This window comes from Arenimonas composti TR7-09 = DSM 18010 (genome assembly GCF_000426365.1).
Taxonomy (GTDB): Bacteria; Pseudomonadota; Gammaproteobacteria; order Xanthomonadales; family Xanthomonadaceae; genus Arenimonas; species Arenimonas composti.
Genome location: NZ_AUFF01000001.1, coordinates 852,048 through 947,528 on the forward strand (window position 1 = coordinate 852,048; position 95,481 = coordinate 947,528).

The following is a 95,481-nucleotide window of genomic DNA, read 5'->3' on the forward strand; positions in this document are numbered from 1 at the left end:
ACGGCGCCTACCCGGTCTTCGATCCCGACTACCAGGCCTTCTACCGCCTGCTGACGCCGGAAGAGTTCAACAGCTTCACCGGCTTCGCGACCTCGCGCAGCGAGACCGAGGACGATTTCGTCCGCGCCCAGTTCGTCAACGGCTCCCTGTGGCAGATGGGTGGCGGCGACGCCGGTGTCGCGGTCGCGGTCGAGGGCGGTCGCCAGAGCTGGACCTACCGGCCGCACCCGGGCTACATGAACGGCGACGTCTGGGGCACCACCGCGGTGGCCGGCGACGGTGACCGTACCCGCTACTCGCTGACCGGCGAGCTGCGCACGCCCTGGCACGACATGTTCACGACCACCGTCTCGGCGCGTTACGACGCCTACGACGTCGAAGGACACACGATCGACGCCCCGACCTGGTCGTTCGGCGCCGAGTTCCGTCCGACCGACACGATCCTGCTGCGCGGCAAGTTCGGCACCGCCTTCCGCGCGCCGACCCTGGCCGACCTGTACCAGGGTGCGAGCGGCTACTACAGCTTCGTGACCGACTACTACCGCTGCGCGCTGCAGGGCTACGACTACGCGGAAGCGCCGGTCAGCTGCCCGGGCGCCGACTCCAACCGCCAGTTCTTCGGCACCCAGTCGGGCAGCACCGACCTGAAGCCGATCGACGCGGACGTCTGGACGGTCGGCATCGTGCTGGCGCCGTTCGAGCGCTTCTCGGTGGCCCTCGACTACCACAGCTGGCAGATCGAGAACGAAGTCACCACGCAGAGCCCGAACGAGATCGCGCTGATCGAAGCCCGCTGCCGCCTGGGCGAGCTCGACATCGCCTCGCCGACCTGCATCGCCGCGCTCGACCAGATCACCCGTGGCGCCAGCGGCCGCATCGACGAGATCTACACGCCGAAGATCAACGTGTCCAAGCGTGACGTCGAAGCGTTCACGGTCGCGGTCAACTACGGCTGGACCTGGGAAGGCGTGGGCGACTTCGCCGTCCGCGGCAACTTCACGCGGATGGTCGACTACACCTACGTGCAGTACACCGGCGACGAGCCGATCGACCTGCTGCGCCGCCCGGGCTGGTCGTCGGACCCGAAGACGAAGGCCGATGCCTCGCTGACCTTCCGTCGCGACGACTGGAGCACCACGCTGTACGCGAACTACATGGGCAAGACGCCGAACTATCGCGCCCGTGTGTACGACGACGGTGTGGATCCGCTGGGCCTGGCCGACAACCTGCCGTCGCATACCCGCTGGAACTGGTCCTTCACCTGGGCGCCGGACGAGCAGTTCGAAGTCTCGCTGATGGTCAACAACCTGTTCGACGACATGCCGCCGCGCGATTACACCTATCCGGGCACGACCGGCGCGCCGTACAACAGCGCGCAGTACGACGTGCTCGGCCGGGCGTTCTACGTGGAAGCGCGTTACCGCTTCTGACGGCCGACCCGTCGCGTCACCGGACCCGCCCCTTCGGGGGCGGGTTTTTTTTGGTTCTTCTCCCGCCCTCCCCTCCCTCCCTCTGTAGGAGCGCCTTCAGGCGCGATAACTAGAAACGAGAAACGAGGAACGAGAAACGAGTGACGGCCCGCGCCTTTGGCGCGGATGTGCTCCGCACGAGTGGAGAGGGTTGCGCCGACGGCGCGCGGCCTTTCGCGCGCAGCGCGCGCTCCTACTCGTTCCTCGTTCCTCGTTCCTCGTTCCTCGTTTCTGGCCATCGCGCCTGAAGGCGCTCCTACAGATCAGGTGGGCCAGGGGGTCAGAGGGGGACCGGGACATCGCCCTCGGCCAGCAGCTCCCGCAGCGGCGCGAGTTCGGCCTCGAAGCGGCGCCAGCGGCCGATCGAGCGGCGGTTCAGCGGTTCGCGCACCTGCACGGCGCTGGCGGTGGCGACCGCCTCCGGGTTGCCGGTGAAATCCAGGCAGGCCGGATCCCAGTCCAGGCCGCAGAACTCGAGCAGGCGGCGGGTCTGGCCTTCCTGGTCGTCGACCAGGTCCTCGTAGGACAGCTCGAGGAACCGCCCGGGGAACAGCGCCATCCAGTGCGCCATCAGCCGCTCGTACATCAGGAAGTAGCGGCCGGTGTCGAGCAGGTCGAAGGAGTAGTCGTAGAACGGGCTGGTCAGCGCGAACAGCTGGCGGAAGTTGCCCAGGCAGGTGTCCAGCGGATCGCGGCGCAGCCAGACCAGCTTCGCGTCCGGCAGCGCGGTGGCGATCCAGCCGGCGTAGAGGAAGTTGTGCGGCAGCTTGTCGACGAAGTGCGGCTTGCCGCCGGTCACCGGGCGGGTGCTGGCGATGTAGGCGGCGCCGAGCGCGGCCGGGTCGATCCCGCCGGCGCGGCCGACGGTGTCCGGATCGAACATCGACCGGGTCGTGCTGCCGCTGGCGCGCTTGAAGGCGACACCGAAGTTCTGCAGCTCGCCGCAGCTCTGTACCGCCGGATGGCTCGACAGGATCCGCTCGACCAGGGTCGTGCCCGATCGCGGCATGCCGATCACGAAGATTGGTTCGCGGCTGTGATGGCCCGGCCGGGCCGACGGCGCCTCCGGCATCGCCGCGATCACCGCGTCGAACAGGGCCTGGTCGCGGGAACTGGTATAGCCGCGCCCTTCGCCGCCGAAACGCTTGCCGGCGCTCAGGTGGGAAAAGGCCTCCGGATACCGGCCCAGGTCCTCGAGTTCCTTGGCCAGGGCCAGGTGCAGGTACATCGCCGTCACCGCCGGCGGCTTGCCGGCCGCGAGCAGGCGCTGGAGCCGCTCGACGTGGTTGGCCTCCGGGGTCTGCCGGCGCAATTGCGCCAGCGCCAGATGGGCGCGGGCGTGGCCCGGCGCCAGCCGCAGGCATTCCTCGTATTCGCGCTCGGCCCCGGCGATGTCGCCGGCGAAGGTCAGCGACGAGGCCAGGTTGAAGCGGAAACCGGGATTGCCCGGCACCGCCGTCGCCGCCGCCCGGAACGCCGCGAGCGCCTGCGCATGCCGGCTGGCCTGGGTGTAGACGATGCCGAGCGTGTCCAGGCTCAGCGGGTCGAGGCCGCCGATGGCCTGCGCCCGCTCGGCGGCCTGCAGGGCCTCGCTGAACATCCGCGACATCGCCAGCCCGCGGGCGAACTGCACCAGATAGTCCGGCCGGTCCGGGCTGAGGCGGATCGCCGCCTGCAGCCGGTTCATCGCCAGCGGCATCTGCGCCAGCTGCAGCGCCGCCACCCCGGCGACGAAGTTCACCCCGCCGTGCTGCGGCGCCACCCGCAGCAGGCCTTCGGCCTCGGCCAGGGCGCGCTGCCACTCGCCGCGGTTCAGGGCGTCGACGGCCTGGCGGTAACGGGTCTCGGGGGCGGTCATCGGGGCTCCGTGGCGGGGGTTTCGTGACGCAACTTTACCTTCCCGGCCGCTTCCGGCGCCCCCTAGCGCCCCTTAAGTGAACAGAAACCAAACGGCACCCGACCGGGGCGACATAACAGGAAGTAAAGATTTGCGCAGGGTTGTGTTACGGTCCCGTTAAGGCAGACAGCGATAGTTGCGTCCGCCGCCACCGACCGGGCATAAAAATCTCCCGGGAAACAACAAGCTAGGGGAAGTTGATGAACAAGCCAATTCACTATGCGGGGCTTCGTCGTTCGTCGCTCGCCAGCGCACTCGTGCTCGCTCTGGCAGCACCGGGCCTGGCGATGGCGCAACAGAGCAGCAACAACAGCGATGACGCCGATGCGACCGAGCTGGAAACGGTCGAGGTCGTCGGTTCGCGCATCAAGCGCAGCAACATCGAGGGCCCGTCGCCGGTCGTCGTGATCACCGCCGAGCAGATCGAGCGCGAAGGCTTCTCGACGGTGCACGACGCCATCGAGTCGCTGGCCGCCAACACCGGCTCGGTGCAGAACGACTTCAACTCGGCGGGCGGCTTCACGCCGAATGCCGGTGTCGTCAACCTGCGTGGCCTCGGCCCGGGCCGCACCCTGCTGCTGATCAACGGTCGCCGCGCGAACGACTACCCGTTCCCGTACAACGGCCGCAGCAACTTCCAGAACTTCAACAACATCCCGGCCGGCGCCGTTGCGCGCATCGAAGTCCTGGCGGGCGGCGCCTCGGCCATTTACGGCTCCGACGCGGTCGCCGGCGTGGTCAACGTGGTCCTGAAGAAGGACTACGAGGGCGACATGATCTCCATCAAGGGCACGACCACCCAGGCCGGTGGCGCGTCGACGATGGACCTGCAGTGGACCGGCGGCAAGGTGTGGGACGGCGGCAGCCTGACCTACGCCTTCGAGCACTACAACCGCAGCCCGCTGTTCGCGTGGCAGCGCGACTTCATGGACTCGGCCGAGGACAACCCCTATCCGGCGCTGATCCCGGGCGTGGGCAACGTCTACCAGCCGCCGATCGGTATCCAGGTCCGCGTGCAGGGCGTGCCGACCGCCGGCTCGTACATCATGCCGTTCGGTGCGAACTGCCAGGGCTCGGACCTGTACCAGCGCTTCACCTACCGCAGCACCGCCTCGGGCGTGGTCCTCGGTGACGGCTGTGGTTACGACCGCTACCCGGCCGAGCAGACCGTGGTCAACGGCCAGAAGGACAGCTCCGGCTACCTGTACGGCAACCTGGACTTCAGCGACACCGTGTCCGGCTGGGCCAGCCTGATGTTCTTCCACTCCGACGCCGAGCTCGGCGGTGGCGTCGAGCAGTGGTTCGGCCTGCGTCCGAACGTCGCCCACTACGACCCGAACCTGGGTCTGCGCGTGCTGGCGATCCGTGCGCTGACCCCGGAAACCTACGGCGGTCCGGAAGGCACCTTCCAGAAGTTCACCGAGGACTCGTGGGACTTCGCCGCCGGCCTGCGCGGCACGTTCGGCGACCGCTTCGACTGGGACTTCACCGTCAGCCACGCCGAGTACAAGGTCGAGCGTACCCGTCCGCGCATGACGATCCAGGGCGCCGCCGACTACTTCCTCGGCCCGCAGCTGGGCGTCACGGGTAGCGGCGCCTACGCCGGCATCCCGGGCATGCCGAACGGCGTGCCGGTCTTCGCCACCCGTTGGGATCGCTTCTTCGGTCCGATCTCGGCGGCCGACTACTGGACGATGGCCACCCAGGTCGAATACGACGCGAAGTCGGAGAACTCCGGCGCGCAGTTCGTCGTCTCCGGCGACATGTTCGAGCTGCCGGGCGGCACCTCGGCGTTCGCGGCCGTGGCCGAGTGGTCGACGCAGTCGTACCGCCTGAACTCGGACGAGCGCATCCTCCCGACCGTCGCCTCGATCTACAACCTGACGGGCACCGGCGGCGGCGGCGATCGTGACCGCTACGCGTTCGGCGTGGAGACCTCGTTCCCGATCTTCAGCATGCTGACGATCACCGCCGCGGCGCGCTACGACAAGTACGACGACATCACCAACGTCGACGACGCGATCACCTGGAACGGCGGCATCGAGTTCCGTCCGTTCGACAACCTGCTGATCCGCGGCGCCTACGCGACGAGCTTCAAGGCCCCGGACATGCACTACGTGTTCTCGGAGCGTTCGGGCTCGTTCGGCCAGATCGTCGACTACGTCCGCTGCGCCCGTGACGGCATCGCCCCGACCGGCTGCTCCGGCGCCGGTGCGGTCTACAACTACCAGGCGTTCACCACCTCCGAAGGCCAGCCCGGTCTGAAGGAAGAAACCGGCCGTTCGTGGAGCGCCGGCCTGGTGTGGGACATCACCGACCAGCTGTCGTTCTCGGCCGACTACTACGACATCGAGCTCGAGGACGAGGTCGCGGTGCTCAGCGGCACGACGATCCTCAGCGACGAGTACGGCTGCCGCAACGGCGTCTCGGTGAACGGCGCGCCGTTCCCGTATGCGCCGGGTTCGGCGTACTGCGCCGAGATCCTGAACCGCCTCGACCGCGACCCGCTCAACGACGACCGCCTGACCGAGATCCGCTCGGGACCCATCAACCAGGCCTACCGTCGCGTGAAGGGCATCGACGCGTCGCTGAGCTACGGCTGGGATACGGACAACTGGGGCAACTTCCGCGCCCGCATCGACTGGTCGCACACGCTGGAGCAGATCCTGATCCAGCGCGCCGGCGACACGCCGTTCTCCTATCGTGACGACAACGGCAACGTCGACTTCCGCAGCCGCGTCCGCGTCACCATGGGCTGGTCGAAGGACGACTGGGATGCCACGGTGTTCGTGAACCGCTACGGCAGCCAGCCGCGCTGGATCCTGTCGCATCCGGACGTGGTCTCGGGCGAGCTGGACGACCGTGCGCCGCCGCACACGACGGTCAACCTGTCGATCGGTCGCCAGTGGACGGAGAACCTGTCGATGCGCCTGAACATCAACAACGTGTTCGACGACGTCTCCCCGGAAGACCGTACGTTCAACACCTATCCGTACTTCTGGCGCGCGTACAGCCCGCTGGGCCGCGAGTTCGGCCTGACGATCGCCTACAAGTTCTGATAGCTCCTGCGTCACTTCGAGGGGTCCGGCTTCGGCCGGACCCCTTTCTTTCGCCTCGGGTTCCCGCATTCGCACACGACGGGCAGCATCGGCCGCCGGCTTCCGGGATAATGGCGGGCTCCCCCGAACCGCCGACCGCCGATGCGTCCCGCCCTCGTCACCAACGCCCTGCCCTACGCCAACGGCCCGCTGCACCTGGGCCACCTGGTCGGCTACATCCAGGCCGACATCTGGGTACGGGCGCGGCGGATGGCCGGCGGCACCGTGCATTTCGTCTGCGCCGACGACGCCCACGGCACCCCGATCATGCTGGCGGCCGAGAAAGCCGGGCAGTCGCCCGAGGACTTCATCCGCGCGATCCAGGCCGGGCACGAGGCCGACTTCGCGGCGTTCGGCGTCGCCTTCGACCACTACCACTCGACGCATTCGCCGGAGAACCAGGCATTGGCGTCGGAGATCTACACCCGCCTGCGCGACGGCAGCCACGGCAGCGCGGCGATCGCCAGCCGCTCGATCGCCCAGCTCTACGACCCGGTGCGCGGCATGTTCCTGCCGGACCGCTACATCAAGGGCGACTGCCCGAACTGCGGCGCCGCCGACCAGTACGGCGACAACTGCGAGGTCTGCGGCAAGGCCTACGCGCCGACCGACCTGAAGAATCCGCGCTCGGTGGTTTCCGGTGCGGTGCCGGAACTGCGCCAGTCCGAGCACTACTTCTTCGAACTCGGCCGGTTCGAGGCCTTCCTGCGCGAATGGCTGGCCGGCGACGTCGCCCATCCGGGCGTGCGCGCCAAGCTGCGCGAGTGGCTCGACGGCGGCCTGCGCGACTGGGACATCAGCCGCGACGCGCCCTACTTCGGCTTCCCGATCCCGGGCACCACCGACAAGTTCTTCTACGTCTGGCTGGACGCGCCGATCGGCTACCTGGCGTCCTTCCGCGCGCTCTGCGAACGCGAGGGCATCGACTTCGCCGCCTTCACCGACCTCGCGCGCAACCCGGCCGGCGCCGAGCCGACCGAGCTGCACCACTTCATCGGCAAGGACATCATCAACTTCCATGGCCTGTTCTGGCCGGCGATGCTGCACGGCGCCGGCCTGCGCGCGCCGACCGCGCTGCACGTCAACGGCTACCTGACCGTCGACGGCGCCAAGATGAGCAAGTCGCGCGGCACCTTCGTGATGGCGCGCACCTACCTCGACAGCGGCCTGGATCCGGAAGCGCTGCGCTGGTATTTCGCGACGAAGTCCGACGGCGGCATCGACGACATCGACCTCAACCTCGCCGACTACCAGGCGCGGGTGAACTCGGACCTGGTCGGCAAGCTGGTGAACATCGCCAGCCGGGCGTCCGGTTTCGTCACCAGGCACTTCGACGGCGCGCTGGATGCGTTCGCCGACGACGCGCGCCGTGAGGCACTGCGGGGGCTGCTCGACGGCGCCGCCGTCCGCGCCCTTTACGCCGACGGCGACTTCGCCGCCGTCGTCAGGCTCGCGATGGAAGCCGCCGACCGCATCAACCGCGACTGGGATGCCGCCAAGCCGTGGCTGCTGGCGAAGGACGACGACCGCCGCGAGGAGCTGCACGCGATCTGCTCGGATGTGCTGCGCGCCTTCCACACGCTGATGGTCTACCTGGCGCCGATCGTCCCGGCGCTCTCGGGCAAGGCGATGGCGCTGTTCCGCCGCGGCCCGGTGACGTCCTTCGCCGACGCCGACGCGCTGCCGCCGGGCATCGAAGCCTACAGCCACCTCTTCACCCGCATCGACCCGAAACACGTGGAAGCCATGATCGAAGCCAGCAAGGAAGACCTGAAGCCGACCGAAACCAGTGCCGTCGCACCCGCGAAGGCGGAGAACGCCGCGTCCCCCGCCACCGCGACCCCCGCCGCCGCAACGCCGGCGGCAGCCGCGCCGGCCGGGGGCAAGACCGCGACGATCGGCATCGACGACTTCGCGAAACTCGACCTGCGCATCGGCAAGGTGCTCGAGTGCGGCTTCGTGGAAGGCTCGGACAAGCTGCTGCGCTTCCTGCTCGACGCCGGCGAGCTCGGCCAGCGGCAGATCTTCAGCGGCATCCGCGCCAGCTACGGCGCGCCCGAGCAGCTGGTAGGCCGCCACGTCGTGTTCATCGCCAACCTGGCGCCGCGCAAGATGCGCTTCGGCCTCAGCGAGGGAATGATCCTGTCGGCCGGCCACGACGGCGGCGCGCTGGCGCTGCTGGCGGTCGACGAGGGCGGCGCCGCCGGCATGCCGGTGCGCTGATCGCGGTGGGTCCGCTGCCGAGCCTGCTGCTGGCGGCCGCGGTCTTCGCGACCGTGTTCGCCGGCCTGCGGGCGCCGGTGCTGGCCGCCGGGTCGCCGGTGCGGGTTCGGCCGCGGCAACTGATGTTCCCGGCCGGGGCGGCGGCGTTGCTGGCCGCGTTGCCCGGTCTCTTCGCCGCGCCACGGCTGTTGCAGGCGGCAGTCGCGGTGGCGGTCGTGCTGTTCGTTCGCGGCCTGTGGCAGCGGCGCCGCCCGGACCCGGCGCTGCCGGTCCCCGTCGCGGTGTCGCAGGCGGCGCTGACCGGCGCGGCGAGCGGGGTGGCTGCGACCCTCCCAAGCCCGCTGCCCGCGGCGATCGCCACCGCCGCGGGCGTGGCCGCGCTGCTGGGCGTGCTGGCGCTCGCCTGCCCGGCCCTGCGCGAACGCCTCGATGCCGGGCCACGGCCGTCCCCGCTGCAGGCGCCGCTGCTGGCCGGCGCCGCCGCGCTGGCGGTGGGCCTGGTCGTGCAGGGTGGAGGCCTGTGATGGGCGGCCACGAGGAGCTCGCGACCCGGATCGACGCGCTGCTGCCGCAGACCCAGTGCACCCAGTGCGGCTACGCCGGCTGTCGGCCCTATGCCGAGGCCATCGCCGCCGGCGCTGCCGACATCAACCAGTGCCCGCCGGGCGGCGCCGCCGGCATCGTCGCGCTGGCGCGCCTGCTCGGTCGCGCACCGAAGCCGCTGAACCCGGCCAACGGCGTCGAGAAACCGCTGGTGCTCGCGCGCATCGTCGAAGCCGAATGCATCGGCTGCACGAAGTGCATCCAGGCCTGCCCGGTCGACGCGATCGTCGGCGGGCCGAAGCTGATGCACACCGTGATCGCCGACCTCTGCACCGGCTGCGAGCTCTGCCTGCCGCCCTGCCCGGTGGACTGCATCGAGCTCGTGCCGCCGCCTCAGAGCCGCTCGACGCGGTAACCCCTGGCGCGCAGCAGTTCGACCAGGCCGTCGTCGCCGAGCAGGTGCATCGAGCCGACCACGAGCAGGGTGTCATCCGTGTCGCTGTCGTCGAGCATCGCCTGTACCACCGGCAGCCAGGCCTGGTTGCGGTCGCGGTTCATCCGCGCGTACAGCTGCGGGTGGTCGCGGCGCAGTTCGTCGAGCGTCGCCGCGGCCAGGCCGTCGGCATCGCCGGCGCGCCACAGCGCGTGCATCTGCGCGATCCGCTCACGCAGCTCGGCGGCCTCGCCGAGCGCGTCCTCGAGCGCGGCGATCTGCTGTTCCGGCGTCATTTCCTCGAACAGCGCGACCTGCTGGGCAGCGGTCTCGAGCCCACCGGTCGGCTTGCCCGCGGTGGCGGCGCGCTGCATGAAGTGACGGTCGAGGCCGTGGCTCGGATCCAGGCCGAGGCGTTGCATCTCGGTAAGCGACAGCGTCAGGCCGACGGCCCAGGCGTCGTAATTCTGCAGCACGGCCGGATTGCCGCCGCGCGCCACGACGTGCGCCTGCAGGCGCTGCCACAGCGCCGGCGGCAACGTGTCCTCGAGGCGCTTGCCGTCCTCGCGCAGTGCCGCCTGCTGGAAGCCGATCGACAGCGCCGGCGAGTTCGCCTCCTCCGGCGAAATCTCGAACACCACGCGCTCGGCGTCGGCGAAGGCCGCGTCGGTGCTTTCCGCGAGCGGATAGTCCGTCGGCTGCAGCAGGTGGAAGGAGCCGAGCAGGTAGACGGCGTTGTCGCCGTCGCTGACCTTCCACAGCAGAGGCTTGGGCGCCTCCGCGGCGGCGACGGCCGGAATCAGCAGAAGGGTCGGGAGCAGGCGCAGCAGCCGTCGCAGCATCGGGAGATCCTCAGGGTGGGTGGCTCAGGAACGGTCACCGCTGCGCGCCGGCGTGGCCGGCGCCGCGGCTTCGGCGGGCGCCGCTTCCGGCTCGGCGGCGGCCACCGGCAGGAAGGGCAACGGCTTCTTCTCGCCGGCGGTCACCGCCAGGTCGATCCGGTTTTCCGGCAGCGGCAGTGGGCAGGTCGAGAAATCGGTGAACGCGCAGGGCGGGTTGTAGGCCTTGTTGAAGTCCAGCACCGTGGTGCCGTCGGCGCCCGGCGGATCGGCGTAGAGCATGCGCGACGCCGCGTAGCTGCCATGGCCGCTGGTGCGGTCGGCGAAGGTGAAGAACAGGCGGCCGTCGCCCTCGTCGACCGCTTCCATCGTGATCTCGCGGCCGTCGGCGGTCGTGAAGTGCACGCGGCCCGGATTCGGCGCCGGCTCGACCATGCCGAGCACGTTGACGATGTCGACCATCTTGCCCGGCGGGTGCGCCTCGAAACGGGCGACGTAACGGAAGCCCGGGTCGATGTCCCAGTAGTCGATGCCCGGGAAGCCGACGCGGGTCGGCGCGTGGGCATCGCGCACGCGCAGGCCGTAGCGGCCGGCGCGCTCGATCAGGATGAAGCTGGCCTCGCCGCCGTCGAAGGCGACCACGGTCGGGCTGCCGGCGGTGTCGGCGACCAGCGGGATCACCGCGCCCTTCGCCGGCGGCTCGCCGTCGACCAGCAGCTCGGTCTCGACACCGGGACTCAGGCGCAGGCTGGCGCTGCCGTCGGCGCCGAGCGTCAGCATGCCGATCTGGGCCGGGCCCCGCGGCAGGCGGGTGCCGTTGTCGGAGGCCGAGCCGACGAAGGTCGAACCCGGGTTCAACCAGAGCATGCCGACCAGGGACAGCCAGCCGTCGGGCCGGGTCAGGCGGGCGACCCGCTGCTCGCGCCACGCCAGGATTTCCTGTTCGTGTGCTCGGCGCGCGGCTTCGGCCGCACGCGCCTCGGCGGAGGCAGCCTCGTCGGCGCCGCGGTCGCCGCAAGCGGTGGTGATCAGGGCGGTCATCAGCAGCAGTGCCAGCCGGGCGGAAAGGTTCATCAGCGGCCTCTCAGGAACAGTCGGTCGAGTTCGGACCGGGTCAGCTGGACCCAGGTCGGGCGGCCATGGTTGCACTGGCCGCTACGCTCGGTCGACTCCATTTCCCGCAACAGGGCATTCATCTCCGGAACGGTGAGGCGCCGGTTCGCGCGCACCGAGGTCCGGCAGGCCAGTGCCGACAGCAGTTCATTGCGCATTTCCTCCAGCCGCCGGCTGCTGCCGTGCTCGCGCAGGTCGGCCAGCACGTCGAGCACCAGCGGTCGCGGGTCGAGGTCGGCCAGCAGGGTCGGCACGCTGCGCAGGCTCAGCTCCTGCGGGCCGGTGCGGCGCAGTTCGAAGCCCCAGTCGGCCAGGCGCTCGGCCTGCGTCTCGGCGAGGTCGGCCTCGCGCTCGGACACCGCCAGCGCCAGCGGCACCAGCAGCGGCTGCCGGCGGATGCCGTCGCCGTCGCGGGCCGCCTTCAGGCGTTCGTAGGTGATGCGTTCGTGGGCCGCGTGCATGTCGACGAGGATCAGCCCGTGGGCGTTCTCGGCGAGTACGAAAATGCCGTGCAGCTGTGCCAGCGCATAACCCAGCGGCGGCGGCGAATTTTCGTCGGCCGCCGGCAGCGGGGCCTGGTCTGCAGTGCTTTCCCCGGGCGCCCCGGCCACCGCCGGTGCGCTGCCGTACAGCGCCGCGTAGCCGGCCAGCGCATCACGCACCGGCAGCCCCAGCCCGCCCTGCGCCGGTGCCGCACCGCCCCAGCCGCCCCCTGCGCCGGCAGCGACCGGCACCGCGCCGTCGCCAGCGGCAGCGAAGGCCGCAGCAGCCGGCGCCGCGGGCACGGCCGCCGCCGCACCGGCGCGCGTCTCGGCCAGCGCCTCGTGCAGCGTGCGGTAGATGAACTCGTGCACGAGCCGCTGCTCGCGGAAGCGCACCTCGTGCTTGGCCGGATGCACGTTGACGTCGACCATCCGCGGATCGCAGTCCAGGAACAGCACGAAGGCCGGGTGCCGGCCATGGAACAGCACGTCGGCATAGGCCTGGCGGACCGCGTGCGCGACGGTGCGGTCGCGCACCGCGCGGCCGTTCACGTAGAAGTACTGCTGGTCGGCGCTGGAACGCGCCGCGGTCGGCAGCCCGACCCAGCCGCTGAGCTTCAGCCCCGCGGCCGCATGCGCGATGCGCAGGCACTGCTCGACGAAGCCCGGACCGAGCGCCTCGACCAGCCGCCGCCCACGTTCGCCCTCGTCGCGCACCGGCCGGTAATGGCGGATCTGCCGGCCGTTGTGGCCGATCCGCAGTTCGACCTCCGGCCGCGCCAGCGCCAGCGAACGCAGCCATTCCTCGATATGCCCGAGCTCGGTGCGTTCGGCGCGCAGGAAGCGCCGCCGCGCCGGCACGTTGAAGAACAGGTCGCGCACCTCGACGGTGGTGCCCGGTGGATGCGGCATCGGTATCGGCGCGCCGACCTTGCCACCATCGACCTCGAGCCGCGCGCCATGCGCCTGCGCCGCCGGCCGCGAGCTGAGCGCGAAGCGGCTGACCGAGGCGATCGACGGCAGCGCCTCGCCGCGGAATCCGAGCGTGGCGACTTCCTCGAGGTCGTCGAGCGAGGCGATCTTGCTGGTCGCGTGGCGGGCGATCGCCAGCGGCAGTTCCTCGGCCGGCAGGCCACCGCCGTCGTCGCGGATGCGGATCAGGCGGACGCCGCCTTCCTCGAGGTCGATGTCGATGCGGGTGGCGCCGGCGTCCAGGGCATTCTCGACCAGTTCCTTCACCACCGACGCGGGGCGTTCCACCACTTCGCCGGCGGCGATCTGGTTCACCAGGATGTCCGGCAACTGCCGAATCGCCATTCGTCGCTCCTACACGGGCCGCCGATTCTACCCGCCCGACGGCGGCCGTTTCCGCCCGCCTGGACGACGTCGGCCCGGGCCGGTCGCGAATGCGTGGATAACTTGCGGATGTCGGCGAACCGACGCCACCCGCCGGGCGGCGCTGGGCGTTTCCGATCGCGCTCGACGAAACCTCGGGGGGCGGTGGCGGACGCAGTGCGTTGCGCGGACCTTCACCGACAGGGATGTCGGTGAAGAGCCTACATGGACGTATTCACGGCGTGTCCGCGCAACGCACTGCGTCCGCCACCGCCCGGCGACGAAACGATCAAGCGCGGTCGGAAACGCTCAGCGCCGCGCGGCGACGGCGGCGCTACCGCCGGAGGAGGCCGGGATCGGGATCGTGAGTTGCTGGCCGACGCGGACGACGTCGCCCTGGATGCCGTTGGCCTGCCGGAGCGATGCGAGCGAAATGCCGTGCCGCATCGCGATCGCACTGAGCGACTCGCCGCGCGCGACCACGTGCTGCCGCGTGCTGGCGAGCGTGCCCTGGCGCGCCGCGAACCACGTGCCCGGCGGCGCCTGCGTCGAGAAATAGTTGCGCACGCCGCCGACGATCGCCGCCGCCAGGCGCGTGCGGTAGGCGGGATCGGCGAGCTTGGCTTCCTCGCCCGGGTTCGAGATGAAGCCGGTCTCGACCAGCATCGACGGCACGTCGGGCGAACGCAGCACGACGAAGTTCGCGCGTTCGATGTTCGGCTTGTGCGCCTTGCCGACGCCCTTGAGCGCCGCGAGCACTTCGCCGGCGACGTCGTCGGAGACGCGCATCGTCGCGTTCTGCGAAAGATCCAGCAGCACCGCGGCGAGGTTGCGGTCGCGCACGTCGAGGGCGACGCCGCCGACGAGGTCGGCCGCGTTCTCCTGGTCGGCCAGCCAGCGCGCCGCTTCCGACGACGCACCGCGCAGCGACAGCACGTAGACCGAGGCGCCGGTGGCGTTGCGGTTGTGCGCGGCGTCGGCGTGGATCGAGATGAACAGGTCGGCCTGCGCCTCGCGGGCGATCATGTAGCGCTGCTGCAGCGGGATGAACACGTCGCGGTCGCGCACGAGCACCGCGGTCATGCCGGGCTCGCGGTCGATCTGCGCGGCGAGTTCCTGCGCCATCGCCAGCGTGATGTCCTTTTCGCGCTTGCCGGTCGGGCCGAGCGCGCCGGGGTCCTTGCCGCCGTGGCCGGCGTCGATCGCGATGATCAGCTCGCGCTCGCCGCTGCCGATGACGTCGGCGATCGTGCGCGCCGGGGTCGGCGCCGGCGTCGGCGCAGCGGCGACCGGCACCGCGGCGACCGCGCCGTCGGCCACCGGCGCGGATGCGGGCGCGGCGGGCGCGGCGGCGATCGCCGGCGCGTCGCCGCTCAGCATCTCGACGACGAGACGGCGTTCGCGGCCCTCGCCCTCGATGCGGCTGCGCGGGCGCACGCCGCGGGCCAGGTCGAACACCACCCGCAGCTGGCCTTCGGCGGGCCTGCCGGTGCGCACGCCGGCGACGACGCCGTTCGGCGCCGGGGCGCGATAGCCGGCGCCGAGCGAGGTACCGGCGAGGTCGAGCACCAGGCGGTCGGGATTGGCCAGGGTGAACAGCTTGTACTCGGCGTCGGCGTCCAGGCTCAGCACCGCCTGGGTGCCCGCTTCGGCCTCGATCACCTGCACCCCGGACAGCTGGCCCGCCGCCGCCGGCATCGCCGGCGCGGTGAGCAGCAGGCACAGCATCGCGAGGGAGGGGTTCCGGCGCATTGCCGGCGATTCAATCACCGGATTCAGCGGAAATCAACAAAAACCTTTTGGAAATCCGTCACCTGGGGAACTTTCTTCAATGCGGCGTGAATTGAGGCCCGGAGAAGGCTTCAGAACGGGGTTCCTGCCAGCCAGGCCCGGCCGGCCGGACTGGTGGGATCGAGCCCCAGCCGCCGCCCGGCCCCTTCGCCCTGCAGCTGCAGGCGCAGGTCGGGTGCCGGCAGGCCGCCCCGCCCCCGCTCCGGCCACTCGACCAGCCACAGGCGGGCGCTGCCGGCGAGTTCGTCGAGGCCGAGGAAGTCCAGTTCGCCGGCATCGGCCAGCCGGTACAGGTCCAGATGCACCGCCTCGCCGCCATCGGCCAGCGGATAGCGCTCGACCAGGGTGTAGGTCGGGCTGCGCACGGTGCCCGTGACGCCGAGCGCGCGCAGCCAGGCGCGGGCCAGCGTCGACTTGCCGGCCCCGAGGTCGCCTTCGAGGAACACCACCGCCGGTGCCGGCGCGGCCGCTGCCAATGCCTGCGCGGCGGCGATCGTCGCCGCTTCGTCGGGCAGGAAGACCGTGCGCGCACTCATTCCGGATTCGCCATCCTTCGCAGGTGCGGAAACAGGTCCGACGGCAGCAGGCCGCGCTGGCCACCGATGCGCGCGGCGGCGTCGCCGGCGGCCGAATGCAGCAGCGCACCGGCGACCGCGGCTTCGAATGCCGACAGGCCCTGCGCATGCAGCGCGGCGATCACGCCGGACAGCACGTCGCCCATGCCTCCGGTGGCCATGCCGGGATTGCCGGCGCCGATCACCGCGGGAACCTGTCCCGGCCCGGCGACGATCGTGCCGGCGCCTTTCAGCACGACGACGGCGCGATAGCGCTGCACCAACGCTTCCGCCGCGGCATAGCGGTCGGCCTGCACCGCCGCGTTGTCGATGCCGAGCAGGCGCGCGGCCTCGCCCGGATGCGGCGTCAGGATCGCCTGCGGCAGCGGCCGCGGCGACTGCACGATCAGGTTCAGCGCATCGGCGTCGAGCACCAGCGGTTTGCCGCTGTCGAGTGCCGCCTGCAGCAGCGAACGTCCCCACGCGCCCTGGCCGAGGCCGGGGCCGACGGCGAGCACGGTCGCGCGTTCGAGCAGCGGCGCCAGCGCGGCGGCGTCCTCGACCGCATGCGTCATCGCCTCGGGCCGCGCCGCGACCAGTGCGGCGACACCGGACGTGCGCGTCGCGACGCTGGCCAGGCCGACGCCGGTGCGCAACGCACCTTCCGCGCACAGGCGCACCGCGCCGCCCATGCCGGCCTCGCCGCCGATGCAGAGCACGTGCCCGTGTTCGCCCTTGTGCGCGTTGGCGTGCCGCGGCGCCAGCCAGCGTCGCAGGCCGCCGGGCACGACCAGGCGCGCGGCCGGTGTCATCGCCGCGAACATGTCGGCGGGCAGGTCGAGGTCGTGCAGCAGCACCTCACCGTCGAAATCGCGCGCCATGCCGGTGTAGAGCCCGCACTTCGCGGCGATGAACGAAAGCGTCAGCGTCGCCTGCACCGCGGCGCCGGCGGCGTGGCCGGTGTCGGCGTCGATGCCGGAAGGCACGTCGAGCGCGAGCACCGGCTTACGGCTGGCGTTGATGCGTTCGATCATGCCCTGCGCCGCTTCCGACGGCGGCCGTGTCAGGCCGGTGCCGTAGAGCGCGTCGACCCAGACGTCCATCTCGGGCAGCACGCCGTCGAAGGCGACCACGCGGCCGCCGGCAGCGCGCCAGTCGGCCAGCGCCTGGCGCGCGGCATCGGTGCGCGGATGCATGCCGGGTGGCGCGAACACGCATACCTCGTGGCCGGCTTCGCGGGCGAACCGGGCAACCACGAAACCATCGCCGCCATTGTTGCCGGGGCCGCAGACCACGCCGATGCGCCGCGCCGCCGGCCAGCGCGCGCGCAGCAGTTCCCAGGCGGCGCGGCCCGCACGCGTCATCAGCTCATGGGCGGGCACGGCGAGCGTGGCGATCGCCAGTTCGTCCATGGCCCGCACCTGCGCGGCGCGATAGAGGGGCAACGGGGGAATCATCCGCAGGATTCTATACTTGCGCCGATGCCCGACCTCGCCGCCCTCGCCGCCGACATCCGGATCTGGGCCCGCGAACTGGGTTTCCAGCAGACCGGCATCGCCGGCGTCGAACTCGGCGAAGACGAGGCGCACCTGCAGGCCTGGCTGGCGCGCGGCTTCCACGGCGGCATGGACTACATGGCCCGCCACGGCGACAAGCGCGCGCGCCCCGGCGAACTCGTGCCCGGCACGTTGCGGGTGATCTCGGTACGCATGGACTACGGCACCGGCGACGAGGATGCCGCCTGGGCCCGCCTGGCCGACGGCGAAGCCGCCTACGTCGCCCGTTACGCACTCGGCCGCGATTACCACAAGCTGATGCGCAACCGCCTGCAGAAACTCGCCGACCGCATCGCCGGCGCGATCGGCCCGTTCGGCCATCGCGTGTTCGTCGATTCGGCACCGGTGCTCGAACGCGCCCTCGCCCGCGACGCCGGCCTCGGCTGGATCGGCAAGCACACCTGCCTGATCAACCGCGACGCCGGCAGCTGGTTCTTCCTCGGCGAGCTCTACACCGACCTCGCGCTACCGGTCGACGAACCCGCGAGCGCGCACTGCGGCACCTGCACGCGCTGCCTGCAGGTCTGCCCGACCGGCGCGATCGTCGCCCCCTACCAGGTCGACGCCCGCCGCTGCATCTCCTACCTGACGATCGAGAACCGCGACGCCATCCCAGAAGAACTGCGCCCGCTGATCGGCAACCGCATCTTCGGCTGCGACGACTGCCAGCTCGCCTGCCCCTGGAACAAGTTCGCGGTGGCGCACGGCGAGGCCGACTTCGCGCCGCGCAACGGCCTCGACGGCGCGAGGCTGGTGGAGCTGTTCGCGTGGACGGAGGAAGAGTTCCTGAAGCGCACCGAGGGCTCGGCGATCCGGCGGACCGGGTATCGCGGGTGGCTGCGGAATATCGCGGTGGCGCTGGGGAATGCGCCGACGACGCCTTCCGTGCTCGCGGCGCTGGCGTCGCGCCGCGACGAGCCGGACGAAATGGTGCGGGAGCATGTCGCGTGGGCGCTGGCGCGGCATCCGAAGGTGGTGCTGGACTGAAGCAATCGCCCCCCGGGCCCCGCACCCACCCATCAAGAGAATCGGCTCTTATCGGCCTTTATCCGTTGTGGGCAAGCCCGGTCGGAACGCGCGTCACCCCGCGTGCGCGCGGATACGCTCCACCAGCTCCGCCGTGACCGCATCCGCCAGCACCCCGCCCTCCCCCGCCAACGCCGGCCGCACCCCCGCCGCCAGCCGCTTGCCGAGCTCCACGCCCCACTGGTCGAAGGGGTCGATGCCGACTAGCACGCCCTGCAGGTAGACGCTGTGCTCGTAAAGCGCCAGCAGGCCGCCGAGGGCATTGGGGCTGAGTTCGTCGAGCAGGATCACCGTCGACGGGCGGCCGCCGGGGTAGTGGCGGGCCGGGTCGTCGCCGTCTTCGCCCTCGCAGAGGGCCTGTGCCTGTGCCAGCAGGTTCGCGAGCAGCGACCGGTGGTTGGCGGCGTGCGGGTGCGCGGGTTTCGCAACGCCGATGAACTCGACCGGTACCACGTCGGTGCCCTGGTGCAGGGCCTGGAAGAAGCTGTGCTGCACGTCGGTGCCGGGCCCGCCCCAGACCACCGGTGAGGTCGGCACCGGCACCGGGCTGCCGTCCTCGCGTACCGACTTGCCGAGGCTTTCCATCACCAGTTGCTGCAGGAAGGCCGGCAGCAGCGCGAGGCGCTGGTCGTAGGGCACGACGGCCGCGGTCGGGCGCGCCATCGCCACGCGGTTCCAGAGCGCGGTCAGCGCGTGCCGCACGATCAGATTCGATTCGACCGGCGTATGGCGCGCATGCGCATCCATGCCGGCGGCGCCGGCGAGCAGGCGGTCGAAGCCCTCGCGGCCGATCGCCAGCTGGATGCCGAAACCGACCGCCGACCAAAGCGAATAGCGGCCGCCGACCCAGTCCCACATCGGCAGTAAGCGGGCGCCGTCGACACCGAAAGCCGCGGCGCGCTCGACATTGGCGCTGACCGCATACAGGCGTTCGCCGCCGCCGAGCCAGTCGCGCAGGATCGCGCCGTTGAGCAGGGTCTCCTCGGTGCCGAAGCTCTTCGACACCAGGATCGCCGCGGTGCGCGCCGGGTCGAGTCCGCGCAGCAGGTGCTGGGCGGCGCTGCCGTCGACGTTGGCGAGGAAGTGCACGCGGAAGCGGCCGTCGGCGAAGTCCTTCAGCGCGTCGACCGCCAGCCGCGGGCCGAGGTCGGAGCCGCCGATGCCGACGCTGACGACGTCGGTGACGTCCCCGGCGGCGAGTTCGGCGTGCAGCGCGTCCATGCGCGCGCGCGCGTCGGCGACCAGCGCGCGGGCCTGCGCGACGGGCTCGCCAGCGCCGATGTCGCCGCGCAGCGCGCTGTGCAGCGCCGGCCGCTGCTCGGTGACGTTGACGATGCCGCCGTCGAACAGCCGCGCCAGCGCCGCCTCGACATCGGCGGCACGGGCGAAATCGAGCAGCGCCGCGTCGGCATCGCCGTCGACGTGCTGGCGGGCGAAGTTCGCGTAGATCGGCCCGACCCGCAGCGCCATCGCCTTCGCGCGCCCCGGGTCGGCCTGCACGAGCGTGCGCAGCGGCGTGCCGCGCAGACGTTCGCCGTGGCGGATCAGTGACTGCCAGTCGCGTTCCGTGCGCATCGCCGCTCCTTCGTGTGGGACTTCCACCGAGTCTAGCGGACGGCCTTCACGGCGATGCGAAGCTCAGAACGGGTCGAACTCGAGGTTGTCGATCAGGCGGGTACGTCCCAGCCGCGCGGCGATCAGCGCGACCAGGCCCTGCTCCACCGGCATTCGCGCCCGGCTGAGGTCGGCGCGGCGGATCTCGGCGTAATCGACGACGTAGCCGGCGGCCTCGAGGCGCTCGCGGGCGGCGTCCTCGATGCGGTCGATCGGCAGGCCCTGGCGGGCGGCGTCGCGCATGAACAGCAGGGTGTCGTGGATGCGCGGCGCGAGCTTGCGCTCGTCCGCCGACAGGTACTGGTTGCGCGAACTCATCGCCAGGCCGTCGGCCTCGCGCAGGGTCGGCGCCGGCACGATCTCGAGCGGGAAGCTCATCTCGCGCGCCATGTAACGGATCACCTGCAGCTGCTGGTAATCCTTGCGCCCGAACACCGCGAGGTCCGGCTGCACCATGTTGAACAGCCGCGCGACCACCTGGGCGACGCCGTTGAAGTGGCCCGGGCGGTGCAGGCCGTCGAGGATGTCGGTGATGCCGGGGACGTGCATCTGCACGCAACCCATCGTCCCGAAGGGATACATCTGCTCGACCGAGGGCAGGAACAGCGCATCGCAACCGCGCTCGCGCAGGGCCTCGGCATCGGCGGCCTCGGTGCGCGGATAACGCGCGTAGTCCTCGTTCGGGCCGAACTGGGTCGGGTTGACGAAGATGCTGACGACGACGCGGTCGGCCTGCTGCTTCGCCAGTTCGAGCAGGGCGAAATGACCGGCATGCAGGTTGCCCATCGTCGGCACGAAGCCGACGCTGAGCCTCTGCTCGCGCCACTGCCGCACCTGGGCGCGCAGCGCCAGGATCGTGTTGTGGGTCTGCATCATTCGTATCCGTGTTCGGGACCGGGGAAACTGCCTTCGCGCACCGCGCTCGCGTAGGCCTGCAGCGCGCCGAGGATCGAGCCGCCGTCGGCGAGGAAATCCTTCACGAAGCGCGGCCGGCGGTGACCGCTGTTCATGCCGAGCATGTCGTGCAGCACCAGGATCTGGCCGTCGCAGTGCGGGCCGGCGCCGATGCCGATGGTCGGGATCGCCACCGCTTCGGTGATGCGCTTCGCCAGCGCGCTCGGCACGCATTCGAGCACGAGCATGTCGGCGCCGGCCTCGGCCACCGCCTGCGCGTCTGCGAGCAGACGCGCGGCGGCGGCCTCCTCGCGGCCCTGCACCCGGTAGCCGCCGAGGCGCAGGACCGACTGCGGCGTCAGGCCGAGGTGGGCGCAGACCGGGATCTCGCGCTCGGCGAGGAAGCGGATGACCTCGAGCTTCGGGCCGGCGCCCTCGAGCTTGACCATCGCGGCGCCGGCCTGCAGGCAGCGGGTCGCGGCATCGAGCGCGCGCTCCGGCGTCGCATCGGCCTGGAAGGGAAGATCGGATACCAGCAGGGTCGTGCTCAGACCGCGGGCGACGCAGGCGGTGTGATAGACGATGTCGTCGATCGTCACCGGCAGCGTGCTGTCGTGGCCCTGGCAGACCATGCCGAGCGAATCGCCGACGAGGATGAAGTCGATACCGGCGCTGTCGACGCTGCGCGCGAAGCTGGCGTCGTAGGCGGTGATCGAGACGATGCGGCGGCCGTCGGCCTTCATCTTCCGCAGGGCCGGAACCGTCAGCCGGGCGCGCGCGGCGGCGGTGGGAGCGTTGTTGGCGTACATGGGGTCAGCCGCGACGTGGGGACGTCAAGTTTGCGCCTCGATCCCCGCGGCATCCACCGCGGCCCGCAGGTCGGCGACGCGGCCGCGCCCCGGGACGACGAGATCGGGGGCGATTTCCGCCAGCGGCACCAGCACGAAGGCACGTTGATGCAGGCGTGGATGCGGCAGTTCGAGGCCGGGCTCTGCGAGCACCGTGTCACCGTGCAGCAGCAGGTCGAGGTCGAGCGGACGCGGACCCCAGCGGCGCGCATCGGCGCCACGGTCGCGCCCGTGCGCGCGCTCGATCGCCAGCAGCGCGCCCAGCAGCGGCATCGGCGACAGCGCGGTGTCGAGCGCGGCGACGGCATTGAGGAACGGCGGCTGCGCGGTGTCGCCCCAGGGCGGCGTGTGCCAGAACGAGGAGCGTGCGGCCAGGGTCGTGCCGGGCAGCGCCGCGAGCGCGGCCAGCGCGGACTGCAGGGTCGCGGCGACGTCGCCCTGGTTGCCGCCGAGGCCGACGTAGGCGCGGTGGATCACGCTCAGGCGTCGCTGCCGTCGTTGCCGCCGGGGGCGGCGCCGTTGCGACGGCGGCGACGGCGGCGCTTGCGCGGGCCGGTGTCGCCGGCGGTGTCGCCCTCGCCTTCCTCGCCGTCGATGTCGTGGCGCGGCGGCGTCTTCGGCGCGAGGCGGTCGGCCAGTTCGTCCGGCACCTGCTTCTGCGCGTCGCGCCAGAACGCCAGGTCCTCGGCGACCTCGCTGGTGGCGCTCGCGCGCAGTTCGAGGAAATCGAAGGCGGCACGGAAGCGCGGATGCGACAGCAGGCGCATGACCCGCTTGCGCACGCGCTGGCCGAAACGCGGCTGCAGCAGCCAGATCTCCTGCATCGGCAGCGAGAAGCGGCGCGGCAGCGCGATGCGCTGGGCCTGGTGCAGGGTCACGCGGTCGGCGGCGCGCTGCTGCGCGACCAGAGGGTCGACGCCGGACTTCTGCATCACCGCCAGCTCGCGGCAATACGCCGGCCACAGCAGCGCCGCGAACAGGAAGGCCGGCGTCACCGGCTTGTCGGCGGCGATGCGCTCGTCGGTATTGCGCAGGCCCTGCAGCAGCATCCGCCGCAGCGCGCCGCTGCGGTTGGTCGCCAGCGCCTTCGCGGTCTCCGGGAACAGCGCCGGCAGCAGGCCGTGCGCTTCCAGCAGCAGGAAGCTCTTCTCGGCGTGGCCGGCCAGGAACATCTTCAGGCACTCGTCGAACAGCCGCGCCGGCGGCGCGCCGGACAACAGGTGCGCGAGTTCCGGGATCGGCCCGGCGGCTTCGGCCGAGATCTTGAAGCCGAGCTTGGCCGCCAGCCGGACCGCGCGCAGCATGCGCACCGGGTCCTCGCGGTAGCGTTCGACCGGGTCGCCGATCAGGCGCATCGTGCGGCCGATCACGTCGTCGTAGCCGCCGACGTAGTCGCGGACGCTGAAGTCCTCGATCGCGTAGTACAGCGCGTTCGCGGTGAAGTCGCGGCGCACCGCGTCGTCCTCGATGCTGCCGTAGACGTTGTCGCGGACGATGCGGCCGTCGTCGCCGGTCTCGCGGTCGCCGTCGTCGCCTGCGGCATTGGCGCGAAAGGTCGCGACCTCGATGATCTCGCGGCCGAACACCACGTGCGCCAGGCGGAAGCGGCGGCCGATCAGCCGGCAGTTGCGGAACAGCGCACGCACCTGCTCCGGGGTCGCGTCGGTGGCGACGTCGAAGTCCTTCGGATGCAGGCCGATCAGCAGGTCGCGCACGGCGCCGCCGACGAGATAGGCCTGGAAGCCCGCCTCGCGCAGGCGATAGAGCACGCGCAGCGCGTTCGGGCTGATGTCCTTGCGGGAAATACCGTGCTCGGCGCGCGCGACGATGCGCGGCTCGAGGGCGATGGAGGTCGGGGTTTCCGTCATGGGCTCGATTGCGGCGCGGGGTCCTTGCGCGGCGGCAGTGGCCGCGGTGCTTCCCGGCGGCGATGAAGCTGGCTATACTAGCGCCCGTCCTGGCATTCGCCAAACACGCTCCCTTCGTCTAGTGGCCTAGGACACGGCCCTCTCAAGGCTGGAACAGGGGTTCGAGTCCCCTAGGGAGCGCCATCTTCGAAGGCCCGGCCATGCCGGGCCTTCCTCGTTTCCGGACCCGCTCCGGTAGAATCGCCGCGTCGCACCGCACCCACCGGAACCGCCATGCCCTTCGTCGTCGTCGAGAACTGCATCCGCTGCAAGTACACCGATTGCGTGGAGGTGTGCCCGGTCGACTGTTTCCACGAGGGTCCGAACTTCCTGGTGATCGATCCGGACGAGTGCATCGACTGCACGCTGTGCGAGCCGGAATGCCCGGCGAAGGCCATCTATCCGGAAGACGACGTGCCGGCCGGCCAGGAGAACTTCATCGCCCTGAACGCCGAGCTGGCGAAGGAATGGCCGGTGATCACGACCCGCAAGGACCCGCTGCCCGACGCCGCCGAGTGGGACGGCCGCACCGGCAAGCTGCCCGAACTCAAGCGCTGACGGTCGCCGCGCGACCGGGCCCCGGAACGAAGAAGGCGCCCCGCGGGGCGCCTTCCTCATTGCAGCCTGCGCAGGCCCGGCTCAGCCGAGGCGTGCCTTCAGCAGTCCGAGCAGGCGCGCGGCGGCACCGCCGCTGAGCGGCTGCCCGTCGGCACCGAGCGCGACGACGCGGCTCTGGCCGCCGAGGTCCTCGACGCGCACCAGCATCGTCGTGCCCTCGAAGCTCACTTCGTGGCCGTGCAGCAGCTGCGAGCTCTCGCCGACGCTGACGCCGTCGATCTTGCCGAGCGCGATGCCGACACGGCGCCAGGCGTTCTCGATGCCGTCGGCGAGGATGAAGCTGTCGACCGCCGCGACCGGTGCCGCGCCCGCCGCCTGGGCGGCCATCGTCGCCGGCCGGCCGGCGGCCTGCGCCGCGCGGAACTCGGCATCGGCGGCCGCCGCCGCCGCTTCCGCGCCGGGACCGACGTCCGGGATCACCGCCGCGCCGGAAGTCGACGGGGTATCCAGGCCCGGCGGCACTTCCAGCGGACGCGACTGCACGGCGTCCTCGTAGATCGCCGAGTTGCCGAACTTGGCACGCAGGTAGACGCAGCCACCCTGCGTCAGCAGTGCGGCGACCACGATGCCGGACAGCAGCGGGCGAAGGGAGGAACGGACAACGGTCATCGGGTTCTCCTGGAGCGCCGGCGGCCTGGGCCGCGGGCTGGGGACGGTGCCGCGGACGTACCGCGGACGGGGGACGGCATAGATTAAGGGTTTCCGGCCGACTCGTGTTCGAGCGCGGCGATCGCGGCGCACTGGCCGGGCACCGCGAGGGCATGCGCCGGCGACAGCGGCAGCAGCGGCAGGCGCAGGCCGTGGCCGATGCCGGTCGCGGCGAGCAGGGCCTTCACCGGGATCGGGTTCGGCTCGACGCCGAGGAAGGCGTAGAGCTCGCCCAGGCGAGCGTCGAGGGCCTGTGCCGCGGCGATGTCGCCGGTGCGCAGCAGCGTGCACAGGCGGCGGAAGGTCGCCGGCACCACGTTCGAGGCGACCGAGATCACGCCCTGGCCGCCGCCGGCGACCGCCCGTACCCAGGTCGGGTCGTCGCCGCTGAGCAGGGCGAAATCGCGGCCGGCCAGCGGGTACAGCGCATTCCAGCGCGCCTCGTCGCCGCGGGCTTCCTTCAGGCCGACGATGCCCGGGTTGTCGCGCAGGCGGGCGACCGTTTCCGGCAGCAGGTCGCAGCCGGTGCGCCCCGGCACGTTGTAGAGCACGACCGGCAGCCCGCCCTGCGCGGCCACCGCCTCGTAATGCGCGACCAGGCCGTCCTGGGTCGGGCGCACATAGGGCGGCGTGACGACCAGTGCGGCATCGGCACCGCCGTCGCGGGCCAGGCGCGTGGCGGCGATCGTCTTCGCGGTATTGGACTGGCCGGTGCCGGCGAGGATCACCAGATGGTCGCCGGCGCGTTCGACCGCGGCCTGCAGCAGCGCGGCGTATTCGCGTTCGTCGAGCGCGGCCGCTTCGCCGGTGGAACCGGCGACGACGATGCCGTCGACACCCGCCGCGACCTGCGCGTCGAGCAGGCGCGCCCAGCCGTCGAAATCGATGCTGCCGGCGGCCGTGAACGGCGTCGCCAGCGCGGTGATGCAACCGGAAAGATGCAAGGTGAAGCCCCGCGAGGACCGGCGGCGATGTTACTTGCGGCCGGAAAGCGGCGGCAAGTATGCTGGCCGCGACTTTCGACGCGCCCCCGCGCCTTCCGGAACACCGCTTTGACCGACTCCGCCGCGCGCCCGACCGCCAACGAGAACCACCTGCTGATCAGCGCGTACAGCACGCATCCGCAGTCGCCGCTGCTGGCGGTCACCCGGCGCATCTCCGACAGCGGCTGCAATCTCGTCGACGCCCGCCTGAGCACCGTCGGCCGCGACGTCTCGGTGATCGCGCTGGCGCTCGGTTCCTGGGACGCGGTGGCCAAGCTCGAGGCGATGCTGACCCGGCTCGAGCGCGAAGAAGGCCTGAAGCTCGTCTGGTACCGCACCGGCCCGAAGGCGCTGCAGTCGAACCTGCTGCCCTACGTGGTCGAGGTCGTCGCCGCCGACAAGCCCGGCATCCTGTTCCAGCTGGCGGACTTCTTCGACCGCCAGGGCATCACGATCGAATCCCTGCACTCGTCGCGCTACCGGGCGATGCAGACCGGCGCCGACATGTTCTCGGCGCAGATCACGATCGGCATTCCGGCGAACATGCACATCGCGGCGCTGCGCGACGACTTCCTCGAGTTCTGCGACCACCTGAATCTCGACGCGATCATGGACCCGATGAAGTTCTGATGGAGCCCGCCCTTACGTGAAGCCCGGCGACCGCATCCCCGACCTGCCGATCACGCTGGGCAAGGCCGGCGCCACGACCCTCGCCGCGTACCGCGGCTTCTGGCTGGTGCTCTACTTCTATCCGAAGGACAGCACCCCCGGCTGCACCACCGAGGGCCAGGATTTCAACCGGCTCTACCCGAAGTTCCGCAAGGCCGGCGCCGACGTGCTCGGCGTGTCGCGCGACAGCGTCAAATCGCACCAGAACTTCTGCGCGAAACAGGGCTTCGCCTTCGACCTCGTCAGCGACGCCAACGAGACGCTCTGCCGCGCCTTCGACGTGATCAAGCCGAAGAAGCTCTACGGCCGCGACTACGTCGGCATCGAGCGCAGCACCTTCCTGATCGATCCCGAGGGCCGCGTCGCCGCCGAGTGGCGGGGCGTGCGCGTGCCGGGGCATGCGCAGGACGTTCTGGCGAAGCTGCTCGAGTTGGCCGGGAAGAAGAAATGATGGAAGGCGGAAAAATGAGAAATAGGAAAGCCCGCGCGAGCGCTTTCATCATTTTTCAACTTTCCGCTTTCCATTCTTTCTTTGCCGAAGCACCCCACTCCCCCGCAGGACCGTCCCGATGACCCGCAGCAAGCGCATCTACGTCCTCGATACCAACGTGCTGATGCACGACCCGACGGCGCTGTTCAAGTTCGAGGAGCACGACGTCTTCATCCCGATGATGGTCCTGGAGGAGCTGGACAACGGCAAGAAGGGGCACAGCGAGGCGAGCCGCAACGCGCGCCAGGTGAGCCGCTTCCTCAACGAGATCATCGAGGCGCACGGCAGCCGCGAACTCGACGGCGGCGTGCCGCTGGTGCATCCGCAGGGCCTGCAGCTGCGCTCGGGCAATGCCGCCGGGCGGCTGCTGTTCCAGCTCAAGCCGGTGGACGCCAGCATGAAGTTCGGCAAGGTGATGCCGGACAACCTGATCCTGTCGTCGATCCTGCAGCTGATGAACGACCACCCCGGCGTGCCGGTGGTGCTGGTGTCGAAGGACATCAACCTTCGCATCAAGGCCTCGATCGCCGGCGTCAAGGCCGAGGACTACGAGAACGACCGCGCGATCGACGACTTCAACCTGCTGTTCACCGGCGCCGCGGAACTGCCGGGGGATTTCTGGGAGCGGCATGAAGGCAGCCTGCGCAGCTGGACCGACCGCGGCCGCACCTTCTACGAAGTCAAGCGCAGCGACGAGGACGGCTGGTACCCGAACCAGTTCCTCTACCTGCCCGGCGACGACGAGGTCGAGATGCGCGTGGCGCGCCTGGAAGGCGACAAGGCGATCCTGCAGATCGTCGACGACTTCCGCGCGCCGCAGCACCAGGTCTGGGGCATCAACGCGCGCAACCGCGAACAGAACTTCGCCTTCAACGTGCTGATGGACCCGGACATCGACTTCGTCACCCTGCTCGGCACCGCCGGCACCGGCAAGACCCTGCTCGCGCTCGCCGCCGGGCTGACGCAGACGATGGACGTGCAGCGCTACCGCGAGATCATCATGACCCGCGCGACGGTCAGCGTCGGCGAGGACATCGGCTTCCTGCCCGGCACCGAGGAGGAGAAGATGACGCCGTGGATGGGCGCGCTGACCGACAACCTCGAGGTGCTGACGCATACCGAGGACCACGGCAGCTGGGGCCGCGGCGCGACCAATGAACTGCTGGCTTCGCGCATCAAGATCCGCTCGATGAACTTCATGCGCGGCCGCACCTTCCTCAACCGCTGGGTGATCGTCGACGAGGCGCAGAACCTGACGCCGAAGCAGATGAAGACGCTGATCACCCGCGCCGGCCCGGGCACCAAGATCATCTGCATGGGCAATGTCGAGCAGATCGACACGCCCTACCTGACGGAGACCACCTCCGGCCTCACCTACGCCGTGGACCGCTTCAAGCACTGGGCGCACAGCGCCCACATCACCCTGCGCCGTGGCGAGCGCTCGCGCCTGGCCGACCACGCCTCCGAGGTCCTCTGACCCCCCACCCACTCCGTAGGAGCGGCTTCAGCCGCGATGCTTCCGGATAGAAAAGCATCGCGGCTGAAGCCGCTCCTACATGATGTTTCACACATCAGAACACCGTCCTTGAGCCTGCCTGCTGAGGTCTGGCAAACTACCGGCCCATGATCACCGCCGCCCAGCTCCGTGCCGCCCGGGCCCTGCTCGGGCTCGACCAGAAGGCCCTCGCCGCGCTGGCCGGGGTGTCCGTCCCGACGATCCAGCGGATGGAGGCCAGCCCCGGCAACGTGCGCGGCAATGTCGAGACCCTGAGCCGGATCGTCGAGGCGCTCGCCGCCGCCGGCGTCGAACTGCTGGGCAATGACCAGGCCGGCGAGGGCCGCGGCCGCGGCGTGCGCCTGAAGGAACCGTCGTGAACGTCCCCAACGACGTCGTCCGCGAGACCCTCCGGCAGATCGAACCGAAGCTGTTCACCGTGCTGCGCGAGGGCTACCGGCTCGCCGACCTGCGCGCGGATGCCCTCGCCGGCCTCACCGTCGCGATCGTGGCGCTGCCGCTGGCGATGGCGCTGGCGATCGCCAGCGGCACCGCGCCGGAGAAGGGCCTGCATACGGCGATCATCGCCGGCTTCCTGATCTCGGCCTTCGGCGGCTCGCGGGTGCAGATCGGCGGCCCGACCGCGGCCTTCATCCCGGTGGTGTTCGTCGTCATCCAGAAGTTCGGTTACGGCGGCCTGATCCTGTGCACCCTGCTCGCCGGCCTGATGCTGATCGCCGCCGGCCTGCTGCGCCTGGGCACGCTGATGCGCTACATGCCGCAGCCGGTGATCACCGGCTTCACCGCCGGCATCGCGGTGAGCATCTTCACCAGCCAGATCAAGGACGCGCTCGGGCTCGACATGGGCGCGGTGCCGGCGGAGTTCCTGCCGCGCCTGCAGGCCTACGCCGGCCACATCGCCACCACCAATCCGGCGGCGGTGGCGCTGACCGTGCTCGGCGTCGGCGCGATCGTCTTCCTGCGCAGGCGGCGGCCTAACTGGCCGGGCTTCCTGATCGCCCTGCTGGCCTGCACCGGCGTCACCCTGCTGTTCGCGCTGCCGGTGGACACGATCGGCAGCCGCTTCGGCGAACTGCCGCGCGCCCTGCCCGGCTTCGATTTCCCGGACATCCCCTTCCACCGCACCGGCGAGCTGCTGCCGAGCGCCTTCACCATCGCCTTCCTCGCCGGCGTCGAATCGCTGTTGTCGGCGGTGGTCGCCGACGGCCTGACCGGCCGCCGCCACCGCTCGAACGCCGAACTGGTCGCCCAGGGCATCGCCAACAGCGCCTCGGCATTGTTCGGCGGCCTGCCCGCCACCGGCGCGATCGCCCGCACCGGCACCAACATCCGCGCCGGTGGCCGCACGCCCTTCGCCGGCATGCTGCATGCGCTGTTCGTGCTGGTCTTCATGCTGGTGCTGGCGCCGTGGATGCGCTACGTGCCGCTGCCGGCGCTGGCGGCGGTGCTGCTGGTCGTGGCCTGGAACATCAGCGAGATCGAGCACTTCCGGCTGACGATGACGGCGCCGAAGGGCGACCGCCTGGTGCTGCTGCTGACCTTCGGCCTGACGGTGTTCCTCGACCTGACGATCGCGATCGAGGTCGGCGTCGTCGTGGCCGCCTTCGTCTTCATGTTCCGCATGGCCGAGGCGGTCGAGCTCGGCGGCGGCGATGGTCCGCCCCCCGCCGGCGACGTCGCCGAGGACTCCGAGCAGCGCGCGCGGCTGCCGGCCGGCGTCGAGGCCTTCCGCATCGACGGGCCGCTGTTCTTCGGCGTCGCCAGCCGCCTCGACGAGGCCTTCGACCAGTTCCAGGTCAAACCGAAGGTGTTCATCCTGCGCATGAGCCTGGTGCCGATGATCGACGCCAGCGGCGTGCACGCACTCAAGCGCCTGCGCCAGCGCTGCCGGAAGGCCGGCACCCGGCTGATCGTCTCCGGGCTGCGTCCGCAGCCGGCGAAGGTGTTCCGGCAGATGGGCCTGCGCGAGCACGCCGGCGAGGTCTGGATCGCCGAGGACTTCGCCCAGGCCCTGCGCATCGCCGAGTCGCTCGTGGCCCCCGTTCCGGGCGAAGATCAGGCATGACCGTCGACCACCCCCGCTCCGTCCTGACCATCGCCGGCTCCGATTCCGGTGGCGGCGCCGGCATCCAGGCCGACCTGAAGACCTTCGCCGCGCATGCCGTGCACGGCCTGAGCGCGCTGGCCGCGCTGACCGCCCAGCACACCCGTGGCGTCACCGCGGTGCATGTGCCGCCGCTGGATTTCCTGGGCGCGCAGATCGACGCCTGCTTCGACGATTTCGACATCGGCGCGGTCAAGCTCGGCATGCTCGCGAGCGCCGAGGTCATCGACTCCGTCGCCGATGCCCTCGCGGCGCATGGCGCGCCGCCCCTGGTCGTCGACCCGGTGATGGTCGCGACCTCCGGCGCCCGCCTGCTCGCCGAGGACGCGCTGGACGCGCTGCGCCGCCGCCTGCTGCCGCTGGCGACGGTGCTGACCCCGAACATCCCCGAGGCCGAGCTGCTGCTCGGCCACGCGATCCCCGACGCCGACGCCGCCGATGCGGCGCTGGACGAACTGCTCGCCCTGGGCCCGAAGGCGGTGCTGCTCAAGGGCGGCCACCTGCCGGAGGACGGCCCGATGCGCGACCGCTACGTCGACGCCCGCGGCCGCCGCGTGTTCACCCATCCGCGGCTGGAGCGCAACGGCCACGGCACCGGCTGCACCCTGGCATCGGCGATCGCCGCGAACCTCTGCCGCGGCCTGTCGCCCGGCAATGCCTGCATGGCGGCGGCCGAATACGTGCACGGTGCCCTTCGCCACGCGACCCGGCCCGGGCGCGGCGCGGTCGACGTGCTCGACCATTTCTGGCGGCCCCGGCCCGGCGGCTGAACCCGCCGCGGTTGGCCGACAGCGCCGGCTCGGCTAGCATCCGGGCATTCGCTTTCAACCGGAGAGTCCCGATGCGCAGCGGCAATCCCGCCCTGAACCAGAACACCTTCGCCCTCGACGTCGGCAGTGGCGCCGTCGTCAGCGGCGGCGACGTGATGACCCTCAACGGCACGGTCAACAAGACCGGGCTGATGCTGCTGATCCTGGTGGCCACCGCGACCTTCGCCTGGATGCAGTACGCGCCGGAGAACCCGGGTGCGGTGATGCCCTACCTGGTCGTCGGTGCGATCGGTGGTTTCATCCTCGCGATCGTCACCGCGTTCAAGAAGACCTGGGCGCCGGTCACCGCGCCGATCTACGCGGCGCTCGAAGGCCTGTTCGTCGGCGGCATCTCGGTCTGGGCCGAGGTGCAGTTCCCGGGCATCGTGATGCAGGCCGTGTTCCTGACGATGGGCGTGCTCGCGGCGCTGCTGATGGCCTACAAGTCGGGCCTGATCAAGGCCACCGAGAACTTCAAGCTCGGCGTCGTCGCCGCCACCGGCGGCATCGCCCTGCTGTACCTCGTGAACATGGGCATGCGCCTGTTCGGCTTCGACGGCATGCCGTTCATCCACGAGGGCTCGGCGATGGGCATCGCCTTCAGCGTGTTCGTGGTGATCATCGCGGCGCTGAACCTGGTGCTGGACTTCGACTTCATCGAGTCCGGCGCCGAGGCCGGCGCGCCGAAGTACATGGAGTGGTACGGCGCGTTCGGGCTGACCGTGACCCTGGTCTGGCTGTACATCGAGATCCTGCGCCTGCTGATGAAGCTGCAGTCGCGCGACTGATCGCCACGCGGCCTGCGTGGTCGCGGAAACACGAGGCCCGCGGTGCTCCGGCGCCGCGGGCCTCTTCATTCGGGCGCCGGTTCGGGCAGGCCCAGATAGCGACGGAACTGACGCGCCATCTCGGCGGTGAAGTCCTCGACCGCGAGCGTCGGCGGCAACCGCTCCATCAGGATCGCCGTCTGCAGGCACTGCAGCGCGGCGAACAGGCCCAGCGACAGCGCCAGGCCCGGTTGCGGGTGACGGATCTCGTCGCGGCGTTCCGCCAGCCAGGCGTGGATCGCCGTCATCATCGCCGCGGCACCGGCGTCGTTGGCGTGGCGGTCCTCGGCCTGCCAGTGGCCGACGACGAGGGCACGGATCAACCGCCGTTGCTGCACCTGGGTGCGCGCGAACACCGCGAGCAGGCCGTCGATGCGCGCGCCGAGGCCGGCGTCGCGCCACTGCGGGGCGTCGAGGAAGTCGCGCAGGCGCTGCGCCTGGTGCCGCTGGGCACGCTCGAGCACCTGCGGCAGCAGGGTCGACTTGCCGCGGAAGCGCTTGTAGATCGCGCCGACCGAGACGTGCGCGCGTTCGGCGACCTCTTCCATCGTCAGGGCGTCCTGGCCGCCCTCGGCGAGCAGGCTCTCGGCGGCGGCGAGGATGCGCTCGCGGGTCAGCCGCGCGCGCGGCTGGCGGTCGGCGGGCGATGCGTCGGCGGACTGGCGCGGGGCCATGCGCGCTCCGGGAACGGCCGCGGCGACGGCCGCGAAAAGTATATGGCGGTTCGCTTTTTCCGCCGCGAGTCTGGGCACCTCCCCCACCGAAAGGACTGTCCGTGACCCCGCTGCTGCCGCTCGTCGCCGCCGTCTTCCTCGCCGGCTATGTCCTGCTGCCCCTGCTGGGCGTTCCGTATGCCGGCCCGCTGGCGATCGTGCTCGCCTGCGCGACGCTGTTCACCGGGCGCCGGCGCGCCGGGCTCACACTGGCCGGGCTCGGCCTCGCGCGGCCGGCGCCGGGCCACACCGCGCTCGCCGCCGGGTTGGCGCTGGTGATCGGCTACGTCGCCGCCGGGGTCGCGGTGTTGCTCGCCACCCAGGCGCTGGGCTGGCCGCCGCCGCGGCCGGGCCGGCTCGCCGAGCTGCTGCCCGGCAATCTGCCGGCGCTGCTCGGCATGCTGGCGATCGCGTGGACGACGGCCGCGTTCGGCGAGGAACTGCTGTTCCGCGGCTTCCTGCAGCCGCGCCTCCGCACCTGGTTCGGCGGCGGCCGCGGCGCCGCGCTGGCGGCGGTGCTGGTGCAGGCGCTGCTGTTCGGCCTCGCCCACGCCTACCAGGGCCGCACCGGCATGCTGGTGTCGGGATCGATCGGCCTCGGCTTCGGCCTGCTCTACCTGCGCCAGCGCACGCTGTGGCCGCTGGTGGTGGCGCATGCGCTGATCGATACGGTGGGATTGGTGACCTTGTTCCTGCGTGCGCCCGCCACCGGCACCCTGTAGGAGCGGCTTCAGCCGCGATGAAAAACGCCGGGATGGAAACATCCCGGCGTTCTGTTTCTTCGTTGCTTTCCGCGCGGTGCGGAGGCGCTACAGGAGGGCAACGCGGAGAAGGGCATCGTGGCGAAGGGCATCGCGGCTGAAGCCGCTCCTACAGCCGCTCCTACAGCCGCTCCTACAGCAGGAGCCCGGGCGGAGTCAGCCGGCGGCGCGGGCGGCGATCGCGGCGGCGAACGAGGTCGTGGTGCCGGTGCCGCCGAGGTCCGGCGTCAGATTGTCCTTCGCGGCCATCGTGTCGATGATCGCCTTGCGCAGGCGCGCGGCGTTGTCGACCTGGCCGAGGTGCTCCAGCATCTGGATCGCGCCCAGCATCAGCGCCACCGGGTTGGCGATGCCCTTGCCGGCGATGTCCGGCGCCGAGCCGTGCACCGCCTCGAAGATCGCGGCTTCGGTACCGATGTTCGCGCCCGGGGCCAGGCCCAGGCCGCCGACGAGACCGGCGCAGAGGTCGGAGATGATGTCGCCGAACAGGTTGGTCGTCACGATCACGTCGAACTGTTCCGGACGCATCACCAGCTGCATGCAGGTGTTGTCGACGATCATCTCGTTGCACTGGATGTCCGGATACTCGGTCGCCACCTGGCGCGCGACCTTCAGGAACAGGCCCGAGGTCGACTTCAGGATGTTCGCCTTGTGCACGACGGTGACCTTCTTGCGGCCGACACGGCGCGCGAGGTCGAAGGCGTAGCGGACGATGCGCTCGCTGCCGCGGCGGGTGATCTTCTGCGTCAGCGTCGCGGTCTCGCCGTCGGCGGTGAGGTTCTGGCCTTCGCCGATGTAGGCGCCCTCGGTGTTCTCGCGGACGGTGATCAGGTCGATGTTCTCGTAGCGCGACTTCGTGTTCGGGAAGCTGATCGCCGGGCGCACGTTCGCGTACAGGTCGAAGCGCTTGCGCAGCTCGACGTTGATCGAGCTGAAGCCCTCGCCGACCGGCGTCGTCAGCGGGCTCTTGAGCGCGACGCGGTGGCGGTGGATGGCCTCGAGGGTGGCGGCCGGCAGCAGTTCGCCCTGCTTCTCGTAAGCGGTCAGGCCGGCGTCGACGAAGTCGTAGGACAGGCCGGCGCCGAGGCGATCGAGCACCGACAGGGTGGCGTCCATGATTTCCGGGCCGATGCCGTCGCCACGGATCACCGCGATGGTCTGGGTCATTGTTTTCTTCCGGGGGAGTGCGGCCGGAAAGCGGCCGCGAAGGCCGGCAATTATGCCAGATCGGGCTTTCCGCCGGGCTCGGCGCGCATCGCCGCCTGGTCCCCGGCAACGGTCCGTTCAGGTGCTGCGGCCGTGCTGCCGGCCTCGACCGGCGGCTGCCAGCCGGCCTCGTGACGGGCGCTGGCGACCTCGTCGTGGGCTTGTCCACTGCCGCCTTCGTCCACCCGCTCGGCGCGGGTGCGCAGCACCGGCAGCGATTCCGGGTGGTGCGCCTGCAGGAAATCCAGGATGCCCTCGCGCACCTCGCAGCGCAGGCCGAAGGCCTTGCCGGAATCGGCGGCGCTGACCAGCAGCCGCACCTGCATGCTCCACTGCCCGCATTCGACGACCTGCAGCACGCGCACGCGCCCGTCCCAGTTGTCCGAAGCCGCGCACAGGCGTTCGAACTCGGCGCGCACCGGCGCCAGCGGCGTGCGGTAGTCGAGCCAGAGCATCACCGTGCCGAGGATCTCCGATGTGCGCCGGGTCCAGTTCTCGAACGGATTGTCGATGAACCACTTCAGCGGCACGATCAGCCGCCGCTCGTCCCAGATGCGGACGACGATGTAGGTGCCGGTGATTTCCTCGATCCGTCCCCATTCGCCCTGCACGATGACCACGTCGTCGATGCGGATCGGCTGGGCGATCGCGATCTGCAGGCCGGCGATCAGGTTGCCGAGGATCGGCTGCGCGGCCAGGCCGGCGACGAGCCCGGCGACACCGGCCGACGCCAGCAGGCCGGTGCCGAGCTGGCGCATGCCCGGCACGGTGAGCAGGGCAGCGGCGGTGGCGACCAGCACCACCAGCACCATCAGCGTGCGCGACAGCACCCGCGCCTGGGTGTGGATGCGCCGGGCGTGCAGGTTGTCGGTGGCGGCGATCGACCAGTGCACCAGCACCCGGCGCTCGACCGCGGCGATCGCCCGCAGCAGGGTCCACGCGAGCACCACGACGAGGGCGACGACCAGCCCGTGGCGGGTGAAGCTCAGCCAGCGTCCCTGCCAGGGCGCCGCCGCGAGCGCGAGATTGAGCAGCAGCAGCGGAATCCCGAACGCCGCCGGCACTGCGAGGACGGCGGCGATGCGCGCGGCACGGCGTTCGCTGCGGGCCGCCCGCTGCGCGACCGCGCGCAGGCGGTGCCAGGACAGCAGGCCAATAAGCAGCGCCAACAATGCGCCGCCGGCGAGCCAGGGCCAGTGGACGGCGAGGTCGAGGCTGTCGGAACGGACGGACATCGCCGGCAGTCTGACGGCGGCGATGTGCCCATGCCGTGAGCCGGCGCGCGGGAGTCAGCCGTGATCGTGCGCCGGCGCCGCGCCGACGACGCCCGACTCCAGCCGGTCGAGGAAATCCACAGCCCGCCGCAGGTGCGGGATCACGATCGAGCCGCCGACGACGAGGGCGACGCTGAACGCCTCGAACATCTCGTCGCGGTTCACCCCGGCCTCGCGGCACTGGGCGACGTGGTAGCTGATGCAGTCGTCGCAGCGCAGCACCATCGACGCGACCAGGCCCATCAACTCCTTGGTCTTCACGTCGAGCGCGCCGGCGCGGTAGGTCTGGGTGTCGAGCGCGAAGAACCGGCGCACGACCTGGTTGTCCTCGGCCAGGATGCGCTGGTTCATGCGCTGGCGGAATTCGCTGAAGGCGCGGACGCGGTCCGCCTCGTCGCCGCCGCTCACGCGTTGCCTTCCAGCAGCGGCTTCAGGCCGCCGGCGCGGTCGAGCGCGACCATGTCGTCGAAGCCGCCGACGTGGGTGTCGCCGATGAAGATCTGCGGCACCGAGGTGCGCTGGGCCTTGTCGACCATTTCCTGGCGGCGGGCGAAATCGAGGTCGACGCGCACTTCTTCCCACTCGGCGCCACGCGACTTCAGGAAGTTCTTCGCCGCCACGCAGTAGGGGCAGACGGCGGTGGTGTACATCACGATCCGGGGCATGGGGGGGTTCCTGTCTCTTTCCCGATTGTAGGAGCGCCTTCAGGCGCGATGACGGTGAGGATTGTGGGGGCCGCGCCGAGCCCATTCCACCCGCCCGCATGCGAACGCTCCGTCGCGGTCGCGCCGCCGCGTCACTGCGGGTTCATGCGGCGGCCCGACCGGCGGGGCTATCCTCGCCGCGTCGCCTCTCCGGGAATCCGCCTTGCGCCTGCTGCCCGCCTTCACCGCGCTGACCTTCGCGATCGCCTGCGTCCTCGCCCCTGCCCGGGCCCAGGACAGCCGGCTGCCGGACATCGGTTCGTCCGCGGCCGAGATGATCGACCCGGCGACCGAGGCCGAATACGCGTCCTACGTGCTGTACGAACTGCGGCGGATGAACCTGGTCCTCGACGACCCACTGGTCGAGTCCTGGCTGCAGACGATGGGCTACCGGCTCGCCGCGTCCAGTAACACGCCGCGGCAGTCCTTCACCTTTTTCATGCTGCGCGAGCGCGAGATCAACGCGTTCGCGACCCTCGGTGGCCTGGTCGGCATGAACTCCGGCCTCGTGCTGACCGCCGAGAGCGAAGCCGAGGTCGCCGGCGTGCTCGCGCATGAGGTCGCCCATGTCAGCCAGCGGCATGTGCTGCGCGCCGTCGAGCGGGCGAAGAAGGACCAGATCCCGATCCTGCTGGCGATGGTCGGCGCGATCGCCGCCGCCCAGGCCGCCTCCGACGGCGAGATCCGCGGCGGCCGCCGCGACGATTCGGCGAGCAATGCCACCGCCGCGGCGATCACCGGCGCGATGGCGCTGATGCAGCAGCGGCAGATCGACTACACGCGCTCGAACGAATCGGAAGCCGACCGCATCGGCATCCAGACCCTCGCCCGCGCCGGCTACGACCCGGCCGGCATGGCGGACTTCTTCGAGCGCATGCAGCGCGCCCAGCGCAGCAACATGGGCGGCTACGTGCTGCCGGAATACCTGCGCACCCACCCGGTGACCACGACCCGCATCAGCGAGGCGCGCCAGCGTGCCGGCCAGCTCGGCGCCGGCCCGGCCCACACCGGGGCGCCGCGCGGCCCGGCGAACCCGCTGCTGCCCGGTGACCTGCGCTTCGACGGCGGCATCCGCGGCACCGGCGACAGTCCGGAATTCCGCTGGGTCCGCGATCGCCTGCGCGTGCTCAGCGCCGGCAGCCCGACCGCGGCGCTGCGCGAATACCGCGAACTCGCGGCCGCTGACCACACCGGCCGCGCGACCACCGACGGCGAGCGCTACGGCATGGCGCTGGCGCAGATGCGCGCCGGCCAGCCGGGCGCCGCCCTGGAGGCGCTGCAGGCGCTGCTGCGCACGTATCCGGACGACCTGTGGCTGCAGCTCGCCGAGGCCGAGGCCACTGCCCTCGCCGGCCCGCCCGCCGCGGCCGACCGCCTGTACGAGGCGCTGATGCGGCGCTTGCCGGAGAACCGCGCGGTGCGCCTCAGCTATGCGCAGACCCTGGTCGAGCGCGGCGGTACCGAGGCCGGACGCCGGGCCCAGGAAGTGCTGCGCCCGCTGATCGCCGACAGCGCCCGCGACCCGACCTTCCAGCGCGGCTACGCCCGCGCCAGCGAACTCGCCGGCGACCTGGTGCGTGCCGGCGAGGCCTACGCCGAAACCGCCTACCTCAACGGCCGCGCGGTCGACGCGCTGAACCAGCTGGCGGCGCTGAAGGACCGTGAGGACCTGAGCTATTACCAGCGCGCCCGCATCGAGGCGCGCATCGCCGCGATCACCCCGGTGGTGCTGGAAATGCAGCGCCAGGGCATCGAGGCGCACGAGCAGCGACCGGACGGCCCCTGAGCGCTGTCATCGAACCGTAACCGGAATGTCATCCAATGCCGCCGGACCCCGAACGAACCGGTGACATGCAGAAGCGCATCCTGATCGTCGACGACGAACCCGCGATCCGCGACATGGTGGCCTTCGCGCTGCGCAAGGGCGACTTCGTGCCGGTGCATGCCGGCGACGGCGCCGAAGCGGCCGCGGCGATCGCCGAGCGGGTGCCCGACCTGATCCTGCTCGACTGGATGCTGCCCGGCACCAGCGGCCTGGAACTGGCCCGGCGCTGGCGCCGCGACACCCTGACCCGCGACATCCCGATCATCATGCTGACCGCCCGCGGCGAGGAGAACGACCGTGTCGGCGGCCTCGAGGCCGGCGTCGACGACTACGTGGTCAAACCCTTCTCGGCACGCGAGCTGCTGGCACGCATCCGTGCGGTACTGCGGCGCAGCCGCGACGACGACGCCGATGGTTCGGTCGCGGTCGGCGACCTGCGCATCGACGGCGCCGCGCACCGGGTGTTCGCCGCCGGCGAGGCGCTGCATCTCGGACCCAGCGAATACCGGCTGCTGCACTTCTTCATGACGCACGTGGACCGCGTCTACAGCCGCGCCCAGCTGCTCGACCTGGTCTGGGGCGGCAACGTCTACGTCGAGGAACGCACGGTCGACGTGCACATCCGCCGATTGCGCAAGGCGCTGGAGCCGTCCGGCCTGGATGCGATGGTGCAGACGGTGCGCGGCAGCGGTTACCGCTTCTCGGCGGCGGTGGGCTGAATGCGGCTGTCGCTGCTGCTGCAGCTGGCCTGGCGGCAGTCGGCGATCCGGCTGACGGTCTATTTCGCCGCGGCGCTGGCGGTCGGGCTGGCCCTCGGGAAGCCGTGGTGGGCGCTGGGCATCGCCGTCGCCGTGCTCGCGGCGCGCGGCTACTGGCGGCTTTACCGGGTGCTGCGCTTCCTCGACTGGCGGCGGCAATTGCGCACTGTCGACGGCCAGGGCCTGTGGGCGGCGCTGGAGACCCTGATCCACCGCCGCCAGACCGAGAATCGCCAGCGCAGCCGCCGCCTCGTCGGCCTGCTGCGCGCCTACCGGCAGGCGGCGACGGCGATGCCGGACGGGGCCCTCGTCGTCGGCCGTCGCAGCGGCGACCTGGTCTGGTTCAACAAGGCCGCGCGGGGGCTGGTCGGCCTGCGCTATCCGCAGAGCCTCGGGAAGCGGCTCGCCGACGTGTTCGCCGACAGCCCGCGCGTCGCCACGTGGCTCGCGGCCGGCCGGCCGGACGACGTGTTCGCCGACGTGCCGGCCCCCGACGATCCCGGACGCCGGCTCAGCCTGCGCCTGATCGATTATTCGCCGACCCAGTGGCTGGTCGTCGTGCGCGACGTGACCCGGCTGACCCGGCTGGAGCAGGTGCGTCGCGACTTCGTCGCCAACGTCTCGCACGAACTGCGGACGCCGCTGACGGTCGTGCACGGCTACCTCGATCTGATCGAGCCGGAAGCGCACCCGGAACTGGCGCCGATGGTGCTCGAGATGCGCCGGCAGTCGGAGCGGATGGCACGCCTGGTCGAGGACCTGCTGACGCTGTCGCGGCTGGAGGCGCAGGACGAGCTGCCGGAGGAACCGGTTCCGCTGGCGCCGTTGCTGGATAGCCTGCGTGGTGAGGCCGAGGCGCTCAGCCGCGGGCGCCACACGATCGTGATCGACGACGGCGCCGGGGCCGACCTGCTCGGCTCGGCGAAGGACCTGCACAGCGCCTTCTCCAACCTGGTCGCGAACGCGGTGCGCTACACCCCCACCGGTGGCACCGTGACGATCCACACGACCCGCGACGACGACGGCGGCCTGCAGCTGGCGGTCGCCGACACCGGACCCGGCATTCCCGCGGAACACCTTCCGCGACTCACCGAGCGCTTCTACCGCGTATCCACCAGCCGCTCGCGCGAATCGGGTGGTACCGGCCTCGGCCTGGCGATCGTCAAGCATGTCCTGGGCCTGCACGGCGCCCGCCTGGAGATCGCCTCGGAAGCCGGGCGCGGCAGCGTGTTCTCCTGCCACTTCGGCCGGGGGCGGGTGGTGGGGCGGGTAGCGAGTGGAGAGTAACGAGTGGAGAGTAACGAGTGGAGAGTAACGAGCAATGCGTCAGGACCTGCGCCTTCGGCGCGGTCGCGCTTCGAGCGGGTGGGGAGGGATCGCGGCTGAAGCCGCTCCTACATTCGTTGCTCGTTCCTCTGCACTCGTTACTCGCCCTAAGATGACGCCATGACTCCCGACGGCACGCCCGCCCCCGACGACACCAGCCATCCCGACCTGCACGCGCCGGAGCTGTACCTCAACCGCGAGCTGTCGCAGCTGGAATTCAACCGGCGGGTGCTGGCGCAGGCGCAGGACCCGCAGGTGCCGCTGCTGGAACGGTTGCGCTACCTGTGCATCAGCTGCAGCAACCTCGACGAGTTCTTCGAGATCCGCGCGGCGACGGTGCGCACGGCGATGCAGTTCGGCGGCACGCCGGCGCCGGACGGGGTGCCGCCGGCGAAGGCGCTCGAACTGATCCACCGGCAGGCGCGCGAGCTGGTCGACGCGCAGTACGACTGCTGGAACGAGGAACTGCGTCCGCAGCTGGCGGCCGCCGGCATCCGCATCCTGCCGCGCGACGGCTGGAACGCGAAGCAGCGGCGCTGGCTGCACCAGTATTTCCAGGACGAGCTGCTGCCGGTGCTGTCGCCGCTCGGGCTCGACCCGGTGCATCCGTTCCCGCGCATCCTCAACAAGTCGCTCAATGTCGTCGTCGTGCTCGAGGGCCGCGACGCGTTCGGCCGCAACGGCGGCATGGCGATCGTGCGGGCGCCGCGCTCGCTGCCGCGGATCATCCACATCCCGCCGGAGGTCTCCGGCGGCCCGCACGACTTCGTGTTCCTGTCGGCGGTGCTCACCGCCTTCGTCGACGACCTGTTCACCGGCCTGAAGGTCAAGGGGGCCTACCAGTTCCGCGTGACCCGCAACTCCGAGCTGGTGGTCGACGAGGACGAGGTCGAGAACCTCGCCAGCGCACTGAAGGACGAACTCGCGAGCCGCGGCTTCCGGCCGGCGGTGCGGCTGGAGATCGCCGAGAACTGCCCGCGCACGATCGTCGACATCCTGCTGCAGAACTTCGGCCTGACCGCCAGCGCCGTCTACCGCATCAACGGGCCGGTGAACCTCAACCGCGCGATCCAGGTCTACGACCTCGTCGACCGCCCGGAGCTGAAATTCCCGCCGTTCGTGCCGAAGCAGGTGTCGCTCGACGAGGACGCGCCGTTCGCGGCGATCCGCGAAAGCGACGTGCTGCTGCACCATCCCTACCAAGGCTTCCAGACGGTGATCGACCTGCTGAACGTCGCCGCCCACGACCCCGACGTGCTGGCGATCAAGCAGACGCTGTACCGCACGAGCAAGGACAGCCGGATCATCGATCACCTGGTGACGGCGGCGCGCAACGGCAAGGACGTCACGGTGGTCGTCGAACTGCGCGCCCGCTTCGACGAGGAGGCGAACATCCGCCTCGCCGACCGCCTGCAGGAAGCCGGCGTACAGGTGATGTACGGCGTCGTCGGCTACAAGACGCACGCGAAGATGATGCTGATCGTGCGCCGTGAGGGTCGCAAGCTGCAGCGCTATGTGCACCTGGGTACCGGCAACTACCACGCCGGCACCGCCCGCGCCTACACCGACCTCGGCCTGATCACCGCCGACCCCGACATCACCGCCGACGTGCACGACGTCTTCCAGCAGCTGTCGGGACTGGCGCCGGCGATCCGCCTGCGCCGGCTGCTGCAGGCGCCCTTCACGCTGCACGCCGGCGTGCTGGCGCGCATCGCCCGCGAGGCCGGGCACGCGCGCGCCGGCCGCGGCGGACACATCGTCGCGCGCATGAACGCGCTGACCGAACCGGCGGTGATCCGCGCGCTCTACGAGGCCTCGCAGGCCGGCGCGCGCATCGAGCTGATCGTGCGCGGCGCCTGCTGCCTGCGCCCCGGCGTGAGCGGCGTCTCCGAGAACATCACGGTGCGCTCGGTGATCGGCCGCTTCCTCGAGCACAGCCGCGTCTACTGGTTCGCCAACGCCGGCGAACCCGAACTGTTCTGCTCGAGCGCCGACTGGATGGAGCGCAACCTGCTGCGCCGGGTCGAGATCTGCTTCCCGATCCGCGATCCACAGCTGGCCGCGCGCGTGCACGACGAGGCGCTGGCCAGCTACCTCGCCGACAACCAGGGCGCCTGGGACCTGCAGGCGGACGGCCGCTACGTGCGCGCGATGCCCGCCGACGGCGGAATGCCCTACTCTGCCCAGGGCGCGCTCCTGGCCAAACACTGCGGGTGACCGATGGCGACTGCACCGGAAGTGCCGCTGGCCGATGGTGACCTGCTGGCGGCGATCGATCTCGGATCGAACAGCTTCCACATGGTCGTCGCGAAGTACCTGCTCGGGCAGCTGCGCATCGTCGACCGCATCAAGGAAACCGTGCGCCTGGCCGACGGCCTGGACGAGGCCGGCGGCCTCGATCCGCAGGTGATGCCGCGCGCGCTCGAGGCGCTGGGCAAGTTCGGCGAGCGCATCCGCAGCATCCCGCCGCAGCGCGTGCGCGCGATCGCCACCTATTCGGTGCGCGCGATGGCGCGTCCGCACCAGTTCCTGGTGCCGGCCGAAACCGCGCTCGGGCACGGCATCGAGATCGTCGCCGGCCGCGAGGAGGCGCGCCTGATCTACCTGGGCGTCGCCAACGGCAATCCGCCGGAGGCCGGCAAGCGCCGGCTGGTGATGGACATCGGCGGCGGCTCGACCGAATTCATCATCGGCAGCGGCTTCGCGCCGATCGAACGCGAGAGCCTGCAGATGGGCTCGATCGCCTCGACCCGCCGCTTCTTCCCCGACGGCCGGCTGACGCGCCGGCGCTGGAACGCCGCGCGCATCGAGCTGACCGCCGAGATGCGGCAGTTCTCGCGGGCCTACCGCGAGCGCGGCTGGCACGACGCGATGGGGTCGTCGGGCACGATCAAGGCGATCACCGACGTCTCGGTGGCGCTGAAGCTGACCAAGACCTCGGTGTCGGCGGAGAGCCTCGCGGAGATCCGCGAACGCGTGCTCGCCTGCGAGCGCGTCGACGCGATCGACCTGCCGGGACTGTCGGAAGACCGCCGCAACATCTTCGCCGGTGGCGTGCTGGTGCTCGACGCGGCGTTCGCCGAACTCGGGATCGAACGCATGTACGCCAGCGACTACGCACTGCGGGAGGGCGTGCTGTTCGACATCCTCGGCCGCGCGCAGGCCACCGACCCGCGCGACGCCTCGATCGACGCGCTCTGCGACCGCTACGCGATCGACCGCGCGCACGCCGCCCGCGTCGAGGCGACCGCACTCGCGCTGTTCGACCAGGTCCACGGCGAGCTGCAGCTCGACGCCGCCGACCGCCGGCTGCTGGCCTGGGCCGCGCGCGTGCACGAACTCGGCCTGACGATCGCGCACAGCCAGTACCAGAAGCACGGCGCCTACATCCTCGAGCACTCCGACATCGCCGGCTTCTCGCGCACCGAGCAGCAGCAGCTGGCCGCGCTGGTGCGCAACCACCGCCGCAACATCCACCAGGGCAGCCTCGACAAGCTGCCCGACCGCCTGATCCCGGGGACGCTGCGCTGCGCGCTGCTGCTGCGGCTGTCGGTGCTGCTGCACCGCAGCCACAGCGACCGCCCGCTGCCGCCGCTGCTCGTCGAGCTCGGGCCCGGGCCGGCAGCGACGCTGCGGCTGCCGAAGAAATGGCTCGAGGCCAATCCGCTGACCCGGTCCGACCTCGACTCCGAACGCGAGCACCTCGCCGCGATCGGGCGCCGGCTCACGATCCGGGCGATCTAATCACTCGGCGGCCTTGCGGCCGATCCAGGCGTCTACACGGCGTTCCAGCAACGCCAGCGGCAGGTCGCCGCCGGTCAGCACCAGGTCGTGGAACTCGCGGATGTCGAACTTCGGCCCCAGCGCCGCACGCGCCTTCTCGCGCAGCTCGAGGATGCGGTTCATGCCCACCTTGTAGGCCAGCGCCTGCCCCGGCATGACGAGGTAGCGCTCGATTTCGGCGACGACGTCGGTTTCCGGCATGCCGGTCTTCTCGAGCATGTAGGCGATCGCCTGCTCGCGCGTCCAGCGCTTGTCGTGCAGGCCGGTGTCGACCACCAGGCGCACGGCGCGGAACATCTCCGCCTGCAGGCGGCCGAGGTCGTCGAGCGGATGCTGCTGGTAGCCGATCTCCCAGGCCAGGCGCTCGGCGTACAGACCCCAGCCCTCCGAGAACGCGGTGAACGGCAGCACCTTGCGGAACGTCGGTACGCCGGTGAGTTCCTGCTGGATCGTCGACTGGAAATGATGGCCGGGAATCGCCTCGTGATAGGCCAGCGTGCGCATGCCGAAGCGGGCGACTTCGGCGGTGTTGCGCAGGTTGATGTAGAACACGCCCGGCCGCGAGCCGTCCATCGCCGGGGTGCTGTAGTAGGCGCCCGGCGCGGTCTTCTCGCGGAACGCCGGCACGCGCTCGACGCGCACGCCGGCCTGCGGCCGCACGTTGAAGACGTCGCCGAGGCCGCCGTCGATGTCGGCGATGATCGCGCTGAAGTCGGCGATGATCTGCGCGCGGCCTTCGTCGGTGTCCGGGTACAGCTGGTCGGGGCGGCGGGCGATCAGCTGCACGCGCTCGCCGATCGAGCCTTCCTCGAGACCCTCGCCGACCAGGATCGCGTGCATCTGCGCCTCGATGCGCGCGACTTCGTCGAGACCCATCTGGTGGATCTGCGCCGGCGTCATGTCGGTGCTGGTGTGCAGGCGCACCGCCCAGGCGTAGTAGGCGCCGCCGTCGGGCAGCGCCCAGACACCGTGGTTGCCGGTGGTCTTCGGCAGCAGGGCCGCGTAGTAGTCGATCCACCTCGCGAACGCCGGGTAGACGTCGCCGGTGATCGCCGCCTCGGCCTCGGCCAGCAGGGCGTTCGCGGCGTCGGCGTCGAGTTCGCCGGCCGGCAGCGTCGCCAGCTTCCCGGCGAAGGCGGTGTACAGCACGTTCTCCTTCGCCGGCGTGGCGACGAAGGCCTGCATCTCGGCGAGCACCTTCTCGACGACGAAGGTCGGCGGCACGATGCCGGCGGCCTCGCGTTCGGCGAGTCCGCGCAGGACCTGGTGCACGAGCTGCGGCGCCTTGCGCAGGCGGGCGACGTAATCGCGGGCATCGCCGGCGCCGGCGACGCGGTGCTCGGTCGCCATGAAGGTCGGGAAGCCGTTCTGGATGCCGAACAGCTGGTTCAGCGGGTAATCGTGCAGGGCGAAGCGCTCGCCGTCGGCCTGCACCTGCAGGAAGTACTCGAGCACGTCGTAGGACAGCTGCGTGCCCTCGTCGAGGCTCGCGCGGTCGTAGGCGCGCAGGGTCGCCAGGTCGTCGCGCAGCTTGGCCTGCAGCCGCCGCATCTGCTCGGGGCTGCGGTCGGTGAGTTCGTCGTTCGACCAGTTCGCCCAGGCCGGCAGCAGGCCGAGCGAGCTGAGCAGCTCCGGGTCATCGAGGGCGTATTCGATGAAGACGCGCTCGAAGAACCACTCGATCTTCAGCGGCCGCAGGTAGGCGGTGTGCAGGGCCAGTCCGAGGGCGGCCAGGAAGGCGAAGGCGAGGGTCCAGCGGAGGATGCGCACGGGTCCGGATTCCTGATGGGGTCGGAGTATTTCTCCGCCGCCGATTCTTCCAGACATCGCGCGCTCGCGGGCGGAAAAGTACTCCGACCCCGGTTCTGGTTCCGGCGGTGGAGTGAGGGGAAACCGGGGTCAGAGCCCTTTTTCCCCCGATTCACTCGCCAAGCTGGAAGAATGGTCGGGGAAAAAGGGATCTGACCCCCGCGATGAACTACCGCCACGCCTTCCACGCCGGCAACCACGCGGACGTGCTCAAGCACGTCGTGCTGCTGGCCGTGCTCGACGCCCTGCAGCGCAAGGACGCCGGGATCTTCGTGCTCGACACCCACGCCGGCCGCGGCCGCTACGACCTCGGCAGCGACCAGGCTGGACGCACCGGCGAAGCCGAGGCCGGCATCGTCCGCCTGCAGGCCGCGATGCCGCCCGGCGCCGCGCCCGCGGCCGTGCGGCGCTATCTCGAGGCGGTCGCCGCGGTGCAGTCGCTCGAACCCGGCAGCTATCCCGGCTCGCCACTGCTGGTGGCCGATGCCCTGCGCGACCAGGACCGCCTCGCCGCCTGCGAACTGCTGCCCGAGGAGGCGACGGCGCTGAAGGCGGTGCTCGCCGGCGACCCGCGCTGCCACGTGCACCAGCGCGACGGCTACGCCGCCCTCGCTGCCCTGCTGCCGCCCCGCGACGGCGGCCAGCGCCTGGGCCGCGCCCTGGTCCTGGTCGACCCGCCCTACGAGGCGCAGGACGCCGAGTTCGCGACCCTGCTCGCCGGTGTGCGCGCGGCCCTGGGCAAATTCCCCCAGGCGGTGTTCGCGATCTGGTACCCCATCAAGCGCCGCGCGACGCTGATGCCGTTCTTCCGCAAGGCGGCGGCGCTGCCGGTGAAGTCGGCGGTGGCCTTCGAACTGCTGGTGCGCCCGGACGATTCACCGCTGCGCATGAACGGCAGTGGCATGCTGCTGCTGAACCCGCCGTGGCAGATCGAGAAGGCGATCGACCCGGCGCTGAAACCGCTGGCGCAGGCGCTCGGCGAAACCGGCGCCTCGTGGCGGACCACCTGGCTGAAGGCCGCGGAGAACTGACATGGCATTGCTGATGGCGCAATACGGCGAGCGCGGGCCGAACCCGCACGAACTGATCGCGGCGATGCCCTTCGAGGCCGGCGCCCTCGCCCCCGGACACGCCCGCGTGCAGGTGCTGGCGGCACCGATCAACCCGTCCGACGTGCTCACGATCACCGGCGAGTACGGCATGCTGCCGCCGCTGCCGGCGATCGGCGGCAACGAAGGCGTCGGCCGCGTGCTCGCACTCGGCGAAGGCGCCAGCGGCCCCGCGGTCGGCCGCCTGGTGCTGCTGCCGGTCGGCGGCGGCACCTGGCGCAGCCAGCTCGACGCCCCGGCCGCGCACCTGCTGCCGCTGCCCGAGGGCGACCCGGTGCAGCTGGCGATGCTGGCGGTGAACCCGCCGACCGCGCTGTTGCTGCTCGAGGACATCGTCGACCTGCAGCCCGGCGACTGGGTCATCCAGAACGGCGCCAACTCGGCGGTCGGCGGCTACGTCGCGCAGCTGGCGAAGGTGAAGGGCCTGAACCTGATCAATGTCGTCCGCCGCGAGTCGGCGATCGCCGACGTCCGCGCCGACGGCGGCGAACATGCGGTCGTCGACGCCGAGGACCTGCCGCGGCGCGTACGCGAGCTGGTCGGCGAGGTGCCGGTCAAGCTGGCGATCGACTGCGTCGGCGGCCTGTCCACCGAGAACCTCGCGCGCTGCCTGGTCGAGGGCGGCACCCTCGTCAACTACGGCGCGATGAGCGGCGAGCGCTGCATGATCTCGCCGCGCTGGTTCGTGTTCCGCGACATCGTGCTGCGCGGCTTCTGGCTGGCGAAGTGGTTCCGCCAGGCGACGCCCGAACGCCAGCGCGAGGTCATGACCCGGGTCGCGACCCTGATCGCCGGCGGCCAGCTGCGCGCCCGGGTCGCGGCCACCTACCCGCTGGAACAGATCCGCGATGCCGTCCAGGCCGCCGCCAGCAACGCCCGCCCCGGCAAGATCATCCTCACGCCTTGAACCTGTTTTTCCGGGAGGGAACGCAGATTCCGCAGATCAAGGCGGATGACGACGGATCGAATCCCGATGTTGGCCTGCCTCATCCGTTCCGATCCGCCTTGATCCGCGAAATCCGTGTTCCTTCCCGGACCGCTCATTTCGACTGCCGCGGGAGGACGGTGAGGACGCGGTTGATGAAATCGCGGAACTCGGCCATGTAGTTGCTCAGGAACTTCTTCGTGCCGTCGACGGTGATGTCGCCTTCGTCGTCGATCAGGCCGTCCCTGTACTGGATGTAGGCTTCCGGCGAATTCATCTGCGGCGAGTTGCAGAAACCGAGGATGCTGCGCAGGTGCTGCTGCGCGACCGCGGTGCCGATCGCGCCGGGGGAGGTGCCGATCACCGTCGACGGCTTGCGCGCGAAGGCGTTCTGCCCGTAGGGACGGCTGGCCCAGTCGATCGCGTTCTTCAGCGCACCCGGGATCGAGCGGTTGTATTCCGGCGTCACGAAGATCACCGCGTCGACGTCGGCGATCGCCTTCTTGAAGTCGCAGGCCACCTGCGGGAAGTCGGCGTCGTAGTCGTAGCTGTACAGCGGCAGGTCGCGGATCGGGATCTCGACGAACTCGAGTTCCTCCGGCGCGACCTTCTGCAGCGCCCCGGCCAGCCGCCGGTTCAGCGACTTCTTCGCCAGGCTGCCGATGATGATCCCGACCTTGCGCTTCATGGCGGCACTCCCGTGTGGACTCGCGCCGATCATGCTACCGCCGGCGTGAAGATCACTCGTAGCGCAGCGCCTCGATCGGGTCGAGCCCCGCGGCCTTCGAGGCCGGCATGATCCCGAAGATCACCCCAACCAGGGCAGAGAACCCGGCCGCGGCGACGACCACCCACATCGGCACCGAGGCCGGCGGGAAGTTCGGGATCAGCGCGGCGACGCCCTTGCCGGTGAGCCAGCCGAGGGCGATGCCGATCAGGCCGCCGAGCAGGGCCAGCAGGCCGGCCTCGGCGAGGAACTGCACGAGGATGTCGCGGCGGGTCGCGCCCAGCGCCTTCAGGATGCCGATCTCGCGCGTCCGCTCGGTCACCGACACCAGCATGATGTTCATGATGCCGATGCCGCCGACCAGCAGCGAGATGCCGACGATGCCGCCGAGCACCGCGGTCGTCATCGCCGCGAAGTCCTCGAAGCTCTTCAGCGCCGACTCCGCGGTCTGGATGCGGAAGTCGTCGTCCTGGCCGGGCTTCAGGCGGTGCGACTGCCGGATCGCCCTTCGCACGCGGTCGCGCAGCGCGTCGACCTCGGACAGGTCGCTGGCGGTGAAGGAAATCGACATCCGTGGCCGCCGCTGGCTGCCGGTCATCGCCCGGCCGACCTCGAACGGGATCACGACGTAGTTGTCCTGGCTCAGGCCGAAGATCTCGCCGCGCTTCTCCATCACGCCGATGACCTTGAACCAGTCGCTGCCGATGCGGATGAACTCGCCGACCGGGTCCTCGGGCAGTTCGAGCTTCTCGCGCACCTCGTTGCCGATGACGACGACGCGCCGGCGGCTCTGGTCGTCGCTGGCGACGAGGAAGCGGCCGAGCTCGGGATACAGGCCCTGCACGGCGGTGAATTCCGACGACGAGGCCACCACCTGGGCGGCGGCGCTGCGTCCGCGCCAGCTGATGCCGGTCACCGGCACCGCCATCGTCGGCACCACGGTGTCGATGCCGGGCACGCGGTGGCGCAGCACGTCGACGTCGGCGAAGGTCAGGAAGTTCTCGCGGCCGAGCACCGCCTCGTCGAACGGGGTGTAGGCCTGCAGGTTCAGGGTGCTACCGCCGATGTCGGCGAACTGCGCGGTCACGAAGGCCGAGAAGCCCTGGATCAGCGACACCACCGCGATCACCGAGGCGGTGCCGATCAGGATGCCGAGCGTGGTCAGGAAGCTGCGCATGCGGTGCGCGAGCAGGCTGGTCAGGGCGGCGCGGAAGGCCTCGAGATAGGCGGTCACGCGTGCACCTCCCGCGGCGGATTGGCGTGGTCGTCGACGACGCGGCCGTCGCCGATGCGGATCGTGCGCCGGCAGTGCGCGGCGATGTCCGGTTCGTGGGTCACGACGACGACGGTCTGGCCGCTGGCGTGCAGTTCGTCGAACAGCGCCATGATCTCCGCGGACGTGCGCGAGTCGAGATTGCCGGTGGGTTCGTCGGCGAGCAGGATCGACGGCTTGCCGACCAGCGCGCGCGCCACCGCGACGCGCTGGCGCTGGCCGCCGGAGAGCTGGTTCGGCCGGTGGCCGAGGCGGTTGCCGAGGCCGACCTGCTCGAGCGCCCGCGTCGCCCGCGCCTGCCGCTCGGCGCGCGGGATGCCGCGGTAAACCAGCGGCTGCGCGACGTTGTCGAGCACCGTCAGCCGCGGCAGCAGGTGGAAGCTCTGGAACACGAAGCCGATCTCCTGGTTGCGCACGTGCGCCAGCTCGGTGTCGTTCATGTGCGAGGTGTCGCGGCCGTTGAGCACGTAACTGCCGGCGGTCGGCGAGTCGAGGCAGCCGATCAGGTTCATCAGCGTCGACTTGCCGCTGCCGGACGGGCCGATCAGGGCCACGTACTCGTTGGCGGCTATGTGCAGGTCGACCCCGGCGAGCGCGTGCACTTCCTCGTCGCCCATCCGGTAGACCTTGGTGATGCCGGTCAGGCGGATCATCCCTCGCCTTCCCCGGACGACCTCTCCACGTTGGCGGTCTCTCCGTCCTCCGCTTCCCGGCCGGCGCGGGCGCCGCTTTCGCCGGCCCGGCGCGCGGTCACGCGCTCGCCCTCGAGCAGGGTGCGCAGGATGCGGCCCGGCCCGGTGATCACGCGATCGCCGGCCTGCAGGCCCGACGTGATCTGCTCCCAGCGGTCGTCCGACAGGCCGACCTCGACGACGACCCGGCGGGCGCTGCCGTCGCGGTCGACCCAGACGAAGCGTTCGACCTTCTTCTCGTCGACCTCCTCGCTGCCGACCGCCTCGACCGGCACCGCCAGCACGCGGCCGCCGTCGCCGAGGAAGATGTCGGCGCGGGCGCTCATGCCCGAACGCAGCACCAGGCCCGTCGGCTCCTCGAGTAGTGCGATCACCTCGTAGGTGCGTGCCTGCGCCTCCAGCGTCGGCGCCAGCGCGATGCGCGCGACCCGGCCCTTGATCGCGGTGTCGGGGAACGCCGTCGCGTAGACGTCGACCGCCTGCCCGACCTGGATGCGGGCGATATCGGCTTCGTCGACCTTCAGCTCGGCCTGGATCGCCGCGGTGTCCGCGATCGTCATCAGGCTGGCGCCGGCGAAGGCGTTCGTCGAGGCGATCGCGGTCTCGCCGATCTTGATCGGCAGGTCGACGATCGTGCCGGTGATCGGCGCGCGGATGTCGGTCTTGGCGAGCAGCTCGCGCGCCTCGCCGAGGATCGCGTCGGCGCGGCGCAGCGCTTCCTCGCTGCTCTGCAGCTCGACCCGGGCGAGGTCGCGGGCGTTGCGCAAGTCGTCGAACTCGCTCTGGCCGATCATCTGCCGCTCGCGCAGGCTCTCGCCGCGCTCGAGCTTCTTCTCGGCCAGCGCCAGCGCCAGCCGCTGCCGCTCGATGCTGATCACCGCCTGGCGGCGGCTGGCCTCCTCGCGCGCGATCGCATTGCGGTAGGTCTCCTGGTCGAGCGTCAGCAGCAGGTCGCCGGCCTGCACGTGATCGCCTTCGGCGACGTGGATCGCGACGACCTTGGCCACCACCTCGGAGGTCAGCTTGACCTCCTGCAGGTAGGCGAGCACGCCGGAGGCCAGGATCGTCGGCCGCACGTCCTGCTCGGCGACGACGGCGATGTCGACTTCCTTGCCGGACTCGCCGCGCAGCTTCGACAGCGTGAACACCGTCACCAGCGCGGCGACGATCAGGGTGGCGACGAGCGCCTTCTTGGTGGTGGGCTTCATGCCGTCGAATTCCGTGTCGGATGCGTCAGAACGCCGCGATCAGCGCCCAGATGCCGTAGATCAGCACCGAGGGCAGCAGCACGACCGCCAGGGCGCCGCCCCAGCCGCCGCGGCTCCAGGTCTTCCAGCCGAGCGCGGCGAGGAACCAGGCCCACAGGTTCAGCAGGCTGAAACCACGCGCCAGCCCGGCCCAGGGCGATTCGATCGGTACGTTCACCAGCAGCGGGTGCAGGTTCAGCAGTTGCAGGTCCTCCATCGGCGTGCGGTTGTCGCCGGTCAGCACGCCGACCGCGAGCACGATGCCGCCGATCGCCAGCGGCATCGACGACCACGCCGTCAGCGCCAGGCCCTGCATGAAGCCGACTTCGGTGCCGGTCACCTTGCCCGCGAGCAGGTAATACACCGCCATCAGCACGTACATCATCAGCATGAACACGCCGCCGAACAGCAGGCCGGCGGTGCCGGCGAAGGTCGGCGTCATGAACTGGCGGGCCGGTTCGAGGTCGGCGCGGCTGATCTCCGGGTTCGCCGCCAGCGCCTGCCGGATCGTGTTGTCGACGAACCAGTCGGCATCGACGGTGAAGAAGTACAGCGCCATCGCGCCCAGTACCAGGACCAGCACGGTCAGCAGCGGCACGACGAACGTCGGCCGTTCCCTCAGGTCGGCGAAGACCTTGGCCGGGTCCAGGAAGATGTTGATCAGGTGCGACATGGGATCCCCTCGTTCTGTGAGCGCGGACGAATGGTAGGCGGTCCGCGTGCCGCCGTCGCGGCCGCGTGACGAAACGCCTGCCGAACGCGACGAATCACTCCGACGGGGCGATGGGGAAAAATGTGACCTCGGCGAGTTCGTCGCTGCGGTCGAGCGGCGACCGGGCCGAACCGGTCCGCACGGGCTTCACCGCCCGCGCCCTACACTCCCCGCATGCCGGTCCTCCCGCCGCCGCCCTGCGATCCTCGCCGTCAGCGCCAGGCCCGTCGCGAAGGCGGCATAGGCGAGCAGGCGCGAGCGCAGCGGCAGGTGGCGTTCGAAGCCCGGCATGAGGCGCCCGGGCACCACCCGGTAATCGACGGCGTAGGCGACCGCGGCGGTGCCGGCCGCGATGGCCAGCACCGGCGTCCGCGGGTGGCGGGCGCGCCAGGCCTCGAAGCCGCAGGCCCAGAACACCGACATGGCGTGGTGGATCGCATAGCCGACCAGGGTGTGGCCCAGGTCGGGTGCGAGGCGGCGCGTCGCCGGCTCGCCCCAGACCCAATGACTGGTCGCGTTGGTGCCTGCCGCGGCGGCACCGCGATGGCGCCGGCTCAGCAGCGACACCGCCAGCGTCGACAGCAGGCTCGCGGCCGTGCCTGAGACGAGCGCCCGACGCCCGATGGTGCGCCAGCCGGGAGCGCCGGGATGAGGGTGCTGGTCACCGGCGCGACCGGCCTGATCGGTGCGGCGATCGTCGACGGGCTGCGCGCCCGCGGCGACGCGGTGATCGCCGCGGTGCGCGACCCGGGCGCGGCGCGGTCGCGCTGGCCCGGCATCGACACGGTCGCGGTCGATTTCGCCGTCGACCTCTCGCCCGTCGCCTGGCAGCCGCGGCTGGCCGGCGCCGATGCGGTGGTCAACGCGGTCGGGACGTTCGTCGCGCACGGCAAGGACTCCTTCGAAGCGGTGCACGCGGTCGCCCCGCGCGCCCTGTTCGCAGCCTGCGAGGCCGCCGGTGTAGCGCGGGTGATCCAGATCTCGGCGCTGGGAGCGGACGCCGGCGCGGACGTCGCCTTCCAGCGCAGCAAGGCGCTCGCCGACGAGGCCCTGCTGGCCTCGCCGCTGACCGCGACGGTGCTGCGTCCGTCGCTGGTGTACGCGCCCGACGGCGCCAGCAGCGCGATGTTCCTGGCCTGGTCGACGCTGCCGTGGCTGCCGCTCCCCGGCGACGGCCGGCAACGCATCCAGCCGGTCGTGCTCGATGACGTGGTCGCCGCGGTGCTGGCGGCGCTCGATGCGGAGCATCCGCCGCGCTGCGTCGACGTCGTCGGGCCGCGCGCCACGACCTTGCGCGACTACCTCGCGACGCTGCGCCGGGCGCTGGGGCTGCCGCCCGCGCGCGTCCTGCCGGTTCCCCGGCCGCTGCTGCGGGCCGCGGTGGCGCTGAGCCCGCCGCGCCTCGCCAGTCCGGACGCGCTGGCGATGCTGGACCGCGGCAACCACGCGGATCCGTCGCCGTTGACGGCGCTGCTGGGCAGGCCGCCGCAACCCGTCGAAAAAGCGATCCCGCCGGGCCAGGCCGCCTCCCTGCGCCGCGCCGCCCGCCTGCGCTGGACGCTGCCGCCGCTGCGCTGGACGGTCGCGCTCGTGTGGCTGTGGACGGCGGCGGTGTCGTTCGGCCTGTACCCACCCGCGGACAGCCTGGCCCTGCTCGCCCGCGTCGACCTGCACGGATTCCCCGCCCTGGTCGCGCTGTACGGCGCCGCCGCGCTGGACGCCGGGATCGGGCTGGCGCTGCTGCGCCGACGCCGGGCGCGCGCGCTGTACCGGCTGCAGATCGCGGTGATCCTCGCCTACACCGTGCTGGTCACGGTGTTCTTGCCGGAATTCTGGCTGCATCCCTACGGGCCGATCAGCAAGAACCTGCCACTGCTCGCCGCCCTGCTGGTGCTGCACGAACTCGATACCGTGGAGGCGCGCTGATGGACATCCTGGTCGTCAAGTGGCTGCACGTGCTGTCGTCGACGCTGCTCTTCGGCACCGGCATCGGCAGCGCGTTCTACCTGCTGCTCGCCAGCTTGCGCGGGGAAGCCCGCACCGTGGCGCTCGTCGCCACCTGGGTCGTACGCGCGGACTGGCTGTTCACCGCGACGACGGTGCTGATTCAGCCCTTGACCGGCATCTACCTCGCCGCCCGCATCGGCTATCCGCTCGATGCCCCGTGGCTGCGGACATCGCTGTGGCTCTACGCGTTCGCGGTCGCCTGCTGGCTGCCGGTGGTGTGGCTGCAGATCCGCATGCGCGACGCCGCCGTCGCCGCCGACCGGGACGGTGCGCCGCTGCCACCGGCCTATTTCCGCCTGTTCCGCGCCTGGATCGCGCTCGGAGTGCCGGCCTTCGCGGCGTTCCTGGCGATCTTCGGGCTCATGATCGCGAGACCCTAGACGCCGCCAGGCATGTGCGGAACTCCAGCAGCGCCGGCAACAGCACCAGCAGCAGCGCCGGTGCCAGCCACATCGCCCACACCCCCGGCCGCAATGCCGGCTCGCGCAGTGCGAAACCGTGAGGCGCCTGCAGGTTCATGCCGGCGAGGATGGCCAGCGCCACCGGCGCCGCCGCGTCGAGGACGCTGTGCACATGCTGTTCGAGCGGACCGATCTCGCGCCGGCCCCAGGCGGTACTGGTGTCGCGCCAAGCGACGACGGCGTGCGCGACGACCAGCCCGGCGCTGATCCACAGCAGCGTGCGCGAGGGCTCGCAGGCCAGCCACAGCAGCACGCCTCCACCGATGAGCGCCAGCTGCAGCAGGTGCAGGCGCGACTCGGCCAGCCCGGACGTGTGCGCGATGGCGGTGCGCCGGTGGATGCGGAAATCGGCGAAACCGGCGATCAGCCAGCACAGGTAGGCGGCATAGGCGGCGAAGGCGGTGCTGTCGGTGTAAGCGAGCATGGAGGCGGCGGTGGAACGCGGGAGGGTCCATTGTCGCCTCCGGGCGTGAGCACGTCGTGCCCGGAACACAGGATGTACGGGGTACGAGGCAGGAGGTAGGTGTCGCTGTCGGCACGTCAATGGTCTTCGGTAGCATCGGCGGCAGCGCCGTCCTGCCCATTCCCTCGAACATGAAATACCTGCTGGCGATCTTCGACCTCGACGGCACTCTCGCCGACAGCTTCCCGTTCTTCCTGAGCGCGCAGCACCGCCTGGCGGACAAGTACGGCTTCGCCAGGATCGCCGCCGACGAGGTCGAGGCGGCGCGACGCAAGCCGGTGTCGCAGCTGATCCGCGAGAGCGGGCTACCGGTGTGGAAGCTGGCGCGGGTGGCCGCGGATTTCCGGACGATGATGCGCGACGCCGACGGCATCGCGCCTTTCCCCGGCGTACCGGACATGCTGGCGGCGCTGCAGCAGGCGGGCATCGTGCTCGCGCTGGTCACCTCGAACTCGCGCGAGAACGCGCGCCGCGTGCTCGGCGAACGCGATTTCTCCCGTTTCACCCATGTCGACTGCGGCATGTCGATCCTCGGCAAGCGGCCGCGCCTGCGCCGGCTTGTGCGCGCCGCCGGCGTGAGTCCGCGGCAGGCGATCTACATCGGCGACCAGGACAGCGACGGCGACGCCGCACGTGGCGAGGGCCTGGCCTTCGGCGCGGTCGGCTGGGGCTATGCGGCGCCGGAGATCCTGCGCGCGGGTGGGCCGGATCATGAATTCGCCACGGTCGCCGACATCGGCATCACGCTGCTCGGGGAGTCGTAGACCGTGCATTGACGCGGCGGCGCGGAAACTTCGCCGAAACGCCATCCGGCGTCCGGAGGGGATATGGAAACTCGCACGCGCTGGGCTCTGCTGATCGCGGGAGCGGTCGTGCTCGTCGCCTGCGCGTCGCCGAAGCTGACCGATGATCCGGCGGTCGGTCGCGCCGAACTCGAACCGGTGTTCCCGGCGGGTTACGGTCCCGATCCGGTGCTGCCGGAACCCGAGCGGCGGTGGTTCCCGACGGTGAACATCGCCGAGGTCGTCGGCTGGGGCCCGGGCGAGCAGCCGACCTCGGGCCAGGGCCTGGTCGTCAGCGCCTTCGCCCGCGAGCTCGACCATCCGCGCTGGCTCTACGTGCTGCCGAACGGCGACGTGCTGGTTGCCGAAACCGCCGCGCCGCCGCGCGATCCCGAGGCGTCCCCTGGCGGTGTGCGCGGCTGGTTCACCCAGCGCGGCATGAAGAAGGCCGGCGCCGCGGTGGCGAGCGCCGACCGCATCACCCTGCTGCGCGACGCCGACGGCGACGGCATCGCCGAGGTGCGCAGCCCCTTCATCGACGAAGGCCTGGATTCGCCGTTCGGCATGGCCCTGGTCGGCAACCGCTTCTTCGTCGCCAATGCCGACGCGATCGTCGAATACGGCTACGACGAGGGCGACCTGCGCGCCCGCGGCAGCGGCCGCCGCCTCGCCGCCCTGCCGGCCGGCCGCAACCATCACTGGACCAAGAGCCTGCTCGCCTCGGCCGACGGCCGCACGCTCTACGTCGGCGTCGGCAGCAACAGCAACATCGCCGAGCACGGCATCGGCGAGGAGCGCAACCGCGCCGCGATCCTCGCCGTCGACACCACGACCGGGGCCGCGCGGGTGTACGCCAGCGGCCTGCGCAACCCGGTCGGCATCGCCTGGAACCCGGCCAACGGCGAACTCTGGACCTCGGTCAACGAGCGCGACGAACTCGGCGACGACCTGGTGCCCGACTACATGACCTCGGTGCGCGAGGGCGACTTCTTCGGCTGGCCCTACAGCTACTACGGCCAGCACGTCGACACCCGCGTGCAGCCGCAGCGCCCGGAACTGGTCGCTGCCGCCCGCCGCCCCGACTATGCGCTCGGCGCCCACTCCGCCTCGCTGGGGCTGACGTTCTACGACCACGACCGCCTCGGCGAGCGCTTCCGCGGCGGCGCCTTCGTCGGCCAGCACGGTTCCTGGAACCGCGAGACGCCGGCCGGTTACCGGGTGATCTTCGTGCCCTTCGCCGACGGCCGGCCGGCGGGGCCGCCGGAACCAGTGATGGCCGGCTTCCTCGACGAGGACGGCCGTGCCCGCGGGCGTCCGGTCGGCGTCGCGGTCGCCGGCGACGGGGCGCTGCTGGTCGCCGACGACGTCGGCGACACGATCTGGCGGCTCAGTCCGTCGGCGCGGCGCTGAGCATCCGATCCAGAACCTGCTGCGCGGCCCGCGCCGACCGGGCGCGCAGCAGTCCGGGCGACGACGCCGTCAGTGGAAGCGATAGTCGACCGGCACGAGCTCTTCGGCGACGGTGACGCCGGCCTGGTTGGCGAGCGTCACCACGACGGCGTCGAGCGGCCCCGCTTCACCGATCTCGAACCAGCGCCGCGCCGAGCCCACCCCGTTCACCGGCGTTTCGCTCGGCGCGTAGCCGCCGCGCAGCGTCGTCACCGGCACCACCCAGAGGCTCAGGCCGCGCTCGGAGTCGACCACGTACGACACGTCGACCTGCACCGCCGTGCCGGCGGCGAGGCTGGCGCCGCCCGACGGCGGATCGAAGCGCACGTCGACGATGCGGGCGCCGACGCCGTCCTGCTGCAGGCGACGCGTTTCCGCATCCATCTCGCAGCGCCAGGCGGCCGGCACGAAGAGTTCGGCGCGCCGCCGGTTGTCGGCGTCCTGCAGCAGCAGGCGCAGCTGCGTGACTTCGCCTTCGCCGGCCGGTGCGCACCAGCGCCGCACGACGTGTTCGCCGGGCACGATGTCGAACGGTGACGGCTCGTAGGTCGAGCGTTCCAGGCCGTCGAGCTGCACCCACAGCCGCAGGCGTTTCCGCGGCCGGCTCATCCGGTAGCGGATCGTCGCGGTGACCTGCTCGCCGGTCGTCAGCACGCCGCCCGGTGGCGGCTGAAGCTGGACGTCGAGGACGGTGAAGTCGCTGCCGCCGTCGTCCGCCGCGGCTTCGCGGGCGCGCCGCCAGAGCACGAAGCCGGCGATCAGCAGGACGGCGCCGGCAGCGGCGGCGAGGATCAGCAACAGCAGGGTCATGCGGTCTCCGGGTTCAGAACGACGAGCCCGGAGTCTGCAGGAACTCGAGTTCGCCGGGCGTGCTTTCGCGGCCGAGGATGGCATTGCGGTGCGGATAGCGGCCGAAGCGGTCGACGATCGCCCGGTGCCGCCGTTCGAAGTCCAGGTTCACCGGCGGCGTGTGCTCGCCGAACAGGCGCTCGGCGGTTTCGTGGATGCGTGGCGACTCGCTGTGCATGTACGGCATCAGCAGGAAGGCACGCTCCTGCGGCGACAGCGCCGCGAGCGCACCGCCGGCCACTGCTTCCTGCGCGAGCACCAGCGCGACCACGTCGTTGGCGAAGGCCGCCGGCGTGCCGCGCCCGAGGTTGCGCGAGAACTGGTCGAGCACGATCACTTCCGCCAGGCGGCCACGCGGTGTCGTGCGCCAGTCCGCGAGTTCGCCGCGGGCGGCCGCGGCCAGGGTCGCCGCGAAGCGTTCGCCGATCGCGGCATCGAATGCGGGATCCACCGCGAACCACTGCGCCGGCGACGACTCTTCGAACCAGAAGCGCAGCACCTCCGCGGCGGTCGCGATCGCCATCAGGACGCCGCTCCGGCGCCGGCGGCGACGTGCCGGGCGAAACGGTCGAGGATCGCCTGCCAGCCCTCGCGCTGCTGTTCGGGCGTGTGCGTCGACTCGGCGTCGAAGGTCTCGCGGATGCGCACGCCGCCGGCTTCCGGCAGGAACTCGACGCGCACGCGGCGGTGATCGTCCATCCGGTACTCGATCAGCGCTCCGGGCTCGATCCGGGTGTACTCGCCGCCGAAATCGAAGCCGAAGCTGCCGTCCTTCGCCTCCATCCGCGCGGTGAAGCGGCCGCCAGGACGCAGGTCGACCTCGGCGCGGGTCGTGTGCCAGTCGTCCGAGGCGGCGTTCCAGGCGCAGATGTCGGCCGGCGAGTTCCAGGCGGTCCAGACGCGCCCGGGATCGGCGGCGACGTAGGTTTCCACGGTGATCTGCATGCGGGGCTCCGGCAGCGGTCGAGCCGGCATGCTCGCGCCGCCGGCCCGCGAAGACAACCGGACCCTCAGCGCGGCTTGCGCAGCGGCAGCGCGAGCAGGCTCGCGAACAGCGCGACGAAGGTCACCGCCAGCACGAGCCGCAACGTCGCCAGTGACGGGTGCCCCGCGATCAGGAACACGACCAGCGCCAGCACCGTCGCCGCGGCGAGCGGCAACGCCACGCGCGAGAAGCGCCACTTGCGGTGGCAGGCGATGCAGGCACCGCCGGCGACCGGCACGAGCTTGCGCCAGACCGGCACGGTGCGCGTGCGGCAACAGGGGCATTCGACGAACAGGCGACCGCGATCGCGGGACGACAGCGCATCGCTGCCATTGCCCTGGGCGGCTGGAACGGAACCGGCGAGCGCCCGCGCGGCGATGGTTTCCGGCAACACGGGCGCCGCCGATGCCGTATCCGCCGAAGCGATGGCGGCGGCCGCCGACTCGCTCCAGTCTTCGGTCCCGGCGACCCGGCGATGCAGCGCCGCGACCCAGTCCGGCCAGGTCTGCGCACCGAGATCGTCGACGACCGTGTCCGGATGCGTGGCGAGCCAGCCCGTGAGCACGATCGCGTAGTCGTCGGGGCTCAGCTCGAAGGGGCTCCAGGCGCCGCCGTCGTCGCCGCGCTCGGGGTCACGGCCGGCGGCCAGGAACTGGTTGAGCAGCGCGAGCGGCGGAAAACGGCCGCAGCCGGCGGCGATGCCGAAGGCACCGAACTGCTGGCGGACATTGCCGAGCAGGATCGTCGAGGCGGTGGTACTGCGCGGGGGCGCGGTGGGGGGCATGACCGATTCCGGGGGGGGCGTGAAGACGACGCGGGAGCATACGCGTTCGCGCCACCGATCCCGCGGGCAGGAAGCCGTTGCGATGCACCGGAACCGTGAACCCCGTCACGGATCCGGAATCAGGCAGCGGCGACCTCGGCTTCGGGGACCGCCGCAAGGGGGCTGGCGTCGCGCACCGGCAGCTCGAGCAGCTGGCCCTCGCCGGCCAGGTCGCGGCACTGGTTCGGGCAGCTCTTCTGCATCCACGACACGTCGAAGTCGAGCCGCTCGACCAGGAAGTCGACGAAGGCGCGCACCTTCGGCGACGGCACCCGGCCGCGCACGAACACCGCGTTGAAGGCGACCTCGGGACCGGTCCAGCCGGCGAGCACGCGGACCGCCCGGCCGGCCTCGATGTAGGGCTTGATCGTCACGTCGGTGGCGAGCATCAGGCCTTCGCCGCAGAGCATCGCGTTCTGCAGCGGCGCCGGGTCGTTGGCGACGAACAGCGGCGCCACCGGCCAGTCGCTGAAGGCGTCGTCGCCGGTCGCCGCCAGTGGCCAGGAATAGCGATTGCCGTGCCGGTGCTTGGCGAACGCGAGCACGCGGTGGTGCTGCAGGTCTCCGGGATGCAGGGGCTCGCCGTGGCGGGCGACGTATTCCGGGCTGGCGTAGACCTGCACGCGGAACGCGGCGAGCCGGCGGGCGACGAGGTTCGAGTCCGGCAACGCGCCGACGCGCAGGGCGACGTCGACCTCGCCCGACACCAGGTCGGTGCGTTCGTTGCTGAGGTTCAGGTCGATGCGCACGTCCGGGTAGCGCTGGTGGAACTCGCTGAGCAGCGGCGCGATCCACAGCACGCCGATCGAGTACGGGGCGCTGACCCGCAACCAGCCGCGCGGACCGCCCTGCAGCTGGCCGACGGCGCTCTCGGCCTCCTCGAGCTCGCGGGCGATGCGCACGCTGTGGTCGTGGTACACGGCGCCGGCCTCGGTCAGCCCGAGCTTGCGCGTGGTGCGGTTGAGCAGCTGGGCGCCGAGGCGTTCCTCGAGCTCCTGCACCTTGCGGCTGACGGTCGTCTTGGGCAGCCCGAGCGCGCGGGCGGCAGCGGTGAAGCTGCCCTGCTCCACCACCTTGGCGAAGATCAGGGTGTCGTTGAGGTCGCGCGTCATTGCCTTCTCCATTGGACCGCTGGCGGGACAATTATTCCCTCCGCGGCCGACTTATCAAGTGCCGTCCACACGCCTAGATTTGCCGACCTCGAGTCCGGGCCTCCAGCCCTCTCTCCCTCCCCGACGGGGGTCCGGGCTCCTCCTTCTGCAAGGCGGCGATCATGTCCGAAGCCAGCATTCGAACGGATGACGGTTCAATCCGTCCCATCAGCGGGACAATCCCGCGGCCGGCGCTCGTCCTCGGTGCCGCCGGCGAACTCGGTGGGGCCATCGTGTCGGCCCTGCTCGCCCGCGGCCGCCCGGTGATCGCGGTGACGCCGCCGGGGACGCCGGTGCCGCCGCCGTCTCCGGCCCTGCAGGTGGTGCACGGCGACACCGCCACCGAGACCGCGGCCGCCGCCCTCGCCAATGCGGTGCGGCTATTGCGGCGGCCGCCCGATGCGGTGGTCGCGGTGATCGGCGCCGGCTTCACCCCCGGCCGGCTGGTCGACGAACCGGCGGCGACGCTGCAGCGCAAGCTCGACGAGGACCTGTTTCCGCACCTGCTCGCCGCCCGCCACCTGCTGCCGCTGCTCGCCGAACGCGGCGCTCCGGCGCACTGGGTCCTGTTCGGCGGTCCGTCCGCCGACGCGCCGTGGGCCGGCTACGGCCAGCTGTCGGTCGCCCAGGCGGCGCTGCGCATGCTCGCGCGGGTGCTGCGCGAGGAAATGCTCGCCACCGGCGTGCGGGTGCAGCAGTTCACGGTCTGTGCGCCGCTGCGCACCGCCGACAAGCAGCACTGCGCGGGTGCCGCCTGGCCGAGCCCCGACGAGGTCGCGCTGCAGGTCGCCGACCTGCTCGCCGGCGCCGGCACCGAGCCGGTCGTCCGCTACGACCGCCGCCGCCGCGCCCTTCCCGCTCCGAACTCCGTCACGAGGTGAACCCATGAACGCCTTCCGCCTGCCCCGCCTCGCCCGCGCGGCCACCTTCGCCCTCACCCTCGCCGTCGCCACCGCCTGCTCGCTGCAGGCACAGGAGAGCGGCACGATCGCGCCCGCGCAGGTCACCGTGGCCGCGGTGGTCGAACGCGACGTGGCCCGCGCCGACGAATTCACCGGCCGCATCGCCGCGGTCGAAAGTGTCGCGGTGCGGGCGCGCGTCGGCGGCTACATCGACCGCATCGCGTTCCGCGAAGGCCAGGAAGTGCGCCGCGGCGACGTCCTCTTCGTGATCGACGACCGCGAATACCGGGCCGCGCTGGCGCGCGCCGAGGCCGAACTCGCCGGTGCCCGCAGCCGCGCCGCCCAGGCCGGCAGCGAGCTCGCACGGGCGCGGCAGCTCGCCGAAACCCGGCTGATCTCGGCCGAGCAGCTCGAGCAACGGCGTGCCGTCGCCGCCCAGACCGAAGCCGACGTGCGCGCGGCGCAGGCGCAGGTCGAAGTCGCGCGGCTGGACCTGGAATTCACCCGCGTGCGCGCGCCGATCGACGGCCTCGCCGGCCGCGCCGAGGTCACCGCCGGCAACCTCGCCGCCGCCGACGCGACGGTGTTGACGACGATCGTCTCGCTGGACCCCGTGCACGTGTACTTCGAAGGCGACGAACAGACCTGGCTGCGCTACGACCGCGAAGCCCGCGACGGCGGCCGTGCCCGCGCCGACGGCAATCCGGTGCGCGTCGGCCTCGCCGGCGAGGAGGGCTGGCCGCACGCCGGCCGGCTCGACTTCGTCGACAACCGCGTCGACCCGGGCACCGGGACGATCCGCGCCCGCGCCGTGCTGGCGAATCCCGACCGCGTCTTCCGCCCCGGCCTGTTCGCACGCGTGCAGCTGCTCGCCGACAGCCCGCAGCCGGCGCTGCTCGTCGACGACAAGGCCGTGCTCACCGACCAGGACCGCAAGTACGTCTACGTCGTCGGCGCCAACGACACCGCCGAACGCCGCGACGTGGTCCCCGGCCGGCTGATCGACGGCCTGCGGATGATCGAGAGCGGGCTGCAGCCCGGCGACCGCGTGGTCGTCGGCGGCGTGCAGCGGATCTTCTTCCCCGGGATGCCGCTGGCGCCGGTGGAAGCCGAGGGTGGCGCGGCCCCTGCGGCGGTCGCGGCGCGCTGACCTGCGTTCTGAGCTCTCCGGGAGCAGACAATGGATTTCTCCAGGTTCTTCATCGACCGCCCGATCTTCGCCGCGGTCCTTTCGATCGTGATCTTCGCCGCCGGCCTGATCGCGCTGCCGCAGTTGCCGGTCGGCGAATACCCGGAGGTGGTGCCGCCGTCGGTGGTCGTGCGCACCGTGTATCCGGGCGCCAACCCGAAGGTGATCGCCGAGACGGTGGCGACACCGCTCGAGGAGGCGATCGACGGCGTCGAGGACATGATGTACATCAAGTCCGTCGCAGGTTCCGACGGCGTGCTGCAGCTCACCGTCACCTTCCGGCCCGGCGTCGACCCGGACGATGCCGCGGTGCGCGTGCAGAATCGCGTCGCCCAGGCGCTGGCGCGACTGCCGGAGGACGTGCGCCGGCAAGGCGTGACGACCCAGAAGCAGTCGCCTGTGTTCCTGATGGTCGTGCACCTGGTGTCGACCGACGGCAGCTACGACTCGCTGTACCTGCGCAACTGGATGCGCCTGCACGTACGCGACGAGCTCGCGCGCATCCCCGGTGTCGGCGATGCCGCGCTGTTCGGCGGCGGCGACTACGCGATGCGCCTGTGGCTGGACCCCGACGCGATCGCCGCCCGGGGCCTCAGCGCCGGCGACGTGCTGCGGGCGGTGCGCGAGCAGAACGTGCAGGTGTCGGCCGGCCAGCTCGGCGCCGAACCGATGCCGAACGGCAGCGACTTCCTGCTGATGATCAATGCGCGCGGCCGGCTGGAAACGCCGGACGAGTTCGCGCAGATCGTGCTCGAGGCCGGCGCCGACGGCGAGATCGTCCGCCTCGGCGACGTCGCCCGCATCGAACTCGCCGGCGGCGACTACACCCTGCGCTCGCGCCTGAACGGCGACGCCGCCGCGGCGATCGGCATCTTCCAGGCGCCGGGCGCCAACGCGCTGCAGATCCGCGACGCGGTCGTGGCGAAGATGGAGGAACTGCGGCCGCGGCTGCCGCCCGGCGTCGAGATCACCTCGGTCTACGACACCACGATCTTCGTGCGCGACTCGATCGACGCGGTCGTGGCCACCCTGCTCGAGGCGACCGTGCTCGTCGTGCTCGTGGTGATCCTGTTCCTGCAGACCTGGCGTGCGTCGGTCATCCCGCTGCTGGCGGTGCCGGTTTCGGTCGTCGGCACCTTCGCGGTGCTGTACCTGCTCGGCTTCTCGGTGAACACGCTGACCCTGTTCGGACTGGTGCTGGCGATCGGCATCGTCGTCGACGACGCCATCGTCGTGGTCGAGAACGTCGAACGCTGGATCGAGCAGGGGCACACCCCGCTGCAGGCGGCGCACGCGGCGATGAAGGAAGTGTCCGGGCCGATCATCGCGATCGCCCTGGTGCTGTGCGCGGTGTTCGTGCCGATGGCCTTCCTCGACGGCGTCACCGGCCAGTTCTACAAGCAGTTCGCGGTGACGATCGCGATCTCGACGGTGATCTCGGCGATCAACTCGCTGACCCTGTCGCCGGCGCTGGCCGCGCGCCTGCTGCGCCCGCACGGCGCCGAGAAGGACGCGCCGACCCGGCTGATCGACCGCCTGTTCGGCTGGCTGTTCGTGCCGTTCAACCGCTTCTTCGGCCGCAGCGCGCACCGCTACGAGGCGGCGGTGAAGCGTTCGCTCGGCCGCCGCGGCGCGGTGTTCGCGGTGTACGCGGTGCTGCTGGCGGCGACGGTGCTGGTGTTCTCGGCGGTGCCGCGCGGCTTCATCCCTGTGCAGGACAAGCTGTACCTGATCGCCGGCGTGAAGATGCCCGAGGGCGCCTCGATCGAACGCACCGATGCGACGCTGCGGCAGATCGCCGCGATCGCGACCTCCATCGACGGCATCGACGGCGAGATCGCCTTCCCCGGCCTGAATCCGCTGCAGTTCACCAACACGCCGAACAGCGGCGTGGTGTTCTTCACCCTCGACCCCTTCGACCAGCGCACGCGCAGCGCCGCCGAGATCACCGCCGAGCTCAATGCCCGCATCGCCGCCGAGGTCGACAGTGGCTTCGGATTCGCGTTGATGCCGCCGCCGATCCAGGGCCTGGGCAACGGTTCGGGCTATTCGCTGTTCATCGAGGACCGCGCGGCGCTCGGTTACGGCGCCCTGCAGGAGGCGGTCGCCGGGTTCCAGGGCGCGGTGTCGCAGACGCCCGGCATGGGCTATCCGATCAGCAGCTACCAGGCGAACGTGCCGCAGCTCGACGCCGAGGTCGACCGGGTGAAGGCGAAGGCACAAGGCGTGCCGCTGACCGAACTGTTCGAAACGCTGCAGATCTATCTCGGCTCGGCCTACGTCAACGACTTCAACCTGTTCGGCCGCACGTGGCAGGTGATCGCCCAGGCCGACGGCCACTTCCGCGACAGCGTCGAGGACATCGGCAACCTGCGCGTGCGCAACGACCGCGGCGAGATGGTGCCGGTGGCCAGCCTGGTGACGATCCGCCAGGGTTACGGCCCCGACCCGGTGATCCGCTTCAACGGCTATCCGGCCGCGGACCTGCTCGGCGAAGCCGACCCGCGGATGTTCTCCTCCGCCGAGGCGATGGCGAAGGTCGAGGAGATCGCCGCGCAGGTGCTGCCGCCGGGCATGGGCACCGACTGGAGCGACCTGAGCTATCAGGAATCGACCCAGGGCGATGCCGCGAAGGTGGTGTTCCCGCTGGCGGTGCTGCTCGCCTTCCTGGTGCTGGCGGCGCTCTACGAAAGCTGGACGCTGCCGCTGGCGGTGATCCTGATCGTGCCGATGACGCTGCTGTCGGCGCTGTTCGGGGTGTGGCTGAGCGGTGGCGACAACAACGTCTTCGTGCAGGTCGGCCTGGTCGTGCTGATGGGACTGGCCTGCAAGAACGCGATCCTGATCGTCGAGTTCGCGCGCGAACTGGAACAGCACGGCCGCGGCATCGTCGAAGCGGCGCTGGAAGCCTCGCGGCTGCGCCTGCGCCCGATCGTGATGACGTCGATCGCCTTCATCGCCGGCACGGTGCCGCTGCTGTTCGCCACCGGCGCCGGCGCCGAGGTGCGGGTCGTCACCGGCATCACGGTCTTCGCCGGCATGCTCGGTGTGACCCTGTTCGGGCTGCTGCTGACGCCGGTGTTCTACGTGGCGCTGCGCAAGCTCGTCAGCCGCCAGGCGCCGGTGGCCGCTGCCGCCGCGGAGGTGGTCGTCGCGTAGCGCCGACGACCGCCAGCGGACTCACCGCTCCGGCGGTCCCTCGTTGAGCAGCAGCCAGTACACCCCGAGTTTCGCCACCGCGTCGGCGAAGGCGGCGAACTCCACCGGCTTGCGGACGTAGCTGTTGGCACCGGACAGGTAGCTGTTGAGCTTGTCCTCCTCCTCGCTCGAGGAGGTCAGGATCACCACCGGCACCAGCTTCAGGTGCTCGGCGGCGCGCATCCGCTGCAGCACCTCGATGCCGCCGAGCTTGGGCAGCTTGAGGTCGAGCAGGACCACCGCCGGCCGTTCCTTCGGGTCGCGATCGGCGTAGGCACCGCTGGCGAACAGGAAGTCGACCGCCTCGGCGCCGTCGCGCACGACGTGGATCGGATTGGTGACCTTCGCCCGCTTCAGGGCGCGCAGGGTGAATTCCTCGTCGTCCGGGTTGTCCTCGACCACGAGGATGAGTTTTTCGGCCATGTCATTCTCCCGGGGGTGGCAGGGTGAAATGGAAGACGGCGCCGGCACCGACACGGGCGTCGGCCCAGATCCGGCCGCCGTGCCGGTGCACGATGCGCTGCACGGTCGCCAGGCCGATGCCGGTGCCGGCGAAGTCGTCGCCCGAATGCAGGCGCTGGAACGGCGCGAACAGCTTGTCGGCGTACTGCATGTCGAAGCCGGCGCCATTGTCGCGGACGAAGAAGATCTGCTGGCTCCCGTCGCGCAGCACGCCGACCTCGATGCGCGCCGCATCGGCGCGGGCGCTGAATTTCCAGGCGTTGCCGAGCAGGTTCTCCAGCAGGGCCTGCACCAGCCGCCGGTCGGCGTTCACCGGCATCGGCGACCACACCGACACCTCGACCCGCCGTTCGGGTTCGCGCTGGGCGAGATCGGCGAGCACCGTCCGCGCCAGCTCGCCGAGGTCGAACTCGCTGCGCTGCAGGCTGCCGCGGCTGACCTGCGACAGCGTCAGCAGGTCCTCGATCAGCTGGCCCATGCGCTGGCTGGCGGCGCGGATGCGGTCGAGGTAGCGCCGCGCGCCGGCTTCCACCGCGTCCGGGAAGTCCTCCACCAGCGCCTGGCTGAAGCCGTTGATCGAACGCAGCGGTGCGCGCAGATCGTGCGACACCGAATAGCAGAAGGTCTCGAGTTCCTGGTTCGCCGCCTCCAGCTGGGCGGTGCGTTCGGCCACCCGCGCCTCCAGTTCGGCGTTCAGGCGAACGACCTCGGCCTCGGCCCGCGAACGATCGCCGACCTCGCGGGCGAGCTCGGCGTTCGCCGCCTCCAGCGCCTCGGTGCGGCGCTCGATCTCGGCGAGCATGCGGTTCAGCGTTTCCGCCAGCAGGCCCAGTTCGTCGTCACCGCCGGCGGCGGCGCGGCGCGAATAGTCGCGGTCGCGTTCGATCGCCCGCGCGACCCCGGCCATGTCCAGCACCGGCCCGGTGATCACCCGCGCCAGCCGCCGCGACAGCAGCAGGGCGATCGCCAACGCGACCAGCAGCGCGCCGGTGCTGATCACCGTGTACTCGCCGAAGCGCCCGAGCAGCTCGTAGTCGGCGCGCAGGTAGACCGTGCCGGCGATGCCGGAACCGTCGACGATCCGCCGGAAGATCACCATCCGCCGGCCGTGCACCGCGGCACCGTCGCCTTCCGGCAGCGGCGGGAAGTCGTCCACCGACTGGTCTGCGCGGTGCCAGGCCGCGAACCGTTCGCCGCGGGCCGTGTACACCGCGGCTGCCTGGATGGTCGGCCGCAGCTGCATCAGTTCGAGGTTCTCGGTCGCCGCCTGCACGTCGTCGAAGGCGACGGCGGCGGCGGTCGCGCGCGCCAGCAGTTCGGCCTGGGTCTGCAGGTCGGCGGTGGTGCGCGCGTGGTAGGCGCGCAGGTCCCAGGCGACGATCGCGGTCAACGCGACCATCAGCGCGGTGAAGGCCGTGACCAGCATGATCCGCGAGAGCGTGCGAGCCAGCGGACTGGCGACCTGGACCGCCATCAGCGCCTCCCGGACACGTTGCGGGCGACCGCGAGCAGGCGCGAGCTGATCCGCAGGTGGCGCTGCTCGGCGGTGCGCAGGGCGACATCGAAGCGCACGCGGGCGTCGACCACGACGAAGTTGATCACGCTGCCGCGCGGTACCGCCCCGGGGGCGTCGGTCACCGTCAACACGCCGTCGCCGGCAGCGGCCAGCAGGCCGTCGCCCTCCTCGCCGCGGGCGCCGACGTACAGCAGTTGCAGGTCGTCGACGCGGTCGCCGCGCTGCAGCCGGTACACCTGCACCGGGTGGCCTGCCATCGTGCGCCCGGCGACGATGCGCTCGAGTTCGCCGGCGACCTCGTCGTTCGCGAACACGCCGATGCGCAAGGGCGTATCCGCGGCAGGAAAATGTTCCGGCGGCCACTCGACGTATTCGCCGAACTTGAACACGAAGGCCGCCTTGACCGCCGCTTCGGTCGCCTGCCGATCGCCGCCGGCCGCCGGCACCGCGGCGGGCGCCGCTACCTCCGCCGGCGCCGGCCCCGGCGTCGTCGCCGCGATCGCCGCGAGAGCCAGTAACAGCCACCGCAGGTCCGCGCGACCGCGCTTCACCATCGCCATTCGACTCCGGCCCAGACCCGCCGTCCGAACTGCGCCGGCAGCGACAACAGGCCGGGCTGGAACTCGACCTGCGCCTCGTCCAGCGCATCGAGCACCTGCAGGCGCAGGGACAGCACCGGCGTCGGTCGCCAGCCGAGCCCGACGTCGACCTGGGTGTAGCGTGCGACCCGCGGCGCCGGCAGCGCCGCGACACCGCGCACGCCGAGGTCGAACTCGAAGGCGCCGAAGGTGTGGCTCGAGCGCAGCTGCCAGTACCACGGCGGATCGTTGCCGAGCGCGGTCGTGCCGTCGGGGTCGAGGCCGCCCGGCTTCTGCCGCAGGTCGATCCACTGGCGGACGCCGCCGCCGCTCAGCCGCCAGCCGGGTGTCACCTGCCAGCTGCCGGACAATTCGAGGCCGGCGACCCGGCCCTCGCTCCAGTTCTCGACCCGGAAGCCGCTGCCGCCGGGCTGGCCGCTGCGCAGGCGGTCGTAGTCGGCGTGGAAGGCGGTCAGCGAATACTGCAGGCGGCCGTCGCCGCCGGTGTCGCGCAGGCCCAACTCGGCGACGTGCGCGATCTCGGAAACGAAGTCGGGGCCGCCGTCGATGAGGAAGGGCGGCACCGACGGCAGGTAGAACTCGCGGTCGATCCGCGACGGCGAGCGCACCGCCCGCGACAGCGCCCCCCACAGCAGCAGGTCGCCCTCGCCGCGCCACGCGAAGCGCAGGTTCGGCAGCCACTCGGCGCCGGTGTAATCGTTGTGGTCGAGCTTCAGCCCGAGGGTGAGTTCGCCGCGTTCGCCCAGCGCGAGCGCGTCCTGCACGTAGACGTTCCACCCGTCGAGCGACTTGCGGTTCGGCAGGAAGGTCGTGATGAGCCCGGCCTGGACGTGGTCGCGCGCATGCCGCCAGCCGGCGCCCCACACCAGGGCGTGCCGGCCGCGCCGGAAGGCATGCAGGAACTCGAGGTCGAACACCCGCATCCGGTCGTGGAACTGCAGCGGGTCATCACGGTCGGCGGCGTCGTAATACGCCTGCAGCCGCCAGCCGTCGCCGTCGGCGTCGATGTCGCGCCAGCGCGCCATCAGGTTGAAACCGGAAGTCTCGACCGGCCCGAACACGGAACCGTCGGACTCGCCGCGGTGGACATCGCCCTGCAGGTTGAAGCGACGCTGGTCGCCGCCCCATTCGGCACGGAAGCCGGCCTGCTGGCCGCGCCAGCCGTCGCCGAGGGCGATACCGGCGGCATTGTCGCTGTCGTCGAGCCGGTAGCGGCGGGCATAGGCGCGGGCGTGGCCGCCGGCGAAGGCGCCGCCCCAGCGCACGGCGGCGAGATCGCCCTCGCCGCCGCCGCCGACTGCGACCAGCCCGCCGACGGTGTCGACCGGCCGCTTCGTGATCACGTTGATCACGCCATTGACCGCGTTCGCTCCCCACAGGGTGGAACCGGGGCCGCTGATCACTTCGATCCGCTCGACGTCCTCGAGCATGACGTCCTGACTGTCCCAGAACACACCGGAGAACAGCGGCGTGTACACGGTGCGGCCGTCGACCAGCACCAGCAGCTTGTTGCCGAGGGCGTTGTTGAAGCCGCGGGCGGTGATCGCCCAGGTGTTGGCGCCGACCCGGGCGACCTGCAGGTTGCTCGCCAGCCGCAGCGCTTCCGGCAGCCGGGTGGCGCCGGCGCGACGGATGTCTTCGGCCGTGATCACCTGGATGGCGGCGGCGGCGTCCGCCAGCCGCTGGGCGCGCCGGGACACCGACGTCACCTGGACATCGGCCAGCTCCTCGAGGCTGAGGTTCGCCAGTTCGTCGCCGTCCCGGATGGACGCGGCGACAGGAGCGGCGAAAGCGGCCGCCAGCAGCCAGGCGGCGGGGCGCAGCGTCGGGGTCGGCGGCTTGCGTCGCAGCATGCGGCTTCCGGCTCCTGCAGACCTCGACCGGTAATAGCCGTTGCCCTTCACGCTTGTCAAACGTGCATCGCGGCGCCGCGGCGCAGGCATTGCGTGCCCTGCAGCACATCTGGAGGAAGTCCGGGTTTGCAACGGCCGCCCACGGTGCTAGATATTCGGGGAACCGTTTGCCGGCAGACCCCTGGATGGCACCGAGCCCGCTGCGGATCCTGATGGTCGAGGATTCGCCCGACGACCAGGCCTTGATCTCCCGCGCCCTCGCCGACGTCGGGCCGATGTCCGTGCGCGTCGTCGCCAGCGAGTCCGCCCTGCGGGATGCGCTGCGGGACTTCGCGCCGCAGGCGGTGCTCAGCGACTTCTCGATGCCCGGCTTCAGCGGCCAGCGCGCGCTCGAGATCGTGCAGGAGGTATCGCCCGATACCCCGTTCCTGTTCGTGTCCGGCACGATCGGCGAGGAACGCGCGATCGAGGCGCTGCAGCGCGGCGCGGCCGATTATGTGCTCAAGGACAACCTGCGCCGGCTGCGGCCAGCCCTGGAACGGGCCCTGCGCAACGCTTCCGAGCGTAGCGAACTGGCGAAGGCCGCCGCGGCCCTCAGAGAAAGTGAGGAGCGCTTCCGAGCGATCGCGGAGACCACGGGAGACTGGATCTGGCAGACCGACAAGGAAGGGCGGCTTACCTATTGCAATGAATCGACCCGCGACCTGCTCGGCTACCGCGCAAGCGCGCTGATCGGCCGCCCCATCGTCGACCTGCTCCTCGCCGAGGACCGCGAACGCGTCCGCTCGCTGTACACCCAGCACTTCGCCGAACGCCGCGGCTGGCGCAACGACGTCAGCCGCTGGCGCCATGCCGACGGCCACCTGGTCTGGCTGGAGAGCACGGCCAAGCCGATGCTCGACGCGAGCGGCGAAATCATCGGCTACCGCGGCGTCCAGCGCGACGTCACCCTGCGCGTGAAGCAGGCCGAGAAGATCGAACACCTGGCGCGCATGCACGCGGTGCTCAGCTCCTTCGGCAACGCGATCCTGCGCTCGCGCGACCTCCACGCGCTGTTCGACATGACCTGCCGGCTGCTGGTCGAACAGGGCGGCTTCGCCGGCGCGGTGGTGTCGCGCAGGGGCTCGGACGGGCGCCTGCGCGTCGGCCACGGCTTCGGCGACGAAGCACTCACCGCATACCTGCAGGGGCTCGGCGCGATCGCTCCCGACGATCCGGCGTGGCAGTCCCTGCCCTCGGTCCAGGCGCTTGCGAGCGGCAGCCCGCGGCTGCTGGCCGACTTCGACGAACCCGGCCTGCCGGAGCTCTGGTCCTGCCTCGGCCCGCGGTTCGGCCTCGGCTCCCAGGTGTCGCTGCCGATCGGCAATCCCGGCTGGGGCGTGCTCTGCGTCTGGACCGGCCAGGGCCGCCGGTTCGAGGACGAGGAGATCGAACTGCTCGAGCGCCTCGGCGGCGAAATCGACTACGCGCGCAAGTTCATCGCCCAGAGCGACCACCTCGAACACCTCGTCTTCCACAACCAGACCACCGGGCTGCCCTCGCGCACCGCGCTGCACCAGGAACTGCCGATCCGGCTGCGGCACGGGACCCAGGTCGTCGGTGTCGCCGACGTCGACCGCTTCCGCTACTTCAATCAGTCGCGCGGCCGCGGTTTCGGCGACCAGCTGCTGCGCGAGTTCGCGGCGCGGCTGCAGGGCGCGCTGCCGCCCGGCGCCCTGCTCGCCCACCCCGGCGACGATTCCTTCGTCTTCAGCTTCGCCGCCGAGGGCGATGCCGAGGCGGCGGTGTCGCGGGTCGAGGTCCTGCTCGGCGAATGCTGCGACCGGCCACTCCTGGTCGACGGCGAACTGGTGCGCGGCAAGCTGCACGGTGCCGTGCTGCTCGCGCCCGAGCAGGCTGCCGACGGCGAGGAAGTCGAACGCGCACTCGCCGACGCGCTGGCCGAAGCCAAGGCGCGCGACCGCAGCGTGCAGGCCTTCACCGACGAGGCGCGCCGGCGCGCCGCCCGCCGCGTCGAACTCGAGCGCGAGCTGCGCGACGCCGCCGAGAACGAGCAGTTCGAGCTCTTCCTGCAGCCGAAGTTCGAGAGTGCCAGCCGCCGCCTCAGCGGCGCCGAGGCACTGATCCGCTGGCGGCATCCGCAACGCGGCCTGGTGTCGCCGGCCGAGTTCATCCCGGTGCTCGAGGAAACCGGCCTGATCGTCGACGTCGGCGCCTGGGTGCGCCGGCGCGGGCTGGAGATCAGCCGGCGCTGGCGCGACATGGGCATCGCCGGCCTGCGCATCGCCGTCAACGTTTCGGTGCAGGAGCTGCGGCAGCAGAACTTCGTCGCCGGCTGCACCGAGCTGCTGGCGCCGGCCGGCGGCGACCACGATCTCGATTTCGAGATCACCGAAAGCATGCTGATGGACGACATCCACCAGAACATCGGCGTGCTGCAGGCGCTGCGCGACCTCGGCAGCCGGATCGCGATCGACGACTTCGGCACCGGTTATTCGTCGCTCAACTACCTGTCGCGGCTGCCGGCCGACTCGCTGAAGATCGACCGCAGCTTCGTCGCCCTGCTCGCGCAGAGCCCGGACACCGTCTCGCTCGTCACCAACATCGTCAACCTCGCGCACTCGCTGGGGCTGCGGGTGGTCGCCGAGGGCGTCGAGGACGAGGAGCAGGCCAAGCTGCTGCGCCTGCTGCGCTGCGACGAGGTGCAGGGCTTCCTGCTGGGGCGGCCGCTGCCGCTCGAGGACTTCGAGCGCTCCTTCCTCGCCTGAGCGCTTGCGGTCGGGCGGCGGATCACGACGAAAAAAAGGCGGCCCGGGGGCCGCCTCGGGGAAAACCGGCGCGTCGCTCCGGGGGAGGGAGTGCGCGACGCCGCCGGTGGGGGATGTCTCAGCCGACCCGCAGCAGGTCGTCGCCGCGGCCGCGGACGTAGCTGCGGTCCTGGGCATAGCCGCTGCTGCGACCGTAGCCGGTGCCGATTTCGCGGCGACGGTAGCGCGCGGCCATCGGCAGCACCGGCTCGTTGGCCGGGGTGGCGCTGCGCTCGGGCTCCGGCAGCACGGTGGTGGACGGAACCAGTTCGGGGCGGGTCGCCGGACGGCTGGGGAACAGGCGGTAGAAGTCGTTCAGGGTCTTCATGGCGGGGGCTCGTGATCTGGTGTGCTGGTAGACTACAACACCTCAGCACGTCGTCCATGGGCTGGAAGTCATGCCGAGGAAATCCGCGCCGAATCAATGGCTTGATCGCGGCGCGGGAAGCGGTCGTCAGGGACCGTCACTGACCATGGATGCACGGAAGCGGCTCCGGGTTGCATCCCGCGGGCGGCAGCGGCCGGCGGACGGTGCGCATGTACGCCACGTCCGGCGGACGCCGGCCACGCCGGGAAACGCATTCGTTCAGGTTCGCGGCCCCCGCCCCAGGGGAGGCCCCGATGCGCTCAGCCGCGCGCGAACTTCGGCAGCTTGTCGATCTTCAGCGCCAGCGCGTGCAGCGCCTCGTTGAGCGGATGCGCCGGGTCGATCCGCATCGCCTTCTGTACCCGCAGCAACGCCGCATCGGTCTGCTCGAACTGGTCGGCCATCGTCCACGCGACCGCATGCACGACACGCGGAATGAACGGGCTGCCGGGGAACTGCTGCTCGAACCCTTCGGCGATCTGCACGGCGAGACGCGCCTGCCCGGTGTTGGCGGCGGTTTCGACCAGGCGCGCCATGGTCTCGTCGTTGCCGGCGACGAAGCGCGGATCGTGGCGACGGGTTTCGCTGAACACCGCGAGCGCGCGGCGGTCCTTGCCGGTCGCCAGCAGGCTGGCGATGTACTCGCGATCGTGCCGGGTCAGGCGGTCGACATCGCCGCTGGCGATCACGTATTCGCGCCACCGGTCATGCACCGGATCGGAGGCACCGCGACCGCGGAACAGCTCGCCGAGCAGCGCGATCGCGTCCTCGCGGCGGCCTTCGCCGACGGCACGCTCGGCCGCCGCCATCGTCTCGTCCTCGAAGGGATTGCCGAAGGTCGCGCGCGGGACCGCCGGCTCGACGTCCAGGCCGAGGACGTCGTGGTGACGATGGATCAGGTCGCCGAGCACGTGGAAGATCAGGATCAGCGAGTACAGGCTGACCACCGACGCCAGCAGATGGCCCGGAATCGAGGGCAGCCTGGCCTGCAGGTAGCCCTCGACGAAGGCCGACGCGGTCACCAGCACCGCGACGACCGCGACGACGGCGAAATAGGCGCCGCCGAGACGGCCGATCAGACGCAGGACCTGCAACGGATTGAGCGCCGCGAACAGCCGCCCTTCCATCGCCAGCAGGATCACCACCGCGGGCTCGAGCAGCACCATCGCCGCCAGCGCCCAGAGCAAGCCCTTCCAGCCGCCGAAATACATCGCGGCGACCAGTCCTGCGGAGATCAGGAACTGCAGGACCAGCTGCTTGAAGGCCTCGCCGTCGGTCGCCGTCAGTTCGTCGGCGGCCAGCGGTTCGTAGCGGCCGTGGGCGGTGTTGATCAGGGCCTCGACCGCGAGCTTGAACGCGAACACCGTGCAGAGCACCCAGAAGACCAGGCCGATGAGTCCGGGCGCCTTTTCCAGAAGGCTCAGCAGGCACAGCGCACCGAGCATGAAGGGCATCGCCCCGCGCAGCGGATAGGTGAGCATCGAGGGCAGGCCCTGGATCAGGCCGGGGCGGCGGTTCCTGCGCGACATGGGGATTCCGGAGACTCGGGACGGTGCAAGCCTAGGGATCGCCCGGGGTGCCGTCAAAACCGGATGATCGCTCCCCATCCTCGCGGTCTTCGCGACGGAAGATCCAGGCGTGGATGTCGCCGGGCAACAGGGCGAGCGCCGGAATCGCGATCGCCACCGCGGCGGCGATCGCGGCGCCCTTCATCGGCGACACGTCGCCGCCGTAACGCACGCGTTCGCGCAGGCCGGCGAGCCCGACCGCCGGCAGCCGCAGCCGCGTCCGCAGCCCGAAGCCGTGCCGGCCCGCCAGCGTGCCGAGGCTGGCATCGTCGAAGTAGTGCACGTGCGGCGATGGGAAGCCGTGCTGCCACAGGCGCGCGAAGGCGCCCGGCCGGCCGACGCGCGCCAGCGCCTTGCCGACCCGATAAAGGGTGCCACGCCGGTCCGGTGCATTGACCACCAGCAGGCCGCCGGGGCGCAGGTGGCGGCGACACGCCGCCAGGACCGCGTCGACGTCGGGGATGTGTTCGAGCACGTCGTTGAACGCGATCACGTCCCAGCGCTCGCCCGGGGCCAGCGCGTCGGGGAAGTAGCCGTCGCGCACCGCCAGCCCACGGGCGCGGCTGGCCGCGGCGATCGCGGCATCGGGCTCCAGGCCTTCAGCCGCGAACGTGTCCGCAACCGCTTCCAGGAACCAGCCGTGGGCGCAGCCGACGTCGAGCAGGCGCGGTTTCGCGCCGTCCCCCGCCAGCGACCGCGACGGCGCCGCCAGCCGCGCGGCCAGTCGCGCGAAGTTGCGCCGCCGCAGGGTTCCGAGCGCCTGTTCGCGGGCGACCTCGTCGAGATCGCCGCCGGCCGCCTGCGTGTCGATGCGCGGAACGAGCGTGCTGCCCTCGTAAGCGCAGCGCGGGCAGACCCGGTGCCAGTCGCACAGGCCGGTGCGCAGCGGCGCCGCGCAGACCGGACAGCGCCCCTCGCCCGCCGAACTCATGCGTACAGCGTGCAGCGGCCGTCCCGGGCGAAACCGGCGAGGGCCATGCCTGCCTCGTGGGCCAGCCGCACCGCCAGCGCCGTCGGCGCCGAGATCGCGGCGACGAGGCCGATGCCGGCCTGCGCCGCCTTGTGCACGACCTCGTAGCCGGCTCGCGAGGTCACCAGCAGCGCGCACGGTTCCGCGCCGACGCGCAGGCAGGCGCCGATCGCCTTGTCGACGGCGACGTGGCGGCCGACGTCCTCGCGCACGTGCAGACCACCGTCGCCGTCGAGCACCGCCGCCGCATGCACCGCGCCGGTCTCGGCATTCAGGACCTGCGCCGCGTGCAACGCCGCGAACTGCGGCGCCAGGCGATCGTCCGGGAGCGACCGCCGCGCGACCCGGCGCACCGGCCGGATCGCGGCCTCCAGGGTGTCGGTGCCGCACAGGCCACAGCCGCCGCGGCCGGCGAGATTGCGGCCGCGCCCGGCCAGCGCGTCGTGCGCCGCCTGCGGAATGCGCATCTGCAGAGAGATCCCCGCCTCCAGTGCCATCACGTCGACCACCGCGACGTCGGTGGCAGCCGCGACGATGCCCTCGCTGACACTGAAGCCGACCGCGAAGTCCTCGAGGTCGGCCGGCGTCGCCATCATCACCGCGAACGCGGCGCCGTTGTACAGCAGCGCCACCGCGGTTTCCCCCGCCAGCACTTCCTCGCGCGGGTGTTGCCCGTCGGCATCGAGGCGTCGCGCCGGCACGACGACCCGGCACGGCGGCAGCGCCGCGCTCACGCCAGCTCCAGCGGGATGTCGCGGCGTGGCCGCAGGCGCACCGGCACCGCCTTCGACGCCGGCGTGCGCGCCCGTTCGGCGTGATGGTCCAAGGGCACCAGTGGATTGGTCTCCGGGTAGTAGGCGGCGATGTTGCCGGGCGGAATCGCGTACTCGACCAGCAGGAAGCGTTCGGCGATCCGTTCGCCGTCGCGCCACACCGACACCAGATCGACCCACTGCCCCGCCGCGAGGCCGAGGCGCTCGAGATCGGCGCGGGCGATGAAGACGACCCGCCGCTCGCCGGACACGCCGCGATAGCGGTCGTGCAGGCCGTAGACGGTGGTGTTGTACTGGTCGTGGCTGCGGATCGTCATCAGCGTCAACAGCTGCGGATCCGTCGCCGCCGGCAGCGGATGCGCGACGAAACGCGCGCGTCCACCGGCGGTGTGCCATTCACGGCGCGCCGCCGGATTGTCGAGATGGAAGCCGCCGGGCGCGCGCACGCGGGCGTTGAAATCGGCGAAACCGGGCACGACGCGGGCGATGCGCTCGCGGATGCGATCGTAGTCCGCGACGAGTTCCCGCCAGGGGATGCGCGACTGCGGCAGCGTCGCCGCCGCGAGCCGGGCGACGATCGCCGGCTCGCTGAGCAGTTCGGGTGAGGCCGGCGGATTCCGCCCCGCCGACAGGTGCACCATGCTCATCGAATCCTCGACCGTCACCGACTGCGGGCCGCCGGCCTGCAGGTCGATTTCGGTGCGGCCGAGGCAGGGCAGGATCAGCGCGCGCCGGCCGTGCACCAGGTGCGAGCGGTTGAGCTTGGTCGACACGTGCACGGTCAGCGCGCACTGCCGCAGGGCCCGCGCAGTCAGCGCCGTGTCCGGACTGGCCGCGGCGAAGTTGCCGCCGAGCGCGAAGAACACCCTGCATTCGCCGGCCGCCATCGCCGCGATCGCGCCGACCACGTCGTGGCCGTCGCGACGCGGCGGTTCGAAACCGAATTCGGCGGCGAGCGCGTCGAGGAAGGCCGGCGGCGGCCGCTCGTTGATGCCCATCGTGCGGTCGCCCTGCACGTTCGAATGCCCGCGCACCGGGCAGGCACCGGCACCGGGTCGGCCGAGGTTGCCACGCGCGAGCAGCAGGTTCACCAGCATCTGGATCGTGCCGACCGCATGCCGGTGCTGGGTGATCCCCATCGCCCAGCACACGATCGCCGCGTCGGCGGCTGCGTAGACGTCGGCGGCTTCCTCGATCTGCGCGCGGGTCAGGCCGCTGCCGGCCTCGATGTCTTCCCACGACGTCGCCAGCAGATCCGCACGCAGTGTTTCCCAGCCGTCGGTGTGTCCGGCGATGAAGGCGTGATCGAGCGCATCGGTTTCGACCAGCCGCCGCAGCATGCCCTTCACCAGCGCGAGGTCGCCGCCGATCCGCGGCGTGTAGTAGTGACTGGCGATCGGCGTCGAGCCGCCGAGCAGCTCGCGCGGGTCCTTGGGATCGGCGAAACGCTCCAGCCCGCGCTCGCGCAGCGGATTGAAGACGAGGATGCGGCAGCCGCGGCGCGCCGCCGCGCGCAGCTCGCCGAGCATGCGCGGATGGTTGGTCCCCGGGTTCTGGCCGAATACCAGGATCGCGTCGGCGCGCTCGAAATCGTCGAGCGTCACCGTGCCCTTGCCGACGCCGATCTGCTCGCCCATGGCGATGCCGCTGGCCTCGTGGCAGAGGTTCGAGCAGTCCGGCAGGTTGTTGGTGCCGAACTCGCGCACGAACAGCTGGTACAGGAACGCCGCCTCGTTGCTCGTGCGCCCGGAGGTGTAGAACAGCGCCTCGTCCGGCGATCCGAGCGCGTTCAGTTCGGCGGCGATCAGCGCGAAGGCCTCGTCCCAGCCGACCGGGTGGTAGTGGTCGTCGCGGCCGTCGTACAGCATCGGCGTCGTCAGCCGGCCCTGCGCCTCGAGATAGTGGTCGTCCTGCGCCGCCAGCCATCCGATGCTGTGCCGCGCGAAGAATTCCGGCCCGACGCGCCGCCGCGTCGCCTCCGCCGCGACCGCCTTGACCCCGTTCTCGCAGAACTCGAACGACGACTGCGGATTGCGGTCCGGCCACGCGCAGCCGGGGCAGTCGAAACCGTCGGGCTGGTTGGCGCGGAGCAGCGTGCGGGCGCCGCGGGTCACGATGCCCTGTTCGCGGACGTGCCGGAACGAGCTCGTCAACGCATCCAGCCCGCCCGCCGCCTTGTCGTACTTCCCTACCTTCGCCATGCGTCGAGTCTATGCCCGCGTCGTCGCCTCCGCGAAGCCGGTTCAGTGCGTCGCCCCGATCGGCCGGGCGGTTCGGGAAGCGACGACGCGGGCGCGCGCAGGGCGCGAAGCCCGATCCATTCTCGACCCGATCGCGGACACGCCCACCCCGTCGATTCCGCTGCGGTGACTCCGGGTGCATCACGCGTGACGAGGCGGCGCCGCCCGCAGTGCGGGACCTTACGAAGGACCGACAGTCGTCGAAGCCATTGAGTCGGCGTGCCGGCGCGCGATCCGCGTTCGGCCCGGAACACGAGCGGGGTTCCGCTCGATGCGCGATTCCCGGGGATGAAGGACGGGACGCACGCTCACTGCGACGCCGGCAACGCGGTCACCGCTGGCTGGCGTGTCCCCGGACGTGGCGGCCGGTCGCCGGCCGGGGGCGTGTCCGCGACCAGGCAGCGAAACCACCGGGCGACGACGCCACGCGCGCCCGCGCGACTTGTCCCCGGAGCGCCCGCGAAAATCGGGCCCGGCCTCCGCGGAGGGCACGAGTCTTTTCCGAGCCGCGAGGAGGAAAAGAGCTCGTGTCCTTCGCGGAGGCCGGGGCGACGATCTACTTCCGCTTCGGCGACCAGACGATGTTGACCGACGTCAGCGTATCCGTGGGCTCGGTGCCCGCGGGCGCGGTGCTGTTGTGGCGGGCCTGCAGCGCCGCCTTGAGCGCGAGCGAACGATTGATGCTGACGGCGATGCCGATCTCGTTCTGCACGAAGGTGTTGTCGTCCGTGGCCTCGACGAGCAGCGTGTTGAACAGCCGCGTGCTGTCGGTGAGCTGATGGCGATAGTCGGCGAAACCGCGCAGCAGACCGCTCTCCTCGTGCTCGCCGGTGCTGGCGAGCTCGGCGCGGCGCAGGCCCGGGCCGGCCTCGAAACGGAGCTGGACGTCGTCCTCGCGCAGGGCCTGGTAGCCGTAGGTCAGCGCCAGCGTCGACTGGTAGGCGTAGCTGCCGAAGTCGTCGTGTTCGTGGCGCGCGGCGCCACCGAGCGAGCTGCGGTCGCTGATCCGCCAGGCCGACTTGCCGGCGAGCTGGAAGCGGTTCGCGGAGAGTTCGCCGTCGGCCTCGGCACGCAGGCCGGACAGGCTGTAGTCGTGGCTCCAGCGTGCACTTTCGCGGACCAGGCCGAAGCGGCCGTTGACGCTTGCGGTCTCGCTGTTGCCGCTGGCGTGGACCAGGCCGAATTCGGCGCTGGGGGTCCACGGGGTCTCGTCGACGGGTTCGGCGGCGGCGGCCGGCAGCGCCACCAGGGCGAGCAGCAGGGCGGGAAACCGGCGGAGGCCGGCGTGGGAAGGGCGATTCATCGGGACATCCGGTCGTGATGAAGGGCTGCCCATTGGACCCGCCCGCGGATGAACCCCGCCTATCCCCTGCCGTTCAGGAAAATGCGCGGTCGAGCAGGTGGTCCACCGGCAGCGGCTCCGGCGTCGCCCCGTAGGCGAGGCCGCGGGCCGGGCCGAGACGCGCGGCGCAGAACGCACTGCCGACGGCGGCATCGGCGCGCAGCAGGGTCGCCGCCTGCAGGGCCAGGGCCAGCCGCTCGACGAGACGGCGGGCACCGGCCTCGTCGCCTGCCGAGGCCACGAGTTCGCGGCGCAAAGCCTCCGCTTCGGCATCGAGGCGCTCGTCGCCGCCGCGTACCCGCGACAGTTCGCCGAAGAAGGCGTCGGCGCAGGCGGGTTCGCGGGCGAGTGCGCGCAGCACGTCGAGGCACTGGATGTTGCCGCTGCCTTCCCAGATCGAATTCAGCGGCGCCTGCCGGTACAGCCGCGGCATGCCGGTTTCCTCGACGTAGCCGATGCCGCCGAGGCATTCCTGCGCCTCGTTGACGAAGCCCGGGGCGCGCTTGCAGACGTGGTACTTGCCGAGCGCGGTGGCCAGCCGCGCGAACGCCGCCTCGGCGGGATCGCGCGGGGTGGCGTCGACGGCGGCGGCGACGCGCAGTGCCAGCGCCGTCGCCGCTTCCGATTCCAGCGCCAGATCCGCCAGCACCGCGCGCATCAGCGGCTGCGCGATCAGCGGCCGCCCGAAAGCCGAGCGGTGGCGGGCATGGTGCAGGGCCATCACCAGTGCCTGCCGCATCAGGCTGGCGGAGCCGATCAGGCAGTCCTGGCGGGTAAGCGCAACCATCTGCAGGATCGTCGCGACGCCCCTGCCCTCCTCGCCGACCAGCCACGCGAGGGCGCCGTGGAACTCGACTTCCGAGCTGGCATTGCTGTGATCACCCAGCTTGTCCTTCAGGCGCTGGATACGGATGCCGTTGCGGCCGCCGTCCGGGGTGAAGCGCGGCAGCAGGAAACAGCTCAGTCCACCGGCAGCCTGCGCGAGCACGAGGAAGGCATCGCACATCGGCGCCGAGAAGAACCACTTGTGGCCGACCAGTTCGTACAGGCAGCCGGGCCCGGCGGCGCCGCAGGGCGTCGCGATGGTGGTGTTGGCACGCACGTCCGAGCCGCCCTGCTTCTCGGTCATGCCCATGCCGATCGTGTTGCCGCGCTTGTCCCAGGCGGGCACGTGGCGCGGGTCGTAGTCGGTCGCGACGATCCGCGGCAACCAGACCTCGGCGAGTTCGGGCTGGTGGCGCAGTGCCGGCACGCAGGCGTAGGTCATCGTCAGCGGACAGCTGCTGCCCTGGTCGGCCTGGTTGTGCAGGAACATCAGCGCCGCCCGCGCGACATGCGCGCCGGCGCGGTCCGCGTGGCGCCAGCCGAAGCCGGTGACGCCATGCGCGATCGCGGTCGCCATCAGGCGATGCCAGGCGGGATGGAATTCGACTTCGTCGAGGCGGTGGCCGTAGCGGTCGAACGGGCGGAACGTCGGCCGGTGTTCATTGGCCAGCCGTCCCAGTTCCATCAGCTCGCCGCCGGCGAGTTCGCCGTAGGCGGCGACCTGCGCCTGCGCCCAGCCGCCGCCTTCGCGCGCCAGGGCCTCGCGCAGCGGCAGGTCGGTGGCCCAGGCGTCGTAGGGCACCAGCAGCGGTGGCTGGTTGAACACGGTATGGGTGCGGAAGCGCGCGTCGGCGTCCATGGCGTCCCTCAATCGATCGCGACGTGGCGCGAGCCGTTGCGGCCGGCCTGTTTCGCCGCGTAGAGCGCGCGGTCGGCGGCGGCCAGCAGTTGCACGCCGCCGGCGCCGCCACGGCTGTAGCCGATGCCGATGCTGGTGCCGACCGGGAGAGTGATGACGCCGCGCGATTCGCCGGCGGCGACGACCATTGGCGCGGTCAGTGCCGGCAGCAGCTTCGCCGCCATCGCCTCGACCGCGGCGAGTCCGTCCGGCCCTTCGACCAGCACCACGAACTCGTCGCCGCCGATGCGCGCGACCAGGTCCCCCTCGCGCACGTTCGTGCGCAGCCGGCGGGCGAATTCGCGCAGCACGGCGTCGCCGGCGGCGTGGCCGTGGCCATCGTTGATCTGCTTGAAGTGGTCGACGTCCAGGTACAGCAGCGCCAGCGGCGCGCCGCTGCGGCGACTGCGGGCACTGGCCGCCGCCAGGCGCTCGTCGAAGTGGCGGCGGTTGGCGAGTCCGGTCAGGCCGTCGATGCGCGCCTGCCGTTCGAGCTCGCGCTCGGCCTCCTTCAGGCGGCTGATGTCGAAGGTGAAGGCGAAGAAGCCGCGCACGCTGCCGTCGTCGGCGAAATCGGGCACGTAGTTGGTCTGGAAGTCGTAGGTCCGGCCGCCGACTTCCGCCTGACCCTCGAAGCTGACCCGCTCGCCACGCAGCACCGCTTCGATGTGCGGCTCGAGTTCGCTGTAGAGCGCCTCGCCGCGGATGTCGCGGACGGTGCGGCCGATCGCGTCGCCCTCGCGCGCGAAGATCGTCGCGCCGTAACCGTTGACGAAGGTGTAGCGCTGCTGGCTGTCGATGTGGGCGATCATCGCCGGGATGTTGTCGGCGACCGCTCGCAGCTGCGCCTGCGCCGTTTCCAGCTCGCGCTCGACGCGCATGCGGGCGCTGATGTCGCGGGCGGCGTAGACGATCTCCGGCTCGCCGGCGGGGCCGTTGACGCGGCGGGCCAGGGCCTCCAGCCAGACGTGGTGGCCGGCGCGGTGGCGCATGCGGTAGCGCACCGTCAGCGGGCCGCCGTCGCGGGTGAGCTGGCCGATCGTGGCGTTCAGGCGCTCGCGGTCGTCCGGATGCGCGAGGTCGCGCAGGTCGGACGGTAGATCGGCCGGGGAATGCCCGAGCAGCTCGCGCACCGACGGCGACACGTAGACGCGCTCGCCGGTGAGGCGCAGGCGCACGACGAGGTCGCTGGCGTTCTCGGCGAGCGTGCGGTACTGCAGCTCGCGCTCGCCGAGCTGGGCGAGCAGTTCGCGCAGGCGGCGGTTGCTGCGCCGCAATGTCACGAAGAAGCCCGCCAGCGCGACCAGGATCGCGAACCCGAGCAGGATGACGATGCGGCTGAGCCGGTTGGTCTGGGCGAGACCGCGTTCGCGCTCGGCCGCGAGTTCCCCCTCGGTCTTCAGGCGCAGCAGCTCGGTCTCGCGTTCGGCATAGCGCAGACGGGCGTCGAACTCGTCGGCGGCCTGGGTGCGTTCTGCCTCGGCTTCGGCGGCGTCGAGCACCAGGTAGCGTTCGAACAGCGGCGCGAGTTCCGGACTGCCGGGGTCGGTGCGCAGCAGCAGCTGCACCGTCTCGCGCAGAACGCGCAGTTCGTCACTGTCGAGGCCGATGCCGCGCAGTTCGAGCTGCGCCTGCTTCAGCTCGCGCAGCGCCAGCGCGAACTCGCGGTTGTCGGCGGCGGCCAGACCCATCACCTCGTGGCCGAGGCCCGACAGCTGGGCGTTCCGCAGCTGGTTCGCGAGGGTCAGGATGCGCTGGCCGTAGACGCGCTGGGCCGAAACGTCGCCGGCATGGCGGGCCAGGCGCGATGCCTCCAGATAGAGCTCGGCGACCAGCTTCGGGTCGTCGAGGCGTTCGGCGAACTGGGTCGCGAGGTCGAGCGCCCGACCCGCCTCGATCGCGCGCCCGAGCCTGGCCAGCGCGCGGGCGCGGTTGCGCTGCAGCCGCGACTGCATCGCCAGGCCCTCGCCCGGGCCGAGCAGGCCGAGACCGCGTTCGGCGTACTGCGCCGAAAGCGCATGCCGGCCGAGCGCATAGCTCATCGACGAATAGGCGAGCATCACGTCGGCGAGCAGTTCGGAATGCGGCGACTCCTTCAGCAGCCGCTCGGCCTCGGCGAGCAGGCGGTCGCTGCGGGCGAAATCGCGCATCGCCATGCGCGCGCGGCTCTCGGCGATCAGGCCGCGCGCCTGCAGCTGCGCATCGCCGGCGGCCGCGGCGGCGGCGGCGGCGAGTTCGCCGGCCTCGCGCTGGCAGTCCCAGTCGGCGACGACGCGGCAGGCGTTCTGCTTCGCGAGGTACAGCAGCGCGACCCGGCGCTGGTCGCCGGCGATCTGGGCATTGCGCAGTTCCGTGCCGACCTCGGCGAGCACCGCTTCGGGCTCCGACAGGGCGCGCAGCTCCAGCGGGTCGCGTTCGACGGTGTCGGCCAGGGCCGGATCGGCCGGCGGTGGCAGCTCGCCGGGATCGATGACCAGGGTCGGGGTTGGCGTCGGGGTCGGTGGCGGCGCGGCGGCCGCAGTTGCCGCGGGAAGCGCGCCGGCCACGCCGGCGGCGGCGACCAGGCAGAGGGCCCATCCACCGGCACCGGCCAGGAACCCCGCAACCCGCTTCATGCGGGGATCTCGATTCCCAGCTTCACCCCGGGCCCGTTCTTCGTCAGCTGCCGCAGCGCCCTTTCGTCCATCGCCCGATCTTAACTGCCCCGCCGCTAAACGGCGTCGGCCAACGTCACGGTTTCGGCCGCGGCTCCCGTCACCGTTTAGAATTCGCGGCCCGATGAACACTCCCCTCCCCTCCGCGCCGCGGCCGAAGCCCGGTCAGCAGCGTGCGCTGTGGCGCGCCCCGCAGAGCGCCAGCGCCCTCGCCCTCGGGCTGGTCGAAGCCGCACGCCGTCACGACGGGCTGGTCCTCGCGGTCGCCCGCGACACCCACCACGCCCAGGCCCTCGAAGCCGATCTGCGGGTGTTCGCCGGCGAGCTGCCGGTGCTGCACTTCGCCGACTGGGAAACCCTGCCCTACGACCTGTTCAGCCCGCATCCGGACATCGTCGGCCAGCGCGTCTCGGCGCTGTTCCGGTTGCCGAACACGCGCAAGGGCGTGCTGGTGGTGCCGGTCGCGTCGCTGATGCAGCGGCTGCCGCCGCCGGAATGGATCGCCGGCAATGCGCTCGACCTGAAGAAGGGCCAGAAGCTCGACCTCGACGCCGAGAAGCGCCGGCTCGAAGCCGCCGGTTACCGGCACGTGCCGCAGGTGCTGGATCCCGGCGATTTCGCGGTGCGCGGCGCCCTGCTCGACCTCTATCCGATGGGCGCCGAGCAGCCCTACCGCATCGAACTGTTCGACGACGAGATCGACTCACTGCGCACCTTCGACCCCGAAACCCAGCGCAGCGACCACCCGGTCGAGGCGGTGCGGCTGCTGCCGGCGCGCGAGTTCCCGCTCGACGAGGCGAGCACGAAGAAGGTGCGCGAACGCCTGCGCGAACGCTTCGACTTCGACCCGCGCCGCTGCCCGCTGTACCAGGACCTGAAGGAAGGCGGCACCCCGGCCGGCATCGAGTACTACCTGCCGCTGTTCTTCGAGCGCACCGCCAGCCTGTTCGAGCACCTGGCCGCCGACACCCTCGTGGTGCTCGGCGACGGCGTCGGCGAGGCCGCGCTGGCCTTCTGGCAGCAGACCGGCGAACGCTGGGAGCAGCGCCGGCACGACCTGGAGCGGCCGATCCTGCCGCCGGCCGAGCTCTATCTGCCGCCCGAGGAACTGCGCCAGGCCTGGAACCGCCACCCGCGCATCGAGATCGCCGGCGAACAGCATCCCCAGCGCGACAAGGCCGCCGACATCGGCGACGTCCCGGCACCGGTGCTGCCATGGAGCCAGAAGGGCGGCGACCCCGGCGCGGCGCTCGCCGGGTTCCTGCGCAACTACCCCGGCCGCACCCTGCTCGCCGCCGATTCCGCCGGCCGCCGCGAGGCCCTGCTCGAACTGCTCGCCGCCGCCGACCTGAAACCGGCGGTGGTCACGTCCTGGCAGGCCTTCCTCGCCGGCGACGCCGCGTTCGCGATCGCGGTGGCGCCGCTCGACGACGGCTTCGCACTGAAGGAACCGGCGCTGGCCGTGCTCAGCGAGCGCCAGCTGTTCCCCGAGCGCGCCGAGCAGAGCCGGCGCCGGCGCGGCAAGGTCGCCCGCGATCCCGAGCAGGTGCTGCGCGACCTCAGCGAGATCCAGATCGGTTCGCCGATCGTGCACGAGGACCACGGCGTCGGCCGTTACCAGGGCCTGGCGACCCTGGAAAGCGGCGGCATCCACGGCGAATACCTGCAGATCGAATACGCCAAGGGCGACAAGCTCTACGTGCCGGTCGCGCAACTGCACCTCGTCAGCCGCTATTCGGGCGCGTCGCCGGAACACGCGCCGCTGCATTCGCTCGGCGGCGAGGCCTGGGAGAAGGCGAAGCGCAAGGCCGCCGAGAAGGTGCGCGATGTCGCCGCCGAACTGCTCGAGATCCAGGCCAAGCGCCACGCGCGCGTCGGCCTGGCGCTGGACTGCGACCGCTCGATGTACGAGCCGTTCGCGGCGACGTTCCCGTTCGAGGAGACGCCGGACCAGCTGGCGGCGATCGATGCGGTGATCGCCGACCTGGCCAGGCCGACGCCGATGGACCGCGTGGTCTGCGGCGACGTCGGCTTCGGCAAGACCGAGGTCGCCGTGCGCGCCGCCTTCGTCGCCGCGACCGCCGGCAAGCAGGTCGCGGTGCTGGTGCCGACGACCCTGCTCGCCGAACAGCACTACCGCAATTTCCGCGACCGCTATGCCGACTGGCCGATCCGCGTCGAGGTGCTCAGCCGCTTCAAGTCGGCCAAGGAGATCAAGGCGGCGCTGGCGCTGCTGGAGGCCGGGCAGATCGATGTGATCGTCGGCACCCATCGCCTGCTGCAGCCGGACGTGAAGTTCGCCGACCTGGGCCTGGTGATCGTCGACGAGGAACAGCGCTTCGGCGTGCGCCAGAAGGAGGCGCTGAAGGCGCTGCGCGCGGAAGTGCACCTGCTGACGCTGACCGCGACGCCGATCCCGCGCACGCTGAACATGGCGATGAGCGGCCTGCGCGAGCTGTCGATCATCGGCACGCCGCCGGCGCACCGGCTGGCGGTGCAGACCGTGATCACCGCCTGGGACGGGCCGCTGCTGCGCGAGGCCTTCCAGCGCGAGCTGGCGCGCGGCGGCCAGGTCTACTTCCTGCACAACGAGCTCGACACCATCGAGAAGATGGCGCGCGAGCTCGGCGAGCTGGTGCCGGAGGCGCGCATCCGCATCGCCCATGGGCAGATGCCGGAGCGCGAGCTGGAACAGGTGATGCTCGATTTCCACCGCCAGCGCTTCAACGTGCTGGTGTGCTCGACGATCATCGAGTCGGGCATCGACATCCCGAGCGCGAACACCATCATCATCAACCGCGCCGACCGCTTCGGCCTGGCGCAGCTGCACCAGCTGCGCGGGCGCGTCGGCCGCTCGCACCACCGCGCCTACGCCTATCTGGTGGTACCGAACCGGAAGACGCTGACCGCCGATGCCGAGAAGCGGCTGGAAGCGCTGGCGTCGATGGAGGAGCTCGGCGCCGGCTTCACCCTGGCCACGCACGATCTCGAAATCCGCGGCGCCGGTGAACTGCTCGGCGAGGACCAGAGCGGGCAGATGGCCGAGATCGGCTTCAGTCTCTATACCGAGCTGCTCGAGCGCGCGGTGCGCTCGATCCGCCGCGGCGAACTGCCGGACCTCGACCCGTCGACCCGCCATGGCGCCGACGTCGAGCTGCACGTACCGGCGCTGATTCCCGACGACTACCTGCCGGACGTGCACACCCGGCTGACGCTGTACAAGCGCATCGCCTCGGCCAGGGACCTCGACCGCCTGCAGGAGCTACAGGTCGAGATGATCGACCGCTTCGGCCTGCTGCCGGACCCGACGAAGCAGCTGTTCGCGATCACCGAGCTCAAGCTGGCGGCGACGCCGCTGGGCATCCGCAAGCTCGAACTCGGCCCGACCGGCGGCCGGGTGATCTTCGGGCCCAAGCCGCAGGTCGACCCGATGGCGGTGATCCGGATGATCCAGAACCAGCCGAAGACCTACGCGATGGAGGGCCCGGACAAGCTGCGGGTGAAGCTCGAGCTGCCCGATGCGGCCTCGCGCCTGCGCACGGCACGCGGCTTGCTGGCACTCTTGGCGAAAGGCTGAACGGGAGAGTGCGAATGACCCACCACGGAAGCTGCCATTGCGGCCGCATCACCTTCGAAGTCGACGGCGAGATCGACAGCGGCCTGAGCTGCAACTGCTCGATGTGCCACCGCCGCGGTTCGGTGCTCTGGTTCGTGCCGCACGCCGCGCTACGCCTGTCCACGCCGGAAGCAGACGCCGCCAGCTACACGTTCAACAAGCACACGATCGCGCACCGCTTCTGCGCGACCTGCGGCATCCACGTCTGGGGCGAAGGCGAGGACCCGCAGGGCAACGTCGTGGCGGCGATCAACCTGCGCTGCGTCGACGGGGTCGACCTGAAGGCCCTGCCGGTCCACGAATTCGACGGGCGCGCGCTCTGAGCCCTTGATCGCGGTCGCGGCGCCCGCATGCAGGGGCCGTCCCCAACGAGATCGCGACGATGCGTGAGCTGCACTGGTTCGAATTCGCCCTGTTCATGCACGTGGCTTTCGCCGCGGTCGCCATCTGGACGGCCCTGCGCGTACCCGGCTACACCCGCGAGCAGCGGCGGGCGCAGATCCTGCTGGCGCTGGGCCTGCCGGCGCTGGGCGCCGTGCTGGTCTACGTGATGGCGCGCGACGAGATCGCGCCGCCGCCGCCGGGCCGCCTGCGCGGCGGCAGCGACGGCGAGGGCTGAGGCTTCGCGACGCCCGGGTCGGCGTACTTGCCGGCACGCGCGTCCGGCGGTGACGATGCGACTCCCACCCGCGGATTCCCGCCGATGCGCCCCCTGTTCGCCGCCATGCTGCTCGCCACCCTGATCGCTCCGCTGCAGTCCTTCGCCGCCGAGGCCACCGTCGTCGTGGTCGTGCGCCACGCCGAGAAGGCGAGCGACGATCCCCGCGACCCGGGCCTGAGCGAGGACGGCCAGGCGCGGGCCCGCGCGCTCGCGGCCACGTTCGCCGGTACCCGCCTCGATGCCGCTTACACGACCCAGTTCCGGCGCACGCGGCTGACCGCCACGCCGGCCGCCGACACCGCCGGCATCGCCGTGCAGGCGCGGCCGATCAGCGCGGAGAATGCCGCCACCTACGATGCCGACCTCGCCGCCGAGATCCGCGCCTTGCCGGCCGGCAGCACCGTGCTCGTCGTCGGCCACAGCAATACCGTCCCCGGCCTCGTGCAGGCGATCGCCGGCACGCCGGTGGAGGTCGCGGAGATGCCCGAGAGCGAATTCGACCGCTATACCGTCATCGTGCTCGACGGGGACGGCGCGCGGGTGCTGGTCGGGCGCTACGGCAACGCTCAGGTTCGGTCCGGTGCCGACGGGGACGCGGCTTCCCGCTAGGCACCGGCGATATCGGTCCTGACCGCCACCTCGCCGGTCAGGATCCGATGCACCGGACAGGCTTCGGCGATCTGCAGCAGCCGCGCGCGCTGCGCCTCGTCGAGCGCGCCGCCGAGGGTGATGCGGCGCTCGATCAGGGTACGTCCCCGTTCACGTTCGACGAAGTCGAGGGCCACCTCGACCTGCTCGAGCGGCCACTGCTTGCGCTCGGCGTACATGCGCAGGGTGATCGAGGTGCAGGCGCCGAGCGCCGCCAGCACCAGCTCGTCCGGGGCCGGGCCGGTATCGGCGCCGCCGAGTTCGGCCGGTTCGTCGGCGACCAGATGGTGGTCGCCGACCACGAGCTGGGTGGCGTACGCCGGATAGCTGCGGCCGTTGCGGGCGTGCACGGGGCGGCTCATGGCGGGCTCCCTAGAAGCGGCCGTTCTGGTAGTCGGCGAAGGCCTGGCGCAGCTCGGCCTGGGTGTTCATCACGAACGGGCCGTAACGGGCGACCGGCTCGTGCAGCGGCCGGCCGGCGACCAGGATCAGCCGGCTGCCGTCGGCGGCGCCGGTGAACTCGACCGCGTCGCCCTCGCCGAAGACCACCAGCTCGCCGCGATCGACCCGGGTCGCGTCATCGCCCTCGCCGGCGCGTACCGCGCCCTCGAAGACGTAGGCGAAGGCGCTGTGTCCGGCCGGCAGCGGCTGTCGCCAGCTCGCGCCGGCGTCCAGGCCGATGTCGAGGTAGACCGGGTCGGTCGCCGGCTGGCTGATCGGCCCGACCACACCGCCCGCCTCGCCGGCGATCGCCTTGATGCGCACGCCGGGAGCCGGGGTCGCCTCCGGGAAGCGCTCCGGGCCGTACTCCTGGTAGCGCGGCGCCGACATCTTGTCCTTCGCCGGCAGGTTCACCCACAGCTGGAAGCCGCGCATGCGGCCTTCCTGCTGCTCCGGCATCTCCGAATGGACGATGCCGCGGCCGGCGCTCATCCACTGCACCGCGCCGGGCACCAGTACGCCCTCGTTGCCGTGGTTGTCCTTGTGGCGCATGCGCCCGTCCAGCATGTAAGTGACGGTTTCGAAGCCGCGGTGCGGGTGCGAAGGGAAGCCGGCCAGATAGTCCTCGGGGCGGTCCGTGCCGAACTCGTCCAGCATCAGGAACGGGTCCAGATCGGGCAGTTGCGCGGTGCCGATGACCCGGGTCAGGCGCACGCCGGCGCCGTCCGAGGCGGGCAGGCCGCGCAGCCGGCGCAGGACGGGACGGGTGCGGGAAGGGGTGTTCATCGCGGTCTCCGGTTCGGGGGCGCTGGGCGCCGATGGCCGTCAATCTGCGGCCGTTGGGCCTGTCTGGCCAGCGGCGGCGGCGCAACGCAAGGTTGCCTGCGGACGTCGGGAGACGTATATCCTGCGTGACGACAGGATCAAGGTCAGCCCGGCTGACCTGGGGACCCCCGCCCGATGCCGATCGCCTTCCGCCGCCGCACCGACCCGCCGTTGACCCTCGTGGCCAGCGTTCCCGATCGTGGGCTGCCGACGCTCGAGGCCCAGCGCCTGCGCCTGCGCTGGCTGACCACCGACGACCTCCCCGACCTCGCCCGCCTGATCCTCGACCACGGCGACAGCCGCAGCTGGAACCGCGGCGCCGCCAGTGACCACGGCGACGCGACGATCTTCCTGGAGTCCGTGCAGCGCGGCGTCGAGATCGGCCAGCAGTTCCAGTGGGGCATCGCCCTGCGCGAGGAGGACCGGGTGATCGGCACGGTGTCGCTGTACGGCATCGACCATCTGCAGGGGCGCGCCGACATCGGCTTCGCCCTGATCCGCGACCAGTGGGGCAAGCGCTACGCCCGCGAGGCCGTCGCGGTCCTGCTCGACCACGCCTTCGGCGCCCTGCAACTGCGCCGCATCGAAGCCGACGTCGACCCGCGCAGTTCCGCCGCGCTGAGCACCCTCGACCATCTCGGTTTCCGCCGCGAAGGCTACCTGCGCCAGCGCTGGCGCATCGGCAGCGAACTGCAGGACAGCGTGCTGATGGGGCTGCTGGCCTCCGACTGGCACGGGCGCAAGGGTTAGTGGAGCGTCGAGAGGAGTGAGTCGAGAGTGATCGCCCGCGCCTGCGGCGCGAATGCGCCTTGCGCGGCACTCCCGCTTGCCGTTTGACACCCCTGCCCCCCACGCGGACCATGAACGCCCCGTCACCGCATCCGGAGCCCGCCATGCGCTTCCGTCCGAGCCTGCTCGCCGCTGCCCTCCTGCTCGCCGCCTGCGGCTCGCAGAACGGGACCGACGCCCCCGACGCCACGTCCGGCCGCGCGTCCGGCGGCGATCGCACCGTGTACGTCTACAACTGGTCGGATTACATCGCCGAGGACACGATCGCGAACTTCGAGAGCGAGACCGGCATCAAGGTCGTCTACGACGTCTACGACAAGAACGAAACGCTCGAGACCAAGCTGATGGCCGGTTCCTCGGGCTACGACGTGGTGTTCCCGTCGGCGCGGCCGTTCGCCGCCCGCCACATCCAGGCCGGCGTCTACCTGCCGATCGACCGCGCGAAGCTGACGAACTGGGGCAACCTCGACCCGGCGATCCTCACTGGCCTGGAGGACTTCGACCCGGGCAATGCCCACGTCGTGCCGTACATGTGGGGCACCACCGGCCTGGGCATCAACGTCGGCAAGGTGCGCGAGGCGCTCGGCGAGGATGTCGACCTCGACTCCTGGGACATCCTCTTCGACCCGGCGAACGCCGCCAAGCTCGCCGCCTGCGGCATCGCCGTGCTCGACGACGAGCAGGAAACCTTCGCCGCCGCGCTGCTGTGGAAGGGCCGCGACCCGAACGCGCTGCAGGGCGACGAGACGCAGGTCGTCAGCGACGCCTACGCCGGCATCCGCCAGCACATCCGCTATTTCGATTCCTCGCGCTACATCGACGACCTCGCCAACGGCGACGTCTGCGTCGCGATGGGCTATTCCGGCGACGTGTTCATGGCCGCCGACCGCGCCGAGGAAGCCGAGAACGGCGTCGAGGTCGCCTATGTGCTGCCGAAGGAAGGCGCACTGCGCTGGGTCGACGTGATCGCGGTGCCGAAGGACGCGCCGCATCCGGAGGAGGCGCATGCCTTCATCGACTACCTGCTCAAGCCCGAGGTCGCCGCCGGCATCAGCTCCTACGTCGCCTACGCGACCCCGAACACGGCCGCGATTCCGCTGGTCGATCCGGAGATCGCCGAGGACCCGTCGGTCTACCCGCCGAGCGAGGTGATGGCGCGCCTGCACGATCCGCAGACGCTCGACCCGGCGGTCACCCGCGAGCGCGTGCGCGCCTGGACGACGATCAAGACCGGCCGCTGACCGCGGCCCCGGGGACGCCGCCGCGTCGCACGACGCGGCCGGCGTTCAGCGCATCGAGCGCGGCGCCAGCGCCTTCGACATCCGCCGGGTGTAGGTGTAGACCGTCGCCGGCGGCACGTTCCACCACGTGAAGCTGCCGCGGCGCGAGATCAGGTCGAGCGCCTCGAGCACCTCGCGCGCGACCGGATTCGCCGGGCCGTAGGTGAACTGCACGAAACGACCCTGCGGCTGCATCACGTCGAAGGCGGCGCCGAGGATCGCCTGCTGGGTCGCCTTCGGCATCGACAACAGGCCCAGGCCGGAAATCACCGCGTCGGCCGGCGCTTCCGGCCCGAATCCGCGCGCCGCCGCGAGTTCGCGCAGGTCGCGCGCGTCGGCACACACGACCTCGACCTGCGGGAAATGCCGCTGCAGGTGCTGGTGCAGTTCCTCGTTGAGTTCCAGCACCAGCAGGTCCTGGCGGGCGATGCCGTGGTCGAGCAGCGCCTGCGTGAACACGCCGGTGCCGCCGCCCAGCTCGATGACGCGCCGCGCCCCGCGTGGCAGTTCCGCCATCATCTGCCGCGCCAGCTGGCGGCTCGACGGCGAGATCGCCGCGGTGCCCAGCGGGTTCTTCAGCCACTGGCGGAAGAACGTCCAGGTCGGCTGCAGGGATTTCGGTTCATCACGATCCATCGGCCAAGAATACTGCTCCGCCGTTCACGGTGCTGCATGCCGTCAGTCGGATGTCACACTCCCCGGGGAGGTACGTCCCGGGCCGGTTTCGGCGGTACGCGGGCGCTGCCTCCGCGCCGGGCGCGGATACGCGGGCCCGGCCTCCGTGCAGGACACGGGTTCGCAAGCCCGGCCTCCGCGAAAGTCACAAGCTTTTTCCCTCCTCGCGGCTCGGGAAAAACTTGTGCCTTCCGCGGAGGCCGGGCCCGGTCTTCTGCGGCGGTTCGGGAACTGGAAACCCGAGCGCCCGCGAGTCGCGAAGCCCGAAGCGTTTTCTGCGCGG

The 95,481-nt window shown here is 71.2% G+C and carries 82 protein-coding genes, 1 tRNA gene and 1 pseudogene (1 of these 84 cut by a window edge); 37 read left to right on the forward strand and 47 right to left on the reverse strand.

Going from position 1 to position 95,481, the window contains the following annotated elements; all coding sequences use genetic code 11:
- Positions 1-1,430, forward strand: partial view of a TonB-dependent receptor plug domain-containing protein gene (locus tag K311_RS0103885; RefSeq protein ID WP_026816236.1) — the 3' portion only. 1,390 nt of this gene lie to the left of the window's left edge; 1,430 of the gene's 2,820 nt are visible here — the last part of the coding sequence; its start codon lies off the left edge, out of view; it ends in the stop codon at positions 1,428-1,430.
- A 319-nt stretch (positions 1,431-1,749) separates the two neighbouring features.
- On the opposite strand, the gene K311_RS0103890 is transcribed toward K311_RS0103885, so the two are convergent.
- A complete protein-coding gene (locus K311_RS0103890) occupies positions 1,750-3,327 on the reverse strand; it encodes a tetratricopeptide repeat-containing sulfotransferase family protein (RefSeq protein ID WP_026816237.1) in 1,578 nt (525 codons plus the stop codon).
- A gap of 239 nt (positions 3,328-3,566) precedes the next feature.
- Here K311_RS0103890 and K311_RS0103895 point away from each other — a divergent pair, with 239 nt between their 5' ends.
- The 4 genes and pseudogenes from K311_RS0103895 to K311_RS15160 form a co-directional block, all read left to right on the forward strand.
- Complete coding sequence (locus tag K311_RS0103895) at positions 3,567-6,425, forward strand: TonB-dependent receptor plug domain-containing protein (RefSeq protein WP_051239441.1); 2,859 nt, start codon at positions 3,567-3,569, stop codon at positions 6,423-6,425.
- A gap of 141 nt (positions 6,426-6,566) precedes the next feature.
- Positions 6,567-8,687, forward strand: a complete 2,121-nt coding sequence (metG, locus tag K311_RS0103900; RefSeq protein WP_026816239.1) for a methionine--tRNA ligase — start codon at positions 6,567-6,569, stop codon at positions 8,685-8,687.
- A 5-nt stretch (positions 8,688-8,692) separates the two neighbouring features.
- Positions 8,693-9,211 (forward strand): hypothetical protein, encoded by a 519-nt coding sequence (locus tag K311_RS0103905; protein WP_026816240.1) that lies wholly within the window; start codon positions 8,693-8,695, stop codon positions 9,209-9,211.
- A pseudogene (locus K311_RS15160) lies at positions 9,211-9,633 on the forward strand (RnfABCDGE type electron transport complex subunit B); the annotation flags it as partial. The gene K311_RS0103905 and the pseudogene K311_RS15160, both read left to right, overlap by 1 nt.
- Here K311_RS15160 and K311_RS0103915 read toward each other — a convergent pair.
- The 6 genes from K311_RS0103915 to K311_RS0103940 all read right to left on the reverse strand — a co-directional run bounded on the left by K311_RS0103915 (position 9,624) and on the right by K311_RS0103940 (position 17,234).
- Positions 9,624-10,505 carry a TraB/GumN family protein gene (locus K311_RS0103915; protein ID WP_051239442.1) on the reverse strand — a complete coding sequence of 294 codons (882 nt, stop codon included), beginning with the start codon at positions 10,503-10,505 and terminating at the stop codon, positions 9,624-9,626. The pseudogene K311_RS15160 and the gene K311_RS0103915 sit on opposite strands and share 10 nt — an antisense overlap.
- Positions 10,506-10,529: 24 nt before the next feature.
- Positions 10,530-11,576: a DUF1684 domain-containing protein gene (locus tag K311_RS15165; RefSeq protein ID WP_051239443.1), complete on the reverse strand. Its 1,047-nt coding sequence runs from the start codon at positions 11,574-11,576 to the stop codon at positions 10,530-10,532.
- Entirely contained in the window at positions 11,576-13,414 is a 1,839-nt protein-coding gene (gene mutL, locus K311_RS0103925) for a DNA mismatch repair endonuclease MutL (protein ID WP_026816242.1), read from the reverse strand. The genes K311_RS15165 and mutL overlap by 1 nt, the downstream gene beginning before the upstream one ends.
- Positions 13,415-13,741: 327 nt before the next feature.
- Positions 13,742-15,184: an N-acetylmuramoyl-L-alanine amidase gene (locus K311_RS15170; protein WP_081683248.1), complete on the reverse strand. Its 1,443-nt coding sequence runs from the start codon at positions 15,182-15,184 to the stop codon at positions 13,742-13,744.
- A 110-nt stretch (positions 15,185-15,294) separates the two neighbouring features.
- Complete coding sequence (tsaE, locus tag K311_RS0103935; protein ID WP_026816243.1) at positions 15,295-15,759, reverse strand: tRNA (adenosine(37)-N6)-threonylcarbamoyltransferase complex ATPase subunit type 1 TsaE; 465 nt, start codon at positions 15,757-15,759, stop codon at positions 15,295-15,297.
- Positions 15,756-17,234 carry a bifunctional ADP-dependent NAD(P)H-hydrate dehydratase/NAD(P)H-hydrate epimerase gene (locus K311_RS0103940; RefSeq protein WP_026816244.1) on the reverse strand — a complete coding sequence of 493 codons (1,479 nt, stop codon included), beginning with the start codon at positions 17,232-17,234 and terminating at the stop codon, positions 15,756-15,758. The genes tsaE and K311_RS0103940 overlap by 4 nt, the downstream gene beginning before the upstream one ends.
- A 24-nt stretch (positions 17,235-17,258) precedes the next feature.
- Here K311_RS0103940 and queG point away from each other — a divergent pair, with 24 nt between their 5' ends.
- Positions 17,259-18,320: a tRNA epoxyqueuosine(34) reductase QueG gene (gene queG / locus K311_RS0103945; protein WP_043797987.1), complete on the forward strand. Its 1,062-nt coding sequence runs from the start codon at positions 17,259-17,261 to the stop codon at positions 18,318-18,320.
- Between the two features lie 93 nt (positions 18,321-18,413).
- Here the strand turns inward: queG and pgi are convergent, their stop codons facing one another.
- The 5 genes from pgi to pcnB form a co-directional block, all read right to left on the reverse strand.
- Positions 18,414-19,934 carry a glucose-6-phosphate isomerase gene (gene pgi, locus K311_RS0103950; protein WP_026816245.1) on the reverse strand — a complete coding sequence of 507 codons (1,521 nt, stop codon included), beginning with the start codon at positions 19,932-19,934 and terminating at the stop codon, positions 18,414-18,416.
- Between the two features lie 63 nt (positions 19,935-19,997).
- Entirely contained in the window at positions 19,998-20,849 is an 852-nt protein-coding gene (gene panC / locus K311_RS0103955; protein WP_026816246.1) for a pantoate--beta-alanine ligase, read from the reverse strand.
- Positions 20,846-21,676: a 3-methyl-2-oxobutanoate hydroxymethyltransferase gene (panB, locus tag K311_RS0103960; RefSeq protein WP_051239445.1), complete on the reverse strand. Its 831-nt coding sequence runs from the start codon at positions 21,674-21,676 to the stop codon at positions 20,846-20,848. Before panB ends, panC begins: the two co-directional genes overlap by 4 nt.
- 24 nt (positions 21,677-21,700) lie before the next feature.
- Complete coding sequence (gene folK / locus K311_RS0103965; RefSeq protein WP_043798004.1) at positions 21,701-22,189, reverse strand: 2-amino-4-hydroxy-6-hydroxymethyldihydropteridine diphosphokinase; 489 nt, start codon at positions 22,187-22,189, stop codon at positions 21,701-21,703.
- A 5-nt stretch (positions 22,190-22,194) separates the two neighbouring features.
- Positions 22,195-23,583: a polynucleotide adenylyltransferase PcnB gene (pcnB, locus tag K311_RS15175; RefSeq protein WP_051239446.1), complete on the reverse strand. Its 1,389-nt coding sequence runs from the start codon at positions 23,581-23,583 to the stop codon at positions 22,195-22,197.
- 107 nt (positions 23,584-23,690) lie between these two features.
- Between pcnB and K311_RS0103975 the strand changes: the two genes are divergently transcribed.
- Positions 23,691-23,766 (forward strand) — tRNA-Glu (locus K311_RS0103975).
- 90 nt (positions 23,767-23,856) lie between these two features.
- On the forward strand, positions 23,857-24,180 hold the full coding sequence (gene fdxA, locus K311_RS0103980) for a ferredoxin FdxA (RefSeq protein ID WP_026816248.1): 324 nt from the start codon (positions 23,857-23,859) through the stop codon (positions 24,178-24,180).
- An 81-nt stretch (positions 24,181-24,261) separates the two neighbouring features.
- Here fdxA and K311_RS0103985 read toward each other — a convergent pair whose 3' ends face one another.
- Together K311_RS0103985 and dapA are read right to left on the reverse strand one after the other, a co-directional pair.
- A complete protein-coding gene (locus K311_RS0103985) occupies positions 24,262-24,849 on the reverse strand; it encodes a hypothetical protein (protein WP_026816249.1) in 588 nt (195 codons plus the stop codon).
- An 83-nt stretch (positions 24,850-24,932) separates the two neighbouring features.
- Positions 24,933-25,832 (reverse strand): 4-hydroxy-tetrahydrodipicolinate synthase, encoded by a 900-nt coding sequence (dapA, locus tag K311_RS0103990; protein WP_026816250.1) that lies wholly within the window; start codon positions 25,830-25,832, stop codon positions 24,933-24,935.
- A gap of 27 nt (positions 25,833-25,859) precedes the next feature.
- On the opposite strand from dapA, the gene K311_RS0103995 reads away from it, so the two are divergent.
- The 7 genes from K311_RS0103995 (at position 25,860) to K311_RS0104025 (ending at position 32,247) form a co-directional block, all read left to right on the forward strand.
- Positions 25,860-26,501, forward strand: a complete 642-nt coding sequence (locus K311_RS0103995; protein ID WP_026816251.1) for a glycine cleavage system transcriptional repressor — start codon at positions 25,860-25,862, stop codon at positions 26,499-26,501.
- A 16-nt stretch (positions 26,502-26,517) separates the two neighbouring features.
- Positions 26,518-26,991, forward strand: coding sequence for a peroxiredoxin (locus K311_RS0104000; RefSeq protein WP_026816252.1), 474 nt, complete (start codon positions 26,518-26,520; stop codon positions 26,989-26,991).
- A 118-nt stretch (positions 26,992-27,109) separates the two neighbouring features.
- The gene (locus tag K311_RS0104005; protein WP_026816253.1) at positions 27,110-28,507 is read left to right on the forward strand and encodes a PhoH family protein; all 1,398 of its coding nucleotides are present in this window, start codon (positions 27,110-27,112) and stop codon (positions 28,505-28,507) included.
- A gap of 146 nt (positions 28,508-28,653) precedes the next feature.
- Positions 28,654-28,905 (forward strand): helix-turn-helix domain-containing protein, encoded by a 252-nt coding sequence (locus tag K311_RS0104010; protein ID WP_026816254.1) that lies wholly within the window; start codon positions 28,654-28,656, stop codon positions 28,903-28,905.
- Complete coding sequence (locus K311_RS0104015) at positions 28,902-30,611, forward strand: SulP family inorganic anion transporter (protein WP_026816255.1); 1,710 nt, start codon at positions 28,902-28,904, stop codon at positions 30,609-30,611. The genes K311_RS0104010 and K311_RS0104015 overlap by 4 nt, the downstream gene beginning before the upstream one ends.
- Complete coding sequence (gene thiD / locus K311_RS0104020; protein WP_026816256.1) at positions 30,608-31,420, forward strand: bifunctional hydroxymethylpyrimidine kinase/phosphomethylpyrimidine kinase; 813 nt, start codon at positions 30,608-30,610, stop codon at positions 31,418-31,420. The genes K311_RS0104015 and thiD overlap by 4 nt, the downstream gene beginning before the upstream one ends.
- A gap of 71 nt (positions 31,421-31,491) precedes the next feature.
- Positions 31,492-32,247, forward strand: coding sequence for a Bax inhibitor-1/YccA family protein (locus K311_RS0104025; protein ID WP_026816257.1), 756 nt, complete (start codon positions 31,492-31,494; stop codon positions 32,245-32,247).
- Between the two features lie 65 nt (positions 32,248-32,312).
- Here the strand turns inward: K311_RS0104025 and K311_RS17445 are convergent, their stop codons facing one another.
- A complete protein-coding gene (locus K311_RS17445; RefSeq protein ID WP_051239447.1) occupies positions 32,313-32,960 on the reverse strand; it encodes a TetR/AcrR family transcriptional regulator in 648 nt (215 codons plus the stop codon).
- A 101-nt stretch (positions 32,961-33,061) separates the two neighbouring features.
- On the opposite strand from K311_RS17445, the gene K311_RS17450 reads away from it, so the two are divergent.
- On the forward strand, positions 33,062-33,721 hold the full coding sequence (locus K311_RS17450) for a CPBP family intramembrane glutamic endopeptidase (protein WP_051239448.1): 660 nt from the start codon (positions 33,062-33,064) through the stop codon (positions 33,719-33,721).
- Between the two features lie 195 nt (positions 33,722-33,916).
- Here K311_RS17450 and K311_RS0104040 read toward each other — a convergent pair whose 3' ends face one another.
- The 4 genes from K311_RS0104040 to grxC are packed head-to-tail and all read right to left on the reverse strand — an operon-like array spanning position 33,917 to position 36,905.
- On the reverse strand, positions 33,917-34,927 hold the full coding sequence (locus K311_RS0104040; RefSeq protein ID WP_026816258.1) for an isocitrate dehydrogenase: 1,011 nt from the start codon (positions 34,925-34,927) through the stop codon (positions 33,917-33,919).
- A 50-nt stretch (positions 34,928-34,977) separates the two neighbouring features.
- Positions 34,978-36,201 (reverse strand): mechanosensitive ion channel family protein, encoded by a 1,224-nt coding sequence (locus tag K311_RS15190; RefSeq protein ID WP_051239449.1) that lies wholly within the window; start codon positions 36,199-36,201, stop codon positions 34,978-34,980.
- 54 nt (positions 36,202-36,255) lie between these two features.
- Positions 36,256-36,648: a carboxymuconolactone decarboxylase family protein gene (locus K311_RS0104050; protein ID WP_026816259.1), complete on the reverse strand. Its 393-nt coding sequence runs from the start codon at positions 36,646-36,648 to the stop codon at positions 36,256-36,258.
- The gene (gene grxC, locus K311_RS0104055; protein ID WP_026816260.1) at positions 36,645-36,905 is read right to left on the reverse strand and encodes a glutaredoxin 3; all 261 of its coding nucleotides are present in this window, start codon (positions 36,903-36,905) and stop codon (positions 36,645-36,647) included. Before grxC ends, K311_RS0104050 begins: the two co-directional genes overlap by 4 nt.
- A gap of 202 nt (positions 36,906-37,107) precedes the next feature.
- Here grxC and K311_RS0104060 point away from each other — a divergent pair, with 202 nt between their 5' ends.
- The 5 genes from K311_RS0104060 to K311_RS0104080 all read left to right on the forward strand — a co-directional run bounded on the left by K311_RS0104060 (position 37,108) and on the right by K311_RS0104080 (position 44,597).
- Positions 37,108-38,730 carry a M48 family metalloprotease gene (locus K311_RS0104060; protein ID WP_043797349.1) on the forward strand — a complete coding sequence of 541 codons (1,623 nt, stop codon included), beginning with the start codon at positions 37,108-37,110 and terminating at the stop codon, positions 38,728-38,730.
- Positions 38,731-38,795: 65 nt separating this feature from the next.
- On the forward strand, positions 38,796-39,488 hold the full coding sequence (gene phoB / locus K311_RS0104065; RefSeq protein WP_026816262.1) for a phosphate regulon transcriptional regulator PhoB: 693 nt from the start codon (positions 38,796-38,798) through the stop codon (positions 39,486-39,488).
- Positions 39,489-40,814 carry a phosphate regulon sensor histidine kinase PhoR gene (gene phoR, locus K311_RS0104070; RefSeq protein ID WP_026816263.1) on the forward strand — a complete coding sequence of 442 codons (1,326 nt, stop codon included), beginning with the start codon at positions 39,489-39,491 and terminating at the stop codon, positions 40,812-40,814.
- Positions 40,815-40,973: 159 nt separating this feature from the next.
- Positions 40,974-43,070: a polyphosphate kinase 1 gene (gene ppk1 / locus K311_RS0104075; protein ID WP_026816264.1), complete on the forward strand. Its 2,097-nt coding sequence runs from the start codon at positions 40,974-40,976 to the stop codon at positions 43,068-43,070.
- 3 nt (positions 43,071-43,073) lie between these two features.
- Positions 43,074-44,597 (forward strand): Ppx/GppA phosphatase family protein, encoded by a 1,524-nt coding sequence (locus tag K311_RS0104080; protein ID WP_026816265.1) that lies wholly within the window; start codon positions 43,074-43,076, stop codon positions 44,595-44,597.
- Here the strand turns inward: K311_RS0104080 and K311_RS15195 are convergent, their stop codons facing one another.
- The gene (locus K311_RS15195) at positions 44,598-46,406 is read right to left on the reverse strand and encodes a DUF885 domain-containing protein (RefSeq protein ID WP_051239450.1); all 1,809 of its coding nucleotides are present in this window, start codon (positions 46,404-46,406) and stop codon (positions 44,598-44,600) included.
- A gap of 203 nt (positions 46,407-46,609) precedes the next feature.
- Here K311_RS15195 and K311_RS0104090 point away from each other — a divergent pair, with 203 nt between their 5' ends.
- Both K311_RS0104090 and K311_RS0104095 read left to right on the forward strand, forming a co-directional pair.
- Positions 46,610-47,476 carry a 23S rRNA (adenine(2030)-N(6))-methyltransferase RlmJ gene (locus tag K311_RS0104090; RefSeq protein WP_043797347.1) on the forward strand — a complete coding sequence of 289 codons (867 nt, stop codon included), beginning with the start codon at positions 46,610-46,612 and terminating at the stop codon, positions 47,474-47,476.
- Position 47,477: 1 nt separating this feature from the next.
- Positions 47,478-48,461 carry a zinc-dependent alcohol dehydrogenase family protein gene (locus K311_RS0104095; protein ID WP_211223621.1) on the forward strand — a complete coding sequence of 328 codons (984 nt, stop codon included), beginning with the start codon at positions 47,478-47,480 and terminating at the stop codon, positions 48,459-48,461.
- A 133-nt stretch (positions 48,462-48,594) separates the two neighbouring features.
- On the opposite strand, the gene K311_RS0104100 is transcribed toward K311_RS0104095, so the two are convergent.
- From K311_RS0104100 to K311_RS15200, 6 genes are all read right to left on the reverse strand, one after another.
- The gene (locus K311_RS0104100) at positions 48,595-49,167 is read right to left on the reverse strand and encodes an NADPH-dependent FMN reductase (protein WP_026816268.1); all 573 of its coding nucleotides are present in this window, start codon (positions 49,165-49,167) and stop codon (positions 48,595-48,597) included.
- A 52-nt stretch (positions 49,168-49,219) separates the two neighbouring features.
- The gene (locus K311_RS0104105) at positions 49,220-50,440 is read right to left on the reverse strand and encodes an ABC transporter permease (protein ID WP_026816269.1); all 1,221 of its coding nucleotides are present in this window, start codon (positions 50,438-50,440) and stop codon (positions 49,220-49,222) included.
- Positions 50,437-51,132, reverse strand: a complete 696-nt coding sequence (locus K311_RS0104110) for an ABC transporter ATP-binding protein (protein WP_026816270.1) — start codon at positions 51,130-51,132, stop codon at positions 50,437-50,439. Before K311_RS0104110 ends, K311_RS0104105 begins: the two co-directional genes overlap by 4 nt.
- Entirely contained in the window at positions 51,129-52,379 is a 1,251-nt protein-coding gene (locus tag K311_RS0104115) for an efflux RND transporter periplasmic adaptor subunit (RefSeq protein ID WP_026816271.1), read from the reverse strand. Before K311_RS0104115 ends, K311_RS0104110 begins: the two co-directional genes overlap by 4 nt.
- A 25-nt stretch (positions 52,380-52,404) precedes the next feature.
- Positions 52,405-53,091 (reverse strand): YIP1 family protein, encoded by a 687-nt coding sequence (locus tag K311_RS0104120; protein ID WP_026816272.1) that lies wholly within the window; start codon positions 53,089-53,091, stop codon positions 52,405-52,407.
- A 186-nt stretch (positions 53,092-53,277) separates the two neighbouring features.
- The gene (locus K311_RS15200) at positions 53,278-53,697 is read right to left on the reverse strand and encodes a hypothetical protein (protein WP_051239451.1); all 420 of its coding nucleotides are present in this window, start codon (positions 53,695-53,697) and stop codon (positions 53,278-53,280) included.
- Between the two features lie 81 nt (positions 53,698-53,778).
- Between K311_RS15200 and K311_RS0104130 the strand changes: the two genes are divergently transcribed.
- Together K311_RS0104130 and K311_RS0104135 are read left to right on the forward strand one after the other, a co-directional pair.
- Positions 53,779-55,056, forward strand: a complete 1,278-nt coding sequence (locus tag K311_RS0104130) for an SDR family oxidoreductase (RefSeq protein WP_026816273.1) — start codon at positions 53,779-53,781, stop codon at positions 55,054-55,056.
- Complete coding sequence (locus K311_RS0104135) at positions 55,056-55,517, forward strand: DUF2269 family protein (protein ID WP_026816274.1); 462 nt, start codon at positions 55,056-55,058, stop codon at positions 55,515-55,517. Before K311_RS0104130 ends, K311_RS0104135 begins: the two co-directional genes overlap by 1 nt.
- Here K311_RS0104135 and K311_RS0104140 read toward each other — a convergent pair.
- Entirely contained in the window at positions 55,498-56,022 is a 525-nt protein-coding gene (locus tag K311_RS0104140; protein WP_051239452.1) for a hypothetical protein, read from the reverse strand. The two genes, K311_RS0104135 and K311_RS0104140, sit on opposite strands and share 20 nt — an antisense overlap.
- A 170-nt stretch (positions 56,023-56,192) precedes the next feature.
- On the opposite strand from K311_RS0104140, the gene K311_RS0104145 reads away from it, so the two are divergent.
- Together K311_RS0104145 and K311_RS0104150 are read left to right on the forward strand one after the other, a co-directional pair.
- Positions 56,193-56,825, forward strand: a complete 633-nt coding sequence (locus tag K311_RS0104145) for an HAD hydrolase-like protein (protein ID WP_026816276.1) — start codon at positions 56,193-56,195, stop codon at positions 56,823-56,825.
- A 63-nt stretch (positions 56,826-56,888) separates the two neighbouring features.
- A complete protein-coding gene (locus K311_RS0104150) occupies positions 56,889-58,253 on the forward strand; it encodes a PQQ-dependent sugar dehydrogenase (protein ID WP_051239453.1) in 1,365 nt (454 codons plus the stop codon).
- Between the two features lie 69 nt (positions 58,254-58,322).
- Here the strand turns inward: K311_RS0104150 and K311_RS0104155 are convergent, their stop codons facing one another.
- The 5 genes from K311_RS0104155 to K311_RS15210 form a co-directional block, all read right to left on the reverse strand.
- Positions 58,323-59,102 carry a hypothetical protein gene (locus K311_RS0104155; protein ID WP_026816278.1) on the reverse strand — a complete coding sequence of 260 codons (780 nt, stop codon included), beginning with the start codon at positions 59,100-59,102 and terminating at the stop codon, positions 58,323-58,325.
- A gap of 13 nt (positions 59,103-59,115) precedes the next feature.
- The gene (locus K311_RS0104160; RefSeq protein WP_026816279.1) at positions 59,116-59,664 is read right to left on the reverse strand and encodes a DUF924 family protein; all 549 of its coding nucleotides are present in this window, start codon (positions 59,662-59,664) and stop codon (positions 59,116-59,118) included.
- Entirely contained in the window at positions 59,664-60,086 is a 423-nt protein-coding gene (locus K311_RS0104165) for an SRPBCC family protein (protein WP_026816280.1), read from the reverse strand. Before K311_RS0104165 ends, K311_RS0104160 begins: the two co-directional genes overlap by 1 nt.
- A 65-nt stretch (positions 60,087-60,151) precedes the next feature.
- Positions 60,152-60,910 (reverse strand): hypothetical protein, encoded by a 759-nt coding sequence (locus K311_RS17455; protein WP_051239454.1) that lies wholly within the window; start codon positions 60,908-60,910, stop codon positions 60,152-60,154.
- Positions 60,911-61,029: 119 nt separating this feature from the next.
- Positions 61,030-62,061 (reverse strand): LysR family transcriptional regulator, encoded by a 1,032-nt coding sequence (locus tag K311_RS15210; RefSeq protein WP_051239455.1) that lies wholly within the window; start codon positions 62,059-62,061, stop codon positions 61,030-61,032.
- Between the two features lie 272 nt (positions 62,062-62,333).
- On the opposite strand from K311_RS15210, the gene K311_RS15215 reads away from it, so the two are divergent.
- From K311_RS15215 to K311_RS0104190, 3 genes are read left to right on the forward strand one after another with little or no spacing between them, the layout of a single operon-like run.
- Complete coding sequence (locus K311_RS15215; protein WP_051239456.1) at positions 62,334-62,981, forward strand: SDR family oxidoreductase; 648 nt, start codon at positions 62,334-62,336, stop codon at positions 62,979-62,981.
- Between the two features lie 4 nt (positions 62,982-62,985).
- Complete coding sequence (locus tag K311_RS0104185; RefSeq protein WP_051239457.1) at positions 62,986-64,152, forward strand: efflux RND transporter periplasmic adaptor subunit; 1,167 nt, start codon at positions 62,986-62,988, stop codon at positions 64,150-64,152.
- 30 nt (positions 64,153-64,182) lie between these two features.
- Positions 64,183-67,350 carry an efflux RND transporter permease subunit gene (locus K311_RS0104190; RefSeq protein ID WP_026816282.1) on the forward strand — a complete coding sequence of 1,056 codons (3,168 nt, stop codon included), beginning with the start codon at positions 64,183-64,185 and terminating at the stop codon, positions 67,348-67,350.
- A gap of 21 nt (positions 67,351-67,371) precedes the next feature.
- Here K311_RS0104190 and K311_RS0104195 read toward each other — a convergent pair whose 3' ends face one another.
- The 4 genes from K311_RS0104195 to K311_RS15230 are packed head-to-tail and all read right to left on the reverse strand — an operon-like array spanning position 67,372 to position 71,819.
- Positions 67,372-67,812 (reverse strand): response regulator, encoded by a 441-nt coding sequence (locus tag K311_RS0104195; RefSeq protein WP_026816283.1) that lies wholly within the window; start codon positions 67,810-67,812, stop codon positions 67,372-67,374.
- A 1-nt stretch (position 67,813) separates the two neighbouring features.
- Positions 67,814-69,325, reverse strand: coding sequence for a sensor histidine kinase, YfiR-like protein-associated (locus K311_RS17460; RefSeq protein ID WP_051239458.1), 1,512 nt, complete (start codon positions 69,323-69,325; stop codon positions 67,814-67,816).
- Positions 69,325-69,918 carry a TOL_0243 family YfiR-like periplasmic protein gene (locus tag K311_RS15225; RefSeq protein WP_161627292.1) on the reverse strand — a complete coding sequence of 198 codons (594 nt, stop codon included), beginning with the start codon at positions 69,916-69,918 and terminating at the stop codon, positions 69,325-69,327. Before K311_RS15225 ends, K311_RS17460 begins: the two co-directional genes overlap by 1 nt.
- Positions 69,915-71,819: a TOL_0244 family TonB-dependent receptor gene (locus K311_RS15230; RefSeq protein ID WP_051239460.1), complete on the reverse strand. Its 1,905-nt coding sequence runs from the start codon at positions 71,817-71,819 to the stop codon at positions 69,915-69,917. The genes K311_RS15225 and K311_RS15230 overlap by 4 nt, the downstream gene beginning before the upstream one ends.
- A 185-nt stretch (positions 71,820-72,004) precedes the next feature.
- On the opposite strand from K311_RS15230, the gene K311_RS0104215 reads away from it, so the two are divergent.
- Entirely contained in the window at positions 72,005-74,587 is a 2,583-nt protein-coding gene (locus K311_RS0104215; RefSeq protein ID WP_026816284.1) for an EAL domain-containing protein, read from the forward strand.
- Positions 74,588-74,705: 118 nt separating this feature from the next.
- Here the strand turns inward: K311_RS0104215 and K311_RS0104220 are convergent, their stop codons facing one another.
- The 8 genes from K311_RS0104220 to K311_RS17470 form a co-directional block, all read right to left on the reverse strand.
- Complete coding sequence (locus K311_RS0104220) at positions 74,706-74,954, reverse strand: hypothetical protein (RefSeq protein ID WP_026816285.1); 249 nt, start codon at positions 74,952-74,954, stop codon at positions 74,706-74,708.
- A gap of 299 nt (positions 74,955-75,253) precedes the next feature.
- On the reverse strand, positions 75,254-76,522 hold the full coding sequence (locus K311_RS0104225) for a hypothetical protein (RefSeq protein WP_026816286.1): 1,269 nt from the start codon (positions 76,520-76,522) through the stop codon (positions 75,254-75,256).
- A gap of 31 nt (positions 76,523-76,553) precedes the next feature.
- Entirely contained in the window at positions 76,554-77,492 is a 939-nt protein-coding gene (locus K311_RS17465) for a class I SAM-dependent methyltransferase (RefSeq protein ID WP_051239461.1), read from the reverse strand.
- Positions 77,489-78,265 (reverse strand): formate dehydrogenase accessory sulfurtransferase FdhD, encoded by a 777-nt coding sequence (gene fdhD / locus K311_RS0104235; RefSeq protein WP_026816287.1) that lies wholly within the window; start codon positions 78,263-78,265, stop codon positions 77,489-77,491. The genes K311_RS17465 and fdhD overlap by 4 nt, the downstream gene beginning before the upstream one ends.
- On the reverse strand, positions 78,262-80,505 hold the full coding sequence (locus tag K311_RS0104240) for an FdhF/YdeP family oxidoreductase (protein WP_026816288.1): 2,244 nt from the start codon (positions 80,503-80,505) through the stop codon (positions 78,262-78,264). The genes fdhD and K311_RS0104240 overlap by 4 nt, the downstream gene beginning before the upstream one ends.
- Positions 80,506-81,100: 595 nt before the next feature.
- A complete protein-coding gene (locus tag K311_RS0104250) occupies positions 81,101-81,847 on the reverse strand; it encodes a DUF481 domain-containing protein (RefSeq protein ID WP_026816289.1) in 747 nt (248 codons plus the stop codon).
- 73 nt (positions 81,848-81,920) lie between these two features.
- Complete coding sequence (locus K311_RS0104255; protein ID WP_026816290.1) at positions 81,921-83,570, reverse strand: isovaleryl-CoA dehydrogenase; 1,650 nt, start codon at positions 83,568-83,570, stop codon at positions 81,921-81,923.
- Between the two features lie 8 nt (positions 83,571-83,578).
- The gene (locus tag K311_RS17470; RefSeq protein WP_051239462.1) at positions 83,579-86,224 is read right to left on the reverse strand and encodes a diguanylate cyclase domain-containing protein; all 2,646 of its coding nucleotides are present in this window, start codon (positions 86,222-86,224) and stop codon (positions 83,579-83,581) included.
- A gap of 163 nt (positions 86,225-86,387) precedes the next feature.
- Between K311_RS17470 and mfd the strand changes: the two genes are divergently transcribed.
- The 4 genes from mfd to K311_RS15245 all read left to right on the forward strand — a co-directional run bounded on the left by mfd (position 86,388) and on the right by K311_RS15245 (position 91,149).
- Complete coding sequence (mfd, locus tag K311_RS0104265; RefSeq protein ID WP_026816291.1) at positions 86,388-89,840, forward strand: transcription-repair coupling factor; 3,453 nt, start codon at positions 86,388-86,390, stop codon at positions 89,838-89,840.
- Between the two features lie 14 nt (positions 89,841-89,854).
- Positions 89,855-90,202 (forward strand): GFA family protein, encoded by a 348-nt coding sequence (locus tag K311_RS0104270; protein ID WP_026816292.1) that lies wholly within the window; start codon positions 89,855-89,857, stop codon positions 90,200-90,202.
- 59 nt (positions 90,203-90,261) lie between these two features.
- Complete coding sequence (locus K311_RS0104275; RefSeq protein ID WP_026816293.1) at positions 90,262-90,498, forward strand: hypothetical protein; 237 nt, start codon at positions 90,262-90,264, stop codon at positions 90,496-90,498.
- Between the two features lie 84 nt (positions 90,499-90,582).
- Entirely contained in the window at positions 90,583-91,149 is a 567-nt protein-coding gene (locus K311_RS15245; protein ID WP_051239463.1) for a SixA phosphatase family protein, read from the forward strand.
- On the opposite strand, the gene K311_RS15250 is transcribed toward K311_RS15245, so the two are convergent.
- A complete protein-coding gene (locus tag K311_RS15250; RefSeq protein WP_043797345.1) occupies positions 91,146-91,550 on the reverse strand; it encodes an OsmC family protein in 405 nt (134 codons plus the stop codon). The two genes, K311_RS15245 and K311_RS15250, sit on opposite strands and share 4 nt — an antisense overlap.
- 10 nt (positions 91,551-91,560) lie before the next feature.
- The gene (locus tag K311_RS0104290) at positions 91,561-92,415 is read right to left on the reverse strand and encodes a pirin family protein (RefSeq protein WP_026816294.1); all 855 of its coding nucleotides are present in this window, start codon (positions 92,413-92,415) and stop codon (positions 91,561-91,563) included.
- 174 nt (positions 92,416-92,589) lie between these two features.
- Between K311_RS0104290 and K311_RS0104295 the strand changes: the two genes are divergently transcribed.
- Positions 92,590-93,204 carry a GNAT family N-acetyltransferase gene (locus tag K311_RS0104295; RefSeq protein WP_051239464.1) on the forward strand — a complete coding sequence of 205 codons (615 nt, stop codon included), beginning with the start codon at positions 92,590-92,592 and terminating at the stop codon, positions 93,202-93,204.
- 143 nt (positions 93,205-93,347) lie between these two features.
- Positions 93,348-94,484 (forward strand): polyamine ABC transporter substrate-binding protein, encoded by a 1,137-nt coding sequence (locus K311_RS0104300; RefSeq protein ID WP_026816296.1) that lies wholly within the window; start codon positions 93,348-93,350, stop codon positions 94,482-94,484.
- A 45-nt stretch (positions 94,485-94,529) separates the two neighbouring features.
- On the opposite strand, the gene K311_RS15255 is transcribed toward K311_RS0104300, so the two are convergent.
- Positions 94,530-95,159 carry a class I SAM-dependent methyltransferase gene (locus K311_RS15255; protein WP_051239465.1) on the reverse strand — a complete coding sequence of 210 codons (630 nt, stop codon included), beginning with the start codon at positions 95,157-95,159 and terminating at the stop codon, positions 94,530-94,532.
- Positions 95,160-95,481 lie beyond the last annotated feature (322 nt).

Bases quoted from the DNA above. Each gene is read 5' to 3' on its own strand.
- K311_RS0103890 (WP_026816237.1), bottom strand. From the start codon at position 3,327: ATGACCGCCCCCGAGACCCGTTACCGCCAGGCCGTCGACGCCCTGAAC.
- K311_RS0103895 (WP_051239441.1), top strand. From the start codon at position 3,567: ATGAACAAGCCAATTCACTATGCGGGGCTTCGTCGTTCGTCGCTCGCC.
- metG (WP_026816239.1), top strand. From the start codon at position 6,567: ATGCGTCCCGCCCTCGTCACCAACGCCCTGCCCTACGCCAACGGCCCG.
- K311_RS0103915 (WP_051239442.1), bottom strand. From the start codon at position 10,505: ATGCTGCGACGGCTGCTGCGCCTGCTCCCGACCCTTCTGCTGATTCCG.
- K311_RS15165 (WP_051239443.1), bottom strand. From the start codon at position 11,576: ATGAACCTTTCCGCCCGGCTGGCACTGCTGCTGATGACCGCCCTGATC.
- mutL (WP_026816242.1), bottom strand. From the start codon at position 13,414: ATGGCGATTCGGCAGTTGCCGGACATCCTGGTGAACCAGATCGCCGCC.
- K311_RS15170 (WP_081683248.1), bottom strand. From the start codon at position 15,184: ATGCGCCGGAACCCCTCCCTCGCGATGCTGTGCCTGCTGCTCACCGCG.
- tsaE (WP_026816243.1), bottom strand. From the start codon at position 15,759: ATGAGTGCGCGCACGGTCTTCCTGCCCGACGAAGCGGCGACGATCGCC.
- K311_RS0103940 (WP_026816244.1), bottom strand. From the start codon at position 17,234: ATGATTCCCCCGTTGCCCCTCTATCGCGCCGCGCAGGTGCGGGCCATG.
- queG (WP_043797987.1), top strand. From the start codon at position 17,259: ATGCCCGACCTCGCCGCCCTCGCCGCCGACATCCGGATCTGGGCCCGC.
- pgi (WP_026816245.1), bottom strand. From the start codon at position 19,934: ATGCGCACGGAACGCGACTGGCAGTCACTGATCCGCCACGGCGAACGT.
- panC (WP_026816246.1), bottom strand. From the start codon at position 20,849: ATGATGCAGACCCACAACACGATCCTGGCGCTGCGCGCCCAGGTGCGG.
- panB (WP_051239445.1), bottom strand. From the start codon at position 21,676: ATGTACGCCAACAACGCTCCCACCGCCGCCGCGCGCGCCCGGCTGACG.
- pcnB (WP_051239446.1), bottom strand. From the start codon at position 23,583: ATGACGGAAACCCCGACCTCCATCGCCCTCGAGCCGCGCATCGTCGCG.
- fdxA (WP_026816248.1), top strand. From the start codon at position 23,857: ATGCCCTTCGTCGTCGTCGAGAACTGCATCCGCTGCAAGTACACCGAT.
- K311_RS0103985 (WP_026816249.1), bottom strand. From the start codon at position 24,849: ATGACCGTTGTCCGTTCCTCCCTTCGCCCGCTGCTGTCCGGCATCGTG.
- K311_RS0103995 (WP_026816251.1), top strand. From the start codon at position 25,860: ATGTTACTTGCGGCCGGAAAGCGGCGGCAAGTATGCTGGCCGCGACTT.
- K311_RS0104005 (WP_026816253.1), top strand. From the start codon at position 27,110: ATGACCCGCAGCAAGCGCATCTACGTCCTCGATACCAACGTGCTGATG.
- K311_RS0104010 (WP_026816254.1), top strand. From the start codon at position 28,654: ATGATCACCGCCGCCCAGCTCCGTGCCGCCCGGGCCCTGCTCGGGCTC.
- thiD (WP_026816256.1), top strand. From the start codon at position 30,608: ATGACCGTCGACCACCCCCGCTCCGTCCTGACCATCGCCGGCTCCGAT.
- K311_RS0104025 (WP_026816257.1), top strand. From the start codon at position 31,492: ATGCGCAGCGGCAATCCCGCCCTGAACCAGAACACCTTCGCCCTCGAC.
- K311_RS17445 (WP_051239447.1), bottom strand. From the start codon at position 32,960: ATGGCCCCGCGCCAGTCCGCCGACGCATCGCCCGCCGACCGCCAGCCG.
- K311_RS0104040 (WP_026816258.1), bottom strand. From the start codon at position 34,927: ATGACCCAGACCATCGCGGTGATCCGTGGCGACGGCATCGGCCCGGAA.
- K311_RS15190 (WP_051239449.1), bottom strand. From the start codon at position 36,201: ATGTCCGTCCGTTCCGACAGCCTCGACCTCGCCGTCCACTGGCCCTGG.
- grxC (WP_026816260.1), bottom strand. From the start codon at position 36,905: ATGCCCCGGATCGTGATGTACACCACCGCCGTCTGCCCCTACTGCGTG.
- phoB (WP_026816262.1), top strand. From the start codon at position 38,796: ATGCAGAAGCGCATCCTGATCGTCGACGACGAACCCGCGATCCGCGAC.
- phoR (WP_026816263.1), top strand. From the start codon at position 39,489: ATGCGGCTGTCGCTGCTGCTGCAGCTGGCCTGGCGGCAGTCGGCGATC.
- ppk1 (WP_026816264.1), top strand. From the start codon at position 40,974: ATGACTCCCGACGGCACGCCCGCCCCCGACGACACCAGCCATCCCGAC.
- K311_RS0104080 (WP_026816265.1), top strand. From the start codon at position 43,074: ATGGCGACTGCACCGGAAGTGCCGCTGGCCGATGGTGACCTGCTGGCG.
- K311_RS0104090 (WP_043797347.1), top strand. From the start codon at position 46,610: ATGAACTACCGCCACGCCTTCCACGCCGGCAACCACGCGGACGTGCTC.
- K311_RS0104095 (WP_211223621.1), top strand. From the start codon at position 47,478: ATGGCATTGCTGATGGCGCAATACGGCGAGCGCGGGCCGAACCCGCAC.
- K311_RS0104100 (WP_026816268.1), bottom strand. From the start codon at position 49,167: ATGAAGCGCAAGGTCGGGATCATCATCGGCAGCCTGGCGAAGAAGTCG.
- K311_RS0104110 (WP_026816270.1), bottom strand. From the start codon at position 51,132: ATGATCCGCCTGACCGGCATCACCAAGGTCTACCGGATGGGCGACGAG.
- K311_RS0104115 (WP_026816271.1), bottom strand. From the start codon at position 52,379: ATGAAGCCCACCACCAAGAAGGCGCTCGTCGCCACCCTGATCGTCGCC.
- K311_RS0104120 (WP_026816272.1), bottom strand. From the start codon at position 53,091: ATGTCGCACCTGATCAACATCTTCCTGGACCCGGCCAAGGTCTTCGCC.
- K311_RS0104130 (WP_026816273.1), top strand. From the start codon at position 53,779: ATGAGGGTGCTGGTCACCGGCGCGACCGGCCTGATCGGTGCGGCGATC.
- K311_RS0104135 (WP_026816274.1), top strand. From the start codon at position 55,056: ATGGACATCCTGGTCGTCAAGTGGCTGCACGTGCTGTCGTCGACGCTG.
- K311_RS0104140 (WP_051239452.1), bottom strand. From the start codon at position 56,022: ATGCTCGCTTACACCGACAGCACCGCCTTCGCCGCCTATGCCGCCTAC.
- K311_RS0104145 (WP_026816276.1), top strand. From the start codon at position 56,193: ATGAAATACCTGCTGGCGATCTTCGACCTCGACGGCACTCTCGCCGAC.
- K311_RS0104150 (WP_051239453.1), top strand. From the start codon at position 56,889: ATGGAAACTCGCACGCGCTGGGCTCTGCTGATCGCGGGAGCGGTCGTG.
- K311_RS0104155 (WP_026816278.1), bottom strand. From the start codon at position 59,102: ATGACCCTGCTGTTGCTGATCCTCGCCGCCGCTGCCGGCGCCGTCCTG.
- K311_RS0104160 (WP_026816279.1), bottom strand. From the start codon at position 59,664: ATGGCGATCGCGACCGCCGCGGAGGTGCTGCGCTTCTGGTTCGAAGAG.
- K311_RS0104165 (WP_026816280.1), bottom strand. From the start codon at position 60,086: ATGCAGATCACCGTGGAAACCTACGTCGCCGCCGATCCCGGGCGCGTC.
- K311_RS17455 (WP_051239454.1), bottom strand. From the start codon at position 60,910: ATGCCCCCCACCGCGCCCCCGCGCAGTACCACCGCCTCGACGATCCTG.
- K311_RS15210 (WP_051239455.1), bottom strand. From the start codon at position 62,061: ATGACGCGCGACCTCAACGACACCCTGATCTTCGCCAAGGTGGTGGAG.
- K311_RS0104185 (WP_051239457.1), top strand. From the start codon at position 62,986: ATGAACGCCTTCCGCCTGCCCCGCCTCGCCCGCGCGGCCACCTTCGCC.
- K311_RS0104190 (WP_026816282.1), top strand. From the start codon at position 64,183: ATGGATTTCTCCAGGTTCTTCATCGACCGCCCGATCTTCGCCGCGGTC.
- K311_RS0104195 (WP_026816283.1), bottom strand. From the start codon at position 67,812: ATGGCCGAAAAACTCATCCTCGTGGTCGAGGACAACCCGGACGACGAG.
- K311_RS17460 (WP_051239458.1), bottom strand. From the start codon at position 69,325: ATGGCGGTCCAGGTCGCCAGTCCGCTGGCTCGCACGCTCTCGCGGATC.
- K311_RS15230 (WP_051239460.1), bottom strand. From the start codon at position 71,819: ATGCTGCGACGCAAGCCGCCGACCCCGACGCTGCGCCCCGCCGCCTGG.
- K311_RS0104215 (WP_026816284.1), top strand. From the start codon at position 72,005: ATGGCACCGAGCCCGCTGCGGATCCTGATGGTCGAGGATTCGCCCGAC.
- K311_RS0104220 (WP_026816285.1), bottom strand. From the start codon at position 74,954: ATGAAGACCCTGAACGACTTCTACCGCCTGTTCCCCAGCCGTCCGGCG.
- K311_RS0104225 (WP_026816286.1), bottom strand. From the start codon at position 76,522: ATGTCGCGCAGGAACCGCCGCCCCGGCCTGATCCAGGGCCTGCCCTCG.
- K311_RS17465 (WP_051239461.1), bottom strand. From the start codon at position 77,492: ATGAGTTCGGCGGGCGAGGGGCGCTGTCCGGTCTGCGCGGCGCCGCTG.
- K311_RS0104240 (WP_026816288.1), bottom strand. From the start codon at position 80,505: ATGGCGAAGGTAGGGAAGTACGACAAGGCGGCGGGCGGGCTGGATGCG.
- K311_RS0104250 (WP_026816289.1), bottom strand. From the start codon at position 81,847: ATGAATCGCCCTTCCCACGCCGGCCTCCGCCGGTTTCCCGCCCTGCTG.
- K311_RS0104255 (WP_026816290.1), bottom strand. From the start codon at position 83,570: ATGGACGCCGACGCGCGCTTCCGCACCCATACCGTGTTCAACCAGCCA.
- K311_RS17470 (WP_051239462.1), bottom strand. From the start codon at position 86,224: ATGAAGCGGGTTGCGGGGTTCCTGGCCGGTGCCGGTGGATGGGCCCTC.
- mfd (WP_026816291.1), top strand. From the start codon at position 86,388: ATGAACACTCCCCTCCCCTCCGCGCCGCGGCCGAAGCCCGGTCAGCAG.
- K311_RS0104270 (WP_026816292.1), top strand. From the start codon at position 89,855: ATGACCCACCACGGAAGCTGCCATTGCGGCCGCATCACCTTCGAAGTC.
- K311_RS0104275 (WP_026816293.1), top strand. From the start codon at position 90,262: ATGCGTGAGCTGCACTGGTTCGAATTCGCCCTGTTCATGCACGTGGCT.
- K311_RS15245 (WP_051239463.1), top strand. From the start codon at position 90,583: ATGCGCCCCCTGTTCGCCGCCATGCTGCTCGCCACCCTGATCGCTCCG.
- K311_RS15250 (WP_043797345.1), bottom strand. From the start codon at position 91,550: ATGAGCCGCCCCGTGCACGCCCGCAACGGCCGCAGCTATCCGGCGTAC.
- K311_RS0104290 (WP_026816294.1), bottom strand. From the start codon at position 92,415: ATGAACACCCCTTCCCGCACCCGTCCCGTCCTGCGCCGGCTGCGCGGC.
- K311_RS0104295 (WP_051239464.1), top strand. From the start codon at position 92,590: ATGCCGATCGCCTTCCGCCGCCGCACCGACCCGCCGTTGACCCTCGTG.
- K311_RS0104300 (WP_026816296.1), top strand. From the start codon at position 93,348: ATGCGCTTCCGTCCGAGCCTGCTCGCCGCTGCCCTCCTGCTCGCCGCC.
- K311_RS15255 (WP_051239465.1), bottom strand. From the start codon at position 95,159: ATGGATCGTGATGAACCGAAATCCCTGCAGCCGACCTGGACGTTCTTC.